Annotated in this window: 121 protein-coding genes, 3 tRNA genes and 2 pseudogenes (1 of these 126 running past the window's edge); 26 read left to right on the top strand and 100 right to left on the bottom strand. The window is 63.2% G+C overall.

The features are described from left to right. The 14 genes from pal to ACO6VM_RS04700 all read right to left on the bottom strand — a co-directional run. Positions 1-117: the beginning of a peptidoglycan-associated lipoprotein Pal gene (gene pal / locus ACO6VM_RS04765; RefSeq protein WP_008090230.1), read on the bottom strand. 381 nt of this gene lie to the left of the window's left edge; only the first 117 of its 498 coding nucleotides appear in the window; its start codon is at positions 115-117; its stop codon lies off the left edge, out of view. A gap of 54 nt (positions 118-171) precedes the next feature. Next, positions 172-1,422, bottom strand: coding sequence for a Tol-Pal system beta propeller repeat protein TolB (gene tolB / locus ACO6VM_RS04760; protein ID WP_218575553.1), 1,251 nt, complete (start codon positions 1,420-1,422; stop codon positions 172-174). 47 nt (positions 1,423-1,469) lie between these two features. Then, positions 1,470-2,546, bottom strand: coding sequence for a cell envelope integrity protein TolA (gene tolA, locus ACO6VM_RS04755; RefSeq protein WP_125465141.1), 1,077 nt, complete (start codon positions 2,544-2,546; stop codon positions 1,470-1,472). Next, complete coding sequence (tolR, locus tag ACO6VM_RS04750; RefSeq protein WP_110992339.1) at positions 2,546-2,998, bottom strand: protein TolR; 453 nt, start codon at positions 2,996-2,998, stop codon at positions 2,546-2,548. The genes tolA and tolR overlap by 1 nt, the downstream gene beginning before the upstream one ends. 14 nt (positions 2,999-3,012) lie before the next feature. Further along, complete coding sequence (gene tolQ, locus ACO6VM_RS04745; RefSeq protein WP_125465142.1) at positions 3,013-3,708, bottom strand: protein TolQ; 696 nt, start codon at positions 3,706-3,708, stop codon at positions 3,013-3,015. A 2-nt stretch (positions 3,709-3,710) separates the two neighbouring features. Continuing rightward, complete coding sequence (gene ybgC, locus ACO6VM_RS04740; RefSeq protein ID WP_110992341.1) at positions 3,711-4,163, bottom strand: tol-pal system-associated acyl-CoA thioesterase; 453 nt, start codon at positions 4,161-4,163, stop codon at positions 3,711-3,713. Positions 4,164-4,288: 125 nt separating this feature from the next. Next, the gene (gene ruvB, locus ACO6VM_RS04735) at positions 4,289-5,335 is read right to left on the bottom strand and encodes a Holliday junction branch migration DNA helicase RuvB (protein ID WP_110992342.1); all 1,047 of its coding nucleotides are present in this window, start codon (positions 5,333-5,335) and stop codon (positions 4,289-4,291) included. Beyond that, positions 5,332-5,949: a Holliday junction branch migration protein RuvA gene (gene ruvA, locus ACO6VM_RS04730; protein WP_422402828.1), complete on the bottom strand. Its 618-nt coding sequence runs from the start codon at positions 5,947-5,949 to the stop codon at positions 5,332-5,334. Before ruvA ends, ruvB begins: the two co-directional genes overlap by 4 nt. Before the next feature lie 108 nt (positions 5,950-6,057). Then, positions 6,058-6,582: a crossover junction endodeoxyribonuclease RuvC gene (gene ruvC / locus ACO6VM_RS04725; RefSeq protein ID WP_110992344.1), complete on the bottom strand. Its 525-nt coding sequence runs from the start codon at positions 6,580-6,582 to the stop codon at positions 6,058-6,060. Positions 6,583-6,704: 122 nt separating this feature from the next. Beyond that, positions 6,705-7,457, bottom strand: coding sequence for a YebC/PmpR family DNA-binding transcriptional regulator (locus ACO6VM_RS04720; protein ID WP_125465145.1), 753 nt, complete (start codon positions 7,455-7,457; stop codon positions 6,705-6,707). 99 nt (positions 7,458-7,556) lie between these two features. Next, positions 7,557-9,332, bottom strand: a complete 1,776-nt coding sequence (gene aspS, locus ACO6VM_RS04715) for an aspartate--tRNA ligase (protein WP_401056654.1) — start codon at positions 9,330-9,332, stop codon at positions 7,557-7,559. A gap of 94 nt (positions 9,333-9,426) precedes the next feature. Beyond that, complete coding sequence (locus tag ACO6VM_RS04710) at positions 9,427-9,648, bottom strand: FmdB family zinc ribbon protein (RefSeq protein ID WP_003254776.1); 222 nt, start codon at positions 9,646-9,648, stop codon at positions 9,427-9,429. Between the two features lie 92 nt (positions 9,649-9,740). Further along, the gene (locus ACO6VM_RS04705; protein WP_401056655.1) at positions 9,741-10,079 is read right to left on the bottom strand and encodes a ribbon-helix-helix domain-containing protein; all 339 of its coding nucleotides are present in this window, start codon (positions 10,077-10,079) and stop codon (positions 9,741-9,743) included. Between the two features lie 183 nt (positions 10,080-10,262). Continuing rightward, positions 10,263-10,736: a Dps family protein gene (locus tag ACO6VM_RS04700; RefSeq protein WP_016392255.1), complete on the bottom strand. Its 474-nt coding sequence runs from the start codon at positions 10,734-10,736 to the stop codon at positions 10,263-10,265. 302 nt (positions 10,737-11,038) lie between these two features. Between ACO6VM_RS04700 and ACO6VM_RS04695 the strand changes: the two genes are divergently transcribed. Further along, complete coding sequence (locus tag ACO6VM_RS04695; protein ID WP_110992347.1) at positions 11,039-11,629, top strand: cold-shock protein; 591 nt, start codon at positions 11,039-11,041, stop codon at positions 11,627-11,629. Positions 11,630-11,647: 18 nt separating this feature from the next. Here ACO6VM_RS04695 and ACO6VM_RS04690 read toward each other — a convergent pair whose 3' ends face one another. Continuing rightward, positions 11,648-11,854: a SlyX family protein gene (locus ACO6VM_RS04690; RefSeq protein WP_258642829.1), complete on the bottom strand. Its 207-nt coding sequence runs from the start codon at positions 11,852-11,854 to the stop codon at positions 11,648-11,650. 3 nt (positions 11,855-11,857) lie between these two features. Further along, positions 11,858-12,277 (bottom strand): HIT family protein, encoded by a 420-nt coding sequence (locus ACO6VM_RS04685; RefSeq protein ID WP_125859824.1) that lies wholly within the window; start codon positions 12,275-12,277, stop codon positions 11,858-11,860. A 748-nt stretch (positions 12,278-13,025) separates the two neighbouring features. On the opposite strand from ACO6VM_RS04685, the gene ACO6VM_RS04680 reads away from it, so the two are divergent. The 3 genes from ACO6VM_RS04680 to ACO6VM_RS04670 all read left to right on the top strand — a co-directional run bounded on the left by ACO6VM_RS04680 (position 13,026) and on the right by ACO6VM_RS04670 (position 17,153). After that, positions 13,026-14,306: an OprD family porin gene (locus ACO6VM_RS04680; RefSeq protein WP_401056658.1), complete on the top strand. Its 1,281-nt coding sequence runs from the start codon at positions 13,026-13,028 to the stop codon at positions 14,304-14,306. 156 nt (positions 14,307-14,462) lie between these two features. Further along, complete coding sequence (locus tag ACO6VM_RS04675) at positions 14,463-16,178, top strand: proline--tRNA ligase (protein ID WP_232880555.1); 1,716 nt, start codon at positions 14,463-14,465, stop codon at positions 16,176-16,178. A 21-nt stretch (positions 16,179-16,199) separates the two neighbouring features. Next, positions 16,200-17,153, top strand: coding sequence for a hypothetical protein (locus ACO6VM_RS04670; RefSeq protein WP_401056660.1), 954 nt, complete (start codon positions 16,200-16,202; stop codon positions 17,151-17,153). Between the two features lie 46 nt (positions 17,154-17,199). On the opposite strand, the gene dinB is transcribed toward ACO6VM_RS04670, so the two are convergent. Beyond that, positions 17,200-18,258 carry a DNA polymerase IV gene (dinB, locus tag ACO6VM_RS04665; RefSeq protein WP_347148786.1) on the bottom strand — a complete coding sequence of 353 codons (1,059 nt, stop codon included), beginning with the start codon at positions 18,256-18,258 and terminating at the stop codon, positions 17,200-17,202. Positions 18,259-18,468: 210 nt separating this feature from the next. On the opposite strand from dinB, the gene ACO6VM_RS04660 reads away from it, so the two are divergent. From ACO6VM_RS04660 to ACO6VM_RS04640, 5 genes are all read left to right on the top strand, one after another. Continuing rightward, positions 18,469-18,545, top strand: a tRNA-Met gene (locus ACO6VM_RS04660). Between the two features lie 135 nt (positions 18,546-18,680). Continuing rightward, a tRNA-Met gene (locus tag ACO6VM_RS04655) sits at positions 18,681-18,757 on the top strand. Positions 18,758-18,888: 131 nt separating this feature from the next. After that, a tRNA-Met gene (locus ACO6VM_RS04650) sits at positions 18,889-18,965 on the top strand. A 264-nt stretch (positions 18,966-19,229) separates the two neighbouring features. Then, the gene (gene mprF / locus ACO6VM_RS04645) at positions 19,230-21,872 is read left to right on the top strand and encodes a bifunctional lysylphosphatidylglycerol flippase/synthetase MprF (RefSeq protein ID WP_401056662.1); all 2,643 of its coding nucleotides are present in this window, start codon (positions 19,230-19,232) and stop codon (positions 21,870-21,872) included. Further along, entirely contained in the window at positions 21,872-23,164 is a 1,293-nt protein-coding gene (locus ACO6VM_RS04640) for a virulence factor family protein (protein WP_401056664.1), read from the top strand. Before mprF ends, ACO6VM_RS04640 begins: the two co-directional genes overlap by 1 nt. Before the next feature lie 36 nt (positions 23,165-23,200). On the opposite strand, the gene ACO6VM_RS04635 is transcribed toward ACO6VM_RS04640, so the two are convergent. Both ACO6VM_RS04635 and ACO6VM_RS04630 read right to left on the bottom strand, forming a co-directional pair. Further along, positions 23,201-25,111, bottom strand: a complete 1,911-nt coding sequence (locus tag ACO6VM_RS04635; RefSeq protein WP_422402827.1) for a potassium transporter Kup — start codon at positions 25,109-25,111, stop codon at positions 23,201-23,203. 332 nt (positions 25,112-25,443) lie between these two features. Next, a complete protein-coding gene (locus tag ACO6VM_RS04630) occupies positions 25,444-26,238 on the bottom strand; it encodes a DNA adenine methylase (RefSeq protein ID WP_422402826.1) in 795 nt (264 codons plus the stop codon). A gap of 602 nt (positions 26,239-26,840) precedes the next feature. Between ACO6VM_RS04630 and ACO6VM_RS04625 the strand changes: the two genes are divergently transcribed. Both ACO6VM_RS04625 and ACO6VM_RS04620 read left to right on the top strand, forming a co-directional pair. After that, a complete protein-coding gene (locus ACO6VM_RS04625) occupies positions 26,841-27,071 on the top strand; it encodes a hypothetical protein (protein ID WP_422402825.1) in 231 nt (76 codons plus the stop codon). A 13-nt stretch (positions 27,072-27,084) separates the two neighbouring features. After that, positions 27,085-27,381 (top strand): hypothetical protein, encoded by a 297-nt coding sequence (locus tag ACO6VM_RS04620; RefSeq protein WP_422402824.1) that lies wholly within the window; start codon positions 27,085-27,087, stop codon positions 27,379-27,381. A gap of 827 nt (positions 27,382-28,208) precedes the next feature. Here ACO6VM_RS04620 and ACO6VM_RS04615 read toward each other — a convergent pair. The 24 genes from ACO6VM_RS04615 to ACO6VM_RS04500 all read right to left on the bottom strand — a co-directional run bounded on the left by ACO6VM_RS04615 (position 28,209) and on the right by ACO6VM_RS04500 (position 46,071). Then, positions 28,209-29,180, bottom strand: coding sequence for a hypothetical protein (locus tag ACO6VM_RS04615; protein WP_422402823.1), 972 nt, complete (start codon positions 29,178-29,180; stop codon positions 28,209-28,211). Further along, positions 29,153-29,863 (bottom strand): hypothetical protein, encoded by a 711-nt coding sequence (locus tag ACO6VM_RS04610; protein WP_422402822.1) that lies wholly within the window; start codon positions 29,861-29,863, stop codon positions 29,153-29,155. The genes ACO6VM_RS04615 and ACO6VM_RS04610 overlap by 28 nt, the downstream gene beginning before the upstream one ends. Beyond that, positions 29,860-30,411, bottom strand: a complete 552-nt coding sequence (locus tag ACO6VM_RS04605; RefSeq protein ID WP_422402821.1) for a DNA-binding protein — start codon at positions 30,409-30,411, stop codon at positions 29,860-29,862. Before ACO6VM_RS04605 ends, ACO6VM_RS04610 begins: the two co-directional genes overlap by 4 nt. Next, on the bottom strand, positions 30,408-31,325 hold the full coding sequence (locus ACO6VM_RS04600; RefSeq protein WP_422402820.1) for a hypothetical protein: 918 nt from the start codon (positions 31,323-31,325) through the stop codon (positions 30,408-30,410). Before ACO6VM_RS04600 ends, ACO6VM_RS04605 begins: the two co-directional genes overlap by 4 nt. After that, positions 31,325-32,008, bottom strand: a complete 684-nt coding sequence (locus tag ACO6VM_RS04595; protein WP_422402819.1) for a hypothetical protein — start codon at positions 32,006-32,008, stop codon at positions 31,325-31,327. The genes ACO6VM_RS04600 and ACO6VM_RS04595 overlap by 1 nt, the downstream gene beginning before the upstream one ends. Before the next feature lie 10 nt (positions 32,009-32,018). Beyond that, complete coding sequence (locus tag ACO6VM_RS04590) at positions 32,019-34,199, bottom strand: phage tail protein (RefSeq protein WP_422402818.1); 2,181 nt, start codon at positions 34,197-34,199, stop codon at positions 32,019-32,021. A 9-nt stretch (positions 34,200-34,208) separates the two neighbouring features. After that, positions 34,209-34,733, bottom strand: coding sequence for a phage tail protein (locus ACO6VM_RS04585; RefSeq protein ID WP_422402817.1), 525 nt, complete (start codon positions 34,731-34,733; stop codon positions 34,209-34,211). After that, entirely contained in the window at positions 34,726-35,895 is a 1,170-nt protein-coding gene (locus tag ACO6VM_RS04580) for a baseplate J/gp47 family protein (RefSeq protein WP_422402816.1), read from the bottom strand. The genes ACO6VM_RS04585 and ACO6VM_RS04580 overlap by 8 nt, the downstream gene beginning before the upstream one ends. Then, positions 35,892-36,212, bottom strand: coding sequence for a DUF2590 family protein (locus ACO6VM_RS04575; RefSeq protein WP_422402815.1), 321 nt, complete (start codon positions 36,210-36,212; stop codon positions 35,892-35,894). Before ACO6VM_RS04575 ends, ACO6VM_RS04580 begins: the two co-directional genes overlap by 4 nt. Next, entirely contained in the window at positions 36,212-38,194 is a 1,983-nt protein-coding gene (locus ACO6VM_RS04570) for a phage tail tape measure protein (protein ID WP_422402814.1), read from the bottom strand. The genes ACO6VM_RS04575 and ACO6VM_RS04570 overlap by 1 nt, the downstream gene beginning before the upstream one ends. 6 nt (positions 38,195-38,200) lie before the next feature. Then, on the bottom strand, positions 38,201-38,344 hold the full coding sequence (locus tag ACO6VM_RS04565; protein WP_413697903.1) for a DUF6890 family protein: 144 nt from the start codon (positions 38,342-38,344) through the stop codon (positions 38,201-38,203). Positions 38,345-38,364: 20 nt separating this feature from the next. After that, on the bottom strand, positions 38,365-38,652 hold the full coding sequence (locus tag ACO6VM_RS04560) for a putative phage tail assembly chaperone (RefSeq protein WP_422402813.1): 288 nt from the start codon (positions 38,650-38,652) through the stop codon (positions 38,365-38,367). After that, a complete protein-coding gene (locus ACO6VM_RS04555; protein WP_422402812.1) occupies positions 38,649-39,140 on the bottom strand; it encodes a lysis system i-spanin subunit Rz in 492 nt (163 codons plus the stop codon). Before ACO6VM_RS04555 ends, ACO6VM_RS04560 begins: the two co-directional genes overlap by 4 nt. Beyond that, positions 39,128-39,658 (bottom strand): lysozyme, encoded by a 531-nt coding sequence (locus ACO6VM_RS04550; protein WP_422402811.1) that lies wholly within the window; start codon positions 39,656-39,658, stop codon positions 39,128-39,130. Before ACO6VM_RS04550 ends, ACO6VM_RS04555 begins: the two co-directional genes overlap by 13 nt. Next, positions 39,655-39,951, bottom strand: coding sequence for a hypothetical protein (locus ACO6VM_RS04545; RefSeq protein ID WP_422402810.1), 297 nt, complete (start codon positions 39,949-39,951; stop codon positions 39,655-39,657). Before ACO6VM_RS04545 ends, ACO6VM_RS04550 begins: the two co-directional genes overlap by 4 nt. After that, positions 39,948-40,163 carry a TraR/DksA C4-type zinc finger protein gene (locus tag ACO6VM_RS04540; RefSeq protein WP_422402809.1) on the bottom strand — a complete coding sequence of 72 codons (216 nt, stop codon included), beginning with the start codon at positions 40,161-40,163 and terminating at the stop codon, positions 39,948-39,950. Before ACO6VM_RS04540 ends, ACO6VM_RS04545 begins: the two co-directional genes overlap by 4 nt. Further along, positions 40,163-40,612, bottom strand: coding sequence for a phage protein (locus ACO6VM_RS04535; RefSeq protein WP_422402808.1), 450 nt, complete (start codon positions 40,610-40,612; stop codon positions 40,163-40,165). The genes ACO6VM_RS04540 and ACO6VM_RS04535 overlap by 1 nt, the downstream gene beginning before the upstream one ends. 9 nt (positions 40,613-40,621) lie before the next feature. Continuing rightward, positions 40,622-41,728, bottom strand: coding sequence for a DUF2586 domain-containing protein (locus tag ACO6VM_RS04530; protein WP_422402807.1), 1,107 nt, complete (start codon positions 41,726-41,728; stop codon positions 40,622-40,624). 11 nt (positions 41,729-41,739) lie between these two features. Continuing rightward, a complete protein-coding gene (locus tag ACO6VM_RS04525) occupies positions 41,740-42,420 on the bottom strand; it encodes a phage virion morphogenesis protein (protein WP_422402806.1) in 681 nt (226 codons plus the stop codon). Then, a complete protein-coding gene (locus ACO6VM_RS04520) occupies positions 42,410-42,856 on the bottom strand; it encodes a phage tail protein (RefSeq protein WP_422402805.1) in 447 nt (148 codons plus the stop codon). The genes ACO6VM_RS04525 and ACO6VM_RS04520 overlap by 11 nt, the downstream gene beginning before the upstream one ends. Beyond that, positions 42,853-43,314: a head completion/stabilization protein gene (locus ACO6VM_RS04515; RefSeq protein WP_422402804.1), complete on the bottom strand. Its 462-nt coding sequence runs from the start codon at positions 43,312-43,314 to the stop codon at positions 42,853-42,855. The genes ACO6VM_RS04520 and ACO6VM_RS04515 overlap by 4 nt, the downstream gene beginning before the upstream one ends. A 96-nt stretch (positions 43,315-43,410) precedes the next feature. Further along, the gene (gene gpM / locus ACO6VM_RS04510; RefSeq protein WP_422402803.1) at positions 43,411-44,145 is read right to left on the bottom strand and encodes a phage terminase small subunit; all 735 of its coding nucleotides are present in this window, start codon (positions 44,143-44,145) and stop codon (positions 43,411-43,413) included. Further along, positions 44,142-45,161 carry a phage major capsid protein, P2 family gene (locus ACO6VM_RS04505; protein ID WP_422402802.1) on the bottom strand — a complete coding sequence of 340 codons (1,020 nt, stop codon included), beginning with the start codon at positions 45,159-45,161 and terminating at the stop codon, positions 44,142-44,144. The genes gpM and ACO6VM_RS04505 overlap by 4 nt, the downstream gene beginning before the upstream one ends. 1 nt (position 45,162) lies before the next feature. Further along, entirely contained in the window at positions 45,163-46,071 is a 909-nt protein-coding gene (locus tag ACO6VM_RS04500) for a GPO family capsid scaffolding protein (protein WP_422402801.1), read from the bottom strand. A 171-nt stretch (positions 46,072-46,242) separates the two neighbouring features. Between ACO6VM_RS04500 and ACO6VM_RS04495 the strand changes: the two genes are divergently transcribed. From ACO6VM_RS04495 to ACO6VM_RS04485, 3 genes are all read left to right on the top strand, one after another. Then, positions 46,243-48,300, top strand: a complete 2,058-nt coding sequence (locus ACO6VM_RS04495) for a terminase large subunit domain-containing protein (RefSeq protein WP_422402800.1) — start codon at positions 46,243-46,245, stop codon at positions 48,298-48,300. Next, positions 48,212-49,081, top strand: a complete 870-nt coding sequence (locus tag ACO6VM_RS04490; protein ID WP_422402831.1) for a phage portal protein — start codon at positions 48,212-48,214, stop codon at positions 49,079-49,081. The genes ACO6VM_RS04495 and ACO6VM_RS04490 overlap by 89 nt, the downstream gene beginning before the upstream one ends. A gap of 72 nt (positions 49,082-49,153) precedes the next feature. After that, complete coding sequence (locus tag ACO6VM_RS04485) at positions 49,154-49,414, top strand: ogr/Delta-like zinc finger family protein (protein ID WP_371349818.1); 261 nt, start codon at positions 49,154-49,156, stop codon at positions 49,412-49,414. Between the two features lie 680 nt (positions 49,415-50,094). Here the strand turns inward: ACO6VM_RS04485 and ACO6VM_RS04480 are convergent. The 3 genes from ACO6VM_RS04480 to ACO6VM_RS04470 all read right to left on the bottom strand — a co-directional run bounded on the left by ACO6VM_RS04480 (position 50,095) and on the right by ACO6VM_RS04470 (position 51,891). Beyond that, positions 50,095-50,835 (bottom strand): hypothetical protein, encoded by a 741-nt coding sequence (locus ACO6VM_RS04480; protein ID WP_422402799.1) that lies wholly within the window; start codon positions 50,833-50,835, stop codon positions 50,095-50,097. A 161-nt stretch (positions 50,836-50,996) separates the two neighbouring features. Then, on the bottom strand, positions 50,997-51,626 hold the full coding sequence (locus ACO6VM_RS04475; RefSeq protein WP_414877785.1) for a hypothetical protein: 630 nt from the start codon (positions 51,624-51,626) through the stop codon (positions 50,997-50,999). A 52-nt stretch (positions 51,627-51,678) separates the two neighbouring features. Continuing rightward, a complete protein-coding gene (locus ACO6VM_RS04470; protein WP_414877786.1) occupies positions 51,679-51,891 on the bottom strand; it encodes a Cro/CI family transcriptional regulator in 213 nt (70 codons plus the stop codon). A gap of 88 nt (positions 51,892-51,979) precedes the next feature. On the opposite strand from ACO6VM_RS04470, the gene ACO6VM_RS04465 reads away from it, so the two are divergent. Next, a complete protein-coding gene (locus tag ACO6VM_RS04465) occupies positions 51,980-52,639 on the top strand; it encodes a helix-turn-helix domain-containing protein (protein ID WP_414877787.1) in 660 nt (219 codons plus the stop codon). A 365-nt stretch (positions 52,640-53,004) separates the two neighbouring features. Here ACO6VM_RS04465 and ACO6VM_RS04460 read toward each other — a convergent pair whose 3' ends face one another. From ACO6VM_RS04460 to ACO6VM_RS04425, 8 genes are all read right to left on the bottom strand, one after another. After that, on the bottom strand, positions 53,005-53,160 hold the full coding sequence (locus ACO6VM_RS04460) for a hypothetical protein (RefSeq protein WP_414877788.1): 156 nt from the start codon (positions 53,158-53,160) through the stop codon (positions 53,005-53,007). Between the two features lie 66 nt (positions 53,161-53,226). Beyond that, positions 53,227-53,589, bottom strand: coding sequence for a hypothetical protein (locus ACO6VM_RS04455; protein WP_414877789.1), 363 nt, complete (start codon positions 53,587-53,589; stop codon positions 53,227-53,229). After that, the gene (locus ACO6VM_RS04450; protein ID WP_414877790.1) at positions 53,586-54,155 is read right to left on the bottom strand and encodes a hypothetical protein; all 570 of its coding nucleotides are present in this window, start codon (positions 54,153-54,155) and stop codon (positions 53,586-53,588) included. Before ACO6VM_RS04450 ends, ACO6VM_RS04455 begins: the two co-directional genes overlap by 4 nt. 241 nt (positions 54,156-54,396) lie before the next feature. Continuing rightward, entirely contained in the window at positions 54,397-54,696 is a 300-nt protein-coding gene (locus ACO6VM_RS04445) for a hypothetical protein (RefSeq protein WP_414877791.1), read from the bottom strand. After that, positions 54,693-54,914: a hypothetical protein gene (locus ACO6VM_RS04440; RefSeq protein WP_414877792.1), complete on the bottom strand. Its 222-nt coding sequence runs from the start codon at positions 54,912-54,914 to the stop codon at positions 54,693-54,695. Before ACO6VM_RS04440 ends, ACO6VM_RS04445 begins: the two co-directional genes overlap by 4 nt. A gap of 9 nt (positions 54,915-54,923) precedes the next feature. Continuing rightward, a complete protein-coding gene (locus tag ACO6VM_RS04435; protein WP_414877793.1) occupies positions 54,924-55,499 on the bottom strand; it encodes a hypothetical protein in 576 nt (191 codons plus the stop codon). 83 nt (positions 55,500-55,582) lie between these two features. Further along, a complete protein-coding gene (locus ACO6VM_RS04430; RefSeq protein ID WP_422402798.1) occupies positions 55,583-55,840 on the bottom strand; it encodes a DUF1654 domain-containing protein in 258 nt (85 codons plus the stop codon). Between the two features lie 70 nt (positions 55,841-55,910). Next, on the bottom strand, positions 55,911-57,530 hold the full coding sequence (locus tag ACO6VM_RS04425) for a recombinase family protein (RefSeq protein WP_422402797.1): 1,620 nt from the start codon (positions 57,528-57,530) through the stop codon (positions 55,911-55,913). Positions 57,531-57,566: 36 nt separating this feature from the next. Here ACO6VM_RS04425 and rimO point away from each other — a divergent pair, with 36 nt between their 5' ends. The 5 genes from rimO (at position 57,567) to tsaA (ending at position 61,481) form a co-directional block, all read left to right on the top strand. Continuing rightward, complete coding sequence (gene rimO / locus ACO6VM_RS04420) at positions 57,567-58,892, top strand: 30S ribosomal protein S12 methylthiotransferase RimO (RefSeq protein WP_422402830.1); 1,326 nt, start codon at positions 57,567-57,569, stop codon at positions 58,890-58,892. Between the two features lie 94 nt (positions 58,893-58,986). Beyond that, the gene (locus ACO6VM_RS04415; protein ID WP_401056666.1) at positions 58,987-59,445 is read left to right on the top strand and encodes a GNAT family N-acetyltransferase; all 459 of its coding nucleotides are present in this window, start codon (positions 58,987-58,989) and stop codon (positions 59,443-59,445) included. Positions 59,446-59,565: 120 nt separating this feature from the next. Beyond that, positions 59,566-60,276: an rRNA pseudouridine synthase gene (locus ACO6VM_RS04410; protein WP_401056668.1), complete on the top strand. Its 711-nt coding sequence runs from the start codon at positions 59,566-59,568 to the stop codon at positions 60,274-60,276. A 48-nt stretch (positions 60,277-60,324) separates the two neighbouring features. Further along, complete coding sequence (locus ACO6VM_RS04405; protein ID WP_153787617.1) at positions 60,325-60,786, top strand: DUF1456 family protein; 462 nt, start codon at positions 60,325-60,327, stop codon at positions 60,784-60,786. After that, positions 60,786-61,481, top strand: a complete 696-nt coding sequence (tsaA, locus tag ACO6VM_RS04400) for a tRNA (N6-threonylcarbamoyladenosine(37)-N6)-methyltransferase TrmO (protein ID WP_125465162.1) — start codon at positions 60,786-60,788, stop codon at positions 61,479-61,481. The genes ACO6VM_RS04405 and tsaA overlap by 1 nt, the downstream gene beginning before the upstream one ends. Before the next feature lie 77 nt (positions 61,482-61,558). Here the strand turns inward: tsaA and fpr are convergent, their stop codons facing one another. After that, positions 61,559-62,338 carry a ferredoxin-NADP reductase gene (fpr, locus tag ACO6VM_RS04395; protein WP_110738446.1) on the bottom strand — a complete coding sequence of 260 codons (780 nt, stop codon included), beginning with the start codon at positions 62,336-62,338 and terminating at the stop codon, positions 61,559-61,561. 120 nt (positions 62,339-62,458) lie between these two features. Between fpr and finR the strand changes: the two genes are divergently transcribed. Then, positions 62,459-63,385, top strand: a complete 927-nt coding sequence (finR, locus tag ACO6VM_RS04390) for a LysR family transcriptional regulator FinR (protein WP_401056671.1) — start codon at positions 62,459-62,461, stop codon at positions 63,383-63,385. A gap of 3 nt (positions 63,386-63,388) precedes the next feature. Here finR and ACO6VM_RS04385 read toward each other — a convergent pair whose 3' ends face one another. From ACO6VM_RS04385 to ACO6VM_RS04375, 3 genes are all read right to left on the bottom strand, one after another. Next, positions 63,389-63,754 (bottom strand): diacylglycerol kinase, encoded by a 366-nt coding sequence (locus tag ACO6VM_RS04385; protein ID WP_011535182.1) that lies wholly within the window; start codon positions 63,752-63,754, stop codon positions 63,389-63,391. A gap of 75 nt (positions 63,755-63,829) precedes the next feature. After that, entirely contained in the window at positions 63,830-64,480 is a 651-nt protein-coding gene (gene erdR, locus ACO6VM_RS04380) for a response regulator transcription factor ErdR (protein WP_401056673.1), read from the bottom strand. A 255-nt stretch (positions 64,481-64,735) separates the two neighbouring features. Then, on the bottom strand, positions 64,736-65,446 hold the full coding sequence (locus ACO6VM_RS04375; protein ID WP_401056675.1) for a tRNA-uridine aminocarboxypropyltransferase: 711 nt from the start codon (positions 65,444-65,446) through the stop codon (positions 64,736-64,738). 213 nt (positions 65,447-65,659) lie between these two features. Between ACO6VM_RS04375 and ACO6VM_RS04370 the strand changes: the two genes are divergently transcribed. Next, complete coding sequence (locus ACO6VM_RS04370) at positions 65,660-66,082, top strand: quorum-sensing-regulated virulence factor family protein (protein ID WP_110992365.1); 423 nt, start codon at positions 65,660-65,662, stop codon at positions 66,080-66,082. Between the two features lies 1 nt (position 66,083). On the opposite strand, the gene ACO6VM_RS04365 is transcribed toward ACO6VM_RS04370, so the two are convergent. Continuing rightward, positions 66,084-66,284 (bottom strand): hypothetical protein, encoded by a 201-nt coding sequence (locus tag ACO6VM_RS04365; RefSeq protein WP_390967987.1) that lies wholly within the window; start codon positions 66,282-66,284, stop codon positions 66,084-66,086. 306 nt (positions 66,285-66,590) lie between these two features. Between ACO6VM_RS04365 and ACO6VM_RS04360 the strand changes: the two genes are divergently transcribed. Then, on the top strand, positions 66,591-67,709 hold the full coding sequence (locus ACO6VM_RS04360) for an LOG family protein (RefSeq protein ID WP_390967988.1): 1,119 nt from the start codon (positions 66,591-66,593) through the stop codon (positions 67,707-67,709). Between the two features lie 223 nt (positions 67,710-67,932). Here the strand turns inward: ACO6VM_RS04360 and recX are convergent, their stop codons facing one another. The 25 genes and pseudogenes from recX to ACO6VM_RS04235 form a co-directional block, all read right to left on the bottom strand. After that, positions 67,933-68,400 carry a recombination regulator RecX gene (gene recX, locus ACO6VM_RS04355; protein ID WP_401056678.1) on the bottom strand — a complete coding sequence of 156 codons (468 nt, stop codon included), beginning with the start codon at positions 68,398-68,400 and terminating at the stop codon, positions 67,933-67,935. A gap of 8 nt (positions 68,401-68,408) precedes the next feature. Continuing rightward, positions 68,409-69,476: a recombinase RecA gene (gene recA, locus ACO6VM_RS04350; protein WP_401056680.1), complete on the bottom strand. Its 1,068-nt coding sequence runs from the start codon at positions 69,474-69,476 to the stop codon at positions 68,409-68,411. A 104-nt stretch (positions 69,477-69,580) separates the two neighbouring features. Then, complete coding sequence (locus tag ACO6VM_RS04345) at positions 69,581-70,063, bottom strand: CinA family protein (RefSeq protein WP_258704934.1); 483 nt, start codon at positions 70,061-70,063, stop codon at positions 69,581-69,583. Positions 70,064-70,111: 48 nt separating this feature from the next. Next, positions 70,112-70,609: a lysis protein gene (locus ACO6VM_RS04340; RefSeq protein WP_401056682.1), complete on the bottom strand. Its 498-nt coding sequence runs from the start codon at positions 70,607-70,609 to the stop codon at positions 70,112-70,114. Beyond that, positions 70,606-71,157: a glycoside hydrolase family 19 protein gene (locus ACO6VM_RS04335; protein ID WP_401056684.1), complete on the bottom strand. Its 552-nt coding sequence runs from the start codon at positions 71,155-71,157 to the stop codon at positions 70,606-70,608. The genes ACO6VM_RS04340 and ACO6VM_RS04335 overlap by 4 nt, the downstream gene beginning before the upstream one ends. Before the next feature lie 28 nt (positions 71,158-71,185). Then, positions 71,186-71,353, bottom strand: a pseudogene (locus ACO6VM_RS04330) (zinc finger domain-containing protein); the annotation flags it as partial. Positions 71,354-71,466: 113 nt separating this feature from the next. After that, a complete protein-coding gene (locus tag ACO6VM_RS04325) occupies positions 71,467-72,513 on the bottom strand; it encodes a phage late control D family protein (protein WP_401056686.1) in 1,047 nt (348 codons plus the stop codon). Between the two features lie 51 nt (positions 72,514-72,564). Then, positions 72,565-72,771, bottom strand: a complete 207-nt coding sequence (locus tag ACO6VM_RS04320; RefSeq protein WP_125465175.1) for a tail protein X — start codon at positions 72,769-72,771, stop codon at positions 72,565-72,567. Continuing rightward, positions 72,746-73,591, bottom strand: coding sequence for a phage tail protein (locus ACO6VM_RS04315; protein ID WP_125465176.1), 846 nt, complete (start codon positions 73,589-73,591; stop codon positions 72,746-72,748). The genes ACO6VM_RS04320 and ACO6VM_RS04315 overlap by 26 nt, the downstream gene beginning before the upstream one ends. 10 nt (positions 73,592-73,601) lie before the next feature. Further along, the gene (locus ACO6VM_RS04310; RefSeq protein WP_401056688.1) at positions 73,602-75,191 is read right to left on the bottom strand and encodes a hypothetical protein; all 1,590 of its coding nucleotides are present in this window, start codon (positions 75,189-75,191) and stop codon (positions 73,602-73,604) included. 125 nt (positions 75,192-75,316) lie between these two features. Further along, entirely contained in the window at positions 75,317-75,619 is a 303-nt protein-coding gene (locus tag ACO6VM_RS04305) for a phage tail assembly protein (RefSeq protein ID WP_110992378.1), read from the bottom strand. Between the two features lie 12 nt (positions 75,620-75,631). Beyond that, positions 75,632-76,141 (bottom strand): phage major tail tube protein, encoded by a 510-nt coding sequence (locus tag ACO6VM_RS04300; RefSeq protein ID WP_110992379.1) that lies wholly within the window; start codon positions 76,139-76,141, stop codon positions 75,632-75,634. A 13-nt stretch (positions 76,142-76,154) separates the two neighbouring features. Then, on the bottom strand, positions 76,155-77,321 hold the full coding sequence (locus tag ACO6VM_RS04295) for a phage tail sheath subtilisin-like domain-containing protein (RefSeq protein WP_401056691.1): 1,167 nt from the start codon (positions 77,319-77,321) through the stop codon (positions 76,155-76,157). A 97-nt stretch (positions 77,322-77,418) separates the two neighbouring features. After that, positions 77,419-77,994, bottom strand: a complete 576-nt coding sequence (locus ACO6VM_RS04290; RefSeq protein WP_401056692.1) for a hypothetical protein — start codon at positions 77,992-77,994, stop codon at positions 77,419-77,421. Positions 77,995-78,001: 7 nt separating this feature from the next. Next, positions 78,002-78,904 carry a phage tail protein gene (locus ACO6VM_RS04285; protein WP_401056694.1) on the bottom strand — a complete coding sequence of 301 codons (903 nt, stop codon included), beginning with the start codon at positions 78,902-78,904 and terminating at the stop codon, positions 78,002-78,004. Beyond that, positions 78,901-79,293: a phage tail assembly chaperone gene (locus ACO6VM_RS04280; RefSeq protein ID WP_422402796.1), complete on the bottom strand. Its 393-nt coding sequence runs from the start codon at positions 79,291-79,293 to the stop codon at positions 78,901-78,903. Before ACO6VM_RS04280 ends, ACO6VM_RS04285 begins: the two co-directional genes overlap by 4 nt. Then, positions 79,293-81,683, bottom strand: a complete 2,391-nt coding sequence (locus tag ACO6VM_RS04275; RefSeq protein ID WP_401056696.1) for a phage tail protein — start codon at positions 81,681-81,683, stop codon at positions 79,293-79,295. Before ACO6VM_RS04275 ends, ACO6VM_RS04280 begins: the two co-directional genes overlap by 1 nt. Then, positions 81,676-82,287, bottom strand: coding sequence for a phage tail protein I (locus ACO6VM_RS04270; RefSeq protein ID WP_347148640.1), 612 nt, complete (start codon positions 82,285-82,287; stop codon positions 81,676-81,678). Before ACO6VM_RS04270 ends, ACO6VM_RS04275 begins: the two co-directional genes overlap by 8 nt. 1 nt (position 82,288) lies before the next feature. Beyond that, positions 82,289-83,170 (bottom strand): baseplate assembly protein, encoded by an 882-nt coding sequence (locus tag ACO6VM_RS04265; protein ID WP_401056698.1) that lies wholly within the window; start codon positions 83,168-83,170, stop codon positions 82,289-82,291. Next, positions 83,167-83,493 (bottom strand): GPW/gp25 family protein, encoded by a 327-nt coding sequence (locus tag ACO6VM_RS04260; protein ID WP_110992385.1) that lies wholly within the window; start codon positions 83,491-83,493, stop codon positions 83,167-83,169. Before ACO6VM_RS04260 ends, ACO6VM_RS04265 begins: the two co-directional genes overlap by 4 nt. 95 nt (positions 83,494-83,588) lie before the next feature. After that, positions 83,589-83,735 (bottom strand): annotated as a pseudogene (locus tag ACO6VM_RS04255) (Com family DNA-binding transcriptional regulator); the annotation flags it as partial. A gap of 32 nt (positions 83,736-83,767) precedes the next feature. Then, positions 83,768-84,349, bottom strand: coding sequence for a phage baseplate assembly protein V (locus tag ACO6VM_RS04250; RefSeq protein ID WP_401056700.1), 582 nt, complete (start codon positions 84,347-84,349; stop codon positions 83,768-83,770). Next, entirely contained in the window at positions 84,346-84,843 is a 498-nt protein-coding gene (locus ACO6VM_RS04245) for a hypothetical protein (protein WP_422402795.1), read from the bottom strand. The genes ACO6VM_RS04250 and ACO6VM_RS04245 overlap by 4 nt, the downstream gene beginning before the upstream one ends. Continuing rightward, positions 84,840-85,193: a phage holin family protein gene (locus ACO6VM_RS04240; RefSeq protein ID WP_401056704.1), complete on the bottom strand. Its 354-nt coding sequence runs from the start codon at positions 85,191-85,193 to the stop codon at positions 84,840-84,842. The genes ACO6VM_RS04245 and ACO6VM_RS04240 overlap by 4 nt, the downstream gene beginning before the upstream one ends. A gap of 468 nt (positions 85,194-85,661) precedes the next feature. After that, positions 85,662-86,408, bottom strand: coding sequence for a LexA family transcriptional regulator (locus tag ACO6VM_RS04235; RefSeq protein WP_110992390.1), 747 nt, complete (start codon positions 86,406-86,408; stop codon positions 85,662-85,664). A gap of 141 nt (positions 86,409-86,549) precedes the next feature. Between ACO6VM_RS04235 and mutS the strand changes: the two genes are divergently transcribed. Together mutS and fdxA are read left to right on the top strand one after the other, a co-directional pair. Beyond that, positions 86,550-89,123, top strand: coding sequence for a DNA mismatch repair protein MutS (gene mutS, locus ACO6VM_RS04230; protein WP_125859881.1), 2,574 nt, complete (start codon positions 86,550-86,552; stop codon positions 89,121-89,123). Positions 89,124-89,262: 139 nt separating this feature from the next. Beyond that, positions 89,263-89,586: a ferredoxin FdxA gene (gene fdxA / locus ACO6VM_RS04225; protein WP_003252355.1), complete on the top strand. Its 324-nt coding sequence runs from the start codon at positions 89,263-89,265 to the stop codon at positions 89,584-89,586. A 468-nt stretch (positions 89,587-90,054) separates the two neighbouring features. Here the strand turns inward: fdxA and rpoS are convergent, their stop codons facing one another. The 8 genes from rpoS to ACO6VM_RS04185 form a co-directional block, all read right to left on the bottom strand. Next, positions 90,055-91,062 carry an RNA polymerase sigma factor RpoS gene (gene rpoS, locus ACO6VM_RS04220; RefSeq protein ID WP_110992393.1) on the bottom strand — a complete coding sequence of 336 codons (1,008 nt, stop codon included), beginning with the start codon at positions 91,060-91,062 and terminating at the stop codon, positions 90,055-90,057. Between the two features lie 105 nt (positions 91,063-91,167). Then, the gene (locus tag ACO6VM_RS04215) at positions 91,168-92,025 is read right to left on the bottom strand and encodes a peptidoglycan DD-metalloendopeptidase family protein (RefSeq protein WP_401056707.1); all 858 of its coding nucleotides are present in this window, start codon (positions 92,023-92,025) and stop codon (positions 91,168-91,170) included. Positions 92,026-92,202: 177 nt separating this feature from the next. Further along, a complete protein-coding gene (locus ACO6VM_RS04210; RefSeq protein WP_390968088.1) occupies positions 92,203-92,841 on the bottom strand; it encodes a protein-L-isoaspartate(D-aspartate) O-methyltransferase in 639 nt (212 codons plus the stop codon). Positions 92,842-92,879: 38 nt separating this feature from the next. Further along, entirely contained in the window at positions 92,880-93,629 is a 750-nt protein-coding gene (surE, locus tag ACO6VM_RS04205; RefSeq protein WP_279845536.1) for a 5'/3'-nucleotidase SurE, read from the bottom strand. Next, on the bottom strand, positions 93,617-94,675 hold the full coding sequence (gene truD / locus ACO6VM_RS04200; RefSeq protein ID WP_390968049.1) for a tRNA pseudouridine(13) synthase TruD: 1,059 nt from the start codon (positions 94,673-94,675) through the stop codon (positions 93,617-93,619). The genes surE and truD overlap by 13 nt, the downstream gene beginning before the upstream one ends. Further along, positions 94,672-95,145, bottom strand: a complete 474-nt coding sequence (gene ispF, locus ACO6VM_RS04195) for a 2-C-methyl-D-erythritol 2,4-cyclodiphosphate synthase (RefSeq protein WP_401056710.1) — start codon at positions 95,143-95,145, stop codon at positions 94,672-94,674. The genes truD and ispF overlap by 4 nt, the downstream gene beginning before the upstream one ends. A gap of 212 nt (positions 95,146-95,357) precedes the next feature. Further along, positions 95,358-96,206 (bottom strand): S-formylglutathione hydrolase, encoded by an 849-nt coding sequence (gene fghA / locus ACO6VM_RS04190; protein ID WP_401056712.1) that lies wholly within the window; start codon positions 96,204-96,206, stop codon positions 95,358-95,360. Between the two features lie 10 nt (positions 96,207-96,216). After that, positions 96,217-97,329: an S-(hydroxymethyl)glutathione dehydrogenase/class III alcohol dehydrogenase gene (locus ACO6VM_RS04185; RefSeq protein ID WP_125861402.1), complete on the bottom strand. Its 1,113-nt coding sequence runs from the start codon at positions 97,327-97,329 to the stop codon at positions 96,217-96,219. A 108-nt stretch (positions 97,330-97,437) separates the two neighbouring features. Here ACO6VM_RS04185 and ACO6VM_RS04180 point away from each other — a divergent pair, with 108 nt between their 5' ends. Then, on the top strand, positions 97,438-98,337 hold the full coding sequence (locus tag ACO6VM_RS04180; protein WP_125859885.1) for a LysR substrate-binding domain-containing protein: 900 nt from the start codon (positions 97,438-97,440) through the stop codon (positions 98,335-98,337). Between the two features lie 116 nt (positions 98,338-98,453). Here the strand turns inward: ACO6VM_RS04180 and ispD are convergent, their stop codons facing one another. The 8 genes from ispD to dnaE all read right to left on the bottom strand — a co-directional run bounded on the left by ispD (position 98,454) and on the right by dnaE (position 109,991). Beyond that, positions 98,454-99,161 carry a 2-C-methyl-D-erythritol 4-phosphate cytidylyltransferase gene (gene ispD / locus ACO6VM_RS04175; RefSeq protein ID WP_401056714.1) on the bottom strand — a complete coding sequence of 236 codons (708 nt, stop codon included), beginning with the start codon at positions 99,159-99,161 and terminating at the stop codon, positions 98,454-98,456. Then, positions 99,158-99,439: a cell division protein FtsB gene (gene ftsB, locus ACO6VM_RS04170; RefSeq protein WP_110992403.1), complete on the bottom strand. Its 282-nt coding sequence runs from the start codon at positions 99,437-99,439 to the stop codon at positions 99,158-99,160. The genes ispD and ftsB overlap by 4 nt, the downstream gene beginning before the upstream one ends. 156 nt (positions 99,440-99,595) lie before the next feature. Continuing rightward, complete coding sequence (gene eno, locus ACO6VM_RS04165) at positions 99,596-100,885, bottom strand: phosphopyruvate hydratase (RefSeq protein ID WP_422402794.1); 1,290 nt, start codon at positions 100,883-100,885, stop codon at positions 99,596-99,598. A 154-nt stretch (positions 100,886-101,039) separates the two neighbouring features. Beyond that, positions 101,040-101,885, bottom strand: a complete 846-nt coding sequence (gene kdsA / locus ACO6VM_RS04160) for a 3-deoxy-8-phosphooctulonate synthase (RefSeq protein WP_258642880.1) — start codon at positions 101,883-101,885, stop codon at positions 101,040-101,042. Between the two features lie 3 nt (positions 101,886-101,888). Then, a complete protein-coding gene (locus ACO6VM_RS04155) occupies positions 101,889-103,517 on the bottom strand; it encodes a CTP synthase (RefSeq protein WP_110992406.1) in 1,629 nt (542 codons plus the stop codon). A gap of 269 nt (positions 103,518-103,786) precedes the next feature. After that, positions 103,787-105,070: a tRNA lysidine(34) synthetase TilS gene (gene tilS, locus ACO6VM_RS04150; RefSeq protein WP_401056718.1), complete on the bottom strand. Its 1,284-nt coding sequence runs from the start codon at positions 105,068-105,070 to the stop codon at positions 103,787-103,789. Between the two features lie 341 nt (positions 105,071-105,411). Next, a complete protein-coding gene (locus ACO6VM_RS04145) occupies positions 105,412-106,359 on the bottom strand; it encodes an acetyl-CoA carboxylase carboxyltransferase subunit alpha (RefSeq protein WP_110992408.1) in 948 nt (315 codons plus the stop codon). Positions 106,360-106,466: 107 nt separating this feature from the next. Further along, a complete protein-coding gene (dnaE, locus tag ACO6VM_RS04140) occupies positions 106,467-109,991 on the bottom strand; it encodes a DNA polymerase III subunit alpha (protein ID WP_401056722.1) in 3,525 nt (1,174 codons plus the stop codon). Positions 109,992-110,141: the final 150 nt, after the last annotated feature.

Below are 110,141 nucleotides of genomic sequence, written 5' to 3'. Positions count from 1 at the left end.
AGCGTTCGGATCAACAGCGCCTTCACCAGCGTTGTCGCCGCCTTTCGAGGAGCAACCTACAGCTACGGCCATGGCCAGAGCCAGCGCAGCGAATTTACCAAACTTCAGCATTTCCATCTTGAAACTCCTAATGAAACCCCAATGTGTTAAGCAAAACGTGTTACGCCGCAATCAGTTCAGGTAAGGGGACCAGGACGGTTCTCTGACTTCGCCTTGAGCGGTAGGAAGTGGGAGCCTCACGCGGCCGTTAAGCGACACGAGCATCAAGACTCCCCGGCCCTGCTGGCGGGTGGCGTAGATTAGCATGGTGCCGTTTGGCGCAACAGTGGGAGACTCATCAAGACTGGTCTCGGTGAGAATCTTTACACTTCCGCGTTGCAGATCCTGGGCAGCCACTTTGAAGTTGGTGAAACCTTGTTGGCGATGGATCATCACCAGGGTCTTTTCATCCGCCGACAGTTTCGGGTTGGCGTTGTAGTTGCCCACGAAAGTTACCCGCTCGGCACCACCGCCACTAACCGACTGTTTGTAGATCTGCGGCTTGCCGCCACGGTCGGAAGTGAAGTAAAGGGTGTTGCCATCCTTGCCCCAGAACGGCTCGGTATTGATACCGGGGCCGGCGGTGACACGGCTGATCTGACGCGAGGCGACGTTCATCACATAAATGTCCGGGTTACCGTCCTTCGACAACACGAACGCCAGGCGAGTACCGTCGGGCGACCAGGCTGGAGCGCCGTTCAGGCCTTCGAAGTTGGTGACCTGCTCACGGCGGCCGGTATCGATGTGCTGGACGAAGATGCGCGGACGCTTCTGCTCGAACGACACGTAGGCGATGCGCTTGCCATCCGGGGCGAAGCGCGGCGACAGGATCGGCTCGCGCGACTGCAGCAGGGTCACCGCGCGGGCGCCGTCGTAGTCCGAACGCTGCAGGGTGTAACGGGTGTTGTTGGTCGAGAAACGCTCGGCGGTCACGTACAGCATGCGAGTGGAGAACGCACCCTTGATGCCGGTGAGCTTCTCGAACGACTGGTCGGCGATGTAGTGGGACATGTCACGCAGCTGATCGACACCACCCGCGACGCTACCGGTCAGCACTTGCTGCTCGGTGGCGACGTTGAACAGCGCATAGCTGACCTGCAGGCGGCCACCGGCAGGCACGATGCTGCCGACCATGACGTACTGCGCGCCCAGTGCTTTCCAGTCACGGAAGATGACTTCGCTGGCCTGGGTAGGCTGGCTGATCATGTTCTGCTTCGGAATCGGCGAATAGTAGCCGGAGTTGCGCAGGTCATTGCCAATGATATCGGCCATGTCCTCGGGCAGCACGCTGCCGCCCTGCACGCCGAAGGGCACTACTGCAATTGGGGTTGCCCGGTCGCTGCCGCTGGTGACCAGGATGTTCTTTTCCTCCGCCATGGCCATGCCTGCCACGCAGCAGAGCAAGACCAGGAGTCCTCTCAGACGTTTAATCACAACGCTAGATCCTCAGGTGTAAATGTCATCTTGAATGAACGATACGGATTGAATTCGTTCGGCTTCAAGCCCTGCATCTCGGTCAACCGACCAATGTTCTTCACCGCGGCCACGGCCGAGCTGTCGAACGGGCCGTCGCCGCTGGATTTGGCCACGCTCACGTTGGTGAGGGTACCGTCCGGCAACATGTTGATCTGCAGAACTACCGTCATGCCCTTGCGCGCAGAGGGCGGACGCGCCCAGCCTTCGGCTGCTCGCATACGGATCAGGTCGTCGAAATCACCGGCTACCTGGTCACCCTGCTCATCGGCCAGCGCCTGCTGGCGCTCGGTGGTGTCGGACAGCAGCTCGGCAAGTGCCTGAGCCTTCTTGTCTTCCGCCGATTTGCGGGCCGCTTCCTGTGCTTTTTTCTTCTGGGCGTCTGCAGCGGCCTTTTTCTTGGCCTCTTCAGCTGCCTTTTTCTTCGCCTCCTCGGCCGCCGCTTTCTTCTTGGCGTCCTCGGCTGCTTTTTTCTTCGCGTCTTCGGCGGCTTTCTTCTTCGCCTCTTCCGCTGCCTGTTTCTTGGCCTCTTCTTCGGCCTGCTTCTTCGCCTCTTCTTCAGCCTTCTTCTTGGCGATGTCGGCCTGCTGTTTTTCAGCCGCCTTCTTCGCTTCTTCCGCCTTCTTGGCTTCTGCGGCTTTCTTCTGCTCGGTCGCCTTGGCGGCCTCTTCGGCTTTCTTGGCCTCGGCGGCTTCGCGGGCTTCCTCAGCTTTTTGAGCAGCGTCGGCTTTCTTTTGTTCCGCAGCCTTCACGGCTTCCTGCTCGACCTTCTTCTGCTCCAGCTGCTCGACCTCGGTCTGACGCGACGCGGTCTTCTTCGCTTCCCCGGCAATCTTCTGATTGGTCTGGGTGGTCGCCTGGCTCTTGGACTTGAGCTGGTAGAGCGTGGCCTGGACGATCGGCTTGGAAGGTGGCAGCTCAGGCGTCATGGCAAAACTGACGAACAGCATGCCGAACACCAGCACATGCAGGCCGATGGCCCAGACACTGGGCCAGAAGTAGCTTTCCGAGGCGGATGGCTCTCGCTGCTGCATCAGGGCGCCTCGGTAATCAGGCCAACGTTACCGACACCGGCCTTCTGCAACCCGCCCATGGCACCCATGACCGCGCCGTAGTCGACGGACTTGTCGCCACGAATGAAGACCTGGGTCTGCTTGCCCTGGTCGCGACCGGCGGCAATGATCTTGGTCACCGCGCTGGTCATTTCCGGCAAGGTCATGGCCTTGTCCATCTGCTTGTCGGTGTCGACTTCGCTGCCGAGGTTCCAGAAGTAAGTCTTGTCGGCCTTGATCGAGATGGTCAGGATCTGGACATTGTTGTCCTGCGGCAGGGCCTCGCTGGACACCTTGGGCAGGTCTACTTTCACGCCCTGGTTGAGCATGGGGGCGGTCACCATGAAGATGACCAGCAGCACCAGCATCACGTCGATGTAGGGCACCACGTTCATCTCGGCGACCGGCTTGCGTTTGTGGCGAACTCGGGCCATGGGTTTCTACCTGATCACTCTTCGCTGGTGTGTACTTTGCGGTGCAGGATCGCCTGGAACTCATCGGCGAAGGTGTAGTAACGACCAATCAGTACTTCACTGCGTGCGGCAAAGCGGTTGTAGGCGATGACCGCCGGGATCGCGGCGAACAGGCCGATCGCGGTGGCAATCAGGGCCTCGGCGATACCGGGGGCCACGGTGGCGAGGGTCGCCTGCTGGGCGCTGGCCAGGCCGCGGAACGAGTTCATGATGCCCCAGACGGTACCGAACAGGCCGATGTACGGGCTGGTGGAGCCGACGGTGGCCAGGAACGGCAAGCTCTGCTCGAGCTTCTCTTCTTCACGGGAGATGGCAACGCGCATCGCACGGCCAACGCCTTCCATCACGGCGTCCGGGTCGACACCCGGCTGCTGGCGCAGGCGCGAGAATTCCTTGAAGCCGGCACGGAATACCTGCTCGACGCCCGAGTCCGGGTCCGGGTTGCTGCCGGCCTGGCGGTACAGCTTGGACAGGTCGATACCCGACCAGAAGCGCTCCTCGAAGGCATCCAGGGCACGACGACCGGCACGCAGCATGGTGCTGCGCTGGAAGATCATGACCCAGGACATGACCGAAGCGGCCACCAGGGTGAGCATTACCAGCTGAACCACGACGCTGGCATTGGCGACCAGGCTCCACATGGAGGTATGGTCGACGACGTTTGCTTCCACGCTTATTCTCCTGCGTTGGATTGAGTACCCGTACCGTCCGCCAGGAACGCATCGCGCAGTTCTGGGGGAATGGCCCGGGGCTTGAAAGTGTCGGCACGCACGGCGGCCACAAGGAACTGCCCCTCACAGAGCAGCACTTCATCCTTTATTCGCCATACCTGCTGCACGAAGCGCAGGCTGGCGCGATTCAATTCAAGCACTTGCGCGGTTACCCGCAATTCGTCGTCCAGCCGCGCCGGCGCGTGGTAGCGCGCTTCGCTGGAGTGCACGACGAACAGAAGATTGTCACCCGCCAGTTGCGCCTGGGAAAAGCCCAGGTGACGCAGGCGCTCGGTACGCGCTCGCTCCATGAACTTGAGGTAATTGACGTAATACACCACCCCACCCGCGTCGGTATCCTCGTAGTAGACGCGACAGCGGTGTGCGAACGGTTCCAGCCCATTTTGCGCGCGCATACTCTAGTGCTTACTCCTGAACTTGCCAATCCGCCCAGGCAACTGTTTTTGCCGGGTTAATGTCGTATTGCCAGCGTTTGGTGGGCATGCCTGCGGTAGGACCACGAAATCGCCGGTTCGATCTGTCATTCGTCGTCCTGCGCGGAATATTCCCCGCCTTCACAGAAACGCCCGGGAATGTTCAGGCCGAAATGCAGGTAGGCGTGGCGAGTCACCACGCGGCCTCGCGGAGTGCGCATGATATAGCCTTGCTGGATGAGGTACGGCTCCAGCACGTCTTCGATGGTATGGCGCTCTTCGCTGATCGCCGCGGCCAGGTTGTCCACGCCCACCGGGCCACCGTCGAACTTCTCGATCATGGTCAGCAGCAGGCGTCGGTCGGAATGGTCGAAACCACGCTCGTCGACGTCCAGCAGGTTGAGCGCCATGTCCGCCACGGCCTTGGTGATTTCACCCTTGCCGCGCACCTCGGCGTAGTCACGCACGCGGCGCAACAGGCGGTTGGCAATACGCGGGGTACCGCGCGCACGGCGGGCGATCTCGAACGCACCGGTATCCTCGATCGACAACCCGAGAATGCCGGCCGAACGGCTGACGATGGTCGCCAGGTCCCGATCGCTGTAGAACTCCAGGCGCTGGACGATACCGAAACGGTCACGCAGGGGGTTGGTCAGCATGCCAGCGCGGGTGGTGGCGCCGACCAGGGTGAAGGGTGGCAGATCGAGCTTGATCGAGCGCGCAGCCGGCCCCTCTCCGATCATGATGTCCAACTGGAAGTCTTCCATTGCTGGATACAGCACTTCCTCGACCACCGGCGACAAGCGGTGAATTTCGTCGATGAACAGCACATCGTGCGGTTCCAGATTGGTGAGCATCGCCGCCAGGTCGCCCGGGCGCTCAAGGATCGGCCCCGAGGTGCTCTTCACCGAAACGCCCATTTCGTGGGCGATGATATTGGCCAGCGTGGTCTTGCCCAGGCCTGGCGGGCCGAAGATCAGGGTATGGTCGAGGGACTCGTTGCGACCGCGCGCAGCCTGGATGAACAGCGCCATCTGCTCGCGCACCACCGGCTGGCCGATGTATTCCTCCAGGCGCAGCGGACGGATTGCGCGGTCCTGGACCTCTTCACGGTCACGTCCGGAGGCGGCAATCAGGCGGTCGGTCTCGATCACTTGGTAATCATCCCTTTGAGGCTGCGACGGATCAGTTCTTCACTGCTGAGGTTGGCCTTGCCTTCGATGGCGGAAATGGCCTTGCTGGCCTCCTGCGGCTTGTAGCCCAGCGACACCAGCGCACTGACCGCGTCCGCCTCGGAGGTGTTGACGCTGGCCACAGGTAGCGGGCCATCGGACACCAGGGCGAACATCGCCGGCGAGGTTTCCCAGGCCTTGAAGCGGTCCTTGAGCTCGACCAGCAGGCGCTCGGCGGTCTTCTTGCCGACGCCCGGCACGCGCACCAGCACGGCGGCGTCCTGTGCCTGCACACAGCGCACCAGATCGTCGACTTCAAGCCCGGACATCAACGCCAGCGCCAGCTTCGGGCCAACGCCATTGAGCCGGATCAGCTCACGGAACAGTTCACGCTCGCGCTTTTCAGCGAAGCCATACAGCAGGTGGGCATCTTCACGCACCACCTGGTGGGTATGCAGGGTCACGACCTCCCCCACCTTTGGCAGGCGATAAAGGGTGGTCATCGGCACTTCGAGCTCGTAGCCCAGGCCATTGACGTCGACAATCAGGTGCGGCGGCTGTTTTTCCGCCAGGGTGCCGCGCAAACGTCCAATCACGTTCCGATCCTTTCTCTGGGGCGCCGGTCAGAAACCGCACAACCCTATCAGCAAATGCTTAGGGCGAACGGGTCACCCGGACAAAATATGTATCAGCGCATGAAGCGGTTACAGACGCAAGCGCCCGCCGCGCCGCCGCGCCGTGGTCAAACCATGGGGAATCAGGCTGGACCGGGTATGGGCATGGCACAGGGCGATGGCCAGCGCATCGGAGGCGTCGACTTGCGGCTTTTGGGTGAGCTTGAGCAGGTGCATGACCATCAACATCACCTGGTCCTTGTTGGCCCCACCGGTGCCCGCTACCGCCTGTTTGACCTGGCTGGCGGTATATTCGGCGATCTCCAGGCCCGCTTCTGCGGCGGCAACGATCGCGGCACCGCGCGCCTGCCCCAGCTTGAGTGCCGAATCGGCATTGCGCGCCATGAACACCCGCTCGATACCCATGGTCACCGGGCCGTGCTGGCGAATGATCTCGCTGACGCCGCGAAAGACGACGAGCAGCCGATCGTGCAGCTCGCCATCACCGGTGCGAATACAGCCCGAGGCGACGTACTCGCAGCCGCGCGCAGTCTGCCGGACCACACCGAAGCCGGTGATGCGCGAACCGGGGTCGATACCAAGAATCAGAGTCATAACGCCTACAGATATTTACGAATTTGCCGGCCCTAGCGCGGGACAAGCCCGCTCCCACAGCGCGCATGCAAAAGCCGCGTGGGAGCGGGCTTGCCCCGCGATAGCGCCTGTCGCCGAAACTATCAGCCCAGTGCTTCCATGATCTCGTCGGAGATCTGTGCATTGGAGTAGACGTTCTGCACGTCGTCCAGGTCCTCGAGCATGTCGATCAGCTTCAGCACCTTCTCGGCGCCCTCCTGATCAAGCTCGGCACTGGTGGTCGGCTGCATCACGATCTCGGCATCCGACGCCTTGAAGCCCGCCTCTTCCAGCGCATTACGTACCGCGTAGAAGCTGTTGAACGAGGTGAACACATCGAAGGAGCCGTCGTCGTTGACCACCACGTCGTCGGCATCGGCCTCCATCGCGGCTTCCATCAGCGCATCTTCGTCAACGGCCAGTTCTGCGGCGAAGCTGATCTGCCCCTTGCGCTCGAACAGGTAGGCCACCGAACCGTCGGTGCCCAGGTTGCCACCGCACTTGGTGAAGGCATGGCGCACGGCCGCGGCGGTCCGGTTGCGGTTGTCGGTCATGGCTTCGACCATGATCGCCACGCCACCCGGGCCGTAACCTTCATAGCTGAGCTCTTCGACGTTGTCGCTTTCATTGGTGCCGGCACCCCGGGCCACGGCGCGATCGATGATATCGCGGCTCATGTTGGCACCCAGGGCCTTGTCCAGCGCCAGGCGCAGACGCGGGTTGGAAGCCGGATCACCACCGCCTTGCTTGGCGGCGACGGTCAGCTCGCGGATCCACTTGGTGAAGATCTTGCCTCTCTTGGCATCCTGGCGCTCTTTGCGGTGCTTGATGTTCGCCCACTTGGAATGACCAGCCATAACGACTCCAAATCCTTGAAACAGAAACAGGTTCCGCCCCGAAGGGCGGAACGCGTGGAATACGTGGGCGCAGCGCTACCGATGCGCCCGAGGTCGTACTTACTCGACCTTGGTCTGCTCGCGCAGACGGATGTGCAGCTCGCGCAGGGCCTTGGCGTCGACCAGGCCAGGGGCCTGGGTCATCACGCACGCGGCGCTCTGGGTTTTCGGGAAGGCGATCACTTCACGGATCGACTGGGCGCCGGTCATCAGCATGACCAGACGGTCCAGACCGAAGGCCAGGCCACCGTGAGGCGGCGCACCGAATTTCAGGGCGTCGAGCAGGAAGCCGAACTTCTCTTCCTGTTCCGCCGCCTCGATACCCAGCAGACGGAAGACCGCCTGTTGCATTTCTTTGCGGTGGATACGGATCGAGCCGCCACCCAGTTCGGTGCCGTTGAGCACCATGTCGTAAGCACGGGACAGTGCGGTGGCCGGGTTGGCCTCCAGCTCTTCCGGCGAGCATTTCGGTGCGGTGAACGGGTGGTGCAGTGCGGTGAAGCTGCCGTCTTCGTTCTCTTCGAACATCGGGAAGTCGACGACCCACATTGGGGCCCACTCGCAGGTCAGCAGTTCGAAATCGTGGCCCAGGCGGATACGCAGTGCGCCCAGGGCTTCGCTGACGACTTTGAACTTGTCGGCGCCGAAGAACACGATGTCGCCGTCGACCGCACCCACGCGATCGAGGATGTTGTTGAGGTTGGCCTCGGGGATGTTCTTGACGATCGGCGACTGCAGGCCTTCGACACCCTTGGCGCGCTCGTTGACCTTGATGTAAGCCAGGCCCTTGGCACCGTAGATGCCGACGAACTTGGTGTACTCGTCGATCTTGCTGCGCGGCATGCTCGCGCCGCCTGGCACGCGCAGGGCGGTGACGCGGCATTTAGGGTCGTTTGCCGGGCCGGCGAACACCTTGAAGTCCACGTCCTTCAGCTGGTCGGCAACGTCAACCAGTTCCAGCGGGTTGCGCAGGTCGGGCTTGTCGGAACCGTAGCGACGCATGGCCTCTTCGAAGGTCATGTGCGGGAATTCACCGAACTCCAGATCCAGCACTTCCTTGAACAGCTTGCGGATCATGCTTTCGGTGAGGCCCATGATCTCGGATTCGTCGAGGAAGCTGGTCTCGATGTCGATCTGGGTGAATTCCGGCTGGCGGTCGGCACGCAGGTCTTCGTCACGGAAGCACTTGGCGATCTGGTAGTAGCGGTCGAAGCCCGCAACCATCAGCAGCTGTTTGAACAGCTGCGGCGACTGCGGCAGGGCGAAGAAGCTGCCAGCGTGGGTGCGGCTCGGCACCAGGTAGTCGCGGGCGCCTTCCGGGGTGGCGCGGGTCAGGATCGGCGTCTCGACGTCAAGGAAGCCATTTTCGTCGAGGAAGCGGCGGATGCTGGTGGTGATGCGCGAACGCAGGCGCAGCTTCTCGGCCATCTCCGGGCGACGCAGGTCGATGAAGCGGTAACGCAGACGGGTTTCCTCGCCAACGTCGGAGTATTCGTTCAGCGGGAACGGCGGCGTTTCGGCTTCGTTGAGCACGGTCAGCTGGTAGCCGAGGATTTCGATGGCGCCGGAGGCCATGTTGGCGTTTACCGCGCCGTCCGGACGCTTGCGCACCTTGCCGGTGATCTGCACCACGTATTCGCTGCGCACGCGGTCGGCGGCGGCGAAGGTTTCGGCGCGATCCGGGTCGAATACGACCTGGGCCATGCCTTCGCGGTCACGGATATCGAGGAAGATCACCCCGCCGTGGTCGCGACGACGATGGACCCAGCCGCAAAGGGTGACTTCCTGGCCGTCCAGGCTCTCGTTCAGTTGGCCGCAATAATGGCTGCGCATCATGGTCGTGGTTTCGCTTCTCGTGATTCGTGTATTCGGTGGAGGTCTTCGCCGCCCAAGGGGCTAATACTGCAAGACCCGGTCGGTGCAATTCAACTCAGTCGGCCTTGTCGCCGCCTGCCAGATTCTTTTTTGCCCCGGTCTTGAAATCGGTCTCGTACCAGCCGTTGCCACTCAGGCGAAAGCCGGGGACCGACAGCAGCTTCTTCAATGCCGGGGCCTGACACGCCGGGCAATCGGTCAGCGGCGCGGCACTGATCTTCTGCAACACCTCCATGCGGTGTTCGCAGGATGCACATTGATAGTCGTAAAGGGGCATGGTGTCTCTCGTCAACCACATTGCAGGCTGCCCACGGCAGCAAAGAGCGGGATTATATATGGTTAACCGGAGCAGTGCAGCCCGCCCGGCGATCAGTGTGAATCCGGCGCATCCTGCAGCCATGCCACGCAGATCACCCGGATCAGGCCACTGAAGTTCCTCACCCCGCCATGGCGCAGGTGCACCTCACGATCCACATAGGACAGCACAGCGCTCACCGAACACCGATTGGCCTGGGCAATCCGCTCAAGGATCCGCCAGTAGACCGCCTCCAGGCGCAGGCAGGTTGCAAAACCATTGAGCCGCACCGAACGCGACACCGGCCCAGCCTGCTGCATGTCGAAATCCACCTTGAACGGGTCAATGCGCGGCCGACCACCCCCCTGCCCTTGCCTGCTCCCAGCATTTACCCCTTGCGTAACACCGTACATCGCTTCGCTCCATCGTCACGAATCATCCCCGTCCGTCGCTCCGGACGGGGCCCATGACATCAATGAAGCGCCGACACGCATGCGGATAGCAGCGGCAAAGCCTTCCCTCGAAACCAACAGGGCACCGCACACTCACTGGCGCGGCCCTCCGCCTTCAATGCTTGCGCAAGGGTCAAGCAGCAATTACTTCCCGTCGAGCAAAACCCGCAGCATCCAGGCTGTTTTCTCATGCACCTGCATGCGCTGGGTGAGCAAGTCAGCGGTTGGTTCGTCGCTGACCTTGTCCACCACCGGGAAGATGCTGCGCGCGGTGCGCACCACTGCCTCCTGACCCTGCACCAGTTGCCGGATCATTTCATCAGCAACGGGTACACCCTCTTCCTCCTTGATCGACGAATGGCGCGCATAAAAGGCATAGGAACCCGGCGCGGGAAAACCCAGCGCACGGATGCGTTCGGCAATGGAATCCACCGCCAGTGCCAACTCGTTGTACTGCTCCTCGAACATCAGGTGCAGGGTGCGAAACGACGGCCCGGTGACGTTCCAGTGGAAATTGTGGGTTTTCAGGTACAGCACATAGGTATCCGACAGCAATCGGGACAACCCTTCGACAATGGACTTGCGATCTTCTTCACTGATACCGATATCGATTGCCATGACGTTCCCCTCTCCTTATAGACCTGGTTGATCAGGCGGGCGCCAGTCACTGCGAAACGTGCCTGCGCGACAACCCTACAAACCCTAGCAAGAGATTCCTCGCCACGCCGGCCGCGACCGCCAGCCGGCGCACGCGGTTTGAGATGCCTGCGCCTTTGCTGTTAAATAGGCAGCGTGCCACCCGTGCGGATTGTTATTGCCGGGTGCATAGGCTGGCCTGTCACGTTTTTGCGCTTACACCTCACGCGCACCGTGCAGCCAGCTCATCCTGTGATCGGCCTTATCAATGCGAGCCAAATCAAATGTTCAAGATCGTCCATCTGGTGACGGGCGTGGCTGCCTTGCTGCTATCGCTCATACCCAGCCTCAGAACCGACGCCACACCCCTGCTGCAACAACCCGAGGCCGTATACCTGGCCTTGCTCGGGCTGCTCAACCTGATCCTGGCCCCGGCCCTGCCGCTGTATTACAACGGCATGCGTCAGCAATTGCAGCGCGCGACCAGCATCCTGCTGGTACTGGCCGTAGCCCTGCAGACGCTCACGTTGCTGGCACGCCCGGAACTGGGCAGCCTGCCCGCACTGGCCTGCGCCATCCTCGCCAGCGCCCTGCACCTGGCGGCAGGTTTTGCCCGCACGCCACGCAAAGCCCGCAGCCAGGGCGTAGCGCAAGACGCGGGCCTGCGCGATACCGGTACGGTGAAGTGGTTCAATACCTCAAAGGGCTTCGGCTTCATCTCCCGCGATACCGGTGACGATATCTTCGTGCACTTTCGCGCCATCCGTGGCGAAGGCCACCGTGTCCTGGTCGAAGGCCAGCGCGTGGAGTTCTCGGTGATGCACCGTGACAAGGGCCTGCAGGCCGAAGACGTGGTCGCGGTCTCGCGCCGCTGACCACAGACTCCGCCGTCCTCAATAATGAGGCGGCGGAGCCTCCTCTCCCTCGCTGCCGTACTGGCCGACCATCTCTTCGTAACGCTTGATCAACTCGGCCACCTGCAATTGCAGGCGCTCGATCACCCGCCCCTGTTCGACCACCACGTCATTCAGCGCCTGGATGGTGTCATCCTGGAACGCCTGCCGGGTTTGGAGCTCGACGATCTGCATTTCCAGCGACATGCCTCAGGCCTCCTTGAAGCTTTCACCGAGCAGCGCACGCACGCGCTGGCGAATGCCTTCCACCTGTTCCGGCGCATAGTCGATGGCCGGCACCTTGCCCCACACCGGCGCAGGCCAGGCGGCATCGCCGTGGCGACGGACGATGACATGCATGTGCAACTGGCTGACAACGTTACCGAGCGTGGCAACGTTCATCTTGTCGGCAGCAAAGGCATCCTTCAACGCTTCGGCCAAGGCATTGGTTTCCTGCCAGAGCTGCTGCTGATCAACCTCTTCGAGGTCGAAAAGCTCGCTGATGTCGGCACGACGCGGCACCAGGATGAACCAGGGGTAGTTGGCATCCTTGCTCAACAGCAAGCGGCATAGCGGCAGGTCGCCCAGCACCAGGGAATCCTGCTGCAGGCGCGAATCGAGAGTGAACACGGCGTACCTCCTGAAAAACAATGACGCCCCACAGGGCGAAAACAGGGGCGAAGGATACCCTGCTTCCACTTTTGCCACATCAGTGAGGACATACGCCCAACCGGTACGCGCCCCCGTTTGAGCCGATGACGGTAACACCACGCTACTTTTCGCACCAAAATGATGCCAATCGTCACCGCGGCACCACACTTTCTTCACACAAAACACGCAGGATCAACAGTGTCGGGTAACACCTTGACTTTGAAGGCAACTGTTGACGACAAGCAAGACATTGATCCGTGGCACACCATAAGACAGGCGCCGCCCCGTGTTTACGGTGATTTCCACCATACCGCTTCGGCAACTGTGAAAATTTCATCAAACGTTCGTGATTTTGAGCACGCTTGTTGCATTCGTTTGACGCCAAGTCGGCACGACACCTGCATCGTCGGGTGGACGCGACAAATAACAACAGCGGCATCGGATCCACCAGGGAGTTTTCAGGCCACAACTTTGTGATTACGCACTCTTGATGGCTTGACAACAGCGCTGGCGTTGTACGCCCAACTAAACAGGGCGTGATTTGCGACATGGAAATAACTGTACGCGACACGGCCATAAAGTTATCGAAAGGTTGTTTTTGCCCGTATCGCCAAGAATAGTCAGCGTGATATACATTTTCGCCGACATAAAAAGAAAGAGCTGCCCCTATAACTAAAAAACCTGGGCGCAGCGGTACTCTTCCTAAAAACCAAAGGAGCAAATCACGATGCGCGTGATGAAGTGGAGCATGATCGCCCTGGCAGTAGCAGCAGGGACCTCGCAGTTTGCTGTCGCCTCTTCGCAGGATGAGTCCAAGGGCTTCCTCGAGGACAGCAAGCTCAACGTCAAGACTCGGATGCTGTATTTCAGCCGTGACTTCCGCAACAACGACCGCGCCGCCGACGGCAGCCGTCAGAGCCGCGTTGAAGAAACCGGCCTGGGCTTCCTGGGTACCTACGAGTCCGGCTTCACCCAAGGCACCGTCGGTGTCGGCGTCGACGCCATCGGCATGCTGGGCCTGAAACTGGACAGCGGCAAAGGCCGCGCCGGCACCGGCCTGTTCCCGACCGGCACCGACGGCCGCTCGCAGGATGACTACTCGAAAGGCGGCGGCGCGGTCAAATTCCGCGTATCCGACACCGTGCTGAAGGTCGGCGACCAGTTCACCGCACTGCCGGTCTTCGCCACCGACGACAGCCGCTTGCTGCCAGAGATCGCCCAGGGCGGCCTGATCACCAGCAACGAGATCAAAGGCCTGACCCTGCACGCCGGTCGCTTCACCAGCCTGACCGCGCAAGCCGAGACCAACCGTGACAGCCTGCACCTCAAGGAAGCTGACGTAATCGGCGGTACCTACGCCCTTACCGATACCCTGAGCACCAGCCTGTACTACTCCAACGTTGAAGACTACTGGCGCAAGTACTACGCCAACATCAACTGGGCGCTGCCGATCTCCGACAAGCAAGGCCTGGTGTTCGACTTCAACATCTATGACACCAAGAGCGACGGCGCTGCCCTGGTCAAGGCCTTCGACGGCGACAAACTGGACAACCGTGCATTCAGCCTGTCCGGCGCCTACAACATCGGCGCCCACACCTTCACCCTGGCCTACCAGAAGGTCACCGGTGACGGCGACTACGCCTACGGCGTGGACGGCGGCGGCACCATCTTCCTGGCCAACTCCATTGCCCGTTCCGACTTCAACGCCGAAGACGAAAAATCCTGGCAGGCTCGCTACGACCTGAACTTCGCCGAGTACGGCATTCCAGGCCTGTCGTTCATGACCCGTTATGTCCGCGGTACCGGCGCCAACGTCACTGGCACCAACAACGGCAAGGAATGGGAACGCGACGTAGACATCAAGTACGTGCTGCAGGAAGGCCCGGCTAAAGACCTGAGCTTCCGCGTCCGTCAAGCCACCTACCGCTCCAGCGATGGCGTGTACTACGGTTCGAGCTCGATCGACGAACTGCGCCTGATCGTCGAGTACCCGCTGAGCATCCTGTAAGCCTGTGCTTGCAACGCTTCGCGAATGAAAAGCCCGGCCTAGGCCGGGCTTTTTCATGGCTGACACAACCGCACGACTGCTGCATTCTGTACGCTTTCGTCTCGCCCCCGTACAATGCGGGGTCATTTCACATTCAGGCAATCGACACGGCTCACCATGCGCACCAGTCAATATTTGCTCGCCACCCAAAAAGAAACCCCGGCAGATGCCGTGGTCATCAGCCACCAGCTCATGCTGCGTGCCGGCATGATCCGCAAGCTGGCCTCCGGCCTCTACACCTGGCTGCCGATGGGCCTGCGGGTGATGCGCAAGGTCGAGGCCGTGGTCCGCGAGGAAATGAACGCCGCCGGTGCCCTCGAAGTGCTGATGCCAAGCATCCAGCCCGCCGAGCTGTGGCAGGAATCCGGCCGCTGGGAACAGTACGGCCCAGAGCTGCTGCGCCTGAAGGACCGCCACAACCGCGACTTCTGCGTCGGCCCGACCCACGAGGAGGTGATCACCGACCTCGCGCGCAACGAGCTGTCGAGCTACAAGCAGCTGCCGCTGAACATGTACCAGATCCAGACCAAGTTCCGTGACGAGATCCGTCCGCGCTTCGGCCTGATGCGTGGCCGCGAGTTCATCATGAAGGACGCCTACTCCTTCCATGCCGACCAGGCTTCCCTGCAGGAAACCTACGACCGCATGCACCTGGCCTACAGCAACATCTTTACCCGCCTGGGCCTGGACTTCCGTCCGGTGCAGGCCGACACCGGCTCCATCGGTGGCAGCTACTCCCACGAATTCCACGTGCTCGCCTCTTCCGGTGAAGACGACGTGATCTTCAGCGACAGCTCCGACTACGCCGCCAACATCGAGAAGGCCGAGGCCATCCCACGCGAAACCGTGCGCCCGGCCCCAACCGAAGAACTGCGCCTGGTCGACACCCCAGACGCCAAGACCATTGCGCAACTGGTGGAAAACTTCGGCCTGGCGATCGAGAAGACCGTCAAGACCCTGATCGTGCATGGTGCCGAAGAGGGCAAGCTGATCGCCCTGATCGTCCGTGGCGACCACGAACTCAACGAAATCAAGGCCACCAAGCTGGAACAGGTTGCCGAGCCGCTGGTCATGGCCAGCGAAGCCGAACTGCGCGACGCCATTGGTGCCGGCGCTGGCTCCCTCGGCCCGCTGAACCTGCCGCTGGAATGCATCATCGACCGTTCGGTCGCCCTGATGAGCGACTTCGGCATCGGTGCCAACATCGACGACAAGCACTACTTCGGCGTGAACTGGGAGCGTGACCTGCCGGTTCCACAAGTCGCCGACCTGCGCAACGTCGTCGAAGGCGACCCAAGCCCGGACGGCCAAGGCACCCTGGTCATCAAGCGCGGCATCGAAGTCGGCCACATCTTCCAGCTCGGCACCAAGTACAGCGAGGCACTCAAGTGCCAGGTACTGGGTGAAAACGGCAAGCCGGTGGTGCTGTCGATGGGTTGCTACGGCATCGGCGTATCCCGCGTGGTCGCCGCTGCCATCGAGCAGAGCTACGACGACAAGGGCATCATCTGGAACGACGCCCTGGCACCCTTCCAGATCGCCCTGGTACCGCTGCGCTACGAAACCGACGTGGTACGCGAAGCCACCGACAAGCTGTACGCCGAACTGACCGCCGCCGGTTTCGAAGTACTGCTGGACGACCGCGACAAGAAGACCAGCCCCGGCATCAAGTTCGCCGACATGGAGCTGATCGGTATCCCGCACCGCATCGTCGTCAGCGATCGCGGCCTGGCTGAAGGCAACCTGGAATACAAGCACCGCACCGAGCAAGACGCCCAGGCGTTGCCGCTCAATGAAGTGCTGAGCTTCCTGCAGGCCCGTATCCGCCGCTGATAAACCGTTGCGCGAGTGATCATGTCCAAGCGAAGTACCTACACCCTGGGGGGCGCCGCACTGTGCGGCGCCCTGCTCCTCAGCGGTTGCGCCAACCAGATGCCCCAGCGCAGCGACCATGAAGAGCGCGTCGAGCGCAAGCTGCTCGAACACAGTCTGCAGATCGATGTCGGCGAGCCCAAGGTCATGGAGCTTCCGCAACGGCGCGTGCGCATTCACGAACAGCAGCGCTTCGAGGTCACCGAATTCGAGGTGACCCGCCGATACGACCGCTACACGCCCTACCAGCCTTGGCGGGAGGTCTACGAGATCCCGCTGGGTGCGGTTGCGGTGGTTGCCGGTATCGGCGCCAACGTGGCCAACGTGTTCGCCCTGGGCAACCTGCCCGAGAGCATGACCCACGACTGGCTCAGCTATGGCGTGGCCGGGCTCAACCCCTTCATGAACACGCCGTCCAACGGCCGGGCGCAACAGAACCTGGCCGGCATCAGCGAAGTCGAGAAGGGCAAGCGCGAAGAGTTCACCAGCGTGCCCTGGAACGAGCGCCTGGTCGAGGTCAAGGCCGGCAAGATGACCCACGAGCTGACCACCGACAAGAACGGTGTTCTACGCCTGAACCTGCTCGACAGCCCGTTCTCCGAGCAGAACCTCAAGCACGTAGGCACCCTGCACTTGCAGGTTGTCGACGAGGACAACGGCGTGCGTGGCGATGCCAGCCTGCTGGTAAGCGGCAGCCTGCGTGGCAAGCTGCTGGAAGCACACGAGCTGATCTTCGATGACCTCGAAGACGACGATGTCGGCCAGTGGGTACATCGGGTCAAGCGCCTCTCGGAGCTGGGCCTGGAAGAAGAAGCCAGCGAGCTGGAGCAGAGCCTGATCGAGCTGACTCGCAACGATCCGGAACTGCAGCAGGACTTCCTCAAGACGTTGACCAAGGAAACCGGCCGCCTGGTCGCCGACCCTGGCGCGCAGTGAATAGTTTGACGCAGTAACAGCAAGGGGCGCACATCGCGCCCCTTCTTTATGTGTCTTCGAACAGCTCCAGCTGCTCATGGGCGCCGCGCAGATCACGCAACCTCACCCCTACGCCCAGTAAGCGCACAGGCTTGCCCCCGCGCGCGAACGCCTGGCTGAGCAACTGCCGGTAACTCTCAAGGTCACGCCCTGCCCCTGCCTGCTCCAGGGTGGTTTGGCTGAAGTCATGGAACTTCACCTTGACGAAAGGCTTGTCGGGCCGGTAGCTGCTGTCCATCCGGGCAATACGCTCGTTCAGGCTGGCCAGCAGGTCGGGGAGTTTTTCCAGGCAACTGGCCAGGTCCGGCAGATCATGATCGTAGGTGTTTTCCACGCTGACCGACTGGCGACGGCTGTCATTTTGCACCGCACGCTCATCGATACCCCGCGCCAGCCCCCACAGTCGCTCACCGAAACTACCGAATTCACGGACCAATGCCAGGCGCGACCAATCACGCAAGGATAGGCAGGTATCAATGCCCAGCCGCGACAGCTTGTCCGCCGTGACTTTGCCCACCCCGTGCAGACGAGCGACCGGCAGCGCGGCGACGAACGCCTCCACCTGATCCGGGGTAATCACGAACAGGCCGTTGGGCTTGCGCCAGTCACTGGCAATCTTGGCCAGGAACTTGTTGGGCGCCACCCCGGCAGAAACCGTGATGTGCAACTGCTGCGCGACACGCCTGCGGATATCTTCGGCAATGCGCGTGGCACTGCCGGCAAACCACTGGCTGTCACTGACATCCAGATAAGCCTCGTCCAGCGACAAGGGCTCGATCAGCTCGGTGTAGTCACGGAAGATAGCGTGTATCTCGCGCGACGCTTCACGGTAGGCCTCGAAGCGAGGCTTGACGATCTGCAGATCCGGGCACAGCTTCATGGCATGCCCCGAGGACATCGCCGAGCGCACGCCATAGGCCCGCGCCTCATAATTGCAGGTGGCAATCACCCCACGCTGCCCTGGCTGCCCGCCCACCGCCATGGGGCGCCCCACCAGGCGCGGGTCGTCACGCATCTCGATGGCGGCGTAGAAGCAGTCACAGTCAACATGAATGATCTTGCGCAAGGACATGGACGACAGCCAGTACTGTAAATTCATACAGATATTACCCCAAGCCCCATGAACGGAGACAGGGTGTACACGACAATCGGCCTGGAACCCCCGTCAACACTGGGTCAGCCACCGATCTGGCACGCTAAGAGTCTGAACGGGAAAGGTTTTTTTGATTTAAAACTTGACATCGGGAAGGAATTCCGTAGAATTCGATCTCACAGGCGCGGGATGGAGCAGCCTGGTAGCTCGTCGGGCTCATAACCCGAAGGTCGTCGGTTCAAATCCGGCTCCCGCAACCAGATTAAAGAAAAGGCCACTGTTTCGACAGTGGCCTTTTTTATTGATCCCTGAAAAGCATTTCGGATAAGCCGTAAAGACTATTGAGCATTAAAGCTTGACAGCATTCGGATAATCCGTAGAATGCGCCCCTCTGACGCGGGATGGAGCAGCCTGGTAGCTCGTCGGGCTCATAACCCGAAGGTCGTCGGTTCAAATCCGGCTCCCGCAACCAGATTCTAGAAAGGCCACTGTTTTTACAGTGGCCTTTTTTATTGCCCACGCCCGGGCATTTAAAAAAACTCAAACAAATCAAGTATTTGTGCTTGACAGCCATTCACTAATCGGTAGAATGCGCACCACTGACGCGGGATGGAGCAGCCTGGTAGCTCGTCGGGCTCATAACCCGAAGGTCGTCGGTTCAAATCCGGCTCCCGCAACCATATCGTCAGAACAAGCCCCGCCTATCGAAAGATAGCGCGGGGCTTGTTGCATTCCGGCCCATCGCATTGAGCCACGCAGACCAGGCGCAGTGCGCCCCCCCGCCTCGCCCCGCGGCTAATCCACATAGCTGAATGAACTATCTTTAACTATCCTGAAACAGATTAACTACATGGGCCGGAGTAATATCTGGACACGTTTTTCCAAAGGGATTTTCACTTGGCCGTAGCTCGCTTGCACCTCGCGCTGATCGCACGGGGTAACCCATGACCGCCCCCACCCCCGAAACCCAGGCACCGCTGACTGCGGCCTTGCCTACGGCTGCGCAACGCCTGCCCTGGCTGGAACGCCTGAGCAAGTACCGCCAACCCTTGGGCCTCGCGCTGACCCTGGTGCTGTTCACCATGGGCCTGATTGCCTGCCGGCACCTGCTGAGCGAGCTGGACATCTACGCGCTGCATGACGCCATGCTCAGCGTGCCGTCCAACGCTTTGCTGGGGGCGCTGCTGGCTACTGCAGTCGGCTTCCTGATCCTGCTGGGCTACGAATGGTCGGCCAGCCGGTTCGCGGCGGTGCAGTTGCCGCCGCGAACCCTGGTGCTAGGTGGTTTCAGCGCCTTCGCAATCGGTAATGCCATCGGCCTGTCGATGCTCTCCGGTGGCTCGGTACGTTATCGCCTTTATGCCCGCCAGGGCCTGAGCGCTGCCGAAGTCGCACGCATGACCGTGTTCGCCAGCCTGTCGCTGGGCTGTGCGCTGCCACCGCTGGCGGCCCTGGCCACCCTCAGCGATCTGCCGGCCGCTGCCACTGCACTGCGCCTGCCCGCGCCGCTGCTGGGCGGGATTGCCGTGGCAGTACTGGGCCTGACCGTTGCGTTGGTCATGGGCCTGTACCGTCGCCGCCTGGCAGAGCAACCGCTCAAGGACAGCCTGCTGGTTCAGTTCGGCCGCCGCACCCTGCGCCTGCCAAGCGCTCGCCTGGCGGGCCTGCAACTGCTGATCACCGCGCTGGACGTAGCCGCCGCCGCCACCGTGCTGTACCTGCTGCTGCCGGAAGCGCCACCATTCGGTGCCTTTGTATTGGTCTACCTGCTGGCACTGGCTGCCGGTGTACTGAGCCACGTACCCGGCGGTGTCGGTGTATTCGAGGCAATCCTGCTGGCCGCCTTTGCCAACCAGCTGGGCGCCGCACCACTGGCCGCCGCACTGCTGCTGTACCGACTCATCTACGTTGTGCTGCCGCTGCTTATGGCGTGCGTACTGCTGCTGGCCAATGAAGCGCGCCGCCTGCTGTTCGCCCAACAAGCCATCCGCGCGGCTTCCGGGCTGGCTGCACCGGTACTGGCAATCCTGGTGTTCCTCTCCGGTGTGGTGCTGCTGTTCTCCGGCGCCACCCCCGAGATCGACAGCCGCCTGGAACACATGGGCTTCCTGATTCCGCACCGGCTGATCGATGCGTCGCACTTCGGCGCCAGCCTCATCGGCGTGCTGTGCCTGCTGCTGGCCCAGGGCCTGCGCCGCCGCCTGTCAGCCGCCTGGCTACTGACCACCGTGCTGCTGCTGGCAGGCGCAGTCCTGTCGCTGCTCAAGGGCTTCGATTGGGAAGAGGCCACGCTCATGTGCCTCACCGCTGCCCTGCTGGCACTGTTCCGCCGTTCGTTCTATCGCCCCAGCAGGCTGCTCGAGCTGCCGTTCTCGCCGGTGTACCTGGTGGCCAGCGCCTGCGTGGTCGGTGCGTCGATCTGGCTGCTGCTGTTCGCCTACCAGGACGTACCCTACACCCACAAACTGTGGTGGCAGTTCACCCTTGATGCCGATGCCCCACGCGGCCTGCGCGCAGCCATGGGCAGCGCCGTACTGCTGGTGATCGTCTCCCTGACCTGGCTGCTGCGCACCGCGCGCCCGGTGATCCACCTGCCCACCGAAGACGAACTGCAACGCGCCAACCGCATCCTGCTGGCCTCGGACCAGCCCGACGGTGGCCTGGCGCTGACCGGCGACAAGGCCCTGCTGTTCCATCCCAGCGACAACGCCTTCCTCATGTACGCCCGCCGTGGCCGCAGCCTGGTGGCGTTGTACGACCCGATCGGGCCGGCCCAGGAACGCGCCGAGATGATCTGGCAGTTCCGCGACCTGTGCGACCTGCACCACGCCCGCCCGGTGTTCTACCAGGTGCGCGCGGAGAACCTGCCGTTCTACATGGACATCGGCCTGACCGCGATCAAGCTGGGCGAAGAAGCCCGGGTCGACCTGCGCCGCTTCGACCTCGAAGCCAAGGGCAAGGAAATGAAGGACCTGCGCTACACCTGGAACCGCGGTGGGCGCGACGGCCTGAGCCTTGAGGTGCACGAGCCCGGCCAAGCGCCGCTGGCCGAGCTCAAGGAAATCTCCGACGCCTGGCTCGAAGGCAAGAACGTGCGCGAGAAAGGCTTCTCGCTCGGCCGCTTCAGCCCTGAATACCTGCAGCACTTTCGCATTGCGCTGATTCGTTTTCAGGGCCGCCCGGTGGCCTTTGCCAACCTGCTGGAGACCCACAGCAACGAGCTGGCCAGCCTGGACCTGATGCGCGCCCACCCGGACGCGCCGAAGCTGACCATGGAATTCATGATGGTTGGCCTGATCCTTCACTACAAGAGCCATGACTATGGCCGTTTCAGCCTGGGGATGGTCCCCCTTTCCGGCTTGCAGCCGCGGCGCGGTGCACCCTTGACCCAGCGCCTGGGTTCGATGGTGTTCCAGCGTGGCGAGCAGCTGTACAACTTCCAGGGCCTGCGGCGCTTCAAGGACAAGTTCCAGCCGGACTGGGAACCCCGTTACATGGCCGTGCCGGCCGGGCTCGACCCGCTGGTGGCACTGGCTGATACCGCCGCCCTGATCGCTGGTGGCCTGACTGGATTGGTGAAACGTTGATGATCCGACGCTATTGGCTGTACGTACTGATTCCCCTGCTACTGGCCGCCCTGGCCGGCGCTGCAGCATTCTGGCTGTGGACCCGCCCTGCCCCAGAAGCGCGCCTGGACCACCTGACCCTGGGCGACGGCAGCAGCCTGACCCGAGCCACCCCTGGCGTACATGCCAAGGCCCGGGTAGCCATTGGCGTGCCGCAGGAGCAAGCCCTGAGCGACAAGCAACTGCTGGACCTGAGCCAGGCCGGCGAAGCTCAACTGGTGCAGGTGATCCTGCCACCGGCCGACTGCGGCAAACAGCAGGCGGCCATGAATGAGGCACTGGCGCAGTTGTCCGACAAACCCACCGTGGTCGCCGGCATCGGCCCCGGCGCCGCCCAGGCCTGGCGCTGGCTGGCCACACAGAGCGATGACAAGGCCCGCGCCATCTCGGTGGACTTCACCCTTGAACAACCAGGCTGCCAGGTTGAATTGCCCAAATCCGCCGCCCACGGCCACTGGAACGTGGCCTGGAACGACAACCCGGACGATGCCAGTGCCGCCTTCGTGCGCGACCAGGCCAACGCCGAGACCAGCATTGCCGACTACGACATCCACCTGCCCCAGGTACTCAAGGCCCAGCTCACCCAAGCCCTGGTCGGCCAGGACGGCAACGCCCTGGCGATCCCGGTAGTCGAAGTCCCGGCCGGGCAGACCACGGACACCGTCACCCTGTTCCTCTCGGGCGACGGTGGCTGGCGCGACCTGGACCGCGACGTCGCCGGCGAGATGGCCAAGCTCGGCTTCCCGGTGGTGGGTATCGACACCCTGCGCTACTACTGGCAGCACAAGACGCCGGAGCAAAGCGCCGCCGACCTGTCCGAGCTGATGCAGCACTACCGCCAGAAATGGGGCACCAAACGTTTCGTGCTGACCGGCTACTCGTTCGGCGCCGACGTACTGCCCGCCATCTACAACCGCCTGCCCGAAGAAGACCAGAAGCGCGTCGATGCGGTGATCCTGCTGGCCTTCGCCCGCAGCGGCAGCTTCGAGATCGAGGTCGAGGGCTGGTTGGGCAAGGAAGGCCAGGAAGCCCCTACCGGGCTGGAGATGGCCAAGCTGCCCGCCGCCAAGGTGGTCTGCGTGTATGGTGTCGAGGAAACCGACGAAAGCGGCTGCACCGACAAGACAGCCGTGGGTGAACGCATGAAGCTGCCCGGCGGCCACCACTTCGACGAGAACTACCCGGCACTGGCCAAGCGCCTGATCAACGAGATCGAGACCCGCCAGGGGAAGTCCAGCGTCGCTGAAAAATGATGTGAAAAGGGGCCGCTATGCGGCCCCTAACTGTTTCTAGATCTCGACCTGGGTTCCCAGCTCGATCACCCGGTTCAACGGCAGGTTGAAGAAGCGCAGGTTACCGTTGGCGTTCTTGAGCAGGAATGCGAACAGGTTGCTGCGCCAGCGCGACATCCCCTCCAGTCGCGATGCAATCACCGTCTCGCGGCTGAGGAAATACGTGGTGCGCATCGGGCTGAAATCCAACTGGTCCAGATGGCACAGTTTCAACGCCGCCGGCACGTCAGGCTCATCCATGAAACCAAAGTGCAGCAGCACCCGGAAGAACCCGTCGCCATAGGCCTCCACTTCGAAACGTTCGCTCTCCGGCACCCGCGGCTGGTCCTCGCTGACGACCGTCAACAGCACCACCTGGCTGTGCAGCACCTGGTTGTGCAGCATGTTGTGCAACAGCGCGTGGGGCACGGCGTCCGATCGCGCGGTGAGGAACACCGCTGTGCCCTCGACCCGGTGCGGTGGTTGCACACGGATGCTGGCGATGAACAGCGGCAGCGGCAACGCGCCTTCGTCGATGCGCTCGACCAGGATCTGCTTGCCACGCTTCCAGGTGCTCATCAGCACGAACAGCACGATCCCCGCCAATACCGGGAAAGCACCGCCCTGGACGATCTTCGGCACGTTGGCGGCAAAGAACAGCCCGTCGACGAACAGGAAGCCCACCAGAATCGGCACCGCCAGCACCGGTGGCCACTTCCACAGCAGCAGCATCACCGCCGACACCAGGATGGTGGTCATCAACATGGTGCCGGTCACCGCCACTCCATAGGCCGCAGCCAGGGCGCCGGACGACTCGAAGCCGATCACCAGCAGCACCACGCCGACCATCAGTGTCCAGTTCACCGCACCGATGTAGATCTGACCCTGCTCGTCGCTGGAGGTGTGCTGGATCTGCATGCGTGGGATATAGCCGAGCTGGATGGCCTGGCGGGTCAGGGAAAAGGCACCCGAGATGACCGCCTGCGAGGCGATCACCGTGGCCATGGTAGCCAGGCCCACCAACGGCAGCAGTGCCCAGCTCGGTGCCAGCAGGTAGAAGGGGTTACGGGCGGCTTCGGGGTTCTGCAGCAGCATCGCCCCCTGGCCAAAATAGTTGAGCACCAGCGCCGGCAGCACCAGGATGAACCAGGCACGGGCGATCGGCTTGCGGCCGAAGTGGCCCATGTCGGCATACAGCGCCTCGGCACCGGTCAGCGCCAGCACCACGGCGCCGAGGATCGCCACGCCCATGCCCGGATGAACGATGAAGAAATTCAACGCCCAGCCCGGGTTGAAGGCCTTGAGCACTTCCGGGCTCTGCGAGATGCCATGCACGCCGAGTGCCCCCAGCACCAGGAACCAGGTGACCATGATCGGGCCGAACAGCTTGCCGATCGTCTCGGTGCCGTGCTTCTGCACCAGGAACAGCGCCACCAGCACCACCAGCGAGATGGGCACCACCCAGTGGTCGATGCCGTCGAACGCCAGGCCCATGCCCTCCACCGCCGACAGCACCGACACCGCCGGGGTGATCATGCTGTCGCCATAGAACAGCGAGGCGCCGATCAGGCCGCAGATGACCATCAACGCGCGCAGCTTCGGATGGCTGGCCGTGGCCCGCCGCGCCAGCGCCGTCAGCGCCATGGTGCCGCCCTCGCCCTGGTTGTCGGCGCGCAGGATGAACATCACGTACTTGAACGACACCACCCACAGCAGCGACCAGAGAATCAACGACAGGATGCCCAGCACCCCATCGTGGTTGACCGGTACGCCATAACCGCCGGTGAAGACCTCTTTGAGGGTGTACAGCGGGCTGGTGCCGATATCGCCATAGACCACCCCAACAGCTGCCACGAGCAGGCCCAGCGACCGCGTCGCGTCCTGCTTACCCTCGTGCCCGCCCTCGGCGTGACTGCTTGCCTGAACCATCGACCACTCCCGCAGAAGGCCTGTTAGACCGATTGAATTCACATCAGCGTCGGGGCATCCCGTAGGCCCCCGCGCAACGGCGCGAAGCATAGCGCAGCGTTCGTCGTATTTCTGCTGGTCAAGCGACCTTGCGCTCGCTAGAATTGCGCACTTTTTGATCAGAGGCGCGTAAAACGCCCGCCAGGATCGCCCCCGTTACCGGCCGGGCGACCTGTATTCAATACCGAGGTTAGCCATGTCCACCACTCCCGCCACCCCTAAGGTCGGCTTCGTTTCCCTGGGTTGCCCTAACGAAAGTCAAAATATACATTCGAAACACCCTTGACCTGCATTCAGAACAACCCCCCTAATTCTGCTGGTTCCCAGTTCATTATCACCAACTCGCCACTCAATTCTGCCTTCCCCTCTCGCTGGTTACCGTTGCTGTAGCGAATGCTCAGCGTCTCGAAATGGAATCCGTCAAACACTGCCCGAATATCAGGGTGGTCGTTGATACTGACCATCACCTTCCCCTTACAGCGCCTCATGAAGTCAGCCATCCGCTCGTACTCTTCGAACGGAAAGTCATTCCCATAGCCCGCAGTCTGCCAATACGGTGGGTCCATGTAGTGGAACGTGTGCGCTCGATCGTAGCGCTCGGCGCAGTCGAGCCAGGCTAGGTTTTCGACGTAAGTACCGGCGAGTCGTTGCCAGGCCGCCGAGAGGTTCTCCTCGATGCGCAGCAGGTTGATGGCCGGCCCGGTGGTGGCGGTACCGAACGTCTGCCCGGCGACCTTGCCGCCGAAGGCGTGCTGCTGCAGGTAGAAGAACCGGGCTGCGCGTTGGATGTCCGTGAGCGTCTCGGGGCGGGTCATCTTCTGCCATTCGAAGATCTGTCGGGAGCTGAGCGCCCACTTGAACTGGCGGACGAACTCCTCGAGGTGGTTCTGCACAACACGATAAAGGGTGACTAGGTCACCGTTGAGGTCGTTGAGCACCTCCACCGGTGCCGCTTGAGGACGCATGAAGTACAGCGCGCCGCCGCCAGCGAAGACTTCGACATAGCATTCATGTGGGGGAAAGAGGGGGATCAAGCGGTCGGCCAGACGGCGTTTACCGCCCATCCAGGGGATGATTGGTGCAGACATAAGGTTTACTCAATACTGGATAGATAACCAGTAGAATCATACTAAAACCATCACGACGAACCATGACCACGTCTCCTAGAATTGAGGTTAGGGAGTGAAAAGCTGCACATCGAGCTGGTTCCCCTGTAGCCCCCAGCCCACGCGGGTTATGTAGATTGGGTGAGCCCAGGACTTCCCTTAGCTTTCGGGCTGTTTTATGACCCGGACGATTTTCGAAAACCTTCCGAAAGCGTTCTTTTTTCCGGTACACCCCACGGATTCCGTGGCCTACAGCCGCCCCTCCTAGTTGCTACGTCCCCACTGCACTATGCAACCGCGCCTGCACAACCTGTCATTTTCTTTCACAATGTGAAATGGCCGCTCCCTTGCGAGACCCCGCAGACGGCGCGGCCTGCAGCTTGTATTGCACCCCACCGGCGGTTTTCACTTATTCACGACGAAAAGCGCGTCGGCGGGAGGGGGATAAGTGATTTTCTCGACCGATTTTTTTTGCCGCCGAGATTTTTCCACGCACCGAGACCCGCACCTGGTCGCCCTCCCCCTGTACCGCTGGCCCGTTTTCAACTACTGTATACGCATACAGTACTTGTCACGGGTGCCTCATGCTCGCACAACAAACCAAACGGATAACCCTCCCAGAGTGGTACCACCTGCTCCAGGACATCGATGCGCTGATCCAAGAGCCAACGAAACACCACCGGGATCTGCTGCACCAGGCGTACGCGCTGCGCGATGCCCATGCGGTCGACGCCGGGACACTGGCCGAGATGCTGGAGCTGGCAGACGAAGCATTGGTGTATGCACATGAGTCGGCATCTGCCGAACATTGGTGAAGGTGCAGAGGCTATGCACATGCTCATTACGCCGATGCGGCAACGCGGCATTGACCTTACGCCTCAAGAGCGCCGGCAGGGGCGTGCAGTGAAAGGCGACGTGCGGGTAACTTGTGTGCAGGATGCACGGATGGGCAGAGCGACCAACCTTGCCGAAGGGGCAGCTGGCCCAGGTATGCAGGATCACCCTCTGCCGCCACTGCATGATGCAAGGCTGTCGGGCATGGCCACGCTGGGCTTCGTGCTGAGTGGGTTCGAGGTAATCGACGGATGCGCCTATGCGCAGTCCTGGTGGTGTCGTATGGAATAAAAAACAGGGGCCGAAGCCCCTGTTCCTTTTAGCTACCCCACTTATCAGTGATGTGATAAGCACCAACAAGTAATAAGTAGATCGCCTTCAAACATCGAACGACCCATTCAGGTAGATAACGCTCAACAAACCTCTTCATAGCGTTTGCCTTTATCAGCTTAGAGGTTCCATCCATGGATGATCTCCCGCTGAACCAACCGTTACCATGATCAAAAAAGATGTATTGAGCCCAAATATTCCTGCTCAAAAAACATCAATCTTGATGGTATCTAAGGCGTTAGACCACCGTTAGATCCGGTTGACGACCCCGCCAGGTGCAGATAGCCTCAAATTTCTCACGTTTGAAGATGCACCTTGGCTCAGCGGTTGTGGCGAGAATACCACGACTTTTTCGGTTGTGAAGGTCAGTCACAGAGCCATCAAAGGCCCGCCATGCGCGGGCCTTTCCTTTTTCGGGCGGCCGGCCAGCCAGTGGCCACTATCAAAACCTCGGCAATCACCGATGATTCAACGGATCGCCGGGGTGCGCGTATGTGGCCAAAGATACGCCGACGAATACACGCCTTGTAACAATTTGAATACGGCCGGCCGCTACAAAGCTTGGCCGGCCGGACAAGTTGCCGCTGAGGGACACCGTTAATAACTACCTCAGTTTACCTTTAAGGGTAAAATCAATAAGCCCTCGGCTTGCTCAAAAAACATCAAGTTGATAACTGCATTTGGGGAAAATGCTATCAAAACGATATGTTTAGTGTCACCGGGCGTATTACCGGAATACAAAATGTTAACAAAATCTCAACCCTAACCACGATCGACTGGCCTCGCGCTCAAAGCGTAATTAGCTTCATTTGGGTGGAGAGCACCAACGCCGATGCACCAGCTTGCGCGAACGCAGCCGCATTGCTCGGTACCGGCGTTGGCCCATGGGTGTGGCCCGCCAACTGGGCGTTCATCTCCTGCACCAGGTCGAGCAGATCGCACAGCACCTGGAGCACGTTGACCCCCTCCGATCCCAGCCACGTCTTCGGCGCCTGCAGGCGCTGGCTCTTGCCCACCACGCTCGCACGTAGGCCGTCGATCCGCTCTTGGAAGTCACCGCTGATCGTCGCGTTGAGCGTCTGCCCGACCACCAGGTTCAGGTCGCGGCTCGTCCCCAGGTGAAGGTCGTCGATCGCTGCCAGGCTCGCGGTACCCCCCGACAGCAGCTTAAGCGCGCCCAGGGCCTCGATCTTCTTCACTCCGCCCACCGACTCGGTGGAATGGTCATCCACGCTGCAGGTGTGGCTCTGGTACTGCTCGGTGTTCTCCAGGGCCTCCACCTCGCGCTCGATCGCCTTGTCCTGAATCTTGCCGTCAGTCTGGCGCAGCCAATTGCCGTCCGCGTCGACGCGCTGCTGGCAGGCCTCGCTGTGCTGCCAGACCTGGTCGCCTTTCGGTACCCGGGGCAGGCTCAGCCCGTGGGCCAGGATCTGCTGGATGAAGGGTTTGTGCGGAAGGCCATAGGCGAAGCCCACTACCACGGTGGTGCCCTCCTCGGGAAAGCCGAACATGCCCGCCTCCTGCCCACCCATCGGCGCCGGCAACGACAGCCCGGTCAGGACCGGCAGGTTTGGGTCGGGCTCACCGTCCGGCAGCAGGATCTGCACGTCGACGGCGAAGCGCGGGCGGAAGTCATCGCACAGGCTCGACGTGGCCGGCGCATCCGGTACCGCAACCACGCGGCCAAAACGCGGCAGGTGGTAGCCGCCGGTGAGTTCGGGAAACTGGCGCTCTACGCTGCGTTTGATTGCGTTGTCCATCGGATGCCCATCTGGTTGCCGGCCAGCGTCACGTTCGTGATCCGCTCGCCCTGGTTGATCGTTGCGCCTGGTCGCAGCCCGGGAAGGGCCGAGATCGTCGCGCTTTGGTTGCCCTGGTAGCCTTCGAACAGCTCGATCGGCAGCTGCAGCGGCGACCGTGTGCCAAAGAAGCTGTCCGCCCAGCTGCCCACGAATACCTCGCCGTCGCCCTGCTGCTGCCAGATGAAGTCGGGCACGCTGAACACCTTGGCCAGGTTGTCCATGGCCTGGTAGCCGCCGCCGAGGCTGTAGAAGTACGGCGCCCTCACCTGGGCGTAGGCCTGCGCCGGCACGCGGAAGCGCAGCCCGGTCTTCTGGCTGATCTCCTCGAGCACAGCCTGCAGGCTGACGTGCCGTAGGTTGAGCGGCAGCGGCGCCTCGAGCACGGTGGTCAGCTCGCGGCAGAACAGGATCTGCTGCTTGCCATTTACGGCGGTGCTGCGCTCGACGTAGCCGATAAAGTGGCGCTGCAGCTGGCGTTCGTTGTAGCCGATGTCCAGCGTTACCAGGCCCTTCACCGGGGCGCCGGCCTGGACCGTGAACGAAGCCCGTCCAGGGTGTTTCAGCTGCAGGCGAACCTCGTCCTGGATCAGCGGTAGCGCCGTGCCGGCGACGGTCAGGATCTTGTGGAGCTTCATGCTCATGGGGTGCCACCGATGTAGTCGTCTACGCGCTTGAGCACGGATTCGAAGCCGGTCAGGCCCTGATCGGAGCCGCTGCCATCACTCCCACCGCCGCCGGCGCCACTACCCACGGCCTGCCCCGGGGCGGATTGCGCGGTTGTGCCGTTGGCCTTGCGCCGGCTTTCCACCCGCTCGGGGTTGGACAGCTTCTCGGACAGGGTGAACTGGACCACCCACTGGGCAAGGGTGTCGTCCTCGCGGGCGCTCACCCCTTCGGCGAACTGCACCTGGCGGATCCCGAAGGCCTCGGCGGTGTCGTTCACGACGCGGTAGGTCTTCAGCTCACCGCCGCCGGCAGTGGCCTCGGCCAGCCGCATCAGGTCGCGCAGGTTGGCTTTGTCCTTGTACGGGATCATGAGCGAAACGGTCAGGGTCTTGGGCTTGAAGCCCTTGTGTGCCTTCTCGGTTCCGCTGGTCTGCCCCGACATATCCTCTGCCTCGATGCGCAGGTTCGCGGTGACCTTCATCCGCTTACCCTGGACCTTTTGCCCATCAAGCAGCAGCGTCATAGGCCCATCAACTCGCGCACGAAACTCAGCCCCTCGAGCGGGCCTACCAGGAGCACGCCGGCGGACAGCACCCACTCATGCCCCGGGGCATCGCCCTGGAGCAGATCCCGGCGCAGGTCCTGGGCCACGCCTGGACCGATCAGGCGCGCCCGCATGCTGGCATCGGCCTGGCCGTTGGCGAGCTGGGCCTGCAGGTCGGTCAGCTGCTGGTCGCGGGCCAGCTGCTGCTGCGCCTTGCGGGCAGCCAGACCAGCCAGCTCGCCCATCGGCGAACTGTCGGCGTAGCTCTCCAGCATGGCGATCTGCCCGGCCATGGAGCGCTTCGCGGCCTTCACCACTGTGCAGCGCTCCAATGGCAAGGTGCCCCAACGTGGCAGTGCGCCGGCGCTGGGGATTACCCACTTCTCCTGCTCGAGCACGGACAGGTGGCTGGCACGGCGCTCGGTGCGCACCAGGTCAGGGATCGGCAGCAGGGCGTTGAAGCGGGCCAGCGTCGCGGCGAACTGGTCGTAGCGGGTGCCCAGGAACATCACGGCCAGGGCGTACTGTTCGCCTGCAGGCCGTGCACTGTCGCTGCTATCGGTCAGCTTGCTGGCCAGCTGCTGCAGCAGGTTTGGGGCTGACAGGTACTTTTGATGCCCGCGGCCCTGGCCAATGCCACTTTGGAACGGGGTGACAGTCAGGCAAGCCGGCGCCTGGCCTAACTGGCTGGCCAGGGCCGCCCGGCCAGCCGCCACCGCTTCCTGGGCGGCGGCGCCCACCGGCCCCGGGTTGGTGGCCACGTCGCCCAGGCCGGCCAGCCGTTCGCCTGCGCTGGCCAGCTCGCCACCGGCCAGATCCTTGGCTTCTGATAGAGCCCCCATCCACTGGGTGGACTGCTCGGGCCAGCGCATGGTGATCGGCGACCAGGACATCACACACCTCTCCAGGCGATCGACTCCAGTGCATCCGCATCGCCGGCGAGCAGCGCCTGGTCGAGCTGGTGTTTCAACTCGTCGGCGCGCTGCAGCAGCTGCAGCTTGAACAGGGTGAAGTCGGCGCTGACCTGGCTCAGCTGCTCGAGCGTGTGCAGGCGGTAGGCCTTCACGCCCTGGTCATCCCGGCAGGGGTAGTCCATCTCCAAGCCGCGCAGCACCGCACCGGTCAGGTTCAACTGGTCCTCGAGCTGGCTCCCATAGGTGTAGGGGCTACCCAGCGCGGACGACAGGAAGCCAGCGGTGATCGCCGCTTCGCAGGCCTGATTGATGGCAGCAGCTTTCAGCGTGTGCAGCGCCTGCAGGTCAACGGCCCACTGCCCGTCCTGCCAGCGATGCAATTCAGACGGACGCGGCTGCAGGGTCACACCCTCCGGCAGTGGCCCCAGTTCGCGCCAGTCGATCGGGGCGCCGGTCTGGGTGTCGTAGACCTGCCCCCGATGATCCTCGACCAACTGCGCCTCGCCGTTGGCGATCGACCAGGTGCTGCCCGGGGTGGGGTCGGGCAGCGCCTGCTCGAGGCGCAGGAAGCCAAACGGAATGAGCAGCCCGCCCCCAGGCACTGGTGGCAGCTCGACCGGACCGATCAAGGCCCCCGATGGATCTTGTTGATAGATTTTCATGGTCACGTCCTCAGATCAGTTTCATTCGGCCAGGCCAGGCGATGTTGTGTGGGCGAGCGACACCCGTAGAGCCCTGGTTACCTGGGGTGCCCGGCAGGTTGTAGCCGACAGAGGGCGTGTTACCGACGACGCGCATGTTGCCGTAGTCCTCGACGTCGTAAGGATCCAGGCCGGCGACGGTCTGGGTTCTGGACACGTTAGGGGCCGCGCCCGGTACATAGGGGTTCCACACGCCATCGCCGTTATCGTCGATCGCCATCAGCGAACCTTTTTGCGACGAACCAGGTGCACGACCGGACAGCGTCAGCTCGCCCTGCCCGGCGGCCTTGGCGGGGGTGCTCAGGGTCAGGGTTTTGGCGACCAGGTCGAAGCCGGCCAGCGTGGTGCCTGCCTGCAGGTTCGTGCCGGTAACCGGCATGCCGACGTAGGGCCGCACCGCGCGGAAGTCGACCAGTGTCACCGTGGTCGAGTTCAGCGCGGTGGTGCCCTGGATCGCGGGACGCTCGAGGCGCCCAACGTCGTCAACGATTCGGATGAACTCACCGGTGCCGGTCGGGCCTCGGAACGTCGAAAGGCCGTCGCCCGATGTCCACCCGCCTTCCAGGCCCACACGCAGCGCCTCGGTGGTCAGCATTCCCGACGACTGCGCGTGATCCCACAGCCAGGGCCATTCGCCGCGGTTGTAGGTCACGCCGCCCAACGGGCCGTTGCCGCCCGGCTGGAACGCGGTAGTGGTTTCAAACGACGAACGCCCCAGTGGCGTGGTGTCGAGGCGACCGATCGGCCACCAGTTGCCGGCGCCGTCGCTGCGCAGGTGCCACCAGTCGCCGGCGCCCATCAGGATGAAGAAGGGATAGCCGGTTGCGCTGAGGTGGGTGTGGAAGCGGATCCGGTTCGTGCCGGCGGCCTTCACCGTCAGGCGGTTCTCGGTGTTGTCGACACGGCGCACGACCAGGTCGATTACGCCCAGGGCGGCATCAGCCAGCGGCAATGTGAAGGTCCGAGCACCTGCACTGCCATCGAGCAGTACCAGGCCGCGCTGGCTTGCGGTCAACGCTGCGTCGGCGCTCAGCACCTGCGACACCGCCTGGCGGCTGGCTTTGGTGACATGGCCGTTCGCATTGACTTCGACCAGGTCATACACGCCCGGGGCAATACCAGTGCTCAAGGGAGCGACCGCTTCGTGAACGGCCTTGGTGGTGGCCAGGATCTCACTGCTGTTGCTGGCGGGGTCATCGCTCTTTGCGTTCGGCAGGTTGCCCAGATCCACGTCTTCTTTGGTCGTCGCCCGGGCACGCAGCTGTTCGTAATCGCCAGTGCGGGCCGCGAAGTGCTGTACCAACGGCCCGTCGATCGCTTCCACGGGGCGACGGTCGAGCAGCGAGGCCGCACTGACCAGGTCAGCGATCGGCACCAGGTAGTGCCGAACGCCGGCGCTGTCGGTGCGGTCGGCCAGGCCGGTACCGAAAACCACGCTCCAGCTGGCCACCACGTCGCTAAGCTCGCGCTGCAGGGCGACATCGAGCCAGGCCGTGGTCGGCAACGCCGGCGGCACGATGGCCAGGGCGGTGCCGCGCTGGACGCGAATGCCCTCGATGTACGCGGTACCGGGTTTGACCTGGTAGGCACTGCCCACCTTTTCCACCTGCAGGGCGCTGCCGAAGAAACAGGCACGCCCGAAGATGTCGCGGTTGCTCTGCCGTGCGCGCTCATCGATGCCGGCCAGGCGCACGGTGAAATCGTGCTGCCAGGTGCTCGCATCGATCGTGACGCCGGTCAGCGCCTGGGCGCCGTCGTACACCACCAGGAAGTTGCGGGTGATGTTGTTGCCGATCTGCAGCGGCGGCACGTTGCGGCGCTTCTGCTGAGTCGGCACGTAGGCCACGGCAAACAGCACGCCCTCGGCCGTCTCCAGGCCGATCCAGTTGAAGTCCCAGTCACCTACGTCCGACCCCACCTGCAGGCTGTAGACCACCTGGTTCGGGTTCACGAAACCGGCGTTGTCGTTGGGGATCTCGGCGGTGTAGACGATGCGATCAGCCGCGGGCTTGCCGGCGGCGCGATCGACAGGGCCGGACGGGTCCAGCCCGGGCACGTTGGCGAAGATGAAGCGCTGCACGTCCAGGACTTGCTGGGCGGCCTGTTTCTGGGCGATCAGGCTTTCGCCTGCAAGGGTAATGCTCGCTCCCACGGGGAACTCCTACAGGCTGGCGACCAGCGTCTGCTGGTCGTCGTTGAAGTGCACCAGGCCGGTGGCCACGGTCACAGGGGTAAGGGTCACGAAGTCGTAGCGCCGGCAGGTGCGGCCGTACTGCTGAATCAACACGCGCAGCAGTTCGGGGTTCTTGGCCAGCTGGGTGTTGGTGAGCTGCAGTAGCACCACGTCCCAATCGCGATCGGGCTGACGCTCCTCGATCTCGACGTAGCCCACGCCGAGGCGCACCAGGATGCGCTTCATGCCGGCAACGCTGCCGGCGTCCTTGGCATTGATGAAGGCGTACTTCACGCGCAAGCGATACAGATCCTCGGGCTCGCCCTTGAAGCGTGTGATATCCCGCTGCCAGGCCAACAGGTCCAGGATCGTCAGGTGGCACGTTTCGGCATCGAGCTGCAGGAGGGGCCAGCGCAGCCACTCCTCGACCTGCTCCCACCACCCCTGCGCGGCATCCTTGAGCTTGGTCAGCTCGGTACCGGCCAGCCAGAACTTGAGCTCGAGCTTAATCATGCGGCACCACCTGAAGGCTCTGGATGCGGGGAATGCTCAGCTCCGACAGGATGTCGGCGTTCTCGAAGTGCAGCGACTCAATGCCGGGGAACTGCTTGTGCAGCTCTTCACCCAGGCGGCTGAACGAGAACCGCGACTGCGGATAGGTCAAGGTGGCGGTGTAGTCGGTGTTGTCGCGGAACGCGGCACGGATGAACTGGGCCACGTCCGCCTCGAGCTTGTCCCGCTGCTCGGCGGTGAGTGTCGATCGAGGCCACAGCTGCACGACCAGGTCGTGGTCGGTCTCAGGCATGACCATGACCAGCAGGTCGTCGCCGTGGCCATGGTTGCCCTGGTCGCGGATATAGGCGTTGATCTCTTCCAGGAAGGCCTCCGCCGGCACGCCGGCGTCGAATAGCACGAAGGCGTTGGCGCTGCCCGGCCCGCGCGGGGCGCCGTGTTCGAAGTACACGCCATCGGGACGCACGCCCGGGAAGGCCGAGATCATGGCGCGATACACGGCGTCGGTGTGGTACTGGTTAACGGCGCTGAACTGGTTGCGGGTGCGCAGGCGCAGTTCCTCGTCGGGCTCTGGATCGGCGCCCGGGGCGGTCAGCCAGCTTTCACCGTTCGCAACCTGGGCAATGCCCTGGACCGGAACCGGCAAGATGGCGTAGTAACCGGGGGCCAGGTTGAACCCTGCCCCGGCCTCGACGGCCTCCACCGGGATATCCAGCTGCATCAGCCCGTCGCTGAATTGGCCTTCTGCCGTGGTCACCAGCTGGTACACGCGCCCGTTGATCGCCGGCGACTGGACCACCGTGCCCACCGGTACCACCAGTGCACCACCAGGTGCCGTCCGGGTGAACTGGATAGCGCCGATCGCCTTGGTCGAGCCCTTGCGGGTGACGTCAACGGCCCAGGCCAGCATATCCAGCCAGCTGCCGGTGGCCGTCTTGACGAAGAAGTTGGGCAGCACTGTGGTGACCAGGAACTGCAGGAGCCACTGAACCGGTTTGGTCACCAGGGCCGTGACCACTCGCCAGAACGGCGAGTAGGCGCTGGTGTTGCTGAGTTTACTGCCCTGGGCGGCCACTTCCGCCTCCCAGGCCTGGCGCAGGCCGGCCTCGGTGGTCGGAATGCCGGCGTCGGTCAGCGCCTGCTGGAAATCCACGTCGCTCACAGGCTCACCTCCACCTGGCCGAACGCCAGGGTGGTGGCGGTGACCAGGTACACGCCCGATGCCTGCTCGATGATCTGCGCGGTGCCCGGTACCAGGCGCTCGTCGTTCTCCACCAGCAGCTCCAGCTGCTGGATACAGTCACGCTGACGAAGGCGGTCACGCTCGGCCACCAGGGTCACGAGCAGACCGCTGTCGCGGATCATGTGGGCGATGTCCTGGGCGATCGAGGCCCGGTCCTGGATCGGCTCGGGCTGGCGGGCCAGGTCAAGCACCAGGTCGTTGTCCTTGATGAGCAGGTCGATGTATTGGCCGTCCATCAGCCCAATTCCATTTCGAGCATGCCCTGCAGACGCTGGGCGTCCATGGGCTGGCTGCTGTAGATGTTCACGTTCTCCACCTTTCTGCTGCTGTCGTGCTGGGTGTTGTTGTTCTGGATGCTGCTCAGGAAACCGCCCTTGGGCACGGCGTTGGGCCGCGCCGGCGCAAGGCTCGGTACCGAGGCGCTGAGGGCCTGCTGGGCGTTCTGCGATACGTTGGCGGTCTCGGCAGCCATCACCGCCTGGTCGGCGCCGGGGATCGTCGGCATGTCACCCAGGCGTGCCTCGATGTTCACGCCGGGGATCTTGTTGATCAGCTCGATCAGGCTGTTGATCGCCTCCTGGAACACCCCGACGATGCTGTCCCACGCGGCCTTGGCCATCGCGGACCAGCCGCCCATGGAGTTGAACCAGTCGGAAAGCGCCTGCAACTGCGCACTGACCCACTTGAACGCGACGGTATTCATCAGCGCCGCCGTCCATTCGTCCCAATACACGACGGCCAGCACCACCAGGGCGATCAGCGCGGCGATACCAATCACGATCAAGGCGATCGGGTTTGCGCTGAGTGCCGCGTTCACCAGCCAGATCACGCCCTGCCAGGCCAACATCGCGCCCCGCACAAGGCCCATCCAGGTGTACATGGCGACCATGCCGACGACGAACAGGCTCACCATCACGGTGTGGTAGACAAACATCGCGATGCTTCGCCAGCCGGTCCAGGTGAGCACCTTCCAGATGGTGACCAGGGACAACCAGGTCGATCGCCCCAGGCCTACTGCGAATGTGAGTAGCCCCATGCCAGCGGCCATGCCCAGGATCACCAGCGTGACGACACCGATAACCCGGGTGATGTTCGGGAACAGCTGGGTCCAGCGGGTCAACGTGCCGGCAATGCCGACCAGACGGTCCATCAGTGGGGTGAGCACAGGAATCAGCGATTGGCCGAAGGCGATACGCAGGGCCTGCACGGCGGCGCCGAACTGCTGCCACGGGTCCACCATGGCCTTGGCCATGCGCTCGGCCTGCTCGAGGCCGTGCACCTTGCCCAGCTGCTCGATGCCGTTGCGCAGTCGTCCGGTGTCTGCAGCCAGGGCACCGATCACCTGGGCGCCCTCGCCGCCGAAGGCCTCCACCAGCTTGCTGTTAGCCGCGGCGTTCTTGAGATCGCCATACTTGCCCTCGAGCTTGCCCAGGATCTCGAGCATCGGCATGGCCTTGCCGTTGGCGTCGGTGAACTTCATCCCCAGCTTGTCGCCGGCGTTGGCGATGTTCTCGAAGAACGCCTTGTAGCGCCCGCCCGCGTCGCCGCCCTCCATGGTCGACGACAGGGTGCCGATCACCGCCATCTGCTCGGCCAGGTCGACGCCCGAGGCCGTCGCGATTGCGCCGGCTTCCTTGAATGCGTCCTTCATGGCCTCGCCCGAGGTGCGGAACAGCTGGGTGGCCAGGGCGGTCTGGCCGCCCAGCTTCTCGACCCACTGACTCGCGCCCATGGCGTCGGCCTGCTGCTTCTGCAGGTTGTAGAGCGTGCCGACGTACTCGCTCATGACCGCCTTGTCGGCTTTGGTGGCCTTGGCCAGCACGCTGCTGGTGTTGGTGAACGTGGCCAGCTGGGTGCCGGCCAGGCCCTTCACCGCGCCCTCGATCTGGTACGCCGAGGCGACGAACTCCTGGGCGTTCTCACCGTAGGCCACGGAAAACTCCAGGGCCTTCGCGTTCAGCGACTCCAGGGCGTTCTCGGCCACACCCAACGATCGGACGTCGCCCAGGGCGCGGTTCATCTCCAGCGCCGGCTCGAGCGAGGCGTTGATGGCGACGAAGCTGCCGGTAACGCCCGCCAGGCCGATGCCCATCTGCTTGAAATTCTCCTGGCTCTGCTCGGCCAGGTCGGAAAAGGTCGTCTTCACCTTGCCGATCGGCGCGGTGACCTTGTCGGTCAGGGCCAGGATGAAGTCCAGGCGGGAGGAGCGATCAGCCATGGGGGGTTATCCGTTGAGGGCGTGGGCGATGCCGTTGGCCACGGCGATCTCCATGCGTCTCCAGTGTTCGTCATCCAGCCACTTGGCCAGGCCCATGTTCTCGATCGAGGGCTCTGCACCAGGTAGCCAGCGGTTTGTGAGGGCCAGCAGCTGGCCCAGCCCGTTTTCCGTCAGGCGGTCAGCGTGCTCGAGGACTTTTTTACGATGATGTCGACCTGCGGGCCGTACTCTTCCATCAGTGCGCCGGCCAGTTGCATGACCATCACCGGGTTACCCAGCAGTGGTTTCAGGGTGGCGCGCTGCTCCTGGTCTACGGTGGTGACCAGCAGGTTGTTGGCCGGTGCGACCTTGTTGTTCTGGTTCAGGCTGTTGAAGTACTTGGTCACGTCAGCCGGGGTCAGGGTGAAAGTGAATTCCTGTTCGCCCAGCTCCAGGGTGATTTCGCGGCGGTCAGTCATGGTGTTGCTCCAGTGGTTGGGTGGGTGGTGCAAAAGGTGCGGACGTGGTCCTGCAGGCCGAGGATCATTTGCCGGCTGAGGGCGAGCTGATCCCGGAGGGTGAAATAATCCGGTCGAGCGTCTGCTGCGAGTTCGGCGGGGCCTGCATCAGCCACGCCGGCGCCGGCGGAATCGGGGCGCACTGCGGCGGCGGGGCAACTGGCTTTGACGAGCAGCCGCTGATCGCGCAGATCAACAGCACGCTGCAGGTCCTGGTTGTTCTTGAGCGCATTGCTCAGCTCCTGGGTGTGTTTGCTGTCCTGGGCGGCGGCTTGGGTCAGCCGCTCACCGGTGATTCGCGCGGCTTCGCGCAGGCCCGCGGCCTCGTACTGGGCCGAATCACGCTCCGATCGGGCACTGTCGCGCTGCAGCAGCACCCGATCGAACAGCAAACAGGTGGCACCGACCAGCAACAGCGCAGCCAGTACCTGCAGAGTCACGATGCGCATAGGTGTGCCTCCTCGACTCGGCGAGCGTGCAGGCCCGGGACGAACCGTTTGTTGCCCTTGGCGTCGGTGACGTAGGCCCAGACCGGGCGGCCATCGACGCCCCAGGCCAGCGCCCGACAGCCTTCCTTGATGCGCCCCGCGTTGATGAGGCCCACGGCACGGCTCGCGCAGGTCGACGGCACGCCGACGTTGTGGCCGTGGCTGCTGAGGGCATCGAACGTGTTCTGCCGGATGTTCGGATTGGTCAGGCAGTCGGCCAGGGCCAGCTGGCCCTTCTCCACCACCAGCTTTTCCACCTCGGCGCAGCGCTCGGGGGACCAGTAGTCACCCACGATCACCGGGTAAGGGCTGGTGTGGCGGGTGACGCCCATGCACACAGTGGGCAGGCCCCGGGCCAGCTTGTCGGCGTAGACCACGTTCTGGCCCTCGCCTTCCCACTTGCCCAGGAACGCCATCAGCGTGCTGCTACCCAGTACCAGACCGGCGGTACCGGCCAGGATCTTGCGGCGCAGGCTCATGGGAACACCATGCGCAGCAGCGCCGGCGCAACCAGCTGGGCCACAACGCCTAGAACAGTCAGCATGGCGATCATGCGGGTGACCTTGGTACCGAGATCGGCCACCGTGGCGGTCAGCTGCCGCTGGCCATCATTGAGCGCGGTCAACTGGGTGGCCATGTGCTCGAATTCGCCCTCGAGGCGGGTCACGCGCCCGGGCACGGACTCGTTGTGGCTGGCCAGGGCGTCCATGCGCTGCTCGAGCAGGGCCAGACGGATCTCGACCTTCGGCCTTGACTGGGTGCGTGTGGTCATCGTGGGGCACGCTCGAAAAGGGATTGGCAGGGCACGCAGCGAGTGATCCCGCCGAAAGCGCGGCGCGCCTCGGGGATTTCGTCGTCGCAGTCTTCACAGTGGGTCAGGCTCGGCACGTTCGAGCGTGCCCGGGCACGAGCAAGCGCGGCGGTCAGGGCCTGGTCACGCTGGCGTTGCTCCAGGGCTTGGGCGCGATCGAACGGACAGACCATCAGCTCAGGCCCTCAATCTCGGACGCGCCCAGGTACGGCACGCCGTTGATGTGGATGAAGTCCGGGCTGGTGACGTCGAACGGCACCTTGTGCTTGGCCTTCTCGCCGCCCTTGGGGTCGACGCTGAGCAGGCTGGAGACTTTCAAGCGGCAGCCGAAGGCCTCGACCTTCAGCTCCTGGTCACCTGCAGAGCCGAAAAACACGGTGTCGAAGACGCTCAACTGGCGGAAGCTACCGGCAGTGCGGGCGGCTTCGATCAGCAGGTTGAAGTTCATGCTGTCGAACTCGAACTCACCGCTGGCGGTCACATCGCCGTCGACATAGCCGTCAGGCACGCCCCGGGTTTGCGCCACGGCGCTGTTATCGGTGATATCCAGGGTGCAGGACTCGACGTGCACCTGCAGGTCGCCCAGGGCGATGTCGAAGTTCTTGCCGCCAATGCGGGACATAGGTGCTCCTTACTCGTTCGAAAGGTCGAGGGCGATGTTGGCGGTGAGGTCTTTCGGGCACTCCAGCGGGGTGAGCTTGATGTACACCTCCACTCGGTTCCGGGTCGGCCAGTTGATGACGATGTCGCCTTTCTTGGGCTGCTTGATCTCGCCCGGGAACTGCTCGCCGGCGAAGGTGGTGGACTTGGCCATCACACGCAGCGGCTTCATGAACGCCGTTTCGGCAGCGGCCATGCTCGCGGGGCTGTTGTTCAGGCGGCGATCGCCGACGCGGCGGATCAGCAGCGGGCGGACCTGGCGAGCGGCCTTGTCGGCCAGGCGCAGGTACTCGATCACCAGGTAGTCGCTGGCCGGGGCATCGAGCATGTTGCCGTCGCCCCAGTACACGCCCGGGTAGTCCGGGTAGGTCTGCGACACAGAGAAACGATCGGCGTCCAGAGCGGCACGGATGGCCGATGGCAGCGGGATGCCTTCCTTGTCCTTGGGAACGGGGCCAAGGCCTTGCACCGCGCCAGTGGCCACGCGCATCGGGCTGTCGGCGATGCTGACGGCGGCGTTGGCCAGGCGCCCGGCCAGCACGCCCAGGTCGTTGCCGTGCAGCTGGGGCACGACCAGGACACGCGGCGCCACCAGGTCCTTGGTGATCGCCTTCTGCTCGGTGGCGTATTCCGCCCAGGTCTGTTCAGCGCTGATGCCGGCAGTGGCGGCCATGACGAACAGACGGCGCCCGTAGGTATTGGTGACAGCGGTTGCGGCGTCATGCATGTCCGAAAGTTCGTCACCGTCGGTCACCGGCGTGGTGATCACCGCGGCCTCGACGGAGTACCCCAGTTGCTGAGCTTTCTCCAACGCTTCCTGCCAGGTCTGCTCGGCGTCGATCGGAGCGGCCAGGCACGCCCAGCGGTCGCCGCCGTTCAGCCTGGCGGCGGTGATCTGGGTCTTGAGATCGCTCGCCGGCCCGCCAAGCATGGCGTCCAGGTCGCTATCGGTGTTGAGGGGCAGCAGCTGCCCGGCGTTCGTGCCGGCGGCGCCGATGTAGAGGAAATAGCGCTCGATCTCGGTCACGGCACCCTGGCCGAGGTTGAGATTGTTTACGCTGACTTTGCCGAGTGCCATGCGATGCCTCGTTAACGGGGTGAATTGATGATTTGGTCGAGCAAGTGGTTGAGCAGGTCGCTGTTCTCCTGCTCGTTGCCCGCGCCCAGGAACTGCCGCTTGGGCAGGGTGATTTCCCAGCTCTGGGCACCGGTAGACTCGCCGCGCTCCTCGTCCAGGACGCGGATCAGCACCCCGGCTTGCATGTAGCTGACGTTGGCGAGGATCCAGGCCACCGGGGGACGGCTGAGCCGCTTCTTGCCCTCCATGCGCACGCGAAAGCCCAACCGGCGCAGGCGCTTGGCCTGCTTCTCGGTGCACTTGGCGCCTTCCTCGACCCGGTTCCAGCGGCGCATCTGCTGCGCGGTGCGGCGCTCAGAGGCGCCGTTGTGCTGCTGGGAGGCCACCCAGCTGGTGAGGTTGTTCTTCCAGCCCAGGACGGCCTCGTCGGCGTCCACACGGGTGACCTGCAGCAGCTTGCCCAGGCCGGCCTCCATCTTCTTTTTGCCGCCCTCGGGGTCGCGGCGCGGTGCGAACGGCGAACCGTCCAGGTTCTGCTGGTTGCGGATGCGCTTGCGGCTCAGGCTGCGGGCGCTCTTGCCCAGCCGGTTAAGCAGGCGCCGGCGCAGCTTGGGCGGCAGCTCGAGCAGCGCCAGTTGGGCCTGGGCATCGAGCAGGCCGCGAATGTCCAGGCCGAGGGTGCTAGCCGCCATGGCCAACCTCCCCGTGCTCAGCAACCCACAGCTCGGCTTGGCCCAGGCCGTACTTCTTACCGCCGCTGCTGATTGGGCCGTCTGGATCCTCGACCAGGTGCTGGCCTTCCTCGAACTCGATGGTCAGCTCTACGTCGAACAGGTCGTTGTCCAGGGGCTCGACGGCGAACGCCGGCACAGGCAGGTCGTCGCCGCGATCGGGGTCGTTGGACTCCAGCCAGGAGCCGACCAGGGCCATGAGCAGCGACGGGTTGCCGGCGAAGCGCTCGAGGACGATCACGGCGCGGTAGCGCAGGTCGCCCATGTGCATGCCGCCGTTGCCGGTGGGCTTCCAGATCAGGTCCAGGCTCAGCTGGTCGGTCCAGCTGTCCAGCTGCTCCGGCAGCACCAGGTTGGCCTCGAGGAGGTAGGCCGTCATGGCCTGGAGCTTGTTCACAGCAAGGCCGCCGTGATGCGGCTGCGGCCCTGCAGGGCGCGCACGGCCTGCTGGCTGAACGCCAGATAGGTGTCGGCGCGCTCGGGGGCTTCCTTGCCGGCGTTTTCGGCCACTTCGCGGCGGGTGATGGTCGCAAAGTCGGTCAGGGCGGTGGCCTTGGCCCGGCAGTACACGGCGCGCTTGTACAGCGTCACCTTATACGCCCGCTCCTCCAGGAGAAGCGGGTCAGCGGTGGCCACCTCGGTGATGCCGAGGCCCTTCCAGCTGTTCATCAGGCGGGCCAGGTCGGTGTTCACATCGCCCATGGCCAGTTCAAGTTGAGTAACCAGCACCTCGCTCAGGTACTCACCCGGCAGTCGGTAAGCCTTCTGGTATTCAGCCAGCGAGAGGTCCGGCCAGAAGCCGTTGTTCTCGATGGTCTGCTCTACGACAGTGGTGGGTTTGCCTGAAAAGCTCATTGCTGGCCACTCGAATAGGGCGGGAAACACCGTTGCCACGGGGCAGGCCATAAATGGCCGACTCGTTTCACGGGTTCCCGCTGGGTGGGTAGTCGGTTAAGGGGTCGGTTGCGCAGGCACCACTGGCGCCGGCTGTTGCTTGAGCAGGGCCTTACGTGCGTTATCGATGCGGGTACCCACACCGACCTTCGGATACAGCTCGGTGGCCCGCTCCAGGTGCTTGATCGCGGTCGCCCATTCCTTGGCTTCCAGGGCACGAATGCCGATCAGCTTGTGGTACTTGGCCGGGATCTGCTCCGGCAGGTCCCACTCACCATCCACACGCGGCAGCAAGTCGGACAGGTACGGCTCGGGGCTGCGACCGGCCTGGTGCTCGTCATAGGCCCATTCGCACACCGCATCGGCAACAAAGGTCGGAATGTCGCGTTTGAAGCGCTCCGGCATTTCCTGCCCTTGCCCAATGGCGATGTCTGCCAGCGCCAGGGCGTCCTCGAACTGGGCGGTATCGAACAGCCAGACCATGACCATTACCAGTACGCGGTTCTGGTACACCAGGCCGGACGCCAAGTAGCGATCGATGTACTCCTGGTACTTGGGCAGCAGCTCGTTGCGCTTGAGGTCCTGTTTGGTGGTCAGGCCCTTGATATCGCTCAAACGAGCCAGGTCCTGATCCAGTCCAACCTCCATCAGCGCCAAGTGCTTGCGAGCGTTCGCCGGGCTGTTCAGGGCCTCCGCCGGCGAATACGCCAGTGTGGCGGCGGTGGCTGCAGCGGTTACAGCTGCAGCCCCTAGGGCAAGGGTCCGGCGCTTGTGCTGCAGCGCCAGGCTCACTTGGCCACCTCGATGTTCTCCATCAGCCCGGCCTTCTCCAGCTGCTCGACCACGTAGCCCTCGTTGCGGCTGTTGTAGTCCTCGACGCGGGAGCGCTTCGGGTTGTCGACGGTCTGCTTACGCCAGCTGGAGTCCTGGTAGTAGATCGACAGGTTGTCGAAGCTGGTGACCAGGATCGCGTCCACCGGGAAGGTCGGGACGCTGTAAGCCGCCAGGCCGCCATAGGTGGCGATCACCTGGGCCAGCTCGATGCGCTCTTTCTCGGTCGGAGTATCGGCCTGCTTGCTGTACAGCTTCGCCTTGTCGGCAGCCAGCAGATCGGAACCGATGATGGCCACCAGGTCGCCGTTCTCGCGCAGGCGCTCATCCACCAACTGCTTCGCGTCATGCACAGCAGCGTCGAGGTTCGCGTAGTCACCGTCGGCGCCAATGACGATCTTGCCGGGCGCCTTGCCTTCGGCCAGTACCTGGTGCGGCGCTTGAGTACGCAGGATCTGCAGCCAGCCGATGTTCACGTCCTGGAGCAGCGGGTACAGGGTGATATCGGTCTGCACGGCCACGTGGGTACCGTGCCAACCGATCATGATGCGATCCAGGGCGATCTGCTTCTGCACTGCGGCAGAGTATTTCTGGTGGAAGTCCGGGAACTTGGCCCAGGCATCGATCTTGGCGTACGGCAGGCCCACATCGGACTGGGTGTCGTGGAGCTCGTACAGGTTGTTGTCCAGGCCAGAGGCGTCCTTTGCCTCGCGATCGGTGGTCTTGGTGTTGGTACGGCCAGTGACCGGACCGTTAGTACCGATGAAGACCTTCTCGCCCTTGATCTCGGTCACCGGAACGACGTTGATTCGCTCCAGGAAGTCCGATTTCGCGGTGATCGCTTCGTTCAGCTCCTGGGTGATCGACGGATCGACGCTGAACTGCTGGCTGACCAGGGCGACGCCATAGCTCTCGGCCAGCGCCAGCTGCAGTTGGGCGAACATTTGCGCGCCGTAGGCGCTCAGGTTACGGGCCATGTCAGAGCACCCGCTTTTTCGGGGTGGCGACAGGGCCGGCGGATCGCGGCAGGTTGCGACCGTTTGGAGTGTTCTGCAGCGCGGTGAATTGCTGCTGCAGGCCGGCCAAGGCTTTCAACACTGCCTGGTTGCCGGCACCGCCATTGCGAGCGTACTCGGCGGCATTAACGATGTCGTCAACAGCGGTCTGGACGTCATCGATCGGGGCTTGATCTGGCTCAGGTGCGGCTTCGGCGGCGGGCTCGATCACTGCCTGAATACCGGCGGCGACGACGAGCAGCTGAGCCACCAGGGCCTTGAGGGCCGTTGCAATAGCTTCATCCATTGGGGGGGTGCTCTCGGTGGTGGTGGGTTCGGTTTCGGTGGTGGCGTCGCCCGATGCGAAGCGGCTGAACAGCTTGGCCAGCATGCTGAGGAGCTTGCCGGCCTCCCCCTTGGGCTCGCCATCGAGCGGCCCAAGCTCTTGCGAGGCCGCGTAATACGAGGCCTTGCTGGTCTTGTTCGAGAAATAGAGCTCTTGGGTGCCCAGGCTGGCGGGTTCGTCGGTGACGGCCAGGCCGGTGAGGTAGGCCTTGCCGGTGTTGGCGAAGTCCGGGGTGATCTCAACGCTGGTGAACAGCTTCTCGCCGCGATCGTTCAGCCACAGCAGCTTGTCGTTGGGCTTCAACTGCGCTTCCAGGGCGACCTGGCCGGGCTGCAGATCCTCGGAGGTTTCGTCCAGGCGTACCGCGAAGACGGTGCCGTGGGAGCCAGGCCAGCGCTCGTGGTCACACCAGATCACGGCGGTATAGGTCGCCGGGGTGTAGGTCTCGGCCATGTCGCGCAGGTGCTGCGGCAGGATCTCGCGTCCGTCGCAGGTGGGGCCGCTGACGGCGACACGTTTCCAGTAGGAGACAAGGGAGCGTGGCATGGTTGGGAGGGTGCTCGGCGATGGTCGACGGGGTCAGAGGCCCCCACCATAGGCACCGAAAAAAGTCAGGCCAACCGCTTTACTTTCGGCAATCTCCTACTTTGAAAATCTAGGAGAAACACGGAATTTTACCGGGCGTTTCAGCGCTGATCGCCGCATAGACTGCGGCCCATGAACTACTCCATCGAAGTCAAAGAGGCCGCCAAACGCCTCTACCTACGCCGGGCATCGGTGAAGGAAATCCAGGCTCAGCTGAAGCTGCCCAACGTGCGGATCATTTACTACTGGATCCGCCAAGGGTCGTGGGACGAGATGCTGACGGATGAGGAGCCGGTCACTGCAGTGAGCCGGCGGATTACGCTCATCTTGGAAAAAACCGAGCCGTTGACGAAGGGCGAGCTGGACGAGCTGGAGCGCCTGACCACATTGCGCGAACGCCTACTCAAGCAATCGAGCAGGCCGCCGGCGCCGGCGAATGACGCTGCTGCTGATCTCGACCAGGACGAGCAGCGCGGCCAACGTCGTGAGCGTCGAGATCGAGGCGACAAAGTCGATCGCGGCGGCAAGCGCAAAGAGAAGAAGGCCAAGAACGACATCAGCGGCCTGACCGAAGTGGACTTCTTAGACAAGTTCATTTCCAAGATGTACGGCTACCAGAAGGAGCTGTTCGCCGCCAAGCTCAATCCCCTCACCTGCAGGATCCGCAACATCCTCAAAAGCCGGCAGGTCGGGCTGACCTACTACTTCGCCGGCGAGGCCTTCATGGACGCCGTGCTGACTGGCGACAACCAGGTGTTCCTGTCGGCCAGTCGTGCCCAATCGGAGATTTTCCGCAGCTACATCGTGTCGTTCGCCCAAGAGTGGTTCGGCATCGAGCTGACCGGCAACCCGATCACGCTCAGCAACGGCGCCGAGTTGCGATTCCTGTCTACCAACAGCAGCACCGCCCAGGGCTACCACGGTCACGTCTACGTCGATGAATATTTCTGGATTCGCGACTTCGAAAAGCTGAGCAAAGTGGCGAGTGCCATGGGCACCCACAAGAAGTGGCGCAAGACCTACTTTTCGACGCCCAGCGCCGTGTCGCACCAGGCGTACCCGTTCTGGACCGGCGAGGCCTACCGCAACAGCAAACGGGGCAAACCCACCGCCAACGACTGGCCAGGCGAGGCGGCTTACACCCAGGGCGCTCTGTGCCCGGATGGCCAATGGCGCAAAACGATCACCCTGGACGATGCCATCGCCGGCGGCTGCGATCTGTTCGACGTCGAGCAGCTGCAGCAGGAGTATGACGAAGACAGCTTCCAGCAGCTGTTCTACTGCAAGTTCATCGACAGCACGCAGAGCGCGTTCGGCCTCAAGGACCTGGAACGCGCCTACTCCGACCTTTCGCTGTGGGACGACCTCAACCCAGACGATGCCCGCCCGTTCGCCAATCGCCCTGTCTGGGTCGGCTACGACCCGAGCCGAACCCGAGACGACGCCACATGTGTCGTGGTCGCTCCGCCAGACGATCCAGGCGGCAAGTTCAGGATCCTGGAAAAGCACAGCTGGCGTGGACAGTCGTTCACGTTCCAGGCCGCCCAGGTCAAGAAGATCACCGAGCGTTTCAATGTCCAGCACATCGGCATCGATACGACCGGTGTCGGCTACGGCGTCTACGACCTGGTCAAGGACTTCTACCCACGGGTCATGCAGATCCATTACAGCCTCGAGACGAAGACCAGGCTGGTACTCAAGGCCCAGGACGTCATCCAGGCTGGTCGCATCGAGTGGGACGCCGGCTGGACCGACATCGCGCAGGCCTTCCTGACGATCAAGCGCGGCACCACCAACGGCGGGCAGATCACATTCAGCGCGTCCAGGACCGAGGCCACCGGTCACGCCGACATCGCCTGGTCGATCATGCACGCTCTGTACAACGAGCCCCTGAACACCAACAAGCGGCGCAAGAGCCGCTACCTCACGAGCGAAAGCAATGCCCAATCGACGCAGAAACAGAAAGGAAGCGCCGCCGGCGCGGTCGCAACAGCCCACCAGAATGTTCACCTTCGGGGAGCCGGAGCAGGTCCTCAGCGGCAACATCGGCGAGTACCTGGGCGTATTCCCCAGCGACGACGGCGAGATCTACAAGCCGCCGGTGTCCCGGGCAGGCCTGGCCAAGCTGTTGCGCGCCAACGCGCACCACGGCGCCATCCCCAAGTTCAAGCGCAACCTCATGCTGCGTGAGTTCATCGCGTCCCAGGGCTGCAGCGCGCAGACCATGGCCAAGGCTGCGCTGGACTACATGGTCTTCGGCGAGGCGTATTTCTACCGGATCCCGAACGCCTTCGGGCAAACCGTGGAGCTTGACCACCTGATGGCCATCAACATGCGGGTGAAGGTCAAGGGCGGGTTCCGGATGCTGCTGCCGGACAACAAGTTCGAGGACTTCGACCAGGACGAGATCGTCCACATCAAGGACTACGACGTCGAGCAGAACATCTACGGGATCCCGGACTACCTGGGCGGCCTGCAGGCGCTCCTGCTGAACGAGGCCGCCACCCTCTTCCGCCGGCGCTACTACAGCAACGGCGCGCACGCTGGGTACATCTTCTACACCAACGACCCGGACCTCTCCGAGGAGGACGAGAACGAGCTGCGCGCTCAGATCAGCGCGAGCAAGGGCGTGGGCAACTTCCGATCGATGTTCGTGAACATCCCTGGTGGCGCCGAGAACGCCATCAAGATCATCCCGATCGGCGACTTCCAGGCCAAAGACGAGCTGGAGAAGGTCAAGAACATCACCCGCAACGACGTGATCGCCGCCTGGCGCATGAACCCTGCCTTGGCCGGGATCATCCCGGAAACCACGGGCGGTTTCGGGGACATCGAGAAGATCGACCGGGTGTACACCAGCAACGAGATTCGGCCCATCTGCCAGCTGTTCAACCAGGTCAACGATCACCTACGAGAAGACCGGCAGATCGGTTGGGTCGATCCGGCAAAAACCGCCGGAAACACTGCATAAAAACACAGTATTTGAGTGATCGACGCCCTATTTAGCGGCATAATGACAGTATTGGATCCAGGGGAGTGGTGTATGAGGATTTACTGCACAGCGTGTGACCACAAAGGACGTATCAGCTCGCGGGAGGAGACCACCCGAGCCTACGTGAAACTTTACTGCCAGTGCCTAAACGCCGAGTGCGGACACACGTGGGTGTCGGAACTTACCTTCAAGCACACGCTACGCGCACCGGCCCAGCGCCAGACCACCCTACTCCTCGATCACATCAGGAGCTTGCCGACCGATCGGCAGCATGAGTTGTTCCAGCAACTGGGCATCTCCCCCGCCGCCTGACCCCTCCCGTCCGATCGCTACGCCATCAAGTGCCCCACGCGGGCACTTTTCATATCCCCCATGGTCAACCCACCGCCAGATGCCTGCAACGCAGGCATGAAAGCCGCCTGCACGATCGTTGGTGATGGCCACCTTCTCGCCGCGGCGATACCCGCGCAGCGGCCGATCGGGCGTCAACGCCGCCCCCAAGATCGCAGCGCACCCGCCGAGGCCTGCCCGCGAGCGCTCCACGACACGCAAGATCGCGACCCGCCGCGCCTGATCACCCGCTCTTGATCTGCTGGATCGCCAGCACATCGTGCAGGCGAGGAAGCGCTGGGTGCAGGGCACTTGCCCTGCCGGGGTGTGGGCGAGTAGCCCACGTTGGTAAAGAATCGAGCGCAGCGAGCTGAGCCCCTTGGGGCGAAGGCATCATCTTGTTCCCTACATGCGATCGTCCAAACAACTCGTAAGCCTCTGATTTTTAACGCTTCGCGGTTACTGGTGGGGGTATAAAATTCCATTTAATTCAAAAGCATGCCGGCGCCCCGGTGGGGCCGCCGGCGGCATGGGTGAACCTGAGGGAAAAATGGTCGCGCACGACGATTCCGGCCAGCCTGTGGCCGCTGTGCGCGGGGGAAATACGGGGGGATGGTGAACGCCTGGTACGACCAGGCCTCGCAGGGGTGCGATAGAGGGTGTTACGTGGTCTTCTTGGCAGCGACGTTGCTGAGCAGGCGATCCAGGGAACTGGTGACTGCCGTGGGGCCCGTGGGGGGCCGCTGCTGGGGTTTATCAGTGGTGGGTGGCCCTGCACCACTGGGTGGCGTCTCGGGCGCGTTCTGCAGCGCGGCTTTACGCTCCTCGCTCTTCTGCCATTGATGGCGCTTCACTTGCCGCTGGAATGCTTCCAGAGAGGCCTTCTCGATGCGGGACGAGCGCGCCTGGTCAACCTCTCGTAGCTCCTGCTCCCGCTTCTTGATGGCGGACTTCTTGGCCTTGGTCCACTCGTATTCAAGCCCGAGATCCTTCCAGAACTTCTGGGTGAAGCGCACCAGGACGCGGGTGCGCACCAGGTTCAGCCCCGCCTCGTCCGTCTCGTCCAGGCGCACCTTCTCGATCCGCCGGTAGACGTAGTCGGCTTTCTCCATGCTGTGCAGAAGCCGGTTGAGTACAGCCGGCGAAACCCCGCTGTCCTCGGCGATGCTGCACTGGGTGTTCAGGAAGAACTGGCCCTGCTCGACATCAAGCCAGCCCAGTACCCCCGTTGCGAGATCGAGGCGCACCAGCAGTTGCTCGGGGATCCGCGCCAAGGCTGCGAACTTCTCGGAGCGTGTACGACGTCCGCCGTGGATCGTATCCAGGGCGCGCAGGTAACGCCCGCGTAGCTCTCCGATGCGGCTCAGCCGCCACAGCGCCTTACGGATCAGTGGCTTCTTCAACTGCTCGGCAGAGAGCTTGCGCGGGGCCGCGTAACGTTGAGGTCGAATCGGGGCGCGTAAGCCCGCGTGTGGTTTCTTCGGGTCCACACGACGGACAGCAGTAGGCCGCTCGTTTCCAGAGCGGCCTGCTGCTTGCGGCGCGGTTGTATCGGGGGGCGAACTCACGGAGTGGCGATCGCCTTATGGCTGGTCTGCTGCGACTGCTCAAGCATCACTTCCTCGGCCCGGGTGCGCAGCTCGCTGCAGCGCGCCTCTGCCGATCGCAGTCGCTCAACAAACTCGGGCAACTTGGCCAGGTCCTGGGCATCGATGCGGCCATCCGCCAGGATCTCGCTGCCCAACGACACCGTGCTGCCCAAACGGGCCACAAGCTGCCCGAATACACCAACAGGGTTGGCGTCGCCGCGCAGTGCTCGAGCACCGGACAGGCCGTGCCGGCTTGCCAGCTCGTTCAGGCAACGGTCCTGGTACTCGTCCTCGAGCGCCTGTACCCAGGCCTCCTCGATCCAGCTGGGCAGGTCCACCTCGCCGCTTAGCCAGCGCGAGACACGGCGCAGCCAGGCGCCCGAGGCCTTGAGGAAAGCGTCAGTGTCGTTGCCCTGGGCGAGTGCGTGGAAGTCCGGCACGTCCTTGGCGATCGCCTTGGCGGGGGCCAGGTCATGCAGGTGACCACTAAGCGCCTGGGCAAAGTGGTCTTGGCTGAACCCGGTGCGAGCGATCATGTCGGCGGCGTGCGCCACCAGCACCTGGTCGCGGGACACCTGCAGGTGTCGAGGATTGGACGTGTTCATTCGGAAGGCCTACTTCTACCTTTGATCACTGAACTAGCCGAATAGGCCGTAATCAGGGGTGACTGGAGACGCTTCTAAGCGACGGGCAAAGGTCGGCAGCTTTGAATTTTCCGTGCGTTGCCGCCTCTGCTTTCAGTGCCAACAGTGGGCCCATTCCATACTTGCCACGCACCCACCCCGAGACGGTTCCCTGGTTGACATGCAGCGCGTCTGCAACGGCGCTCTGGGTGCCGAAGTGCTTTACGAGAGATTGATAGATGTTCATGGCAAGCCCTGAAAATGGGAATTCCCATAAGACTACACATAGGAATACCTGTTTGCAAGAAAATGGGGTCTCCCATATCGTTCGGCCCATGGAATACAAAGACCGATTGAAAGCTGCCAGGCAGCACGCAAAGTTGACCCAGGGCGAGCTTGCTGACGCTATCGGGATTACCCAAACGTCTGTTTCAGACCTTGAGCGTGGGAAGTCGAAAGGCACGTCGTTCAACGCCAGAATCGCCCAGGCCTGCGGCGTGAATGCGTTGTGGCTCGAGAATGGGTTGGGGTCCATGTTGACCCCCGCAGAGCCTTCCAACGTTGCCCCCATGCTGCAGCCCCATCGGGAAGCACGCGAATACCCGCTGCTTACCTGGGTAGTGGCCGGTAGCGCCACTGAGTCATCGGTATCCCATCCCACGGGCATCGCAGACGAATGGCTGACATCCACGGAGAACGCCGGGCCCCGCGGCTACTGGCTGGCGGTAAAGGGCAAGTCAATGACGTCCGATACCCCGCCTAGCTTTCCCGAGGGAACGCCGATCCTCATCCGACCCGAGGGCTTTGAGCTCATCAGCGGCAAGTTCTACATTGCCCGCCACACCGGGACAGGCGAACACACGTTCAAGCAGTACGTCCTAGACGCTGGTGTTGGCTACTTGGTACCGCTCAACCCCGAGTACCAAACCGTCGTCCTGGATGACAACTGGGAGATCGTTGGCCGGGCGATCGACGCCAAGATCACCGGTATGTGACGATTCCTGCGCCGCCGGCGCAGCCAAGGCGTTCTTGCCTCTTTCCCCCAGCCATTGGCGCAGCTGGTCCTGGGGGCTCAACCGCCGATACTCCACAACGCGTTGCCACTGCTCCTCAAGTGCGTTTGCATATGCTGCCTGCCCCTGGTTGGCATCGGCCGGCGCTGAGGCGTCGCAGTCGACACTCTGGAACCTGCAGCACGGGCAGTCGTATCGGTCGTCATCGGTCCAGCCAGCAGCTATGCCCAACCGCACGCTCACACGCAGCCGCTCAGCACGCCGACGAGCGCTTGCCCAGGACTCGCCTGGGCGAGCTACTGCAGCGACTTCCGCATCAGTCAATGCCGTCGCTGACAAGCAGAAGGTCACCCTGCTGCCTCCCCGATCGAGCGCAAGTAGCCATGTAGAGCGACCAGCGAGCACTCGCGCATGAAGTAGGCCATCACCTTCTCCCGATTGGCTGGATCTACTGCTTCGCGCAGGCTCATCCTACGAACCGTGGTATAGTCACGTTCGGACATGATTGATTCCCTAAAAGTTGGTCAGTCCCGCCAGGACAGCGGCTGCAACCGCTGTCCTGGACTCTCTCATTCAGGTTGATGCTTGAGCAGCACCTTACCCTCCAGAACTTGCTTGGCCTGATCGGCCATGCGGTCACGCCCTACGTCAACGCGGATGTCTAACGCCGCGCCCTGGTACCAGGTGTCGCTGCCTTGAATCCGCACCGCATGCTCACGCAGCCACAGGTAGCGATCAGCGTTCTGGCGAGTTTCATCCCAATCAACGGTCTTCGGCTCGCTCGAGAGCTGCTCGGCTGTCTGAACTACCGCGTTGCTCAAAAGCTCCCAGAGAGAGGTGCGCTCGCCATCAACGTAAACCATAGCTGCGTCATCTCCGAGATAGGCAACCAGCCATTCGCGCGGAACGCAGACCATCTCGGTACCGCTCATTGAGCTCTACCATTGCAACTGCAGCGAGCGGCACGCCCCTGCCAGGCCAACCACATTTGCTGCTGATTGGGCGGTCCGTACTCAGGGCTTCGAACACCGTTGTGCAGATCACGCGTCGGCTGACCAGTGAGGTGTTTGGTTGCAAATTGGCCGCAGTGCCACTCTTCGAAGCCTGGGCGCTCAGCTTCGTTGGCTCGAGCCGGTACCGGGCGTGGGAGCAACTGGCGAAGCTTACGATGCAGCGGGGCCGGTAGACCGCGCTCCGCGTTCTCCAGCACCTCCTCAAGGACGGCGTTCATCGCCTCATTGCGCGCCATCAGCACGTTACGCTCCTCCTGGGCCTGGAGTAGCAACGCAACACGCTCAGAGCCGCCCAGGGACTCGATTTGCTCGATGGCATCGAGCTTGGCCAGCAGCGGTTCCAACCACATGGCCAGCGCACAAGCGAAGTCACAGGCCAGTCGATCGTTGATATAGCGCGTGAAGTCGTGTCGATTAAGACGATCTGTGAACAGCTCAGCAATGTAGCCGCGACCACCTGCAGCAGTGTCCAAGTTATGCTTCATGACTTCGAAGTCCTTTTGCTGGGAATGAGGGCGTAGACCCTTGGGCCATCGGTGATTTTCAAGAACAAGGCATTGCAAAAAGGGCACTCAGACAGGGTGTCCCACTTCTCGCCCCGGGGTGCTGGACGCGTCTCCAAGTTCCCGCGACAACCAGGGCATGCAAATTCAACAAACTTGATGCCTTGGGACTTGAGGCGGTTGTTGTACTCGGTATACCGCTCCAATAGGGTCGGCGCATTGCTCATCGGGCGCCCCTCCCCCTACGATCTAACTTGTCCGGAATTTCCGACGCTGGAGATCCTGGTGGTGCGCTATGCACCACAATATGGCCCTGCCCGATCTTGAAGTTCTTGATGACAGCGATGCATACGTTCCAAGCTTCCTGGGCGACGGCTTCCCCCGCCTCAACCACATTGCCCTGGTCGTCGATGATCGCCAGGCGCGCCGGTCGACCATCAGCCGTGGTAAAGCGATAGCCCGTGGTCACGTTGGCACTGATGCAGCCGTGCTCGAGGGCGCCGGTCTTGGGGATCCCGATCATGCTGGCACCCCTTCCCCAACGAGCATGGGAGAGTTGGCATTGATGATCAGGGCAATGGTATGGGCCTGCAGGTCACGGGAGCCTTGGAGGTTGGGAACTGTCCCCCACGCCCCCGAGTTGATTGCAGCGTCCAATTCAGCGACGGCTTTTCGATAGTGGCCGAGGGCGATTTCAAGCTGCGCCTGGGCTTTGCCAGGCAGCGTGATATGGATGGTCATCAAGCCCCCTCAAGCAGCAGTTCGGTAGTTAGCGACAAGTTCCGCCACGCAACCGTTCAGCAGCTCATAGGCCACCTCTCGATCGCTCGGCAGCAGAGCAGGAAGGGTTAGACCTACACCTTCCAGCTCGAAACGGAACGCAACTCGCTTGGGATCAGCGCTGCTCTGACGAATCAGAAGGGCAAGTTCCTCAACACCGTCTACTGGCAGGTAGTACGTGCCTCGGCGTTCGCGCACGGCATCGCGCAGCATTCCCTCGAGGTCGCTGACCAGGTCGTATTCTTCTATCTCGATGATGCCTGCAGGCAACGAAGCACCATTCGCCACGGACTCAATGAACACGGCCAGTCGGCCGCCATTGTTCTCACGCTTGGCCAGGGTGATGCTGTTAACGGACTCGCCCAACTCCACTCGAGCAGTCAGACCGTCACAGCATTGTTCAATGGCAATGCGGACCGTACCTCGCACAGCGGACGTGGTGCTGTCATGAATGTTGTGGTGATAGGTACCGCTGAGGGTTACCTGGCGGGCCAGCTCGTGACGGCTGGCCAGAGAGAGGCGAAGCATGGGAAGAAGAGTAGTCATGTGAGGGACCTCGTAAGGGAACGAGATCAAATATAGGAACACCCATATCTCAAGTCAACAGGAACTCCTATATTTCTCCTATGTCACCGATGCTGATTGGTCCAACAAAGCTGAATAGCGCCGCTCTCGAGGCGGGTCAGCCTGACACTCTCCTCAATCTCCAACTGGTCGAGCAGCTTGTCCCAGTCGTCCATCAGTTCACCGGGCATACGTGATATGACCGTCCGCCGCCGGTCCTGGGCCGCCGAACTGTTCACCTGACGGTGTATGCGCTGGGTCAGTTGATCAAAGCGGGTTGGGGTAGGTGACGGAGACGGGAAACTGAGGGGAGACGCAAACATAAGCTGATCCATAAGCACTGTACGTTCATACAGTATAAATTCCTACAGGCCAAAGGCAATACGTCCACAGCTATTCCCAATCTTCACTGGCAACCCAGGCACCGGTGCGCCGATTGATCTGCAGAACCCGATGCTGACCAGTACGGGAAAAGAGCTGAACATCAATGGTGCGGCTAGAGCGATCTGCGGCCCCTACACCTCGCATGTAGATCACGATCCGTTCGAACGTATCCATGACCAACTGGCGGACCTGCTCGCGTGCCTCGTGCTCGCCTGCTTCCACCTGAGCGGCTAGCTCTGCCCAGCGAGCTGCATGTGCTGGTCGCTCTACGCTCGAAAGTGCAGACACCTGGTGCTCCAGGTCCTTAACTTTCCTCTCGGCTACGCCCTGCAGCTGCTCGAGCTCTCGCGCCTTCCTAACGAAAGCCAATGGGGCGGCCCCGCTGTCATCGGCAAGTAATGCATCGGTCACCTTCGTCAGTTGGCCCGACAGTTTTTCAACCTCTGCTCGAGCAGCAACCAGCTGGTGCTGCAGGCCGCGCCCATCGTCCCCATCCTGCAGTAGACGCTGCAGGTTGAACTGGTCCGAACAAAAGTTGAGCAGCGCCCGCTCGATCGGCACAACGCTGCAGCTGCCACCCGCCGAGCACCCCCCGTTCTTGCTGTAGGAGGTGCAATGTAGTCGCCTGTGGCCATCCGCAAGGGTGCCGTCCTCGCGCCGTCGACTCATCAGGTTCTGGGCGACTAAAGCCGTACCGCAATATCCGCAGACCGCCAGACCAATGCCTGTCACGATCCCCGGAATCTCACCGTGCCCCCGACGACGAAGGCGCTGGCCAGCGAGGTGCTGCAGATCACCCCACTCCGCATCCGACAAGATGCGGGGATAGTAGTCCTCCAGCTCGTACTCCTCGCCATCGAGCGTCAACCGCTTCACCCCGCGCAGCGCTGGCAACTTAATCAGCCGGTAGATCTGCAGCCCTGATATCCCCCAGTCGGTCAGTTCGTGACCTTCCTGGTGCATCAAGTTGGCGGCCCGGCCCGCTCCCATACCCTGGCGGTACAGAGCCAAGGCGCGCTGAACTGCTGCCACCCTTTCCGGGATCAGTTCCCAGGCCTCACCAGTCCAGCGCAACCACTGGGGATCCTTGCCGTTGCGTATCAGCCCACGGAACGAACCAGCCCGCCACCCCTCGCACTGGCGCCGGATGGCTGCCTTCACACGCTTACTCTTGGTGTCCGACTCCTCATGTGCGCGAATCATGACGAGCAGCGAATAGACCAGGTCCATTGGCTGGGCCTTCAGACCGGCGCGGTTATACTCACGACCATCACTGGCCGTGACTACGGTGATACCGGCGTTGATGATCTGGGCCAGCTGGGCTTGGGCCTGGATCGGCTCGGCGCGACTCAGTCGGTCCAAGCCCTCCACGACCAGAACAGAACCGTGCGCGATGCGTCCGTTCTCGATCGCTTCCAGGAACACACCCAGGGCGCCTTGCTTGACGTGCCGTTCGTGATAAGCAGACAACCCCTCATCCCGTAACGAAAGCGTGTCATCTAAGGTAAGCCCCTTGCTGGCCGCCCAGTTCTGGGCGTACTGCAGCTGACGGTCGGCACTGCTGCCGGTCGCTTGCCGTGGATCGGAAAACCGCAAATAGCTGTATACTCGCGCGCCGTTTTTAGCCATTACCAAAAATATAACCCTGATGAGGATCATCCTATGATGACAGACAAAGCGCCGCGTGTAGGAATGATATCGTTGGGGTGCCCAAAGGCCCTGGTCGATTCCGAGCGCATCCTGACCCAGCTGCGCATGGAAGGCTATGAAGTCGTGCCGACCTACGAGGACGCCGACGTGGTGGTGGTCAACACCTGCGGCTTCATCGACAGTGCCAAGGCCGAGTCCCTGGAAGTGATCGGCGAAGCCATCAAGGAAAACGGCAAGGTCATCGTCACCGGCTGCATGGGCGTCGAAGAGGGCAGTATCCGTGACGTGCACCCGAGCGTGCTGTCGGTCACCGGCCCCCAGCAGTACGAGCAGGTGGTCAACGCCGTGCACGAAGTGGTACCGCCACGCCAGGACCACAACCCGCTGATCGACCTGGTGCCGCCACAGGGCGTGAAGCTGACGCCGCGCCACTACGCCTACCTGAAGATTTCCGAAGGCTGCAACCACAGCTGCAGCTTCTGCATCATTCCGTCGATGCGCGGCAAGCTGGTCAGCCGCCCGGTCGGCGAAGTGCTGAGCGAGGCCGAGCGCCTGGTCAAGGCCGGCGTCAAGGAAATCCTGGTGATTTCCCAGGACACCAGCGCCTACGGCGTCGACGTCAAGTACAAGACCGACTTCTGGAACGGCCGCCCGGTCAAGACCCGCATGCTCGAGCTGTGCGAAGCGCTGAGCAGCCTGGGCGCCTGGGTGCGCCTGCACTACGTCTACCCGTACCCGAACGTGGACGATGTGATCCCGCTGATGGCCGCCGGCAAGATCCTGCCGTACCTGGACATCCCGTTCCAGCACGCCAGCCCCAAAGTGCTCAAGTCGATGAAGCGCCCGGCCTTCGAAGACCGCACCCTGGCCCGTATCAAGAACTGGCGCGAACAGTGCCCCGAGCTGGTGATCCGTTCGACCTTCATCGTCGGTTTCCCTGGCGAGACCGAGGAAGACTTCCAGTACCTGCTGGACTGGCTGACCGAAGCCCAGCTCGACCGCGTCGGCTGCTTCCAGTACTCGCCGGTGGAAGGCGCCCCGGCCAACGACCTGGGCCTGGACGAGGTACCGGATGACGTCAAGCAGGAACGTTGGGACCGCTTCATGGCCCACCAGCAGGCCATCAGCACCGCCCGCCTGCAACTGCGCATCGGCAAGGAGATCGAAGTGCTGATCGACGAAGTCGAAGAACAGGGTTCGGTAGGCCGTAGCTTCTTCGACGCCCCGGAAATCGACGGCAGCGTGTTCATCGATGGCGACCACGGCTTCAAGCCAGGCGACAAAGTGCGTTGCCGCGTCGTCGATGCCGATGAATACGACATGTGGGCAGAGCCAGTCTGACGGCCCGCTGCACTGAAAATACCCCGCCCACTGGCGGGGTATTTTTTTGCATCTATGTTTGTGCAGAGGCCAACGCACACCGGAGCCGCCGAGGATGAAGCCGACGCTGACCCTGCACACCCCCCGCTATGCCGACTACCCGGAACTGGTGCGGATCTGGGAGGCGTCGGTACGGGCCACCCATGATTTCCTCCCCGACGCCTACATCCAACTGTTGCGTGAGCATGTGCTGTCCCAGTACCTGGATGCCGTGATGCTGGTCTGCTGCAAGGACCGCGACCGACGGATCCTTGGCTTTGCCGGCGTGGCCAATGGTCGCGTCGACCTGCTGTTCGTCGCTCCCGAACATTTCGGCCGGGGCGTCGGCCAACGCTTGCTGCGTCACGCAGTGGCAGAACTGAATGCCGAACGCCTGGATGTCAACGAGCAAAACCCCCAGGCCCTTGGCTTCTACTTGCACGAAGGCTTCGAGATCATTGGCCGCTCGGCAACGGACGGCCTGGGGCAGCCTTATCCACTGCTGCACATGCAACGGAGCCGTACAACGCCGTGAAGCGCTGCCCAAGCGGTAGCGGTTGTTTGCCGTAATGGCGCAAATGACACCAATTTGCAGCCCCAAACCTACCGAGGCAGGTACAATGAGCGCTTTCCCTGCCCTGCGAACTCATTGTCCATGTCCGAGCCTATCCGCCTGTCCAAACGCCTCATCGAACAGCTTGGCTGCTCGCGCCGAGAGGCCGAGCTGTACATCGAAGGAGGCTGGGTCACGGTCGATGGCGAAGTGGTCGAACAGCCGCAATTCAAGATCGTCGACCAGCGCGTGGAACTGCTGCCTGGCGCCCGCGCCGAAACCCTGGAGCCTGTGACCTTGCTGCTCAATCAGCAAGCTGGCCAGAACGTGTCAATCGCCCAGGCAGGCATGTCCATGGCCACCCTCAGCGAAGCCCACCGCGAAGGCCTGCGCCCGCTGCACAGCCACTTCACCCGCCAGGACTGCATCGCCCCGCTGCTGCCGGGCGCCAGCGGCCTGCAGGTGTTCACCCAGGACTGGCGCGTCAGCCGCAAGATCGACGCCGACCTGCGTCGCCTCGAGCAGGAATACATCGTCCAGGTCAGCGGCGAGGCCAAACCTGGTGCGCTGGAACGCCTGGCCCGCGGTGTGGAGCGCAAGGGCGTGGAGCTACCCAAGGCCAAGGCCAGCTGGCAGAACGAACAGCATCTGCGCATGGTGCTGAAGAACCCGCAACGCGGGCAGATCGAGGCGCTGTGCGAAACCGCTGGCCTGACGGTGCTGGGCATGCGCCGCATCCGCCTGGGCGGCGTGTCCATGGGCAAGCTGCCAGTGGGGCAATGGCGCTATGTCGCCGCCACCGAACGTTTCTAGCATTATTGCCGCGCGGATTGGTGCGGCTCTTGAACAGGATTTGCTGCAATGAACCACAACGACGTCATGCGTAGCCTGCGCTACATGATCAAAGCCAACGACCAGAAAATGGCCGAGATCATCGGCCTGGCCGGCCTGCAGGTCACCGCAGAGGCGATTGCCGGCTATGTGAAGAAAGAAGAAGAGCCCGGCTTCGTACAATGCCCGGACAAAGTCATGGCCTATTTTCTCGATGGCCTGGTGATCCACCGCCGCGGCCGCGACGACAGCCGCCCACCACAGCCTGTCGAGCTGCCGGTGACCAACAACACCATTCTCAAGAAGCTGCGAGTGGCCTTCGAGCTGAAAGAAGACGACCTGCACGCGGTGCTCAAGGCGGTCAACTTCCCGGTGTCCAAGCCCGAACTGAGCGCGCTGTTCCGCAAGGTCGGCCATGACAACTACCGCCCTTGCGGCGACCAGTTGCTGCGCAACTTCCTCAAGGGCCTCACCCAGCGCGTGCGTGGCTGATGCAACACACCGTCTCGCCGGTCGGCATCGTCCGCTCCTGCTTCAAGGAGAAGTTCGCCATCCCGCGCCAGCCGCAACTGGCGCCAGCAGCGCGGGGCGTGCTGGAACTGCTGCCGCCGTTCGACCAGGGCGACGCGGTAGAGGGGCTGGAGCAGGTCAGCCACGTTTGGCTGTTGTTCCTGTTCCACGAAGCGCTGGAGGACAAGCCACGGCTGAAGGTGCGCCCGCCGCGCCTGGGTGGCAACAAGAGCATGGGGGTGTTCGCCACCCGAGCCACCCATCGCCCCAACGGCATCGGTCAGTCGGTGGTGCGCCTGGAAGGCGTCGAGCCTGGGCGCCTGCTGCTTTCAGGCATCGACCTGCTCGACGGCACGCCGGTGCTGGATATCAAACCCTACGTGCCCTATGCCGATAGCATCCTGGAGGCGACCAACCAGATGGCTGGCGCGGCACCAGCGCCCATCGCCGTACAGTGGAGTGAAAGCGCCCTGCCCCAGGCTCGTGAACATGCGCTGCGCCTGGATGAGCCACTGGTGGCGTTGATCGAACAATGTTTGGCACAGGACCCCCGGCCTGCCTACCAGGTACCGCCCGTCGAGCGGGTTTACGGGGTGAAGTTCTGGGATGTGCAGGTGCGCTGGCACTATCCTCAGCCGGATCAGATCCGGGTGCTGGAGGTCGTGCGGGATTGTTGAGCCAGCGCCGGCTTTGCTCAATCCAGGCATAAAAAAACGCAGGCCAAGGCCTGCGTTTTTCGTTTACCGCGCTCGCCTTACTTCTCGACGAAGGCACGCTCGATCAGGTAATCACCCGGCTCACGCATGCGCGCAGAGATCTTCAGGCCGAAGCTGTCCAGCACTTCGCTGGTCTCGTCGAGCATGCTCGGGCTGCCGCAGATCATCGCGCGGTCGTCCTGCGGGTTGATCGGTGGCAGGCCGATATCGCTGAACAGCTTGCCGCTGCGCATCAGATCGGTCAGACGGCCCTGGTTCTCGAACGGCTCGCGGGTCACGGTCGGGTAGTAGATCAGCTTGTCACGTACGGACTCGCCGAAGAACTCGTTCTGCGGCAGGTGCTCGGTGATGAACTCGCGGTAGGCGACTTCGTTCACGTAGCGCACGCCGTGGACCAGGATCACCTTCTCGAAACGCTCGTAGGTCTCGGGGTCCTGGATGACGCTCATGAATGGCGCCAGGCCAGTGCCGGTGCTCAGCAGGTACAGGTGCTTGCCCGGGTTCAGGTCGTCAAGTACCAGCGTGCCGGTAGGCTTCTTGCTGATGATGATCTCGTCGCCTTCCTTCAGGTGTTGCAGCTGCGAGGTCAACGGACCATCCGGCACCTTGATGCTGAAGAATTCCAGGTGCTCTTCCCAGTTCGGCGACGCGATGGAGTAGGCGCGCATGAGCGGGCGGCCGCTTTCCTGCTGCAGGCCGATCATCACGAACTGACCGTTCTCGAAGCGCAGGCCCGGATCGCGGGTGCACTTGAAGCTGAACAGGGTGTCGTTCCAGTGGTGAACACTGAGGACACGTTCGTGGTTCATGTTGCTCATCGATGGGGCTCCTGAAGAAAAACGCAGCGCGCACAAGGCGCACAGTTGCGCGATAGTTTAGGGGCAGCGACAATATCTGTTAACTGAATTATCAAGATATGTGTTATCGGTTATATAGATATGCGATTTACACTTCGTCAACTTCAGGTCTTCGTCGCCGTCGCCCAGCACCAGAGCGTGTCCCGGGCCGCGGGCGTGCTGGCCCTGTCGCAGTCAGCCGCCAGCACCTCGATCACCGAACTGGAGCGCCAATCCAGTTGCCAACTGTTCGACCGCGCCGGCAAGCGCCTGAGCCTCAACGCCCTGGGCCATCAGTTACTGCCCCAGGCAGTGGCCCTGCTCGACCAGGCCAAAGAGATCGAGGACCTGCTCAATGGCAAGTCCGGCTTCGGCTCGCTGGCAGTCGGAGCCACCCTGACCATCGGCAACTACCTGGCCACCCTGCTGATCGGCAGTTTCATGCAGGTGCACCCGGAGAGCCAGGTCAAACTGCACGTGCAGAACACTGCGCATATCGTGCAACAGGTCGCCCACTATGAAATTGATTTGGGTCTAATCGAAGGTGATTGCAACCACCCTGACCTGGAAGTACAGCCCTGGGTGGAAGATGAACTGGTGGTGTTCTGCGCCCCACAGCACCCGCTGGCCAAAGCCGGCCACGCCAGCATCGAGCAGCTCTCCCATGAGGCCTGGATCTTGCGCGAACAGGGTTCTGGCACACGCCTGACCTTCGACCAGGCCATGCGCCACCATCGCGCCAACCTCAATATTCGCCTTGAGCTGGAACACACCGAAGCGATCAAGCGCGCGGTGGAGTCAGGCCTGGGGATCGGCTGCATTTCGCGCCTGGCCCTGCGCGACGCCTTCCGCCGCGGCAGCCTGGTACCGCTGGAAACCCCGGCCCTGGACTTGGCGCGGCAGTTCTATTTCATCTGGCACAAGCAGAAGTACCAGACCTCTGCCATGCGCGAATTCCTCGAACTGTGCCGCAGCTTCACCGCAGGCGTGCAGCGTAGCGACGAAATCGTCCTGCCGCCGATCGCCTGAAGGTCAACCCAGCAGGATCACGCCCCACACCACCGCCACCATGGACATCGCCACCAGTTGCGCGGCGCTGCCCATGTCCTTGGCGTTTTTCGACAGAGGGTGGCGCTCCAGCGAAATACGATCGATGGCCGCCTCCACCGCCGAGTTGAGCAGTTCGACGATCAGCCCCAGCAGGCACACGGCAATCAGGATCGCCCGCTCGACACGGCTCACCGGCAGCCAGAATGCCGTCGGGATCAGCAGCACATTGAGCAACACCAGTTGGCGGAAAGCGGCTTCGCCCTTGAAGGCGGTACGCAGGCCGTCCAGCGAGTAGCCGGCAGCATTGAAAATCCGTTTGAGGCCGGTCTGGCCCTTGAATGGCGACATGTGTCACTCACTTCATCGATGAAAGCCTGGCAGGCTAATCCGACACTGGTCAAAAAAGCGTGAAGGCGCAGGGACTTAGCTGGCGGTAACCGATTCAAGTTGTTGCAGCAGTAACGCAGCCTGCGTGCGCGTGCGCACCCCGAGCTTGCGGAAGATTGCAGTCACATGGGCCTTGATCGTCGCTTCCGACACGCTCAGCTCATAGGCGATCTGTTTGTTCAGCAGGCCTTCACAGACCATGGTCAGCACCCGGAACTGCTGGGGTGTGAGGCTTGCGAGCCCCTCGCTGGCGGCCTTGGCCTCAGCCGACACATCGACCTTCTCGAATGCCTGGGGTGGCCACCAGACATCGCCATCGAGCACGTTGCGTACCGCTTCCTGGATCTTGCTCAGCTCGCTGGACTTGGGAATGAAACCACTGGCACCGAATTCACGGGATTTCACCACGACCGCCGCTTCTTCCTGCGCCGACACCATCACCACCGGGATTTGCGGGTACTGCCCACGCAACAGGACCAGGCCAGAGAAGCCATAGGCACCGGGCATGTTCAAGTCCAGCAGGACCAGGTCCCAATCGGACTTTTCCGTCAGGCTGGCTTCCAGTTCGGCGATGCTCGCCACCTCAACCAGCCGCACGTCCGGCCCGAGGCCGAGGGTAACGGCCTGGCGCAGTGCGCTGCGAAACAACGGGTGGTCATCGGCAATCAGGATTTCGTATGTGGCCATCGATCTATGGATCCTGTTCTGTGCCAGGCGCGGGGATACGGGATACACCTGGCGGGCAACTCAAGGCGCGAACGGCAGGGCCGCCGGCCGGGACGGCACGGCGAAGTCCGGGGTAACAGCAGCTTCGTCGTGCCCGAATCGGCGCCAAGGATGACGAGCACGCACCGAGTGGTCAAGCCAATTGCCCGGTCGTACCCACCTCCCTGGCTGCCAGCCCCGTCAGTATGAACCAATCCGCAACGCCCGCCCCTTGGACTATAGGAAGGTATGCAAACGCCGGTGTATCTCATCCTGCTCATCGAGCGGCAGGCGCCGCTTGCCACTGAGGTAATGCAGGCTGAACACATCCAGATAGGCATCCAGGGCCTGCGAAGCCTGGCTGTCGCCGGCCAGGTCCAGGCACATGGCCGCCACTTCCGCCGTGCAGAAATGGTCGTCACGCTTGGAGCGACGCAGGCGATAGCGCGACATCTGCTCGGCCTGCAGGCTCAGTACCGGGAATTTGTCGAGGTACGGGCTCTTGCGGAACATCTTGCGCGCTTCGGTCCAGGTGGCATCCAGCAGGATGAACAGCGGGCGCTTGCCCGGGGCGCAGGCGACCTCGCTGACCACCCGTTCCTGGGCGACGAACTCACCAGGGAAGACGATATAGGGCTGCCACTGCGGATGTTCCAACAGCGCCAGCAAACCCTCGTCCACCGAGGTGCGCAGCCAGCCGAAGGCCGAGGTGTCCTCGATCAGGTCGGCGATCAGCCAGCCTGTATTGGTGGGTTTGAGTGGCTCGGTGTCATGCATCAGCAGGCACATGCCGGACTCGGCCTGCACCCTGGGCTTCCAGGCACACAGGCAATGCGTGGCGATGACCCGGCACTGCGGGCAGCGTTCGGCACGCGAGCCGCGGGCGACGAAAGGTTTGATGCTGCGGGCCAGGCGCTCGGCGCGCAGCCGCGCTACCGCATGGCTCATGGCTGCAGGCCTTGGCGTTGAGAAGGGACGAACACAAAAAACGACTCTGCGGATGACAAGGCGCCAGTCTACCAGAGGCTGCGTCATTTGCCGTGCAGCCCCGCCTGCGGCTCCTTTATAATCGCCGGTTGTGGCGGCCGGAAACACCGAGTTTCAGGGAACGCCGCCTGCCGGCGCAGGTCAAAGCGCCAGTCATCGAACCAGGAGAGATCCATGCTGCGTCTAATTGCCCCGACCCTGAGCCTGCTGCTCGCCCTGCCCCTGGCCGCCCAGGCCGCCTCCAAGCAGGAATACGAGCTGAAACAGACGCTGGAGAAGGTCGCCAAGGAAAGCAGCGTCGGCACCCCACGCGCCATCAACGAAGATATCCTCGACCAAGGCTACACCGTCGAAAAAGGCAAGGCGCTGGTCAACCACCTCAGCGTGCGAGAAAGCCATGCCGAACGCATGCGCGCCAACCCGCAGCAGGTACGCAGCCAGCTGGGCGACAGCGTTTGCCGCAATACCGGCTACCGCCAGCTGATGTCCAAGGGCGCAGTGCTGGTCTATCGTTTCACCGTCTACAAGACCAACCAGCCCATCATGGATCAGGCCTTCGATGCCGCCAGCTGCGTGGCCGGCAACAAGAAGAAGTGATTCAGGCCAGCTGATCGCTAGCGCGCCGCTGCTCTTCCTCGGCGCGCAATTCAGCCAACAAGGCCTGTAGATACCGTGATTGCCGCTCTGCACCTTGCAGACGACGCAGGCATTCACCTTCAAGGCTCAGGTGATGGGCCTGCGCCTCGCGCGCCAGCAACTGAAACAGTTGCCCATCCACCTCGATCACCAGTCGATGCATACCGCCACCTCCCGCGTCGCGCTTTTGCCCCCCTCCAGTAAACCAAAGCCCCATAAAGGCTGGGCCTGACCTGACCGACGGCCCGCTTGCAGGGCAAGCGGCGCAATGGCGCGCCAGCGTCTAGATTGATAACGAGACCCACAACAACGACAACAAGATGGAATTGCCACTGCATCATGGCCTTGAAGGCCTACTGCAATGCTCGGGGTGCACACTCGAGCCATAGCAGCCAGCGGCACACGCAGTGCCGCGGCCGGGACACACCATCGACCCGGTCAGAGGTTTTGCTGCAGAAGGAGACGTTGAATGCCTTACCAACCGAATGAGCTTCTGTTCAACCATTTCAAAGACCAGGGTATCGACCTGGGCAACATCGACAAGCAACTGCAGTTGGTCGCCCCGAACAGCCCCAACCTGCCGCTGTACCGCGACATGATGCTGACCATCCTGCGCATGGCTCATGACGACCGCAACCGCTGGAACGCCAAGATCACATTGCAGGCCCTGCGTGAGCTCGACCAGTCGTTCCGCACCCTCGAACGCTACAAGGGACGGCGCAAGGTGACGGTCTTCGGCTCGGCGCGCACCCCGCTGGAACACCCGATGTACGCCCTGGCCAGGGAGCTGGGCGCGACGCTGGCACGCTCCGATCTAATGGTCATCACCGGTGCCGGGGGCGGCATCATGGCCGCTGCCCACGAAGGCGCCGGCGCCGACCACAGCCTGGGCTTCAATATCACCCTGCCCTTCGAGCAGCATGCCAACCCCACGGTCGATGGCACCGACAAACTGTTGCCGTTCCACTTTTTCTTCATTCGCAAGCTGTTCTTCGTCAAGGAAGCCGACGCGCTGGTGCTGTGCCCCGGTGGTTTCGGCACCCTCGACGAAGCCCTGGAAGTGCTGACCCTGATCCAGACCGGCAAAAGCCCGCTGGTGCCTGTGGTGCTGCTGGATTCGCCCGGTGGCAGCTTCTGGCGCGACTGCCTTGATTTCATCAGCCGCCAGCTGGAAGAGAACCGCTACATCCTGCCCAGCGACCTCAAACTGGTGCGCCTGGTGCACAGTGCCGACGAGGCCGTGGATGAGATCAACCAGTTCTACAGCAACTACCACTCCAGCCGCTGGTTGAAGAACCAGTTCGTCATCCGCATGCACCATCCACTCAGCGAAGCGGCGTTGCATGACGTCGAGGAAGGTTTCGCCGACTTGCGCCTGAGCGGCCGTTACCACCAGCAACCGGACAGTGGCGCCGAACACGAGGAGGGGAATTTCAGCCACCTGACACGCCTGACATTCGCGTTCAATGGCCGCGACCAGGGGCGCCTGCGTGAGCTGGTGGACTTTATCAACTTGCCGGAAAACTGGGCCAAGCCCCAGCCGATGCACACCACTCAGCGGGCGCGAGAAGCCTTGAAGGTGAGCTGAACGAAAAATGCCCCGCATGGCTCCCTTCAGGTGGCCATGCAGGGCATCAGTAGGCTTTGTACGAAAAGTGCCTGCGCGACGATCATGCTGCGTTGAAAACAGGCTGGTGCGCCAGCCCGGTCGGAATGCTCATTTGCAACCAGCAAAGTCGAGCGCGACCCCGGCCGTTCCTCGCCTGTTTTCGCCTTGCCTGATCGCCACTCGGCGACTTTTCGTACAAACCCTAGTCGTCGAGATCCCGACCGCTGAGCAGCCGCCCGATCATCTCCATGGAAAAACCACGGTAAGCGAGAAAGCGTGTTTGCTGCCCACGGCTGCGTGGGTCATGTGGGCGCTGACCGGCGAACTTGCGCTGCCAGACATCTTGCAACTGCGCCGCCCAGTCCACCTCGCTTTCACGTAGGGCCTGGTCAATGTCACTGCGGGCAAGTCCACGCTGCCCCAGCTCCTCGCGAATACGCGCGGGGCCGTAGCCAGCACCGGATCGGTAGCGGATAAAGCTTTCGAGGTAGCGGGCCTCACTGAGCAGCCCTTCTTCGGCAAGCCGATCGAGCGCGGGCTCGATCAGCTCATCCGTTGCGCCGCGCTGACGCAATTTGCGCGTCAACTCCACGCGACCATGCTCGCGGCGTGCAAGCAGGTCCATGGCTGTCCGCCGCACGGCGACCGGGGTGTCGAGTACGGCGGACATGGGGCAGATCAATAACCGGCGTCGGCGTCAGCCATGTCGTCGGCATCAGCCTCAGCGGCAGCGGCCTTGCCAGCAGCAGCGACGGCGCCAGTAGTGAGCAGCTTCTCGCGGATCTGCTTCTCGATCTCGGCACCGATGGCCGGGTTCTCTTGCAGGTACTTGGCGGCGTTGGCCTTACCCTGGCCGATCTTGTTGCCCTGGTAGCTGTACCAGGCACCTGCCTTCTCCACGAAGCCGTGAGCCACGCCCAGGTCGATGACCTCGCCGTTACGGTAGATACCCTTGCCGTAGAGAATCTGGAATTCGGCTTGACGGAACGGCGGCGAGACCTTGTTCTTGACGATCTTGACGCGGGTTTCGCTACCCACCACCTCGTCGCCTTCCTTGACCGCGCCGGTACGGCGAATGTCCAGACGTACCGAAGCATAGAACTTCAGGGCGTTACCGCCGGTGGTGGTTTCCGGGCTACCGAACATCACGCCGATCTTCATACGAATCTGGTTGATGAAGATGACCAGGCAGTTGGCGTTCTTGATGTTACCGGTGATCTTGCGCAGCGCCTGGGACATCAGACGCGCCTGCAGGCCGACGTGCATGTCGCCCATCTCGCCTTCGATCTCGGCCTTGGGTACCAGTGCAGCCACGGAGTCGACGATGATCACGTCGACCGCGTTGGAGCGCACCAGCATGTCGGTGATTTCCAGAGCCTGTTCGCCGGTGTCCGGCTGCGAAACCAGCAGGTCGTCAACGTTGACGCCCAGCTTGCCAGCGTATTCCGGGTCGAGGGCGTGCTCGGCGTCGACGAAGGCGCAGGTGGCGCCGTTCTTCTGGGCTTCAGCGATGACCGACAAGGTCAGCGTGGTTTTACCGGAGGATTCCGGACCGTAGATCTCGACGATACGGCCCTTGGGCAGGCCGCCGATGCCAAGGGCGATATCCAGGCCCAGGGAACCGGTGGAGATGGAAGGGATGCCTTGGCGCTCGTGGTCGCCCATGCGCATGACGGCGCCCTTGCCGAATTGGCGTTCGATCTGACCCAGGGCCGCAGCCAAGGCGCGCTTCTTGTTGTCGTCCATTGAAATCCTCACGTGTTCGACTTGGCCCTGACGGCCGGAATAACTGTATAAGTAGCCAGTATTATTCCACAGGGATTCGTTTCCGCAAACCCCCGCTTGGCGATTTACTCCGCGCCAAGCTGTAACAAGCCGTCTAACGCGGCGATTACCGTCTGTCGGCGCACCGCTTCGCGGTCCCCGTCGAAGTGACGCCGTTCGCTGCGAACATGGGCTCCATCGGCCCAGGCCAGCCACACCGTGCCCACCGGTTTGGCCGGCGAGCCGCCATCAGGCCCGGCCACACCACTGACCGCCACGGCAAAGCGAGCACCGCTGGCCTGCTGGGCCCCGCGCGCCATCGCCTCGACCACCTCCTGGCTGACCGCGCCGACCTCGGCGAACAACGGTTGCGGGACGCCCAACTGGCGGGTCTTCTGCGTATTGGAATAGGTGACGTAGCCCGCCTCGAACCAGGCCGAGCTGCCGGGGATACGGGTGATGGCTTCGGCAATGCCACCCCCGGTGCAGGATTCGGCGGTGGTCACCTGGGCATTGAGGCGTCGCAGGTGCTCGCCCAGGCGGGTGGAAAGCGCGGTGATCGGGTCCATGACGGGCTCCTGAGTGAATTGCGCCCTACCCTAACACCCGGCAAGGGCTCACCGCGACAGGGCACGAACATGCTCCTGGCAGGCGCGCAGGGCGATCAGTCCGCGGTCGCCGGTGTCGGTGATGGCGATAATTCGTCGAGCATGCGCTGGGTCAAGTCGGGCGCGTACGGGGCCATGATCCAGGCCGCTGGCGGCGGTGGCGGCAGGCACTGAGCCACAGCTGGCGCCGCGCTCGACCAGGACCGACAGGCGCAGATCGGCAGTAGCAAGGCGGTCACGCAGGCGAGCCTGAGTCTGTTGCGCATCGGTAAGCTCCTGGAAATGTCTCGATTCACTCTCATGCAGCCGTTGCTCCAGCCCCTGGCGCTGTTCACGCTCGGCGAGCAGCAGGCCATGCAGCGCCTCGGCCTGATCCAGCCGTTGCTGCACCAGCTGCTGCTCCTGCCGGGCCAGCAACCGCCCATAGCGCCAGGCCTGCAGTTGCCAGGCCAGCGCCGCCCCCAACAGCAGGAGCAGCGCGCAAAGCCCAAGCTGCCAGCGGCTCAACACAGCACCTCACGGGCTCGCTGCCACAGCAGCAGGCGATCGGAAAGGCCATTGAGGCCACCATTGATGTGGCGGGTGATGCGATTGAACTCACCTTGGTCGGCCAGCGCGTTCAGCCCCCGCGAGTGCCAGAACCAGGCCGCCGATTCGCAGGCCCAGCGCGGTTGTTCGAGCATCTGCGGCTGCGCCAGCAGGCGTTCGTCACCGAACAAGGCACGGCTGCAGGCCTGGTAGTTGTTGCGCCCGGTCACTTGGATCAGGCCGCGGCCACAAAAGCGCTGGCCGTCGCCATCGGCCTCGGGCGTGTTGCCCAGGCGCAGGGCCAGGCTGCCGGTGTCATAGCGCGCCAGGTAACGGTCGCCCCCCAGTTCCTTGACGTAGCGCAGCTGGCCGGACTCATGGCCGACCTGGGCAAGAAACGCGGCGACACGCTTTGGATGGTCGATTTCCCAACGGGCCATGGCCTCATTGAGCGCCGGCAGGAAGGCCGTGACCCGCTGGCCGGCTGCGGGATAGATTTCTTTCAATTGCGGTTCGGTTAACACCATCGATGGCGGCTCCATTGCGGTCTGATCGAATGGCGGCCAGTGCCGCCGGTGATTCGCTCAGGGGCGATGGCTCGAAGCGCATGGCTTTCACATGATTCAAGGTGCGGCAGCGGCCACATTTGATCTGGAGCTCGGAAGCGGGCGTGATGCGGGCCAGCAGCTTGCGGCACTGGCCACAGCGAAAATCGATGAACATAGGCGCAGGTCCTGGCGGGTTGGCCACTGATGTCGGCTTGGGCGGCCTTGCATTCAAAGGCACGCCTGCGCCGACTATAGAAAGCCTGCCGCCCTACGGGCATCGGGAAACCTTCACCCTGTGCACTGGGCCTTGAGCGACGTCGCGCGACGCGGCGCCGCGCCCTTGGCCCTGGCCTTGCCCTGCCGGCCACCGCTGCACTGCACGGTGGTGCGCCAGCCACTGCTGGTGAATACCTGCTCCACCGACTCGATCAGGTACGGCCCATCGAGTCCGGCCAGAAACCCTCGGGCCTCGATTTCACGTTCGGCGAACAGGTCGGTACGCCCGGGCAGGTCCAGGCGCACACTGGCGGTATCGCGGTTGAAGCTGGCCAGGCGCGCCTTCGCAGCCTGTTCGGCTGCGGCCCGGTTGGGGTACAGATGGCGGTCGGTGTGCACCGCCTGCAAGCCATCCGGGGCGTCGCCATTGGCCAGCTCCACGGCCTGCACGCGACCGCTGGCACTGTCCAGGTGACGGGTGCGGACGGCCTTGTGGGTGCTCCTGTCAGCCAGGCGGAACTGCCACTGGCTGACCTCGTCGCGAGCAATAGTGACCACCCCCAACGCCTTGCCGCTGGCGCTTTGTCGCCCCTGACGCGGAAGCACCAGCAACTGGCCATTGGCGAGTTTTCCGGTGCAATCGTGCTGGCGGGCCAGGCGGGTGATGAAGTTGAAATCCGACTCGCTGTACTGGTCGACACGCGGTATCTGCACCGTCACCGGGCATACCGCCTGCCAGCCGTTGCGGGCAGCAATCTCGGCGACGATGCGCTGCAGCGTCACATTTTCCCAGCTGCCGCTGCGAATGGTCTTGCCACTGCCGCGCAGGTCGCAGGCCTTGCCACGGATCACCAGGGTGTCGGGCGGGCCGGACAGCTCCACCTCATCGACGGTGTAACGGCCCAGACGGCTCAGGGGCTGCCCGGCATAGCCGAGCAACACCTCGAGCACCGCCCCCCGGGCCGGCAGCGCAACGGCGCCATCACGGGCATCGATGCGCAGTTCGAATTCATCCGATTCAAGGCCCGGTTTGTCGGTGGTACGCATCAGCAACAGGCGATCGTTGATCAGCGCGGTGATGTCCTTGCCATCGGCCTGGATGCTGAACACAGGTTTCATGATTCTGCCTCCCTGGGGGCTACGCTGCGCGATCGGCACCGTAGCCCCCTGTCAGTCCCACAGTTGAAGGGTATTGCTCGCCACCACAGGCCGTTCCGGCAGCACTATCCTTACCCCGGCGCGAAACGGCTGGGCCTCGTCCGCGAGCCCCTGGTTGGCATCCAGCACCGCCTCGACCATCCCTTCGAGCTGCCCGTAGTAGTGCTGGCAGAGGGTGTCGAGCAGGTCGCCTTCAGACGTTATGCAGATCCTGGCCATAACTCACGAACTCCAGTGAAAAGCCTTGTTTGCGTGGAATGCCGCCGGCCTGCAGCAGGCTTTGCTCCTCTTCGATACTGGTCAGGCACCAGGTGCCAAGTACCTCGCCATAGCCGCTGGTCAACGACAGCGGCAACAACTGGCGACCAATGCTGCGCAGGGTCTGCAGCTGGCCAAGGCCGCCCTTGAAGCCGGGGAAGATTGCCCCGCGGATACTGATGCTTTCTTCGCCCAGGCTGACCGCCTGCTGTGCGCTGTCGCGGCTCAGGCGTTCCTGCCCGGCCCAACGAAAGCGTGTTTGCCGGCGCAACTGGTCGAAGGCCGCAGTGTCGAGGTTGAAGTAGTAGGGTGTGGCCCCGGCTTTCAGGGGTTGCAGCACCAGCAGATGGGGGAATGGCTTGATAGCCTCCGCCGCCGGTGTCGCCTGGGGCGCAAAGCCCAAGGTCGACAGCACGCCGTTGACGGTCGAACGCACCTCCCCCACCATCCGCCGAATGGCCGCACCGGCCTTGGCCACGTGGCCGGCGAACCCGTCGATGCGGTCACGCACCTGGCGGACCACGGCCACGGCCTGGTCATACTTGGCCACCACCTTGGCCACCCGTGCCTGGGCGGTTTCGATGGCGCGCATCGTGCGCTGCAACTTGGCGCCGATGATCGGACCGACCACCGGCAAGCCTTCCAGCTCGACGACCGCACCTTGAATATGGTCGATCGCCTCGTTCATTGGGTCGAGCATGGCGTCGGCACGCCGACGCCCTGCTTCTCCCGCCTTGACCAGGGCGTGCAGCGTGGCTTGCAGCTGCTCCAGGTAGGTCATGAAATGCTCCTCAAACGTGTGCGCTGTCGACCATCTGCGCGGGCTGGGCCCGGGCCATAAGGTCAGTCAAGGTGCGCCGTGCGATCTGCTCCAGTTGCTGGATCACCGAAGGATCGTTCAGGCTGTTGTTGAACGTGACGGGCATGTTGGCGGTGAAGGTGAACTGTTGATTAAGCGGAGCGGGCGTTGCTGCCGATTGCACTGCCGGTGCCGATGAGATCGGTTGCACGGGTGTCACAGGCAGCGCTCGCGCCACCTCACCCAAGCCGGGTTTATCGGGCAGATGCTCGGTCGAGCCCAAAGCCTTGCCTGACAAGCCACCGATAATCTCCCCACCCGCACTGCCGAGCACGCCGCCTATCAGCCCACCGATAACCGTACCTATCCCCGGCACCACCGAACCGAAAGCAGCACCTGCGGCAGCACCGGCCAACCCTCCGCTCAAACCACCAACGGCAGTACCGTAGCTTTCGAGCTTCTTATCCGGGGAGACATTGCTGCCATAAGTTTCAGCGAGCTGAAGGCCGGCATCCAGAAGAGCTATGCCAGGAACACGCCTCATCAGCTTCCTTGAAATATTGAGTACTCGGCTCGTAGCCGGACTTGCCCTGGGGCTTGCAGAAGTCACTGCAGTAGGTGCGCTTGTCGCCGCCTCCGGGGCTCTGGCAGAGGTTGACTCCAACTCAGGAGCCGCGGCCCTCTGCTCACCCACTGGCGCCATCAGTTCACCTTCATGCTCAACTGCAGCCTGCTGCTCCGAGGCTTGAGCCGCGTCGACCGTGGAAGCGCTTGTCTGTACCTTGTCTTCGTACATGACCAGGTCGAACAGGCCACCACCTGCTTTCTGCCCAAAGGTTTCACCCAACATACCGCCGAGCTTTGGAAGGTATCGCTTGAGCCGCCTATTCTTGAGCCTGCTTGCCAGCGTTGCCCCCAACAGAGCGCCGCCCAACTCGCCAACCGCCGCACCGACACCTTCGGCCCTTTCCTCGCCAGTCTCGCCAGTAAGCATCGCCTTGACAGCCTTGTCCCGCGCCTCACCAGCGCCGGCTTTCCAGGTTTTCCTGACGGCCCTGGTAACCCGTCGACTGGAGTTCGGCGTCCTGCCCCGGCCCATCTCATAGGCAAGTCGCCCCCCGACAATTGTCGCAGCCCCGATAGCCCCTGCGATTTGCATCCGGTCACGAATGCTTCTGGGCGTGCGCTGTGCGCTAGTTGAAACGTCCTTGGCGGGATCGGCCGCAGCAGGCACAGCGCGGCCCGGCGGTGCAGAAGCAGCACCGGCCCATGGAAGGTAACCACCAACCGGCATTAGACGCAGATAGCCCAGGCGCAAGCGCTCGACTTGATCAATCTCCCTGCCCAGTCGAAGAATCTGCGCCTCATGTTGTTCTGCCTGATTCAGAGCCAGCACCCCTTCCATCTGGCGCACCTTGTCCAGCTCTAGCCCCAGGCGAATGACCTCACCGATCAGGCGCCCGAGCCGGGTGTCATCAGCCTGCCTGCGCAGCCGTTCGAGCGACTGGCGCAGCGCATCGATAGCGCTGCCCAGCGGCTGAGGGGCGGTGACGCCGAGGGTGAATACCGATGTATTCGCCATGCATTCCTCCTTGTCACTCCGCCAGCCACCAGAGCATGTCGCAGTACGACATGCCCATGATTTCGCTGGCGGAAAAGTTCAGCTCCTTGGCCAGCCGCCGTGCGGCGGCCTTCTGCCGGGCTGGATCAAACTTCGTCGTCCTGCACCAGGCGAAAGTAGCCACTCTGCAGGCGGCTGTAGTCCTTCAGGGCCAGGCCTTCGAGGTCTTTGACGCCAACCTCTGCGAGCGAGGCGAACAGGTTCAGCTCACGCTGCTCGTCGTCCCCTGCGCCACCGAGCTGCGCGTTGCGAATGTCACGCACGGTCGGCGCCCGCAGCGACAGGCTGTCCACCTGCAGGCCATTGGCCTCGCTGGGGCGCGACAGGCGCACAGTCACCCGCTCGGCGCTGAGCATCATCCATTGCGGCAATTTCTTCGCTTGAGCCATTGCAGGTTCTCCTTACAAGCCAAGGGCGGCGCGCTGGGCGGCCAGTTGGTCGACACCGTCGATCACCCGCTTCATGCCCAGAGCGTCGATCTCGTAAACCAGCCGACCGTCCACTTCGAGCTTGTAGTAGGTGACGCCGACACTGTGCTTGATCTCGGCCTTGTCGCCGGACTTCCAGTCACCCATGTCGACTTCCTTGAGGGTGCCGCGCAGGGTGACCACCACCGGGTTGATCTGCCCCTTGAGGCCCTTGAAGGCGCCGCGGAAGGTGCCGTTGAAGCCGTTGCCGTCGGCCAGGCCGAAGAACTTCAGCGACTCGCGGCGCACACCGGTGGTGGTGAAGGCCGCTTCCTGTTTCTCCATGCCCTGGTCCATCTCGACCGCCATGTCCATGCCGCCAGGGCGGTACTCCTCCATCTTCAGGGTGAGCTTGGGCAGGGTCAGGCTGGGTACATCGCCCTGGAAGCTGACGCCATCGACGAACAGGTTCAGGTTGGCCAGGGTTTCGGGAATCATTGCCATGTAAATGCGCTCCTTAAGCGGCGGAATCGAGGACTTCGGTCAGCCACTGGTTAGTGACTTCAACGCGGAAATTGGGGTTTTCGGCAGGCGGTACGTCGGTGAAACGGATGTTCCAGTACACCTTGCCCTGCTCGAGCTGGCTGGCGGTGTTCAACTGCGGGTCGGCGTAGACCTCGAAGTTGATGATCGCGCCCTGGTTCTTCAGGTCGCGCATGAAGGCCTGCAGGCCTTCGGTGACGTCCTTGACGTAGGTGGCGGTGATGGAGCGGTCGACGGCCCACTTGTGGCCGTAGAGGATCGCGTCCATGACGATGTCCATGGTCCGCACCCGAGTGACGAAGGCCCACTTCGGGTCGCTCGACAGGGTGCGGTTGCCCCACAGGCGGAAGCCGTCGTCACGGATGATGGTGGCGATGTTGGCGTTGTTCAGCAGGTTGGCGCGGCAGCTATCGTCGCCATCGAGGAACTCCACCGCGCGGGTGGTGCCGGTGATGCCGACGAACTCCTTGTTAGATGGCGAAGCCCAGAAACCGTATTCACGGTCGGTCCAGGCGAACAGGCCGGCGACCCAGGCCGAGCCGGGTGCGTCGACAGTGGCCTCTGCGTCGTTGTCCCAGTAGCGCACGCCCGGGTCGACCAGGAATGCGCGCTTGGCGCCGAAGTTCTTGGCGTAGGCGATGGCCGCCTCATCGGTGCTGTTGGGACCGTCGATGATGGCGATGGCGCGCAGCTTGTCGGCCAGGGCCACCAGCGCGGTGCCGACGGCCTGGGTGGCGCTGTGTTTCGGCGCCACCAGCAGGCGCGGCTGGGCGTTGAAGCGGCTTTTGCCGTCGAGCAGCGCTTGCAGGCCGGTACGTTTGCCGTCGGCCAGCACGTTGCCGATGATCGCCGAGGTCTGCTCGGCGGCGTCCTCGACCTTGGCCACGCCGCAGGCAACGATGACCGCCTTGGCGCGGCTGTAGATGGCGCGGCAGGCCTTGGTGATCGGCGCATTCAGGCCGAACGCCGCAACCGCCTCGCGCTCGCTGGTGATCAGCACCAGGTCGTTGGCCTTGGCGGTGACGTTCGGTCCTTCGGTGAAGGTATCGACCAGGCCGATGATCGAGGAAGACGGCAGCGCGATGCTGCGCGCGCCGGTGTCGACGTTGGTCACGGTGACGCCGTGGAAGAATCCACTCATACAGGTTTACTCCAGGTTCGGGTATGAAAAGGCCCTGCGGGTGCAGGGCCTTGAGAGGTTGTTTGCGGGTGAAAAAAAGCCCCGGCGGTGCGGGGCTTCATTGGATGTATTCGGCGACCCATGGCGGTGCCACAGGGCGTTTATCGATCGATGGGAAAGCTACGCTGGCCGGCCAGTCGCGCAGGGCTTGCAGGTGGGCGAGCAATTCATTGAAGCGCTCACCGCTCAGCGTGGTAGTACGAGCCAGGTCGCGCTCGGCGCGATGCCGCGATACCAGCCATTCGTGGCGGGCGATTGCAGCGTCACGCCATGCCCGTTCACTGGCGGCGGCGTGGGCCGCCTGGGCAGCCGGGTCCAGCACCCAGGCCTGGCCACTCCAGACGTGCAGGTCATCAGGGCGCGGCTCGGGGGTCAGCCCCTCGGGCAGCGGCCCCAGCTCGATGCGCGTCACCTGGGCGCCGGTATCGGTGCGAAAGTACAGGCCCCGGTCGTCCTCGATCTGCACCGGCGCCTGGCCGTCAAATACTGCCCACACCAGGCCAGCGCCCGGCTTGGTCAGCGGTTTGTCCAGGGTGAAGGCATTGGCCGGTAGCTGGGCGCCGAGCCCTGGCACCTCCGGCAGCGCGACAGGGCCACTCAAGGCGCCGGACGGTTCGATAAGGTAGGTATGCATGTTGCCCTCAAATCAGCTTGATACGTGCAGGGAAAGCGAGGTTGCGCGGGCGGGACATTCCAAACATGTACGGGGAGCCGCCTGGCGCGACAGGGGTTAACGCTGCTGTGGTGACCGTATAGCTGCCGGCCCACTCCGTGTAAACCGCAGGGTCATATCCATAGTCCGCAGCGCCCTGTAAGGCTGTCGGCGCCAAGGCGGTCGCACCTTGGCCGCCGCTCGGGTAGTCCGCGACCACCAGAGAGCCACGCTGGCGACTGCCGGCCGCGCGAGCCGCGTCCACACCGCGCCCCTCATCCAGAGCGCGCAGGAACTCGCCGCGCAGCTCAGGCACGCGGAACGTGGCAGCACCGTCGCCATCAGTCCAAGCACCTTCCATGCCGGACCGCAAGGCCTCAGTTGTCAGCATCCCGGATTGCAGTGCGTGGTCCCAGAGCCACGGCCAGTCTGCACGGTTGAACAGCCCGCCGTTCGGCAGGCCCCAGCCCCCCGGATTGAGCGCAGTCGAAGTTTCGAAGACAGGGCGGCCCAGAGCAGTGTTGTCCAACCGATCAAGCGGCACCCACGCGCCGGCGCCGTCGCTGCGCAGGTGCCAGAAGTCACCGGCGCCCATCAGCACAAAGAACGCATAGCCCGCCGCACGCAGCCGGGTATGGAACTTGACCGTTTCGCCACCGGCCGCCTGTACGACCAGGCGATTGCCGCTGTTGTCGACGCGCTGCACCCGCACATCCATCAGCCGGCTGGCCGGGGGCAGGGTGATAGTGACCGCACCGGCCGAGGCGTCGACCAGCAGCACGCCGGTTTCATGGGGTGCAAGCACCTTGCTCACGGTAATTGGGGTATTGTTCAGCCCACGCACTGCGAGCAGGCCGCGCTCCAGTTCGGCTAGGTCATCAGCACGGCTCATTGGTCCATCCTCATCTGTTCAAGAAAAGTCGGCGGCATAGGCCGAGCCGACGCGTCGGGAAATGCGTTCGACTGGGGCCAATCGCGGAGCGCTTGCAGGTAAATCAGCAGTGCGCTGAACTGCTCACTTGTCAGTGTCGTATCGACAGCAAGGTCCAATTGGTCGCGATGACGGTCACGCAACCAGAGCCATTGCGCCAGCTCTCCATCGCGCCATGCACGCTCGACCAACGACGATGCGCCAGGCAGCGGCGCGTCAACCGGTGCGATGAAAACGCCTCGCTCAAAACGCCAACCGACACCAACCGACAGCCCCTCCGGGAGCCTTTCACCCATGGCGTCTCCCGTTACGAAACCAACAACAGCGCCATCCTGGATCAGTGCTTTCATCATGCCTCCCACCGTACGCGTGCGTTGATTTTTCCTGAGCCTGGCGAACCGGTGGGGATCCAGGCACTGATGCCTACACGCCCGGTATACCGGTCACTGAAACCTGTGGTCGCGCCTATAACGCTGCCGCTTGAGTTGCTGCCCACAGGTTCAGCGAAGATTGCGTAGTCCGATTTGGTGTAATCGTCGTAATCCGCAAAACTGACGACATAAGCCCGTGGGGTCCGAGCCCAGTTGAGTGAGAGCGTGTAGGCTCCGAACGCCCCGGACCAATGGGCGACTGCCTCAAGACGCTTACGATTTGCCAGCGGCAATACACTCGGGACGGAGCCCGGCGCGCCAGTCATGATCTTGGCCAAGAGCACATCGACAACCGTTGAATCGAACCCCGAGGCCGCCTGCCCCGACTCGGAACGCAACGCGACGGGGACTGGATCGGTATCGGTACCTGGTGCGATGTACAGTTGCAGCGCCCGGTCCCTGATGTTCCCGCGAAGATACAACGTGGCATTGACTGGCAGCGCGACACTGGTCCACTCGATGGTTTCCACCACGCGTGGTCTGCCCAGCGCCTTTGCCGGATCTGCTTCGGCCAGGGCGATCAGCACGCCGGCCGGTACCGTAACGCTGCCACCACCGCCTTCCATGGCAGCCCCAATGACTGCCAGCCGGCCATCTGCCGTCGCGACCGTCGGAAAATCCAGAGCTGCAAAGGGCAGCGGCCCAGAAAGCTCAAGGCTCAACGCCTGGACTTGCGAAGCCAGGGCTGCTACATCGAGCTGCCCTTGATTGACCGGCGCGCTCCAGGCCTTGATGCACCACATCACCGCCAGGTTGCGCGGGCGGTTTTCCATGCCGCCGGTATCAGCGGTCGTCTGGCTGCCAGATGGATTACCCACTCGCACGTTGGACGGGACAGTCAAGTTGTTGCCAGCAGCAGTAGAGCTGAGCCCCGCACGATCCTTGAACTCATGGTTATGGGAGGGAAAATCCGCCTGCTGCCAACTACCAAGGTTGCGCCCTGGATCGATTCCGCGCCCGTTGTCCCACCCCCGCAGAAACTCCCCGCGCGAATCTGGCAAGCGGAAGACCCCCTCGGCCTCACCACCGGTGTTGAACGTCGAGCCGAGGTACGCAGCCAGGTCCGGAAAAGCCGCAGCGCTCTTCTCACTACCATTGACTTCGAGAAAGCCCAACGGCACCGGGCCCTTGGGGAACGGCAGCATGGTGCCGACCGGGAGTGCCGAGGCCTTCTTCACCAACATATCGATTTCGGCCTTGGTATACGTGTCGACCGCCTGAAAAGTGCCGAATGCCAGGATCTCCACCGCCTCCCCCATGCCACAAGGAGCACGGAAGGTGATCTTCTGGCCATCCGCCAGGTAGTCGGTCACTTCCCGGCCATTACGCAGGACGACGGTGCTCCCAATCGAATGCGGGGCATTGAATACCGTTTGCCCCAGCGAGGCCGCAAACGAAAACCTTTCAAAAGTCCGGCCGCTGCTGACACCGCCACCCAGCTGGAAGTAAGTACCGTCGTAATTCAGGTCATAGAGCGCCCCGGCGCGCACATCACCGCCGACCAGGTCGACCAGACCGCCAGTGCCGGCCTTCTTCACCGCCACCGCCGGCCGGCCATTGATGCGTGCCGTTACCGCGCCAGTGTTGGTGGCGACGGCCTGGAACTGGAAGCGCTGGCCAGCCGCGTAGGCAGGTAGCGCCGCCTCGCTGCTCTTGAGCGTCAGCACCAACGCATCTGCAGTGCCGCTGGCCGCACCGAGCCAGGCCAGCGGCCCGGCGTCCTTGGCCACATCGGCGCGGCGCAGGTATTGCGGATGCGGGTCGGCGGCCTCCACATGGGCCTTGAGCTGATTGCGGGCGTACAGTTCTGCCGCTTCACGGGCCTTGTCGACGTAGTCGCGGGTGGCCAGGACGATGCTCGGGTCGATCTTCAGGGTGACGTTGGCCAGATTGCCGAACACCACGTGCATGCGGATGGTCTGGGTGCGCCCCGAACCTTGCGCCAGCAGTGGCTTGTAACTGGGCGCCGGCTTGGCCACGGCAATGAAGTTGCCGTTGGCGTCTTCCAGCGCCAGTTCGCGGATCCACCAGCCGCCGGTCTCCGGCGGCAGCACCAGCTCGGCCACCAGCACGCCGGGGTCGGCTGGCGACTGGTAGAGCGCGTTGAGTTGCGCACGGTAGACCTGGCGCACCAGCGCGCTCTGGGTCGGTTTCGGGGTCGGGTCCGGGGTTTGCGAGGGTTCGCCGCCGGCATCGCCGATCAGCATGTGGGTGATGTTCCAGGGCAGCCCCAGCGCGGCGGTGTTGGCCTGCTGGGCGATGCCGACGTTGGTCAGGAACCCACCGAATTGAGTGGTTGAGTTAGCCATTGAGGTAGATGTCCAGTATGTCCAGAGTGGTTTCGTTTACCCAGTGCGCGGCGCCCAGGTGCACGTCGATGTCCGCCGCTTCCCAGGGGTACACCTCGAGCAGTTCGCCCTCATTGAGGGCAACCGCCTGGTAGGCCGGCAGCAGGCTTTCGAGGCTGATATCGAGGCCGATGAGGTGGCGGCTGACCGGTTTGGCGTCGTCGATCAGGCGGCTCAGTTCCTGGTAAGTCTGCTCATCGATTCCGGCCTCCTCCACCCCCACCTTGAGGGCGAAGGTGCCGGGTACGCCGACCGGCTCGAGTTGCCACCATTCACGCACCTCGATCAGATAGCCGAAGGGCTCGACCACCCGTCGCAACGCGCCGAGCGTGCCCTTGTGGGCATGCACGAAAAACGCCGAGCGGATCACCGACCGTTTGATCGTCTCGCTCCAGCTGTCGTCCCAGCGGTCTACCGACCAGGCCCAAGCCAGTTGATAAAGCAGATGCGCCGGGCAACTGTCGGGGTTGTACAAGGTACGCAGCCCCGCCTTGAGGTCTTCGTCGGCGGCCGCCTCGAGGGCGCGTTCAAGGGGTGTGCGGTTGAGCGGCAGAAGGCTTTGCATGTCAGCCTCCGCGCTTGAGGTCGAAGCCGCTGCACCAGGCCGCCTGCGCCTTGCTCGGCTGCAGGTCGGCCCAGCCGATCAGCTCGACCCGGCTGACGCCGTCGATGTGCAGCAGCGCATCGATACCCGAACGCGCTACCTCAACGCCCAGGCGCCGTCGTGGGTTGATGGCACCTTCAAGGCGCCGTCGACACTCGGCGAGGATCGCTTCGTACTCCGGGCCGCTGCCGGCCATGTGCAGCACGGCATCGATGCGATACGGCAGTATCTCGGCACTGCGCACCACCACCCGGTCGGCGACCGGACGGATGTCGTCGTCGTTGAGGTAGCTGGCCACTTCGGCCAGCAGTGCCGGGCTGGCGGTGCCGTCGCCGTCCAGGCTCAGTACGGTGATGTCCACCACGGCTGGCGACGCGCTTTCGGCCGTGGCATCGGCAACCTGCCCCGAGGCATTGCGGGCATGCAGGATGTAGCTGTTGCGCGGGCCGGCGGTGGTCAAGCCTTCGTAGACCAACTGCACCCGCTCGCGCAGGGCGTCGTCGGACTCCAGCAATGCTTCGACAGGCGGCAAGGCGGTTGGGTCCGCAGCCTGGATGACCAGGCGTTGCAGGCTGACGTTGCCGGCCAGTTGCTCCAGGTCGCTGCCCTCGGCATAGGCCAGCAGCAGCGCCTTGGCCGCGTCGTTGATCCGCGCCCGGTTGAGCAGCTTGCGGTAAGCCCCGACTTCCAACAGCTTGGTGACCGGGTCGCTCTCCAGCAAGGCGTTCCAACCGTCGCCCAGGCGGCTGCGGAAGGTGTCCAGGTCATCCTGGTAGATCGCCTCGAAATCGAGGTCTTCGAGCACCTGGGGCGCTGGCAGCCTGGACAGGTCGACCTGGCTCATACGCTCACCTCCAGCAGTGCGTCGTCGCCCAGATAACGGCCGCTCAGGGCCAGGCTGACCTGGCCATCGAGCACCGCCACCACCCGCACCCGTTCAAGTGCCAGGCGCGGCTCCCAGCGCCCAAGGGCCCGGGCAACTTCGGCCTGCACGGCGCTCTTCCAGCCGTCGTTGACCGGCAGGTCGACGTAGCGACGCAACTGGCTGCCATAGTCGGGGCGCATGCGCCGGCTGCCGAGGGGGGTGGTGAGGATGTCTTCGATGGATTGGCGAAGGTGGGCGATGCCGCTCAGAGGCTGCCCCGTACGGCGGTCCAGGCCGATCATGGGGCACCTCCCGACGCAGGCGCACCCCGTTCATGAATATGCATGGCGTTCTCTACCTGTAGAAGAGCGTGATGGCGTGCGCAAAGCTGCGCACTCTGGTCGCTCGCAGGCGATCGCGCAGGGCTCGAGGCCTTGGCATGATTCAAGGTGCCGCAGCGCGGGCACTTGATCTGCAGTTCGGTGAAATCGCCCGTGCGGGCGAGCAGTCGCGCGCAATGGCCGCAGCGCAGGTCTTTGAGCATGGGCTTGCCTCCCTGGCATCGATTGGGTGGGCTCAGTGCTTGTGATTGGCGGTGTTGCCGGCGGTATCGATGATCCGACCGCCGCCGTTGATGTCACCGCTGACCAACAGCGGGCCATTGATGGCGACGTTGCCAGTGAGGGTGATGGACGTGGAATCGAGGGTGATGGCTGACGTCTCGAGCGTGATGCCGGCATCGCTGACCTGCAGTGTGCTGGCGCCCACCTTGATGCTGGCGTTGCCATTGGGCAGCTGGATGTCGTAGCGGCTGGCCTGCCAGTCGTAGCTCAGCGAGCCTCCGTCGTCGAAACGCCAGACCTCGACATGATCGCGGCTGTCCGGGGCAGCGCCAGCATTGCCATACAGGCCCGGCACGAAGGTACCTTGCGCGGGCTCGCCACTGGGACTTACCAAAACACCCTGTTCATCCAGGCTGGGCACACGCCAGTGGCGGGCCTTGCCGGCAGCGAGTGCGTGCCAGCGCACCCAGGTGCTGGTCCAGCCATCGCCGTCACTCACACGCACCCGGGCAGCAGCCAGGTCCACCGCCACTACCCGGCATGGGATCACCAGGGCTGCCAACATGCGATCGTGCATGGCGCTGGCGTAGCTCATGCCAAGTCCTCCGGCTTGATGTAACGGCTTGCGTTACCGAGGCCGGTGTCGGGGTCGAAACCGAGCAGCAGGCTGCCCGGCGGCTGGTCCGGCCATTCCCAGCGTGGCTCGCTCAACAGCACCGGCTGGTCCCAGCGCACCTTCCACTGGCCCCCGAGGTACTGGGCCTGGACATTGCGGGTCGCCTCGACGAACTCCAGGCCCCACAGTTGCTGGCGCAGCAGGTCCATCAGTTGCGCCGCCAGCTCGCTGCCCTGCAGCCGAGCGTCCGTGCTGGCCGTGTCCGGGGTAATATCGGCCTCGAAGGTGATCGCCAGTACCGAACGACCATCCCGGGGGGCGGCATCGGCGACCATGCTGACGATGCCGTGGCGCAGGGCCGGTAACGCCGTGTTGCTTCCTACAGCTGCTTCGGCCTCTACCGACGCAAGATCCGGTATCGCCTCACGAATGGTCTGGGTCAGCGTCGTTTGCAACATCGCCAACTGGCTCATGCATCCTCCTTCCAGGGTTGATCACCGTTGATCGGTTCGCGCAAACCCAGGCGCTTGGCGGCCCATCGTTCGTATAGGCCGATGGCCACATCAGCGCCGGCCATCGCCGTCAGGCAACCAAAGGCGCTGGCGCTCCATATCGACATGCCCGTTGCATACAGCAGCATGACCGTTGAAACCCCGCAGACCATGCAGGCCCCGGATCGCAGCGCCAGCCGCCTGACCAGCGACCAGCCTCGGGCACCGGCCTTGTCGGCGCGCCACATTTCGCCGCTGAGGCCGCCCAGCAATGCCAGGACGATCACCAGCCAGAGCGGCATTTCCAGCAACGTCTGTTGCTCGTTCGTCACTGTCCTGTACTCCTTGTGTGATGCCCGCCGGCGACATGCCGGCGAACGGAGGGTTGTTGCCTTCGGCATTCCAAAAAGCCCGGCTTGCAGGCTTTTCAGTAATGCGTTGGCGAACCGCTGGCCACGACTGGTGACGCCGCGCGGTTCCGCTTCAAATTGGTGTCTCCGACCGCGGCCACCTGCCCGCCGGATAACTGATCGTGGTGCTTTACGCTGCACACCCGGGCCAGTTGCCAACCCTCTGAACAGTTGAGGCCTGTTCATCGCTGCCTGTGTAACAACCGGTTGCTGACCGGCTTGAGACACAGGTTATGCATCAATGCATATGCAGTCAATGCATTTATTCAACTGTTTATGCATTTGATTTTGCTTAAATGCATGAAGGGCTTGTTGGACGTGAGGTGTAGGGCTTTTCTGCGGACGAAAAAAAACCCGCCGGAGCGGGTTTTCGTCGGGAATCAAGGTGGGTCAGCGCGCGTACATGCCCCACCAGAACACGTGGCCCAGCAGGCTGATCTGCTCGTCCTGCATCTGCTGGAAGCTATAGTCCTCGTCAGGGTGCTCATCACGGTTGAAGCTGCGCAGGCGGATGCCGGTGGGCAACCGGTAGACCTGCTTCACACGCAGCTGGCCGTTGTGGTTGATGGCGTAAAGATCGCCATCGATGATATCGCCGATGGTGCACCTGCCGGTGTTGACCCCTACCGTAGCGCCGTCACGCAGCACCGGCAGCATGCTGTTGCCACGCACCGTCACGCACTTGGCATGGTCGAACTGCACGCCGTTGTGGCGCAGGCTGCGTTTGCCGAAGCGCAAGCGTGCGTGCTCGCTTTCTTCGATGACGAATCTTCCTGATCCTGCTGCCAACTCGACCTCACGAAGAAAAGGAACAGACACCTCGTCATCCTCGACGGGGGTTTCATCGTCCCACAAGCTGATATCGCTCAGCGCCGCATGCGCCTCGGTGCGCGGCGCCGCTTCACGGGTGTCGCCCAGTTCGGCACGGCCGCGCAGTTGATCGGTGCTCACGCCGAAATACTCGGCGATCTTCGACACGTGTTTGTCGGAAGGGTCGACGATCTTTTCGCTGAGAATGCGCGAAAGCGTGGATTGCGGGATGCCCGTGCGCCGGTGCAGCTCCGTCGGGGACAGGCCGTGGCGTTCGAGCAGCGCTTTGAGAGTGGAGGCTACGTTGCGTTTTTGCATAGCGTGCATAATGCCGCCCACCCAAGGTAAATGCAATCACCCCGCGGCGCGTAGTTTTGCCCCACCCATACGCCCTGCAGCAGGCGTAAAAAGCCTGTACCATTACGCGTTTCGCATTTTGCCACCAGACCACCCGCTGTAAGGCCCTGAATGTCTGATCTCTCCGCACACACCCCGATGATGCAGCAGTACTGGAAGCTGAAGAACCAGCACCTGGACCAGCTGATGTTCTACCGCATGGGCGATTTCTACGAGATCTTCTACGAAGATGCGAAGAAAGCCGCGAAACTGCTGGATATCACCCTGACCGCCCGCGGCCAGTCGGCGGGCCAGTCGATCCCCATGTGCGGGATTCCGTTCCATTCGCTGGAAGGCTACCTGGCCAAGCTGGTCAAGCTCGGCGAATCGGTGGTGATCTGCGAGCAGATCGGCGACCCGGCTACCAGCAAGGGCCCGGTGGAGCGCCAGGTGGTGCGTATCATCACCCCTGGCACGATCAGCGACGAGGCCCTGCTCGACGAGCGCCGCGACAACCTGATCGCTGCCCTGCTGGGCGATGAACGCCTGTTCGGCCTGGCAGTGCTGGACATCACCAGCGGCAACTTCAGCGTGCAGGAAATCAAGGGCTGGGAGAACTTGCTGGCGGAGCTTGAGCGCATCAACCCGGTCGAGCTGCTGATCCCCGATGACTGGCCCCAGGGCCTGCCGGCCGAGAAGCGCCCGGGCGCTCGCCGCCGTGCACCGTGGGACTTCGACCGTGACTCGGCGCGCAAGAGCCTGTGCCAGCAGTTTGCAACCAAGGACCTCAAAGGTTTCGGCTGCGACAAGCTGACCCTGGCCATCGGCGCCGCCGGTTGCCTGCTGACCTATGCCAAGGAAACCCAGCGCACCGCCCTGCCCCACCTGCGCAGCCTGCGCCACGAGCGCATGGACGACACCGTCATCCTCGATGCCGCCAGCCGCCGCAACCTGGAGCTGGACATCAACCTGGCCGGTGGCCGCGACAACACCCTGCAGTCGGTGCTCGACCGTTGCCAGACCGCCATGGCCAGCCGCCTGCTGACCCGCTGGCTGAACCGCCCGCTGCGCGACCTCAAAGTACTCAAGGCGCGTCAGGACTCGATCCGCTGCCTGCTCGACGGCTACCGCTTCGAAAAGCTGCAACCGCAGCTCAAGGAGATCGGTGACCTCGAACGCATCCTGGCGCGTATCGGCCTGCGCAACGCGCGCCCGCGTGACCTGGCGCGCCTGCGCGACGCCCTCGGCGCCCTGCCCGAGCTGCAGAACGCCATGGCCGAGCTCGAGGCGCCGCACCTGGCGCGCCTGGCCGCGATCACCGGCACCTACCCCGAACTCGCCGGTATGCTCGAGCGGGCGATCATCGACAACCCGCCCGCGGTGATCCGCGACGGCGGCGTGCTCAAGACCGGCTACGACAGCGAGCTCGACGAGTTGCTGGCGATGAGCGAGAACGCCGGCCAGTTCCTCATCGACCTCGAAGCCCGCGAGAAAGCCCGTACCGGCCTGGCCAACCTCAAGGTCGGCTACAACCGCGTACACGGCTATTTCATCGAATTGCCGACCAAGCAGGCCGAGCAGGCGCCGGGCGATTACATTCGCCGCCAGACGCTCAAAGGCGCCGAGCGCTTCATCACCCCGGAGCTCAAGGCCTTCGAGGACAAGGCGCTGTCGGCCAAGAGCCGCGCCCTGGCCCGCGAGAAGATGCTCTACGACGCCCTGCTTGAAACCCTGATCGGCCACCTGGCACCGCTGCAGGACAGCGCTGCCGCCCTGGCTGAACTGGACGTGTTGAGCAACCTCGCAGAGCGCGCGCTGAACCTGGACCTGAACTGCCCCAGCTTCGTCGACGAACCCTGCCTGCGCATCGAGCAGGGCCGCCACCCGGTGGTCGAGCAAGTACTGACCACGCCGTTCGTGGCCAACGACCTGGGGCTCGACAACAGCACGCGCATGCTGATCATTACCGGCCCGAACATGGGCGGTAAATCCACCTACATGCGCCAGACCGCCCTGATCGTGCTGATGGCCCATATCGGCAGCTTCGTGCCGGCAGCCCGCTGTGAGCTGTCGCTGGTCGATCGCATCTTCACCCGTATCGGCTCCAGCGATGACCTGGCCGGCGGGCGCTCGACCTTCATGGTCGAGATGAGCGAGACCGCCAACATCCTGCACAACGCCACCGACCGCAGCCTGGTGCTGATGGACGAAGTGGGCCGCGGCACCAGCACCTTCGACGGCCTGTCGCTGGCCTGGGCCGCCGCCGAGCGCCTGGCCCAGTTGCGTGCCTATACGCTGTTCGCCACGCACTACTTCGAGCTGACCGTGCTGCCGGAGAGCGAGCCGCTGGTGGCCAACGTGCACCTGAACGCCACCGAACACAATGAACGCATCGTGTTCCTGCACCACGTGCTGCCTGGCCCTGCCAGCCAGAGCTACGGCCTGGCCGTGGCGCAACTGGCGGGCGTGCCGGGGCCGGTGATCCAGCGTGCCCGTGAGCACCTGGGCCGCCTGGAAACCACCAGCCTGCCCCATGAAACGCCGATTGCCAGCAAGAGCAAGGGCGAGCCGGGCGTGCCGCACCAAAGCGACCTGTTCGCCAGCCTGCCACACCCGGCCATCGAGAAGCTGGGCAAGCTGGAGCTGGACGACATGACCCCGCGCCAAGCTATCGAAATGCTATATCAACTGAAGAACCTGTTATAACGGCCACCCACACAAGCTGGTAGAATCCGGCGCGGTTCGCGAGCGCTGCAGGTTATTAGCCTGGCCTGCAGCCACCAACGTGAACCGCGCTGCCCTGGAAGGAAGGGCAAGCTGCCGTCGCCTGAGGAGAGAATTAGAAATGACCTTCGTCGTCACCGACAACTGCATCAAATGCAAATACACCGACTGCGTGGAAGTCTGTCCGGTGGACTGCTTCTACGAAGGCCCGAATTTCCTGGTGATTCACCCGGACGAGTGCATCGACTGTGCACTGTGCGAGCCAGAGTGCCCGGCCCAGGCCATCTTCTCTGAAGACGAAGTGCCTTCCGGCATGGAGAACTTCATCGAGCTGAACGCCGAGCTGGCGGAGATCTGGCCGAACATCACCGAGCGCAAGGACGCTCTGCCCGACGCTGAAGAGTGGGACGGCAAGCCAGGCAAGATCGCCGATCTGGAACGCTGATCGTCCAGATGCAAAAAAGGCCCGTAATGGGCCTTTTTTCATTTTCAGCGGGCAAAAAAAAGGGGCGGTTTGACCCGCCCACATTTTTTCCGTAGTCCCTGTATATCCCACTCATCGTCCTGATGAATCGCTCCCTGCGATGTCCTGGTACTCATCCTGAGCACCTGTGCCTGTCCGTCGGCACAGTTCGAATACTAGCGATTCCCACGGCGCCGGCAAGCGGCGAATCTCTCAAGAGATTTCAGGCGCAACAATCGCTAACACCAAAAAATAGCTTTATATTCAATAGCTTAGAAAAAGTACGTCAGTGAAAACGACATTGATTTACTAACCCCTACAACGATTACTTACATCACAAGTAAGCGATCGCTTACACGCGATAGCACAAGGGTAGATAACTAAACATTTCGCCTGCATGAACAAAAACGCCCCGAGATTATCGGGGCGTTTTTTGCGGCGACGTCAGTGCTACTGGAACAAGGACTCGCTGGACAAACCGTTCTTCTCGAGGATCTCGCGCAGGCGCTTGAGGCCCTCGACCTGGATCTGCCGCACCCGCTCGCGGGTCAGGCCGATCTCCAGGCCCACATCCTCCAGGGTACTGCTTTCATGGCCGCGCAAACCGAAACGACGCACGACGACCTCACGCTGCTTGTCGGTCAACTCGCCCAGCCACTGGTCGATGCTTTGCGACAGATCATCGTCCTGCAGCAACTCGCAAGGGTCGGTGGGGCGGTCATCGGTGAGCGTGTCCAGCAGTGTCTTGTCGGAGTCCGGGCCCAGCGAGACGTCCACCGACGAAACCCGCTCGTTGAGACCGAGCATGCGCTTGACCTCGGCTACCGGTTTCTCCAGCAGGTTGGCGATCTCTTCCGGTGACGGCTCATGGTCGAGCTTTTGCGTCAACTCCCGCGCAGCACGCAGGTAGACGTTGAGCTCCTTGACCACGTGAATCGGCAGGCGGATGGTGCGGGTCTGGTTCATGATCGCCCGCTCAATGGTCTGGCGGATCCACCAGGTGGCATAGGTCGAGAAGCGGAAGCCGCGTTCGGGGTCGAACTTCTCCACCGCACGAATCAGGCCCAGGTTGCCTTCCTCGATCAGGTCGAGCAGCGACAGGCCACGATTGACGTAACGACGGGCGATCTTCACCACCAGGCGCAGGTTGCTTTCGATCATGCGCTTGCGCCCTGCGGGGTCGCCCTTCTGCGACAGGCGCGCGAAATGCACTTCTTCCTCTGGCGAGAGCAGAGGCGAGAAGCCGATTTCGTTGAGATACAGCTGGGTGGCATCGAGCGCCCGGCTGTAATCGATGTACTTGTGCTGCTTGAGCGATGCGCTCTGTTTCGACTTGGTCCGAACCGAAGGTACAGCAGGTTCGTCTGACACCACATCCGTTTCCAAAACGATGCCTGTCTCCATCAGGAGCAGGTCGTCGTCGATGTCAAACTCCGGCACTTCTTTACTGAGAGCCATTGTTATAGTCCTTTGCTGAGTTCGAACTCAGACTCGAGCGTCACCTTTCCGTGGTAGCGCTGGAGCCTGTCCCCTCTACGTCGGAGGAACAGGCTGGGACAAAGATCAACGGCGTGGCAGGAACTGGAGTGGGTCGACGGGTTTACCCTGGCGGCGAATCTCGAAATGCAGCTTCACCCGATCAGTGCCCGTGGATCCCATCTCTGCGATCGTCTGCCCTGCCTTGACCTGCTGCCCCTCCCGAACCAAAAGCCTGCGGTTGTGGCCGTAGGCACTGACGTAGGTATCGCTGTGCTTGATGATGATCAGCTCGCCGTAGCCCCGCAAGCCACTCCCCGCGTAAACCACTGCACCATCAGCGGCAGCAAAAACAGGCTGTCCCAAATCACCGGCGATATCAATGCCTTTATTCAAACTGCCGTTTGAAGCAAATTTTCCAATCAGCACGCCGTTCGCCGGCCACGTCCAGCCGCCAACGGCGCGCTCTGCGGCGGGCACCTGGGCAACCGTTTGCGAGGAAGACGAAGACGCCGAAGTGGCCGATTTGCCATTGTTCGCCGGCGGCGGCGGGGTACCGACCGGGCGGCGAATGACTGTGGTCTTGCTCGACGAAGATGGGCTGCTGGTGACCACCGTTGTACTGCCACCGGCACCACTGTTGAAGCGAATCGGCTGGCCCGGACGAATGGTGTAGGGCGGGGGAATATTGTTGCGCGCCGCCAACTCCTTGTAATCCCAGCCGTAGCGGAAGGCGATGGAGAACAGCGTGTCGCCGGGCTTGACCACGTACTGCCCAGAGGTGACGGCCGGGCGCTTGGGCGCAGCATTGTTGCGGTCGACCACGCGCGCACCGCTCGAGCCGGTACTGGAGCAGCCGGCCAACAGGGTTCCCATGGCCAGCGCAATCACCACAAGCTTCAAAACCGATCGTTCCTTGCGCTGCCGAATGCCTGTGTGACCCACCCGCGCTCCCCTCATGGTGCCGAAAGATGACGATGCAAAATGCAATAATGTTGCAATTATAACCGAGCCGCCTCGCTTGGGGTGGCCCGTAGTGAACCGGCGAACGCCAGATACCCCGCCAGATAGACAGGGCCCGGCCGCGGGAATTCGTTGCTGACGCAAATATTCCGTGTTTTGTCAGGCCAGCGGGCCGTTGAGCAACGGCACGAAGCGCACCGCCCCCAGCACGCGGCGCGAGAAACCGTGCTCTTCGCGGACGATCAGCATCAACTGCTGCACCTCCCCTGCCGGCCCGACCGGGATGACCATGCGCCCGCCGGGTGCCAGTTGGTCAAGCAGTGCCTGGGGCACCTCCGGCGCCACGGCGGTGACGATGATGCCGTTGTACGGCGCCAGCGCCGGCCAGCCTTCGCAGCCATCGCCCCAACGGAACACCACGTTGCGCAGGTTGAGCTCGACCAGGCGCTCCTTGGCACGGTCCTGCAGGACTTTGATGCGCTCCACCGAGAACACCCGCTCCACCAGCTGTGCCAGGATCGCGGTCTGGTAGCCGGAACCGGTGCCGATCTCCAGCACCTTGTCCAGCGGCCCGGCCTCCAGCAACAGCTCACTCATGTGCGCAACCATGAAGGGTTGCGAGATGGTCTGGTTGTGGCCGATCGGCAACGCGGTGTCTTCGTAGGCACGGTGAGCCAGGGCCTCGTCGACGAACAGGTGGCGCGGGGTACGGCGAATCGCGTCGAGCACCCGGGTGTTCGACACGCCCTCCTCGCACAAGCGCTGGATCAGCCGCTCCCGGGTACGCTGTGAGGTCATGCCGATACCTCGGCGCATCAGATCGTCCTGTTCGCGCATCAGAGCACGCCCTCCAGCCAGCCCTCGAAGCGCTCGAAGGCGTCATTGAAGGTGCGGTCCAGCTGCAACGGGGTGATCGACACATAGCCCTGCATCACCGCGTGGAAGTCAGTGCCCGGCCCGCCATCCTCGGCATCGCCGGCCACGGCGATCCAGTAGCCTTCCTTGCCCCGCGGGTTGACCACCTTGGTCGGTGCCGCCGCGCGTGCCCGGTGCCCCAGCCGGGTGAGCTGGATGCCGCGGATATGCTCCAACGGCAGGTTGGGGATGTTGATGTTGAGCACGGTGCGTGGCGGCAGCTCCAGGCGTGCCTGCGCCTCGACCAGGCGACGGGCGATGTAGGCCGCCGCCGGCAGGTTATCGGTTTGTCGCGAGAGCAGCGAGAAGGCCAGTGACGTGCCCCCCAGGAAGCGCCCTTCGAGCGCGGCGGCGACCGTGCCGGAATACAGCACGTCATCGCCCAGGTTGGCGCCCAGGTTGATACCGGACACCACCATGTCAGGGGTTTGCGGCAACAGGCCGTTGAGCCCCAGGTGCACGCAGTCGGTCGGCGTGCCGTTGAGGCTGATGAAGCCGTTGGCCAATGTCTGCGGGTGCAGGGGCCGGTCCAGCGTCAGCGAACTGCCGGCGCCGCTCTTGTCTTGATCCGGGGCAATCACCGCGCACTCGGCGTAATCCGCCAGCGCAGCATGCAGCGCGGCGAGGCCAGGTGCGGTAACACCGTCGTCATTCGAAATCAGAATACGCATGGGCTGTCCGTCTGCCCTGCCGGCACCAGATCGACGAGTTCGCGCACCACCACGGTGGCGAAGCATCCGGCCGGAAGGACGAATTCCAGTTGCAGGATATCAGGCTCGGGATAATGCCACGTCAGCCGCCCAATAGGGAGCCGCAGGATACGTCGTTCGTGATCCATGCCCGCCCGCGCCAGCCATTGGCACAGTGCTGGATGCTGTTCGGCGATGGCCGATTCGATCGCCAGCGTGGCGCCACTGCTCGGGGCATCGCCTTCACCCCATAGGGGGCCGGTGGGGTGCAGGTCGAGAATGGCCAGCCGTGGATCGCTGCATTCGGCCTCGCCCGCGGGGAAGAAGCTGCGGCTGTCGGTGAAGGCCAACAAGTCGCCGACCTGGGCGCGCTGCCAGCTGCCATCGGCCACGCGCGCGGCCAGCACCTGGTTGAACAGGTAGCTGCGCGCCGCCGAGAGCAACCGCGAACGTACGTTGCGTTGCTCCGGCAACGCCTGGCGGGCCGCCCAATCCTGGGCATCGTGAACATTGCCACCGGCATGGCCGAAACGTTGGCCACCGAAGTAGTTGGGCACACCGTGCTGCTTGAGTTGCTCGAGGCGTGCATCGAGGGCCTGGTGGTCGGCCTGCAGCGCGGTCAGGCGCAGCGTGAAACCGTTGGCCGCATGGGCGCCACGCTGCAGCTTGCGCTGGTGGCGCACCTGCTTGAGCACACGCAGGGTTTCGTCTTCGGCACGGGACAGGTCAGGGTCGGCCTTGCCCGGCAGGTGCAGGCTGAACCATTGGCGGGTCAGGGCCTGACGGTCCTTGAGGCCGGCATAGCTGATCGAACGCACTGGCACGCCGGCGGCGCGCGCCAGGCGGCGGGCGGCTTCTTCGGTGTTGAGGTCACGCTTCTCGACCCACAGCCACAGGTGCTCGCCCTGGCCGGACAGCGGGATGTCGAGCACTTCGTCGACCTGGAAATCTTCGGCCACCGCCTTGAGCACCGCAGTACCCAGGGCCTCACCCGAGGCACGCGGCCCCAGCAGTTGCAGTTCGTTCATACCGGCAGCAACAGGGCAACCGCATGCACAGCGATCCCCTCCTCACGGCCGGTGAAGCCCAGCTTTTCTTCGGTGGTGGCCTTGACGTTGACCTGGTCGAGCTCGACCTGCAGGTCTTCGGCGATGCGCTGGCGCATGGTTTCGATATGCGGGGCCATTTTCGGCGCCTGGGCGACGATGGTGGCGTCGACGTTGCCGACCTTCCAGCCCTTGTTGCGCACGACAGCCAGCACATGGCGCAGCAGCACGCGGCTGTCGGCGCCCTTGAACTGCGGGTCGGTGTCCGGGAAGTGCTTGCCGATGTCGCCCAGCGCCGCAGCGCCAAGCAGAGCATCGCTCAGGGCGTGCAGCAGCACGTCACCATCGGAATGGGCCAGCAGGCCGTATTTGTGGGGGATACGCACCCCGCCCAGGGTAATGAAATCACCGTCGGCGAAACGGTGGACATCGTAGCCATGGCCAATACGCATAGAAAAACGCCCTGATTGAGACAGGGCGTGATTCTACCTGCTTTGCAGGGGATTGGGGGGTTGCAGCAGGCCTATCGGGGGGGGGGGGGGGGTGGCCCACCCCCACAAGAGAGAGGCGGGCGCCCCCCGAGGGTCCCATCCCCCCCCCCCCCCCCCCCCCCCCCCCCCCCCCCCCCCCCCCCCCCCCCCCCCCCCCCCCCCCCCCTAGGTTGTCAGGCCCTGCCCAGTGCCACCGCATGATGGCGCAGATGCTCATCGATGAAGCTGGCGATGAAGTAGTAGCTATGGTCGTAACCCGGCTGCAAACGCAGGGTCAGCCCATGCCCGCCCTTACGGGCGGCCTGCTCCAGCACTTCTGGCTTGAGCTGTTTTTCGAGGAAGTCGTCGCGATCCCCCTGGTCCACCAGCAGCGGCGGGCATTCACCCGCCTCGGCCAGCAACACACTGGCATCCCACTCGCGCCAGCGCGCCCGGTCTTCGCCCAGGTAGCGGCTGAACGCCTTCTCGCCCCAAGGGCAGTCCATCGGGTTGCTGATTGGCGAGAACGCCGACACCGAGCGGTAACGCCCCGGGTTGCGCAGGGCGCAGACCAGCGCGCCATGCCCGCCCATGGAGTGGCCACTGATGCTGCGCTGATCGGACGCCGGGAAGTGCGCCTCGATCAGTGCCGGCAGCTCGTCCACCACGTAGTCGTGCATGCGGTAGTGCTGGGCCCAGGGCTGCTGGGTGGCGTTGAGGTAGAAGCCGGCCCCCAGGCCGAAGTCCCAGGCGCCCTCCGGATCACCCGGCACCCCTTCGCCCCGCGGGCTGGTATCAGGGGCGACGATGATCAGCCCTAGCTCCGCGGCCAGACGCTGGGCGCCGGCCTTCTGCATGAAGTTCTCGTCGGTGCAGGTCAGGCCGCTGAGCCAGTACAGCACCGGCAGCTTCTCGCCCTGCTCGGCCTGGGGCGGCAGGTACACGGCGAACACCATGTCGCAACCAAGCACCTTGGAGCTGTGCCGGTAGCGCTTGTGCCAGCCGCCGAAGCTTTTCTGGCAGGAGATGTTTTCCAGCGTCATGGCAGGGGCCTCAGAAGTGGATAACGCTACGGATGCTCTTGCCTTCGTGCATCAGGTCGAAGGCCTTGTTGATGTCTTCCAGGCCCATGGTGTGGGTAATGAAGGTGTCCAGCGGGATCTCGCCCTTCTCGGCCATCTCCACGTAGCTCGGCAGCTCGCTGCGGCCACGCACGCCGCCGAACGCCGAACCGCGCCAGACGCGGCCGGTGACCAGCTGGAACGGACGGGTGGCGATTTCCTGGCCGGCACCGGCCACGCCGATGATCACCGATTCGCCCCAGCCTTTGTGGCAGCACTCCAGTGCCGCACGCATCAGCTGCACGTTGCCGATGCACTCGAAGGAGAAGTCCACGCCGCCGTCGGTAAGGTCGACGATGACTTCCTGGATCGGGCGGTCGTAGTCCTTAGGGTTGATGCAGTCGGTGGCGCCCAATTGGCGGGCGATCTCGAACTTGGCCGGGTTGATGTCGATGGCGATGATGCGCGAGGCCTTGGCCTTGACCGCACCGATCACCGCCGACAAGCCAATGCCGCCCAGGCCGAAGATGGCCACGGTGTCACCCGGCTTGACCTTGGCGGTATTGAGCACGGCACCGATGCCGGTGGTCACGCCGCAGCCGAGCAGGCAGACCTTCTCCAGCGGCGCTTCCTTCTGGATCTTGGCCACGGAGATTTCCGGCAGCACGGTGTACTCGGAGAACGTCGAGGTACCCATGTAGTGGAACAGCTGCTGGCCCTTGTAGCTGAAACGGCTGGTGCCATCGGGCATCAGGCCCTTGCCCTGGGTGGCGCGGATCGCCTGGCACAGGTTGGTCTTGCCCGACAGGCAGAATTTGCACTTGCCACATTCCGGGGTGTACAGCGGGATCACATGGTCACCGACCGCCACCGAGGTGACGCCCTCACCTACCGCCTCGACGATCGCCCCGCCCTCATGGCCGAGGATCGACGGGAAGATGCCCTCCGGGTCGGCACCGGACAGGGTGTAGGCGTCGGTGTGGCAGACCCCGGAGGCGACCACGCGCAACAGCACTTCACCGGCCTTGGGCATGGCCACGTCGACTTCGACGATTTCCAGGGGTTTCTTGGCCTCGAAGGCTACGGCAGCACGGGACTTGATCATCATGGGTCTCCAGACAGAGTGTCGATATCAGTCTCGCAGTGTAATTCATGCCTATTTGATGAATAATCCGGCCAACTAAAAAACATTATTGCCATACAGGGATAATCCATGAGCAGTCGCTGGGAAGGCATCGACGAGTTCGTCGCCGTCGCCGAGTCAGGCCAGTTCACCGCGGCCGCCGAGCGCCTGGGGGTGTCCTCGTCCCATATCAGCCGGCAGATCGCCCGCCTTGAAGAACGCCTGCAGACCCGCCTGCTGTACCGCAGCACCCGGCGGGTGACGCTGAGCGAAGCCGGACAGACCTTCCTCCAGCATTGCCAGCGCCTGCAGGATGGCCGTGAAGAGGCACTGCGCGCCATGGGCGACCTGGCCAGCGAACCCAAAGGCTTGCTGCGCATGACTTGCGCCGTTGCCTATGGTGAGCGCTTCATCGTGCCGCTGGTGACGCGGTTCATGGCGCAGTACCCACAATTGCGGGTCGAGGTGGAACTGAGCAACCGCACCCTCGACCTGCTGCATGAAGGCATGGACATGGCGATCCGCCTGGGCCGCCTGCAGGACTCGCGGCTGGTCGCCACGCGCCTGGCGCCTCGGCGCATGTACCTGTGCGCCTCGCCCGCCTACCTGGAGCGATATGGCCGCCCCCACAGCCTGTCGGAACTGGCGCGGCACAATTGCCTGATCGGCAGCTCCGACCTGTGGGCGCTGCAGCAGGATGGGCGTGAGTTCAGCCAGCGGGTGCAGGGCAACTGGCGTTGCAACAGCGGGCAGGCGGTGCTGGATGCGGCGCTGCAGGGGATGGGCTTGTGCCAGCTACCGGATTATTACGTGCTGGAGCATCTGCACAGTGGCGCGCTGGTGTCGTTGCTGGAGGGGCACCAGCCGCCGAATACGGCGGTGTGGGCGCTGTATCCGCAGCAGCGGCATCTGTCGCCGAAGGTGCGACGGTTGGTGGACTATCTCAAGGAAGGGTTGGCGCAGTTGCCGGAGTACAGGGCCGTGGGATAACCGCGTGGGAGCGGGCTTGCCCCCCGATGGGGTCAGCCCGGCAATCAGCGTCACTCGTCATGACCCCATCACGGGGCAAGCCCGCTCCCACGCCGCCCGCATCAGCAGCGCCTATTTCAACGGCGCCCAGCCCAGCGCTGGCGCAACCACTCCAGGTCTTCCGGCCGGGTCACCTTGATGTTGTCGCTGCGCCCTTCGATCAGGCGTGGCGCGTAGCCGGCCCACTCGATGGCGGAGGACTCATCGGTGACCGCCACATCCGACACCAGGCACTCGGCCAGCGCCCGGTGCAGCATCCCCAGACGGAACATCTGCGGCGTATACGCCAGCCAGACGGTACTGCGATCCACCGTGGCGCTCACCCGGCCATCGGCGCCGGCACGCTTGAGGGTGTCCCGCGCCGGGACCGCCAACAAGCCACCCACGGCGTCATCGGCCAACTCGGCCAACAACCGGTCCAGGTCGCTACGCGCCAGGTTGGGCCGCGCCGCATCGTGCACCAGTACCCAGTCGTCGTCCGACGCCCCCTGGGCATGCAGCAACAGCAAGGCATTGAGCACCGAGTCGGCACGCTCGCGCCCGCCCGGGGCACGCTGGATGCGCCCATCGCTGGCACAGCGCAGGCCGGGCCAGTAAGGGTCTTCATCGGCAATACTGACCACCACGCCCTTGAGCGCGGGGTGGCCTAGAAAACAGTCGAGGCTATGCTCGAGGATTGTCTGCCCGCCCAACTGCAGATACTGCTTGGGCCGGTCGGCAGCCATGCGGGCACCAACGCCCGCGGCGGGAATCACGGCCCAGAAGGCCGGCAATTGCTGAGTCATTTTTGCGGCAGCTGGTAGAGGGTTTCGCCCTCTTTGACCATCCCCAGTTCATGACGAGCCCGTTCTTCCACGGTCTCCATACCTTTCTTCAGCTCCAGGACCTCCGCATCGAGCACGCGATTACGCTCCAGCAGCCGTTCGTTCTCGGCGTGCTGTTCGTCAATCTGCTGCTTGAGCTCGGTCACTTGCGCCAGGCTGCCATTACCCACCCAAAGGCGATATTGCAGGCCGCCGAGCAGCAGGAGCAGAACGAGAAACAACCAATAGGGACTGCGCATGAAGATATCCAGGGTATAAGGCCGCCGCAGCGAGCTTCCGATAGCACGAAGCCTGGCCGAGGCCAGGCTTCGTCGACAGAAACCCGTGTGAAGCATCTGAACATTCAGTACGAATGTTCAGGCTGCCTCGGCTGCTGCCTTTTTACCATCTCTTGCTCAGCCGCGAAACTCGGCGCGGCCACGGTAGACGGCCTTGGCACCCAGTTGCTCTTCGATACGCAGCAGCTGGTTGTACTTGCTGACGCGGTCGGAGCGGCACAGCGAGCCGGTCTTGATCTGGCCAGCAGCGGTACCAACGGCCAGGTCGGCAATGGTCGAGTCCTCGGTTTCACCCGAACGGTGCGAAATCACCGCGGTGTAGCCGGCGGCCTTGGCCATCTGGATGGCTTCCAGGGTTTCGGTCAGCGAGCCGATCTGGTTGAACTTGATCAGGATCGAGTTACCGATGCCCTTCTCGATGCCTTCCTTGAGGATCTTGGTGTTGGTAACGAACAGGTCGTCGCCCACCAGCTGGACTTTCTCGCCGATCTTGTCGGTGAGGATTTTCCAGCCAGCCCAGTCGGACTCGTCCAGGCCGTCTTCGATCGAGATGATCGGGAAACGCTCGGTCAGGCCTTTGAGGTACTCGGCGAAACCTTCGGCGTCGAACGACCTGCCTTCACCGGACAGGTTGTACTTGCCGTCTTCGTAGAACTCGGAAGCGGCGCAGTCCAGGGCCAGGGTCACGTCGGTGCCCAGCTTGTAGCCGGCTTTCTCGACGGCTTCGGCGATGGCGGCCAGGGCGTCTTCGTTGGAAGCCAGGTTCGGCGCGAAGCCACCTTCGTCACCGACGGCGGTGTTCAGGCCACGGGCCTTGAGCACGGCTTTGAGGTGGTGGAAGATCTCGGTGCCCATGCGCAGGCCGTCGGAGAAGGTCTTGGCGCCAACCGGCTGCACCATGAACTCCTGGATGTCGACGTTGTTGTCGGCGTGCTCACCGCCGTTGATGATGTTCATCATCGGTACCGGCATGGAGTACTGGCCCGGGGTGCCGTTGAGGTTGGCGATGTGCGCGTACAGCGGCAGGTCCAGGTCCTGGGCGGCGGCCTTGGCGGCAGCCAGGGAAACAGCCAGGATGGCGTTGGCGCCCAGCTTGGCCTTGTTCTCGGTACCGTCCAGTTCGATCATGGCGCGGTCGAGGGCTTTCTGGTCCGATGGGTCCTTGCCCAGCAGCAACTCGCGGATCGGGCCGTTGATGTTGCCGACGGCCTTCAGCACGCCCTTGCCCAGGTAACGGCTCTTGTCGCCATCACGCAGCTCCAGCGCTTCGCGCGAGCCAGTGGAAGCACCAGACGGCGCGCAGGCGCTGCCGATGATGCCGTTGTCGAGCAGCACGTCGGCTTCCACGGTGGGGTTGCCACGGGAATCGAGAACTTCACGACCTTTGATGTCGACGATCTTTGCCATTGTTGTAAGCACTCCAGAATTGACGAAACTAACGCAACTTTTGGGAATTCTTGCCGTTCACCAGGCGACATGGCACGGGCAGGCCTGGCGAAGGGAGCCCCTGACCGATAGGTCAGGGGTTGGAACGGGCGGTACTTTACCCGAGAAATGAGCTTTACGCGGTTTCTACCGTCGGAAAACTTTTCACCAGGTCGTCCAGCTGCTTGAGCTGGGCGAGGAACGGCTCCAGCTTGTCCAGGCGCAGGGCGCACGGGCCGTCGCACTTGGCGTTGTCCGGGTCCGGGTGGGCTTCGAGGAACAGCCCGGCCAGGCCCTGGCTCATGCCGGCCTTGGCCAGGTCGGTGACCTGGGCACGGCGGCCACCGGCGGAGTCGGCACGGCCGCCCGGCGTCTGCAGCGAGTGGGTGACGTCGAAGAACACCGGGTACTCGAACTGCTTCATGATGCCGAAGCCGAGCATGTCCACCACCAGGTTGTTGTAGCCGAAGCTCGAACCGCGCTCACACAGGATGAGCTGGTCGTTGCCGGCTTCGACGCACTTGGCGAGGATGTGCTTCATCTCGTGGGGCGCAAGGAACTGCGCCTTCTTGATGTTGATCACCGCACCGGTCTTGGCCATCGCCACCACCAGGTCGGTCTGGCGCGACAGGAAGGCCGGCAACTGGATGATGTCGCACACCTTGGCCACCGGCTCGCACTGGTAGGGCTCGTGCACGTCGGTGATCACCGGCACGTTGAAGGTCTGCTTGATCTCTTCGAAGATCTTCAGGCCTTCTTCCATGCCCGGGCCACGGTACGAGGCCACCGACGAGCGGTTGGCCTTGTCGAAGCTGGCCTTGAACACGTACGGGATGCCGAGTTTCTCGGTCACCCGCACGTACTCCTCGCAGACCTTCATTGCCAGGTCACGGGACTCCAGGACGTTCATGCCGCCGAACAGGACGAACGGCTTGTCGTTGGCGATCTCGATGTTACCGACGCGAATGATCTTCTGAGTCATGGATCAGGCCTTGTTCTTCTGTGCCAGGGCTGCCTTGACGAAGCCGCTGAACAGCGGGTGACCGTCACGTGGCGTCGAGGTGAACTCCGGGTGGAACTGGCAGGCGACGAACCATGGGTGGTCCTTGGACTCGACCACTTCCACCAGCGCGCCGTCTTCGGAACGACCCGAGACCACCAGGCCGGCGTCGACCAGTTGTGGCAGCAGGTTGTTGTTCACTTCGTAGCGGTGACGGTGACGCTCGGTGATGATGTCCTTGCCGTAGCAGTCGTGCACTTTCGAGCCCGATGCCAGCTGGCAGTCCTGTGCGCCCAGGCGCATGGTGCCGCCCAGGTCGGAGGCTTCGGTACGGGTCTCGACCGCGCCGGTGGCGTCTGCCCACTCGGTGATCAGGCCGACGACCGGGTGGCCGCTGTTGCGGTCGAACTCGGTGGAGTTGGCGTCTTTCCAGCCCATCACGTTACGGGCGAACTCGATCACGGCCACCTGCATGCCGAGGCAGATGCCCAGGTACGGGACCTTGTTCTCACGGGCGTACTGCACCGCGGTGATCTTGCCTTCCACGCCGCGCAGGCCGAAACCGCCCGGGACCAGGATGGCATCGGCGCCTTCGAGCAGGCTGGTGCCCTGGTTCTCGATGTCTTCGGAGTCGATGTAGCGCAGGTTGACCTTGGTGCGGTTGGTGATGCCGGCGTGGCTCATCGCTTCGATCAGCGACTTGTACGCATCCAGCAGCTCCATGTACTTGCCGACCATGGCGATGGTCACTTCCTGCTCAGGATTGAGCTTGGCATCGACCACCTTGTCCCACTCGGACAGGTCGGCGCTGTTGCACTGCAGGGCGAAGCGCTCGACGACGAAGTCGTCCAGGCCTTGTGCGTGCAGTACGCCAGGGATCTTGTAGATGGTGTCGACGTCTTCCAGCGAAATCACCGCACGCTCTTCAACGTTGGTGAACAGCGCAATCTTGCGGCGCGACGAGGCGTCGACCGGGTGGTCGGAACGGCAGATCAGCACGTCAGGCTGCAGGCCGATGGAGCGCAGCTCCTTGACCGAGTGCTGAGTCGGCTTGGTCTTGGTCTCACCGGCGGTGGCGATGTACGGCACCAGCGTCAGGTGCATCAGCATGGCGCGCTTGGAGCCCACTTCGACGCGCAGCTGGCGGATGGCCTCGAGGAACGGCTGCGACTCGATGTCACCCACGGTGCCGCCGATCTCGACCAGCGCGACGTCGGCATCGCCGGCGCCCTTGATGATGCGACGCTTGATTTCGTCGGTGATGTGCGGGATGACCTGGATGGTCGCGCCCAGGTAGTCACCACGGCGCTCTTTGCGCAGCACGTGCTCGTAGATACGGCCGGTGGTGAAGTTGTTGTTCTGGGTCATCGTGGTGCGGATGAACCGCTCGTAGTGGCCCAGGTCGAGGTCGGTCTCGGCGCCGTCGTGGGTGACGAATACTTCACCGTGCTGGAACGGGCTCATGGTGCCCGGGTCGACGTTGATGTACGGGTCCAGCTTGAGCATGGTGACTTTGAGCCCCCGCGCTTCCAGGATGGCCGCCAGGGAAGCCGAGGCAATGCCTTTCCCCAATGAAGAAACAACACCGCCCGTGACGAATATGTAGCGCGTCATGAAAAACCCTAGAAGTCTGCGTTAAGGCGGCACGCGCCGCCGGAGAAAGCGAAGGAAGGCCGAAGCCCCCGATCACCTGCGTCAATCACAGTGCATCTCGAACAACTGCCGCGTCTGTACAGACCAGGGGTATCCCCGGCATGGAGCTCGCTCGTCATTTTAAGAATCAGCCCAGCAAAAAACTGCTTGGTAATCGGCAACCCCTGTGTTTTCGAGGAACCCACAGAAGTTGTATCAAGAAGGGAGGGTAGTCTACCGGAATGTACCCTTCAGCTCAAACCTTGCACGCTGGTCGGCGGCTGCCAGTGCAACTGGCAATTTGCCGCCCCCAGCTCGGGCAGGTTGGCCACCGCCAGCAACCGCTCGCCCTGATACAGCAACGGCAGACGCGGGCGCACGAAATGCGGGATCTGCAACTCGTTGAGCAGGCGCTTGAGGTCACGCCGGCCACGACCGGGAAGGTCCAGCACCTCGCCGCCCTGGCGATAGGCGATGCGCAGGCCCGCAGCGGCCGATTGCGCTGCCAGCCGCACATGGCCATTGCCCGGCAATGCCAGCGGCTGGGTCGGGTCATGCCAGGCAGGCTCCGCCGATGGCGCGCGCTGCCACTCGCCACTCAACCACCAGATGCGTCCATGGCTGCGCTGCAACTCGCCGTCGGTCAGGCGCCACACCGGCCGGGCGTCGGCCGCTGCGTCGCGCAGGTCGTTCCAGCCCGCCCAGTGACGGCTGTCGGGCAACCGGGTGCGCCGGCCAAGCCAGTATTGCAGGGCATTGCGCTGGCGCGCTGGCGACAACGCCGCGAGGGTGGCAAGGTCGAGGGAGTCCAGCCCGAGCCAAGGCAGCGGCGCATTGCCGCAGGCCGCCGCCAGGTCGGCTGCGGCCAGCTCGTCCAGCAGGCCCAATGCCTCCCCCAGGTGCTCGGCGCTGCGTGCCAGGCTCGCTTCGGCCTGGGGCCAGCGCTGCCTCAGCAGCGGCAACACCTCGCCACGCAGGTAGTTGCGGGCGAAGGTGGTGTCGGTATTGCTGGGATCATCGACCCACGCCAACCCCTTGCTCCGGGCATAGGCCTGCAATTGCTCACGCGACAGTTTGAGCATCGGGCGAACCAGCCCGCCCTGCCCCAGCGGCCGCACCTCGGGCATGGCCGACAGGCCCCGCAACCCGGCGCCGCGCAGCAGACGGAACAGCAAGGTTTCGGCCTGATCGTCACGGTGCTGGCCGGTGAACAGCACGGCGCCTGGGGCGAGCAGCTTTTCGAAGGCCGCGTAGCGGGCATCGCGGGCAGCCTGCTCAAGGCTGGCACCCGGGGCTACCTGAACGCGAATGACGTCGAGTTCGATGCCCAGGGCATCGCAGACGGTTTTGCAGTGGGCTGGCCATGCATCGGCGACAGCTTGCAGACCATGGTGCACATGGACGGCACGCAGCGGCGGCGCGGGGTGGTTGCGGACGTAGTCGGCCAGCAGGTGCAGGAGGACGGTGGAGTCGAGGCCGCCGGAGAAGGCGATGTACCAGGCGGGGGCGTTTAGCCAAGGGGTGAGGTTGAGCATCGGGGCCTCACTTGCGAAAGCATCGCGGGGCAAGCCCGCTCCCACGAGAACGGCGCTTGCTTCAGGCATTGCGCGATCCCACGGGAACGGCGCTTGCTTCAGGCATTGCGCGATCCCACGGGAACGGCGCTTGCTTCAGGCATTGCGCGCTCCCACGGGAACGGCGCTTGCTTCAGGCATTGCGCGATCCCACGGGAACGGCGCTTGCTTCAGGCATTGCGCGATCCCACGAGAACGGCGCTTGCTTCAGGCATTGCGCGATCCCACGAGAACGGCGCTTGCTTCAGGCATTGCGCGATCCCGTGGGAGCGGGCTTGCCCCGCGATTGCTGCTGCGGCGTATTAGAGACCGTAGCTCATCAGGCGATCGTAACGGCGCTTGAGCAGCGCATCGTTGTCGAGCTTGCCGAGCATGTCCAGCTGTTCGATCAGGTCGGCACGGATGCTTGCAGAGACCTTGGCCGGGTCACGGTGGGCGCCGCCCAGCGGCTCCTGGATGACCTTATCGACGATGTTCAGGCTCTTCAGGCGATCGGCGGTCACGCCCATGGCCTCGGCAGCGTCGGCGGCACGGTCGGCGGTCTTCCACAGGATCGAGGCGCAACCTTCCGGCGAGATCACCGAGTAGGTCGAGTACTGCAGCATGTTCAGCTGGTCGCACACGCCAATGGCCAGTGCACCGCCGGAACCACCTTCACCGATCACGGTGGCGATGATCGGGGTCTTCAGGCGCGCCATCACCCGCAGGTTCCAGGCGATGGCTTCACTCTGGTTGCGCTCTTCGGCGTCGATGCCCGGGTAGGCGCCCGGGGTGTCGATGAAGGTCAGGATCGGCATCTTGAAGCGCTCGGCCATCTCCATCAGACGGCAGGCCTTGCGGTAGCCCTCCGGGCGCGGCATGCCGAAGTTGCGGCGAACCTTCTCGCGCACTTCGCGGCCTTTCTGATGACCGATGACCATCACCGGCTTGTCGTTGAGGCGCGCGGTACCACCGACGATGGCGGCGTCGTCGGCGAAATGACGGTCGCCGTGCAGCTCTTCGAACTCGGTGAAGATGTGGTCGATGTAGTCGAGGGTATACGGACGGCGCGGGTGACGGGCCAGGCGAGCGATCTGCCAGCTGGTCAGGTTGCCGAAGATGCTCTCGGTCAGTGTGTTGCTCTTGTCTTGCAGACGGGCAATTTCATCGCTGATGTTCAGCGAGTTGTCGTTGCCTACCAGGCGCAGGCCTTCGATCTTGGCTTGCAGGTCGGCAATCGGCTGTTCGAAATCGAGAAAATTCGGGTTCATAGTCATCCGTCTTGGGTCTACGGCCAGGCGGCCGGCCGGTTGATCCGTTTGGCGCCCTACCTTAAGGGATCAGGCGCATTCAGGTCGAGATTAAATGTTTTGTCGATTCAACGATATTGCAGGAAGACGTTCTCACGCCCGAACTGGTCACGCAGTGCCTGAATCAAGCCATCGGCCGGGTCGATGCACCACTGGTCGCCGAACTGCAGCATGGCCTTGGCGTCGCTGCCGGTATACTCCAGGGTGATCGGGCAGCCCCCGCGGTGACGGGTGATCAGCTCGCCCAGCCACTTCAGCCGATCGCCCTTGAGCGCCTCATGGGCGACTTTCAAGCGCAGGCTTTCGGCCAGCTTGGTGCGTGCATCCTCCATGGTCATCACCGTCTTGACCCGCAGGCGCAGGCCGCCGGAGAAGTCATCGTTGCTGACCTCCCCTTCCACCACCACCATGGCGTCGGTCTGCAGCAACGCTTGCGCGGCCATGAAGGCGTCGGCGAACAGCGAGGCTTCGATACGCCCGGAGCGGTCGTCCAGGGTCACGAAGCCCATCTTGTCGCCCTTCTTGTTCTTCATCACCCGCAGGGCAATGATCATCCCGGCAATGGTTTGGGTGTCACGCGCCGGCTTGAGGTCGATGATGCGCTGGCGGGCGAAGCGGCGGATCTCGGTCTCGTATTCATCGATCGGGTGGCCGGTGAGATACAGCCCGAGGGTGTCCTTTTCGCCCTTGAGGCGCTCCTTGAGCGTCAGCTCGCGCACCTTGCGGTGGTTGGCGTAGACGTCGACATCCGCCTCGTCGAACATGCTGCCGAACAGGTCGACGTGGCCGCTGTCGGCGGTATGCGCCGCCTGCTCGGCAGCCTTGACGGCCTCGCCCAGCGCCGACAGCAAGGTTGCGCGGTTGATGTCGATGTTGGCCTGGTAGGCCTTGATCTCGTCATGGAAGTGCGGGCCCAGGCGGTCCAGCGCACCACTGCGGATCAGCGCGTCGAGGGTACGTTTGTTGACCCGCTTGAGGTCGATGCGTTCGCAGAAGTCGAACAGGTCCTTGAACGGGCCACCTTGCGCCCGCGCCTCGACAATTGCCTCCACCGGCCCCTCACCCACGCCCTTGATCGCACCCAGGCCATAGACGATGCGGCCATCTTCGTTGACGGCAAACTTGAAGTCGGAGAAGTTCACGTCCGGCGCATCGAGACGCAGCTTCATGCTGCGCACTTCCTCGACCAGCACCACCACCTTGTCGGTGTTGTGCATGTCCGCCGACAGTACCGCGGCCATGAACGGCGCCGGGTGGTGGGTCTTCAGCCAGGCGGTCTGGTAGGACACCAGGCCGTAGGCCGCGGAGTGGGACTTGTTGAAGCCGTAACCGGCGAATTTCTCTACCAGATCGAAGATGTTGCCGGCCAGGTCCGCATCGATGTTGTTGCTAACGCAACCCTCGATGAAACCGCCGCGCTGCTTGGCCATCTCCTCGGGCTTTTTCTTACCCATCGCCCGGCGCAACATGTCGGCGCCGCCGAGGGTGTAGCCGGCCATCACCTGGGCGATCTGCATCACCTGTTCCTGGTACAGGATGATGCCGTAGGTGGGCGCCAGTACCGGCTTGAGGCCTTCGTACTGGTAGTCGGCGTGCGGGTAGGCCAGCTCGGCGCGGCCGTGCTTGCGGTTGATGAAGTCGTCCACCATGCCCGACTGCAGCGGGCCGGGACGGAACAACGCCACCAGTGCGATCAAATCTTCCAGGCAGTCGGGCTTGAGCTTCTTGATCAGCTCTTTCATGCCGCGGGATTCGAGCTGGAACACCGCCGTGGTCTCGGCCTTCTGCAGCAGCTCGTAGGTCTTGCGGTCATCCAGCGGGATGAAGTCGATGTTCAGGTCGGGCAGATTGTTCTTTTTCTGCTCGCGATTGATGATCTCCATCGCCCATTTGATGATGGTCAGCGTGCGCAGGCCGAGGAAGTCGAACTTCACCAGGCCCGCGGCCTCGACGTCGTCCTTGTCGAACTGGGTCACCAGGCCGCCGCCCTCTTCGTCACAGGCGATCGGCGAGAAGTCGGTGAGCTTGGTAGGCGCGATTACCACACCACCGGCGTGCTTGCCGGTACCGCGGGTAACCCCTTCGAGCTTGAGGGCCATGTCCCAGATCTCGCGGCCATCCTCGTCGCTCTTGAGGAAGTCGCGCAGGATTTCTTCCTGCTCGTAGGCCTTCTCCAGGGTCATGCCCACTTCGAACGGGATCATCTTCGACAGCCGGTCGGCCAGGCCGTACGACTTGCCCTGCACCCGCGCCACGTCGCGCACCACCGCCTTGGCGGCCATGGTGCCGAAGGTGATGATCTGGCTGACCGCATTGCGGCCATAGGCCTCGGCCACGTAATCGATCACTCGGTCGCGGCCATCCATGCAAAAGTCGACGTCGAAGTCGGGCATGGAAATACGTTCAGGGTTGAGGAAACGTTCGAACAGCAGGTCGTAGGCCAGCGGGTCGAGGTCGGTGATCTTCAGTACATAGGCCACCAGCGAGCCGGCACCCGAGCCCCGGCCCGGGCCAACCGGCACGTCGTTGTTCTTGGCCCACTTGATGAAGTCCATAACGATCAGGAAGTAACCGGGGAAGCCCATCTGGATGATGATGTCCAGTTCGAACTTCAGGCGGTCCAGGTAGACCTGGCGCTTCTCTTCGTAGTTGGGCGTGGTCTCTTTCGGCCAGAGCACCGCCAGGCGCTCTTCCAGGCCTTCGTGGGAGACATGGCGCAGGTAGTCGTCGATGCCCATGCCGTTGGGCGTGGGGAAGTCGGGCAGGAAGTACTTGCCCAGCTGCACGGTGATGTTGCAGCGCTTGGCGATCTCCACGGTGTTGGCGATGGCGTCAGGCAGGTCGCTGAACAGCTCGGCCATCTCTTCGGCGGACTTGAGGTACTGCTGGTCGCTGTAGCCACGGGGCCGACGGGGGTCGTCGAGGGTCCAGCCTTCGCCGATGCAGACCCGGGTTTCGTGGGCGTCGAAGTCCGACTGCTTGATGAAACGCACGTCGTTGGTCGCCACCAGCGGCGCGCCGAGCTTGTCGGCCAGCGCCACGGCGGCGTGCACGTATTCTTCGTCACCGGCACGGTTGGTGCGCTGCACCTCGACGTAGAAGCGCTCCGGGAACATGCCCATCCAGTCGCCGAGCAAGGCCTCGGCCTCATTCTCGCGGCCCGCCATCAGCGCCGCGCCGATATCGCCTTCCTTGCCTGCGGACAGGGCGATCAGGCCCTCGCTGGCCGGGGCGATCCATTCACGCTGGATGATCACCAGGCCATTGCGCTGGCCGTCGGTCCAACCCCTGGAGATCAGCTCGGTGAGGTTGCGGTAGCCCTGGGGGTTCATGGCCAGGAAACAGATCCGCGACAGCGGTGCCTCGGGATCACTGCCCGCCAGCCACAGGTCTGCGCCGCAGATCGGCTTGATACCGGCGCCCATGGCGGTCTTGTAGAACTTCACCAGCGAGCACATGTTGCTCTGGTCGGTGATCGCCACCGCCGGCATGTTCATCCCGGCCAGGGCCTTGGCCAGCGGCTTGATCCGCACCAGGCCGTCGACCAGGGAGAATTCGGAATGCACGCGAAGGTGAATGAAGGAAACCGACATGGAAAGTCCTGTAGCAGCGCTGAACGACAAGGGCGGGATTGTAGCGTATTGCCGTTCGCTTGCCTCACCTGGAGGCCAGCGGTTGGTTGCAGAATGCATCGCGGGGGGGGGAGGGAGGTGCCGCCGACAGCGAGCAAGGGTAGGAGAGCG

Origin of the sequence: Pseudomonas sp. GZD-209, assembly GCF_049310485.1 — a bacterium.
Classification (GTDB): domain Bacteria; phylum Pseudomonadota; class Gammaproteobacteria; order Pseudomonadales; family Pseudomonadaceae; genus Aquipseudomonas; species Aquipseudomonas sichuanensis.
Note: the sequence above shows the minus strand (reverse complement) of the source record. Positions and strands in the feature narration are given on the sequence as shown.

Coding starts and splice junctions, on each gene's coding strand:
- tolB (WP_218575553.1), bottom strand. CDS start 1,422: ATGGCCATGGCGGAGGAAAAGAACATCCTGGTCACCAGCGGCAGCGAC.
- tolA (WP_125465141.1), bottom strand. CDS start 2,546: ATGCAGCAGCGAGAGCCATCCGCCTCGGAAAGCTACTTCTGGCCCAGT.
- tolR (WP_110992339.1), bottom strand. CDS start 2,998: ATGGCCCGAGTTCGCCACAAACGCAAGCCGGTCGCCGAGATGAACGTG.
- ybgC (WP_110992341.1), bottom strand. CDS start 4,163: ATGCGCGCGCAAAATGGGCTGGAACCGTTCGCACACCGCTGTCGCGTC.
- ruvC (WP_110992344.1), bottom strand. CDS start 6,582: ATGACTCTGATTCTTGGTATCGACCCCGGTTCGCGCATCACCGGCTTC.
- ACO6VM_RS04720 (WP_125465145.1), bottom strand. CDS start 7,457: ATGGCTGGTCATTCCAAGTGGGCGAACATCAAGCACCGCAAAGAGCGC.
- aspS (WP_401056654.1), bottom strand. CDS start 9,332: ATGATGCGCAGCCATTATTGCGGCCAACTGAACGAGAGCCTGGACGGC.
- ACO6VM_RS04710 (WP_003254776.1), bottom strand. CDS start 9,648: ATGCCCCTTTACGACTATCAATGTGCATCCTGCGAACACCGCATGGAG.
- ACO6VM_RS04705 (WP_401056655.1), bottom strand. CDS start 10,079: ATGTACGGTGTTACGCAAGGGGTAAATGCTGGGAGCAGGCAAGGGCAG.
- ACO6VM_RS04700 (WP_016392255.1), bottom strand. CDS start 10,736: ATGGCAATCGATATCGGTATCAGTGAAGAAGATCGCAAGTCCATTGTC.
- ACO6VM_RS04695 (WP_110992347.1), top strand. CDS start 11,039: ATGTTCAAGATCGTCCATCTGGTGACGGGCGTGGCTGCCTTGCTGCTA.
- ACO6VM_RS04690 (WP_258642829.1), bottom strand. CDS start 11,854: ATGTCGCTGGAAATGCAGATCGTCGAGCTCCAAACCCGGCAGGCGTTC.
- ACO6VM_RS04680 (WP_401056658.1), top strand. CDS start 13,026: ATGCGCGTGATGAAGTGGAGCATGATCGCCCTGGCAGTAGCAGCAGGG.
- ACO6VM_RS04675 (WP_232880555.1), top strand. CDS start 14,463: ATGCGCACCAGTCAATATTTGCTCGCCACCCAAAAAGAAACCCCGGCA.
- ACO6VM_RS04670 (WP_401056660.1), top strand. CDS start 16,200: ATGTCCAAGCGAAGTACCTACACCCTGGGGGGCGCCGCACTGTGCGGC.
- mprF (WP_401056662.1), top strand. CDS start 19,230: ATGACCGCCCCCACCCCCGAAACCCAGGCACCGCTGACTGCGGCCTTG.
- ACO6VM_RS04640 (WP_401056664.1), top strand. CDS start 21,872: ATGATCCGACGCTATTGGCTGTACGTACTGATTCCCCTGCTACTGGCC.
- ACO6VM_RS04635 (WP_422402827.1), bottom strand. CDS start 25,111: ATGGTTCAGGCAAGCAGTCACGCCGAGGGCGGGCACGAGGGTAAGCAG.
- ACO6VM_RS04630 (WP_422402826.1), bottom strand. CDS start 26,238: ATGTCTGCACCAATCATCCCCTGGATGGGCGGTAAACGCCGTCTGGCC.
- ACO6VM_RS04625 (WP_422402825.1), top strand. CDS start 26,841: ATGCTCGCACAACAAACCAAACGGATAACCCTCCCAGAGTGGTACCAC.
- ACO6VM_RS04620 (WP_422402824.1), top strand. CDS start 27,085: ATGCACATGCTCATTACGCCGATGCGGCAACGCGGCATTGACCTTACG.
- ACO6VM_RS04615 (WP_422402823.1), bottom strand. CDS start 29,180: ATGGACAACGCAATCAAACGCAGCGTAGAGCGCCAGTTTCCCGAACTC.
- ACO6VM_RS04610 (WP_422402822.1), bottom strand. CDS start 29,863: ATGAGCATGAAGCTCCACAAGATCCTGACCGTCGCCGGCACGGCGCTA.
- ACO6VM_RS04605 (WP_422402821.1), bottom strand. CDS start 30,411: ATGACGCTGCTGCTTGATGGGCAAAAGGTCCAGGGTAAGCGGATGAAG.
- ACO6VM_RS04600 (WP_422402820.1), bottom strand. CDS start 31,325: ATGTCCTGGTCGCCGATCACCATGCGCTGGCCCGAGCAGTCCACCCAG.
- ACO6VM_RS04595 (WP_422402819.1), bottom strand. CDS start 32,008: ATGAAAATCTATCAACAAGATCCATCGGGGGCCTTGATCGGTCCGGTC.
- ACO6VM_RS04585 (WP_422402817.1), bottom strand. CDS start 34,733: ATGATTAAGCTCGAGCTCAAGTTCTGGCTGGCCGGTACCGAGCTGACC.
- ACO6VM_RS04575 (WP_422402815.1), bottom strand. CDS start 36,212: ATGGACGGCCAATACATCGACCTGCTCATCAAGGACAACGACCTGGTG.
- ACO6VM_RS04570 (WP_422402814.1), bottom strand. CDS start 38,194: ATGGCTGATCGCTCCTCCCGCCTGGACTTCATCCTGGCCCTGACCGAC.
- ACO6VM_RS04560 (WP_422402813.1), bottom strand. CDS start 38,652: ATGACTGACCGCCGCGAAATCACCCTGGAGCTGGGCGAACAGGAATTC.
- ACO6VM_RS04555 (WP_422402812.1), bottom strand. CDS start 39,140: ATGCGCATCGTGACTCTGCAGGTACTGGCTGCGCTGTTGCTGGTCGGT.
- ACO6VM_RS04550 (WP_422402811.1), bottom strand. CDS start 39,658: ATGAGCCTGCGCCGCAAGATCCTGGCCGGTACCGCCGGTCTGGTACTG.
- ACO6VM_RS04545 (WP_422402810.1), bottom strand. CDS start 39,951: ATGACCACACGCACCCAGTCAAGGCCGAAGGTCGAGATCCGTCTGGCC.
- ACO6VM_RS04540 (WP_422402809.1), bottom strand. CDS start 40,163: ATGGTCTGTCCGTTCGATCGCGCCCAAGCCCTGGAGCAACGCCAGCGT.
- ACO6VM_RS04535 (WP_422402808.1), bottom strand. CDS start 40,612: ATGTCCCGCATTGGCGGCAAGAACTTCGACATCGCCCTGGGCGACCTG.
- ACO6VM_RS04530 (WP_422402807.1), bottom strand. CDS start 41,728: ATGGCACTCGGCAAAGTCAGCGTAAACAATCTCAACCTCGGCCAGGGT.
- ACO6VM_RS04525 (WP_422402806.1), bottom strand. CDS start 42,420: ATGGCGGCTAGCACCCTCGGCCTGGACATTCGCGGCCTGCTCGATGCC.
- ACO6VM_RS04515 (WP_422402804.1), bottom strand. CDS start 43,314: ATGAGCTTTTCAGGCAAACCCACCACTGTCGTAGAGCAGACCATCGAG.
- ACO6VM_RS04505 (WP_422402802.1), bottom strand. CDS start 45,161: ATGGCCCGTAACCTGAGCGCCTACGGCGCGCAAATGTTCGCCCAACTG.
- ACO6VM_RS04500 (WP_422402801.1), bottom strand. CDS start 46,071: ATGCCACGCTCCCTTGTCTCCTACTGGAAACGTGTCGCCGTCAGCGGC.
- ACO6VM_RS04495 (WP_422402800.1), top strand. CDS start 46,243: ATGAACTACTCCATCGAAGTCAAAGAGGCCGCCAAACGCCTCTACCTA.
- ACO6VM_RS04485 (WP_371349818.1), top strand. CDS start 49,154: ATGAGGATTTACTGCACAGCGTGTGACCACAAAGGACGTATCAGCTCG.
- ACO6VM_RS04475 (WP_414877785.1), bottom strand. CDS start 51,626: ATGAACACGTCCAATCCTCGACACCTGCAGGTGTCCCGCGACCAGGTG.
- ACO6VM_RS04470 (WP_414877786.1), bottom strand. CDS start 51,891: ATGAACATCTATCAATCTCTCGTAAAGCACTTCGGCACCCAGAGCGCC.
- ACO6VM_RS04465 (WP_414877787.1), top strand. CDS start 51,980: ATGGAATACAAAGACCGATTGAAAGCTGCCAGGCAGCACGCAAAGTTG.
- ACO6VM_RS04460 (WP_414877788.1), bottom strand. CDS start 53,160: ATGTCCGAACGTGACTATACCACGGTTCGTAGGATGAGCCTGCGCGAA.
- ACO6VM_RS04455 (WP_414877789.1), bottom strand. CDS start 53,589: ATGAGCGGTACCGAGATGGTCTGCGTTCCGCGCGAATGGCTGGTTGCC.
- ACO6VM_RS04450 (WP_414877790.1), bottom strand. CDS start 54,155: ATGAAGCATAACTTGGACACTGCTGCAGGTGGTCGCGGCTACATTGCT.
- ACO6VM_RS04445 (WP_414877791.1), bottom strand. CDS start 54,696: ATGATCGGGATCCCCAAGACCGGCGCCCTCGAGCACGGCTGCATCAGT.
- ACO6VM_RS04440 (WP_414877792.1), bottom strand. CDS start 54,914: ATGACCATCCATATCACGCTGCCTGGCAAAGCCCAGGCGCAGCTTGAA.
- ACO6VM_RS04435 (WP_414877793.1), bottom strand. CDS start 55,499: ATGACTACTCTTCTTCCCATGCTTCGCCTCTCTCTGGCCAGCCGTCAC.
- ACO6VM_RS04430 (WP_422402798.1), bottom strand. CDS start 55,840: ATGTTTGCGTCTCCCCTCAGTTTCCCGTCTCCGTCACCTACCCCAACC.
- ACO6VM_RS04425 (WP_422402797.1), bottom strand. CDS start 57,530: ATGGCTAAAAACGGCGCGCGAGTATACAGCTATTTGCGGTTTTCCGAT.
- rimO (WP_422402830.1), top strand. CDS start 57,567: ATGACAGACAAAGCGCCGCGTGTAGGAATGATATCGTTGGGGTGCCCA.
- ACO6VM_RS04415 (WP_401056666.1), top strand. CDS start 58,987: ATGAAGCCGACGCTGACCCTGCACACCCCCCGCTATGCCGACTACCCG.
- ACO6VM_RS04410 (WP_401056668.1), top strand. CDS start 59,566: ATGTCCGAGCCTATCCGCCTGTCCAAACGCCTCATCGAACAGCTTGGC.
- ACO6VM_RS04405 (WP_153787617.1), top strand. CDS start 60,325: ATGAACCACAACGACGTCATGCGTAGCCTGCGCTACATGATCAAAGCC.
- tsaA (WP_125465162.1), top strand. CDS start 60,786: ATGCAACACACCGTCTCGCCGGTCGGCATCGTCCGCTCCTGCTTCAAG.
- fpr (WP_110738446.1), bottom strand. CDS start 62,338: ATGAGCAACATGAACCACGAACGTGTCCTCAGTGTTCACCACTGGAAC.
- finR (WP_401056671.1), top strand. CDS start 62,459: ATGCGATTTACACTTCGTCAACTTCAGGTCTTCGTCGCCGTCGCCCAG.
- ACO6VM_RS04385 (WP_011535182.1), bottom strand. CDS start 63,754: ATGTCGCCATTCAAGGGCCAGACCGGCCTCAAACGGATTTTCAATGCT.
- erdR (WP_401056673.1), bottom strand. CDS start 64,480: ATGGCCACATACGAAATCCTGATTGCCGATGACCACCCGTTGTTTCGC.
- ACO6VM_RS04375 (WP_401056675.1), bottom strand. CDS start 65,446: ATGAGCCATGCGGTAGCGCGGCTGCGCGCCGAGCGCCTGGCCCGCAGC.
- ACO6VM_RS04370 (WP_110992365.1), top strand. CDS start 65,660: ATGCTGCGTCTAATTGCCCCGACCCTGAGCCTGCTGCTCGCCCTGCCC.
- ACO6VM_RS04365 (WP_390967987.1), bottom strand. CDS start 66,284: ATGCATCGACTGGTGATCGAGGTGGATGGGCAACTGTTTCAGTTGCTG.
- ACO6VM_RS04360 (WP_390967988.1), top strand. CDS start 66,591: ATGCCTTACCAACCGAATGAGCTTCTGTTCAACCATTTCAAAGACCAG.
- recX (WP_401056678.1), bottom strand. CDS start 68,400: ATGTCCGCCGTACTCGACACCCCGGTCGCCGTGCGGCGGACAGCCATG.
- recA (WP_401056680.1), bottom strand. CDS start 69,476: ATGGACGACAACAAGAAGCGCGCCTTGGCTGCGGCCCTGGGTCAGATC.
- ACO6VM_RS04345 (WP_258704934.1), bottom strand. CDS start 70,063: ATGGACCCGATCACCGCGCTTTCCACCCGCCTGGGCGAGCACCTGCGA.
- ACO6VM_RS04335 (WP_401056684.1), bottom strand. CDS start 71,157: ATGGTGTTAACCGAACCGCAATTGAAAGAAATCTATCCCGCAGCCGGC.
- ACO6VM_RS04325 (WP_401056686.1), bottom strand. CDS start 72,513: ATGAAACCTGTGTTCAGCATCCAGGCCGATGGCAAGGACATCACCGCG.
- ACO6VM_RS04320 (WP_125465175.1), bottom strand. CDS start 72,771: ATGGCCAGGATCTGCATAACGTCTGAAGGCGACCTGCTCGACACCCTC.
- ACO6VM_RS04315 (WP_125465176.1), bottom strand. CDS start 73,591: ATGACCTACCTGGAGCAGCTGCAAGCCACGCTGCACGCCCTGGTCAAG.
- ACO6VM_RS04310 (WP_401056688.1), bottom strand. CDS start 75,191: ATGGCGAATACATCGGTATTCACCCTCGGCGTCACCGCCCCTCAGCCG.
- ACO6VM_RS04305 (WP_110992378.1), bottom strand. CDS start 75,619: ATGGCTCAAGCGAAGAAATTGCCGCAATGGATGATGCTCAGCGCCGAG.
- ACO6VM_RS04300 (WP_110992379.1), bottom strand. CDS start 76,141: ATGGCAATGATTCCCGAAACCCTGGCCAACCTGAACCTGTTCGTCGAT.
- ACO6VM_RS04295 (WP_401056691.1), bottom strand. CDS start 77,321: ATGAGTGGATTCTTCCACGGCGTCACCGTGACCAACGTCGACACCGGC.
- ACO6VM_RS04290 (WP_401056692.1), bottom strand. CDS start 77,994: ATGCATACCTACCTTATCGAACCGTCCGGCGCCTTGAGTGGCCCTGTC.
- ACO6VM_RS04285 (WP_401056694.1), bottom strand. CDS start 78,904: ATGAGCCGTGCTGATGACCTAGCCGAACTGGAGCGCGGCCTGCTCGCA.
- ACO6VM_RS04280 (WP_422402796.1), bottom strand. CDS start 79,293: ATGAAAGCACTGATCCAGGATGGCGCTGTTGTTGGTTTCGTAACGGGA.
- ACO6VM_RS04275 (WP_401056696.1), bottom strand. CDS start 81,683: ATGGCTAACTCAACCACTCAATTCGGTGGGTTCCTGACCAACGTCGGC.
- ACO6VM_RS04270 (WP_347148640.1), bottom strand. CDS start 82,287: ATGCAAAGCCTTCTGCCGCTCAACCGCACACCCCTTGAACGCGCCCTC.
- ACO6VM_RS04265 (WP_401056698.1), bottom strand. CDS start 83,170: ATGAGCCAGGTCGACCTGTCCAGGCTGCCAGCGCCCCAGGTGCTCGAA.
- ACO6VM_RS04260 (WP_110992385.1), bottom strand. CDS start 83,493: ATGATCGGCCTGGACCGCCGTACGGGGCAGCCTCTGAGCGGCATCGCC.
- ACO6VM_RS04250 (WP_401056700.1), bottom strand. CDS start 84,349: ATGAGCTACGCCAGCGCCATGCACGATCGCATGTTGGCAGCCCTGGTG.
- ACO6VM_RS04245 (WP_422402795.1), bottom strand. CDS start 84,843: ATGAGCCAGTTGGCGATGTTGCAAACGACGCTGACCCAGACCATTCGT.
- ACO6VM_RS04235 (WP_110992390.1), bottom strand. CDS start 86,408: ATGCACGCTATGCAAAAACGCAACGTAGCCTCCACTCTCAAAGCGCTG.
- mutS (WP_125859881.1), top strand. CDS start 86,550: ATGTCTGATCTCTCCGCACACACCCCGATGATGCAGCAGTACTGGAAG.
- fdxA (WP_003252355.1), top strand. CDS start 89,263: ATGACCTTCGTCGTCACCGACAACTGCATCAAATGCAAATACACCGAC.
- rpoS (WP_110992393.1), bottom strand. CDS start 91,062: ATGGCTCTCAGTAAAGAAGTGCCGGAGTTTGACATCGACGACGACCTG.
- ACO6VM_RS04210 (WP_390968088.1), bottom strand. CDS start 92,841: ATGACCTCACAGCGTACCCGGGAGCGGCTGATCCAGCGCTTGTGCGAG.
- surE (WP_279845536.1), bottom strand. CDS start 93,629: ATGCGTATTCTGATTTCGAATGACGACGGTGTTACCGCACCTGGCCTC.
- truD (WP_390968049.1), bottom strand. CDS start 94,675: ATGAACGAACTGCAACTGCTGGGGCCGCGTGCCTCGGGTGAGGCCCTG.
- ispF (WP_401056710.1), bottom strand. CDS start 95,145: ATGCGTATTGGCCATGGCTACGATGTCCACCGTTTCGCCGACGGTGAT.
- fghA (WP_401056712.1), bottom strand. CDS start 96,206: ATGACGCTGGAAAACATCTCCTGCCAGAAAAGCTTCGGCGGCTGGCAC.
- ACO6VM_RS04185 (WP_125861402.1), bottom strand. CDS start 97,329: ATGATCAAGTCCCGTGCTGCCGTAGCCTTCGAGGCCAAGAAACCCCTG.
- ACO6VM_RS04180 (WP_125859885.1), top strand. CDS start 97,438: ATGAGCAGTCGCTGGGAAGGCATCGACGAGTTCGTCGCCGTCGCCGAG.
- ispD (WP_401056714.1), bottom strand. CDS start 99,161: ATGACTCAGCAATTGCCGGCCTTCTGGGCCGTGATTCCCGCCGCGGGC.
- ftsB (WP_110992403.1), bottom strand. CDS start 99,439: ATGCGCAGTCCCTATTGGTTGTTTCTCGTTCTGCTCCTGCTGCTCGGC.
- eno (WP_422402794.1), bottom strand. CDS start 100,885: ATGGCAAAGATCGTCGACATCAAAGGTCGTGAAGTTCTCGATTCCCGT.
- kdsA (WP_258642880.1), bottom strand. CDS start 101,885: ATGACTCAGAAGATCATTCGCGTCGGTAACATCGAGATCGCCAACGAC.
- ACO6VM_RS04155 (WP_110992406.1), bottom strand. CDS start 103,517: ATGACGCGCTACATATTCGTCACGGGCGGTGTTGTTTCTTCATTGGGG.
- tilS (WP_401056718.1), bottom strand. CDS start 105,070: ATGCTCAACCTCACCCCTTGGCTAAACGCCCCCGCCTGGTACATCGCC.
- ACO6VM_RS04145 (WP_110992408.1), bottom strand. CDS start 106,359: ATGAACCCGAATTTTCTCGATTTCGAACAGCCGATTGCCGACCTGCAA.
- dnaE (WP_401056722.1), bottom strand. CDS start 109,991: ATGTCGGTTTCCTTCATTCACCTTCGCGTGCATTCCGAATTCTCCCTG.